The organism is Ruegeria sp. CK2 (assembly GCF_056536585.1).
The window spans coordinates 172,066-276,250 of sequence record NZ_JBQFPW010000006.1 but is presented as its reverse complement, the minus strand read 5'-3'; the positions used below and the strand labels follow the sequence as shown (position 1 = coordinate 276,250).

Here is a 104,185-nt window from a genome sequence, read left to right as displayed (position 1 = left end):
CTCGGGCGCATCGCAAACAATCGCTGTTTGGTTTGACAGCGCCGGGGGCGCAGCTGACAACACGATCATCCCGCTGAGCGACTGGCGACTGTATGCCACTCTGTCGCAACCTGACCCAATAGAATAGACCCGTATTCGGGACTTCTCCTTGTTTTTGGCGCTTCTCTGGTGATTTAATATCGTTTTTCTTCAATTTGCTTATTGACCGTTTATGGTGGTCACAAGACAGCTTAGGGTATATCGGCCATGACACAGTCACCGCATTTTTGGACCCGCAGGCGCCTGTTAATAATGGGAGGTATGCTGGGCGCGGGTGAGGTCCTCAAACCCACGGTGACGTATGCGTTCTCGCCCGAGGAACCTTTGCCTATTGAGCCTGGTTGGAGCGGACCGGACGGGACCCAAGTAAATTACCGCATTGATGGTTATGCCAAAGTCACCGGCGCCAAGCTTTATGCTAGCGATGTGCGTGGCGCCGATTTGGACGGCTGGCCGGATGATATGAGCTATGCAACCCTCGTTTTGTCGCCACAGGCTCAGAAAGTTTTCAAAGGATTGGACCTGTCGGGGCTGGGTGACGAGATGCAACCGGACCGGGTTATCACCGCTGATAATCTGGACAAGGCTGGACTGGCCGCAACCGGGTTCTTCAATACAGACCTGTTCTGCAAGCCCGATAATGTACCGTTGTATTTGGGACAACCCGTTGCGTTACTGATCTACGACGACCTCGCAACCTTTCAACGCGCACAGCATTTTCTGGTAGGCAATGATGCCATTTTTGCATTGGGCGATATACGACCTCCTGCCGAAGAAACTCCATATGGTGCGTACCGCTTTACCCGCATTGCGGGTGAAAGCCCTTATGGGCCGGATGTATACTCGCCCCTGCTGGATGGTTGGGTCGGACCGCGCCGGTTTCGCGATACCGAAGCCCCGGTCTGGGCCAAGGCCGATGCGACAGGTGCGGCACCCGAACGGGCAAGTTTTTACGGCAACCAGATCAGAGCCGGTCTTAAGGACGGTAAGTCCGGTAAGCTCTATTCCCAGAACTTCCAAACCCAGTCTATTGATCATGTCTTCATGGAACCCGAGGCCGGGCTGGCAACCTATGAAGCATCGGACAAGAAACTATCCCTGATGCTTGGGGTGCAGTCGCCACAAGCTATTCTGACGGCCGTCGGTAATCTGGTGCAATCCGCCATACCACCGCATGACGTAAGCGAGGTCGATGGCCACTTTGCGTCGATGGGTGGTGGCTTTGGCGGAAAAGACCACACCATCCTGCCGCTGTATGTTGCGCTTGCCGGGCTGTTCTCGCCTGGCCGAACAACGCGTCTGGCGCTGAACCGTTTTCAACAATTTCAGCTAGGACTGAAGCGTCACGCCTTCCAGATCAATAACCAACTGGCCGTTGACCCCGAAACCGGCCAGTTTCAAGGCTACGCTTGCGATCTTGTCTGTAACGGAGGTGGCCGCGCCAATTTCTCGACCGTTGTCGCACATGTCGGGGCCACCAACGCAACCTCAATCTACTACGTTCCCAAAAGCGACGTCACGGCAATGGCCACGAAATCCAGTGCCGTCCCTGCTGGTTCGATGCGCGGCTTTGGAACCCTGCAGACGATGACCGCGATGGAGTGTCTGGTCGACGAAGTAGCCATCGATCTGGGAAAAGACCCCTTCGAGCTACGCCGCCAGAATGCTCTGCGCACCGGATACTTGAACCTGACGGGAAATGCCGCCAGCGGTGCGGCGCGATCCGTCGAAGTTCTCGACCGGCTGGAACAAAGTGCGCTCTGGCAGAACCGCGCTCAAGACGAAAGCGCCTATGAATCTGCCAATCCGGGCAAGACTTATGGCGTCGGGGTCGCGTGCGTAATGAAGGATTACGGCGGCGGCGGCGATGCCACCCGCGCATCCGTCACCCTGTCGCCTGAGGGTCGGATCACGCTTCACAGCGATGGGGTGGAGATGGGCACTGGCCTGTCTACCGCCTCGGCCCGGCGCGTCGGGGATTACATGGGGCGCAATGCCGATAAGGTTGAGATGTTCGTGCAAGGGGCATGGGACGCGCTAAAGCTGGAAACCTCAGGCAATGCCTGGGCGATCACACAGACCGATCAGGACAAAGCGGCGAAGAACCCGCGCTGGGTGCCCCTGATCGGATCACCTACGGGCGCATCTGTCGGGGCCAGCGTCAACAGTCACGGGCCAGCGCAGGCAGCGTATGTCATCATGCGATACGGCCTCTGGCCCGCAGCGCTTTCGATCTGGAGCGAGGGTCCGTTGTCCGGCGAGGCAGCAGGCGAATTCCTGACCTTTGACAAGATGCGCTGGGTGGATGGCAAACTGACCGGTGCGGGAATGGAGCCACTGACACTGGAACAGCTCGCGTCCCGTGCACACCGAGATGGCCTGGTGACCGGGGCAATGGTGCATGGCTTCAATCGCTGGTCCTGGACCACCGCAACGTTCCCAATCGGGGGTGAATCCGAGACGCTGGCCATTGACGCTCTGGCCATTCAGCAAGGCGGCGAGGATTGGACATTGATTGACCGGACCGAGGTCAATTTCCCTTCGACTGAGTTTGAAAAGGTTGGCGTCAACTATTACGCCGCCTGTGGCGCCGTCGTGGGTTTAGGTGTCGACAAAGTCAGCGGAGAAGTCAGAGTCGAGGCCGTCCATCAGGTCTTGGAATGTGGCCGCCCCATTGTCCCCGAACTGGTGTCGGGCATCTCACAGGGCGGGATCGCTATGGGAATTGGATATGCTCTCTACGAAGACCTACCGCTTTATGACGGCGGACCCGGCGAGGGAACTTGGAACCTGAACCGGTATCACATCCCAAAGGCTGCTCAGGTCCCGGTGTGGAAAACAACGCTCGAAGTGTTGGACCCGATCAGTGATACAGACCCGCCAAAGGGCATGGGCGAGGTTGTGATGATCCCTGTCGTCCCAGCTATTCTCAACGGAATCAACAACGCGGTCGGCGCACGGGTGAATTCTCTACCCGCCACGCCGGACAAGATCAGAGAGGCATTGTGATATGCCCCAGCTAATGATGAAGGTGAACGGTAAGGCAGTTGGACCGCACGATGTACCCGACGATCTGCCGATGGTGAGCTATCTGAACGACGTGCTGGGCCTGACTGGAACGAAGTTCAGCTGTGGCATCGGCGTATGCCATGCTTGCGTTGTGATGGTCGAGGAACCGGACGGTACCATTACTACGCGGCGTACCTGCATCGCAGGCGCTACAACCTTTGCCGATAGCTCTGTCATAACGGTCGAGGGGCATGCCACCGACGGCAAACTGTCGGTGGTTCAGCAGGCGTTTGTCGACAATTTTGCGTTTCAGTGCGGTTATTGCACGCCAGGTTTTGTCAACGCGGGCACCGCGCTGATCGCACAGCTTCGCGCAGACCCGGTAACCAAAGACCAGGTTGAGCTAGCCGTCCATTCGGGACTGGGTGACCACATCTGCAGATGCAGTGGTTATGTCCGATACTTTGAGGCGTTGCGCGATCTGATCCTGTCGGACGACACACTGACCAAAGAGGAATAGGTATGGGACGTGTTCTGAAAGCCCTTGCAACTCTTGGAGCGCTAGGCGGCCTGGCATATCTTGCGTTCGCATACTTTTGGGGTGTCCCGGCGGTGGAAAAGCGCCCTTTGGCGACGGATCAAGCCAGTATCGACGCGGGAGAGTATCTGACAACTCTGGGCGATTGCGTGTCCTGCCACACCGCGGAAAACGGTGCATCCTTCGCGGGAGGCCGTTTTTTAGAAACACCATTTGGCGGCGGAATTTATTCGGCGAACATCACCCCTTCAGCCCTGGGGATCGGCGGTATGACATCGGCCGAATTCTATCAGGTGCTGGCCTTTGGTGCAGATAACATGTGGGCCCCGATCTACCCGGCCATGCCCTACACCTCGTACCATCTGGTTACCCGCGACGACAGCGATGCCATGTTTGCTTATCTCATGAGCCTTGATCCGGTCGACGCGGCGGTACCGGAAAACACATTGCCATTCCCTTTCAACATCCGCTTGTCTTTGTTCGGGTGGAACGCATTGTTCGCCGCCCGGCATCAGTTTGAAGCCGATCCATCCCGGAGCGATGAATGGAACAGAGGCGCGTATCTGGTCAACGGTCTCGGACATTGCGGTGAGTGCCACACGCCCCGAAATGCCTTAGGTGCGCTTGAGAATGATAGAGCCCTAAGCGGCGCGCAGCTGACTGATTTTGAGGCACCCGACATCACCACAGCCGGATTGGCCCGGCAAGGTTGGACGCACGCCGATCTGGTCTCATATTTTGCGACAGGGGCCGGGCCACAGGGAACAGCATTCGGAGAGATGCATCTGGCGATCAAGAACTCGCTCAGCAAAGCTGAACCCGGGGACCGATCGGCCATCGCCAGCTATCTGCTAAATCTGGATACAGAGCCGCCCGAAACGGGAAGCACTGATGATGGCGGACAATCCGAAGCATCGGCCGCGGTCGCCCAATTATCCCATACCTATGATGCGGCCCGGGGCAAATCGCTATACCTGAGCAACTGCTCGTTGTGCCATGGGGGCGAGGGCCAAGGCATTCCCGGTGTTATGCCTGCATTGTACGGAAACAGCACCGTGTCACAGGCAGATGCGGTAAATTTGGTGTTGGTCATCGATCAAGGATTGGACCCAACCGGTCCAGGTTCGAATTTCGGCCCAATGCCCTCGTTTGGCGGGCGGCTCAGCGTCGCAGAGATAACGGACCTGGTGAATTACCTGCGCCTGCAATTCGGTAATTCGAACCTGCCGCCGGCAGGAGCCGAATCCGTTCAAGCGATATTGGGTGAAGCCCAGAAGTAGGTAACGCCGTTTAACGCGTCCGAAGCGAAACCAGATATTCTTTCGCAGACTGAAACGCCGCATACAGCACCGGGATCATCAATAGACCCAGGGTACTATCGACGATCATACCGAACAGGACCGGATAGCCAATCGAGACCCGGGCTGCTGCACCTGCCCCACTTGACAGCACCAGAGGAAGAACCCCGACAATGAAACACAAGCCAGTCATTGTGACTGGGCGAAACCGAATTTCTGCCGCCTTTATTGCGGCATCGCGAATGCTGGCGCCGGATTGTCTTTGCTGATTGGCGAACTCGACAACCATGATGGCTTTCTTCGCTGCCAGCCCGATCAGCAACACCATACCGATCTGAGCAAAAATGTTGCTGGTGAGAAACGGATAACACCAAATGGGAATGAGAGCGCCCAGCAAAGCAAAGACGGCTGAAGTAATGATCGACAGCGGCAAGATCCAGCTTTCGTACAAGATCGCCAGAAACAGATAGGCCAGTATCAGCGCCGACAGAATGATGTATGGCACCATGTCTTGAGATTTAACTTCCTGCTGCGTTACGCCTGACCATTCGATCTGGAAGCCATCGGGCAGCGTTTTGTCTGCGATCTCTTGCATGACTTTGATGCCCGCGCCAGAGCTGACACCGTCCGCCAGCTGCGCGCTGACCGATGCAGCCGTGAACAAGTTGTACCGAGGGATCGAATCCGGGGCGAGAACAGGTTCGCTGCTCAGAAAGTTTCTTAGCGGCAGTGACTCGCCTGCGCTGTTTTTGACGTAGATGTTGTCCACATCATCCAGCGTTTGCCGGAACTGTGCATCGGCTGAGATGGCGACCCAATAGACGCGTTCGGACAGGATGAAATTGTCAACGAAATAAGTGCTGAGGTTGGCTTGCAGCGCTGTGAAGATGTCTGAAACGCTCACGCCAAGCGCCTCCGCGCGATCCCGGTCGACTGATAGACGATACTGCGGAGTCTGACCAGAAAAGCTGCCATGGGCGCGGACAAACTCTGGTGCCGCGTTCAGGGCCGTGACGAAGCCATTCATCACTGAATCCAGCTGCTCCCCGTCGCCCTTTTCAAGATCCAGCAGTTCGACCGAAATACCACCCGTCGACCCGAGACCATGGATAGTCGGAAACGGAAAGACATAGCTTTCTGCCTCAGGCAAGGTTGCCAGCTTTTGATCCAGATCCCGCATGATCGCTTCCCAATGCAGTTCGGGGCTTTTGCGTTCATCCCACGGCTTTAGCGTTACAATCGCCATTCCGGCGTTCGAGCGGGTGCCTGCCAGCATACTGGCGCCGGAGACGGTGGTTACGGTGTCCACTCCGGGGGCCTTTTCGATGACCTCACCTGCCTTGGACATGAAGGCCTGTGTACGCTGAAGCGAGGCACCGTCCGGCAGGGCAATCGCCGCCAGCAAGACACCGTTATCCTCTTGTGGGATCAAACCGGTCGGCACCGCCTTGAACAGATATACTGTCGCTCCAACACAGGCGGCGAAAACGAGTAGCGAGACAGTGATGTACCGCAACATTAGCGACACAAGCCGCATATACTGCCGCCTGATCCATGAGACAGCTTCGGGCACAAAACCCAAAGGACCAATCGGTTTCATACCTGACTTTAGAACCATCGTGCAGAGCACCGGGGCCAAGGTCAGCGCATTTACGGCTGACAGCACGAATGCGAAAATGATCGTCGCTGCGAACTGGTAGTAGATCGTTCCGGTCATGCCAGGGAAAAAACACACCGGTACAAATACCGCGGCAAGCACAAACGTGGTCGCGATGATCGGTCGGTTGACCTGTGACATCGCTTTGAGCGTAGCTTCGCGCGGATCGAGGCCGTCTTCATTCAGAATGCGTTCTGCGTTCTCGATGATGATGATTGCATCATCGACCACTAGTGTAATGGCTAGAACCAAAGCGAACAATGTGATCATGTTCGCACTAAACCCGACCGCATAGATCAGCGCGACGGCGCCCAACAGCGAAACAGGGATTGCAATTGCCGGCACAATGGTCGCCCGGAAACTGGCCAGAAAGAGGAACGTAACCGCGATCACCAACCCGGCTGTAAGCGCCAACGTTTTCAGGATATCTTCGATGGAAACACGAACAGCGTCCGTCACGTCATAGGTGATCTCATATGATACGCCATCCGGAAACTTCTTTGAAAGCTCACTCATCAGGGTATGGATACTGTCTGAAATCTCCAAAGCGTTGGCGGTGCTTTCTTGATGCACCGCAATCGCCGCCGTATCCTTGCCATTCAGTTGCGACGACCCGGTATATGTCGCTGAGCCGAGTTCAATCCGCGCCACATCTTCCAGTCGCGTGACCGATCCGTCATCGCCTGTTGAAATGATGATCCGGCCAAATTCTGCGGCATCCCGCAACAGGCCCTCGGTCCGCAGTTTGAACTGAAAATCTGTACGGGCATCGCCAAATGGTGGGGCTCCAACCTGCCCGACAGCTGCGACAACGTTTTGGTTTTCAATCGCATCGGCAATCTCTGACGCGGTGATATTCAGCGCGGCCATGCGAACCGGGTTGATCCAGATCCGCATACTGTATTCCAACTGGCCGAACTGAGAGACCCCACCAACCCCTTGTAAACGCTGCAATGGGTCATGCAGAAAATCGGCCGCATAATTGCTGAGATGCAACTCATCCCGGGACCCGTCGGGCGAGGTAAGGTTGATCACAAGGATCATGTTGCCGGATTGTTTGGTAACTTCGATCCCTTGCTGTTGGACAACCGATGGCAGTTCCGCGCTAGCCAGGGCGATGCGGTTTTGCACCTCAACCGCTGCAACATTAGGGTCAGTTCCTAACTCGAACGAAACACTCAGCGCGTAACTGCCGTCATTCGAGCTTTTAGACTGCATGTACAACATGCCGTCGATCCCGTTCACGCGTTCCTCGATGGGTGTGGCAACGGATTCCTGGATGACCTGCGCATCCGCGCCGGGATATGATGCGGCCACATAAATCTGCGGAGGTGTGATGCTCGGATATTCCGAGATTGGCATCAGCCTTACACACACTGCACCAAAAAGCACCATCAAGATCGCGATAACAGCAGCGAAATGCGGGCGATTGATGAAGTAGTGAGAGATCAAGCCGAGCCCTAACTCTGACTATCGACCGGATCCACAACCAACCCGTCGTGAATTTTCTGCAACCCCTGCACAACGACCCGATCACCATCCTTCAGGCCCGAATTCACCTGGGTTCTAGTCGCGGTTTGAGTGCCGATTTCAATATCCGTCCGGTGAACCGTATTTTTGCCATCGACGGAGAAGACGAAATAGCCCTGCTTGTCAAACTGCACCGCATTGCGTGGCACGGTCAAAACCTTGGCATCGTCCGAGCCGCTGAGCGCAACGATGACGATCTGACCGGGAATGAGAAGCCCGTCCGGATTGGCGAATGTGGCCCTTAGCTCGATTGTATCAGTGTCCTGACTGACGCTGTCGCCGACATAGGTCACTTTGCCTTCGGTTCCGTAGGTTTCACCATCGGCCAGAGTAATTTGTGTCGTCAGCTTGACGCCTTGAGGGGAAATAGACCCATTGCGGCGTTCGCGCAGCAAAACGGGCTCGCTAACGAAAAAGCTGACCAGAATGGGATCAATGCTTGTGACCGTCGCAAGAACACCACTAGCGGAATCGACAAGGTTGCCCGCATCGACCGAGGACAATCCGATCCGTCCGTCCAAAGGGCTGGCGATTTCGGTGTAATCCAGATCAATCTGCGCGATCTTCAGCGCGGCCTGAGCCTCATCAACGGCGGCCTGGCCTTCAGCGTACGCGGCCAAGGCAGTGTCTAGAACCGATTGGGGGATATCGCCTTTGTCAAACAGGGTCTTCTGCCGGTCCAGCGCGGCCTGGTCGCTTTGCGCACTGGCCTGAGCGCTTTTTAATGCGGCTTGAGCACTTTCGACACTTGCGGAGTATTTCCTCTTTTCGATCCTGAAGAGATTGTCGCCTTTTTTAACCGTTCCTCCTTCGGTAAAGTTGATCTCCTCCAAAACGCCCTCGACCCGCGCCTGCAGGTCGACGCTTTGGTCTGCAATGACACGCCCTACAAACTCATCCTGTTTCTGCAGTTCTTGCATTGTCGCCGAAGCAACGACCACACTGGGTGGTGCTGGCGCTTCCGACTCCGCAATACTAGGGCTGGCCAATACAACCGCGGCCAGAATGCTTTGGAGAAGGGTAGCAGAGTTCATTAAGTGCTCGACTGCTTTGTTGGAGGTATCAGAACACTATCCACATCCCAGTTCTGCGGCGCAACGCAATTCCTCCCGGTGTTAGGTGCCGAATGCAGAACCGGAGGAGGCAGAGACTGACTCACCGGCCGAAAAGAAACCCCACACGTAAACACGCAATGTGGACCTAAACTGCCGAAGTCAGGACATCTTAGGCTCACCCCATCAGGAGAACACTGTCTAGACGAACCGACCTTTGAAGTCATTTTGGGTCATTTGGGTTTAGGATATAATCTAAAGGGTTACCTGTGGCCAAATTTGCGACGTCTCCAAGACAGATAAAACGTCGTCAATTACGATGTAGGCTTGATCGATCTCAGGCACTTCTTCACCTTCGATGATCTTGTAGCCGAACACAAAATCGTCACCTGATGCCCTTGGGTTCGTCAGTTCGACGATCAATGAAACGGGATTGCCATTTTGCTGGCCAACAAGAGCGGCGTTTGGTGGATCAGAAGCAAAACTATCGTCGCCTTCGCTCCAGATCTTAACCAGCTGCTCGCTTGGAATTGTTGCGGCGGCCCGATGCGGCCGATCCGTGAACATTATGAGGTTCTTGTCCGCCCCCAACCAGCGTAAGCATTCCCTCGGACATCGCGGCCTTGTCGCTGTGCTGTACAAGAAGAACGCTTTCAGCAGTCTTAAAGTCTTGGGAAGATTCTGCAATTGCCGACGTCCCTAAGCCTACTGCGGCAATCGCAATGGAAAATAGTTTGATGTTCTGATACATTTTTTTGGTCCTAGATAAACGCAACCCGAGAACAGAGTGTTTGCTTTGGTTTACATAAGAAGGTCTATTGTCACCTGAATCACGATGGGCGATATCGCTGAAGCAATTCAGATAGAGTTTTTCTCTCGCTGATTGCGCGACGGCCAACCGGCGTTAACGATTTATTCACCTACGTTTGAATTTTTCGTTTCAATCCGGCCAATCTGTTCTAGGGAGCAGGCTAGTTGCCGGTTACCTCAGCCCCATCAGTATCAATCGTCACTGCTGTTGAAATCTGACTGCTGCCCGTTGCACCGGCGCCAACCATATCGTTCGCGAACCCTTGGGCCCAGAGAGTCCAAGTAGAACCGTCTGTCACTAGGTAGGGGTTTTCGATTGAACTTTGTTCGTCACCTTTGATGGCGCTGTATTGATAACTGATCGCACCATCACTGAGCACTGGGTCTGTTATCTCGATAATCAAGGAAACGGGTTTCCCATCTTCGGTTTCGCCGACCAGTGCGGCATTGGGCGGATCGGCGGCAAGACTATCATCACCTTCGCCCCATCATTTTATAAGTTCAGCCATCGGTATTGTGGATGCAGCGCGGTGAGGTCGATCAGCAAACACGATTTTTCTTTTGGCCGCGCCCTCTAGTGTGAGAGTTGTGCCTGCAAACGTCGCTGTATCTGCATGCTGAACAAACAAAAAACTTTCAGGTGCATTCTTGTCCTCTGACGCTTGGGCCGCGACCGCAGTCGCAATCACACCTGTCATCATTGCTGTTCCGAGAATTCAGGCCGACGTTTTCATATCTTACTCCATAAGTGGCTTCCTGCATTTGGGTAAATACAAGCAGACCTTTACACGAAGAACATGGTTCTTAAGACATGTTCGCTCCCCTTAAGTTCGCGTTGGCCGCCACGCGTTTCAAGAGAACATGGGATAGTCTTAATCAAACAAACACAAAGTGAAATCGAAATCCTTTGAAGCAGGCTTAGTGATCTTTCGTTTCTCGACACTAAACCAACGCACGGAGCCAGACAGCTCGTGTTCTCCGCCAAACTTTGTGTATTGGGTATACACTTTTGGAGAGAATTAATCATTCTTAACGGAACGCAAAGGTTGAAGCCGGGTCAGATTGCATAAATCCAGCTTTTTGAGCATTTAATGGCGTACTCAACGCCCGGTTCTCGAAACCAAAGCCGGACATTTTTTCCGCCATTAAGAAATGGCCGACTGAGTGTCAGGCTTTGTCAGATTCTGACCCGGCCTTGCTTTGAAGATCTACTCCGCCGACACAGAGAAAAAGCCAGCAGAGAGCCGTTCTGATTGGCGTGGCGAGCTGCGGTTAAGTTCAGCCATGATCACAAAACTGACTTCAGACGACCAGCATCCGAGGTCCGGATTGAAGTAAGCGCGTAACTTCGCGATATTCTAAGTCGGGCACAGATGCCTGACGTATCGCGCAAGCGGAGACTCGATACTCAATTCCCAGCTAGGAAATTGCCTTGATTGCTTCTTCGTAAGCCAGAACTGCTTTTTCAGACTCAGCTTCCAGGACATCCATTTCCGCGCAGAAATGCACGACATCATCAAGGCTAGGCACCTCTACGCTGTCCAGAGCTTCAACGGTTGGTTGAAGTGCCGCCCAATGACCCTGAACTTGCGTAAGCGCGTTGTGCGCAGCCTTACTCGGAGGTTTGGCCATTGTAATATATTCATTGCCGCCGCCTATGAGTGCATCGACGATGTTGCCAAATTTTGCGGCGTTTTTCTTGAATTTCTCGTGGTGTTCTTGTGCTTCGTTGCCGGTCGCCGCGAGCGCAATTTCTTTACAGACCTTCTGGGTAATCATCCGTTGACGGCCCGCAAAGTCCAAGGCCAGGGCCAGTGACGCATCTATATCGACTTCTCCGTAAGCCTGTTCCAATCTACGAACGACGACTTGGCAGGCCTCTTCAAGCACTTCGTCATTGCCCACAATCATGTTCAGATGCGCATCATCTACTGACCTGGCAGCAATGATTTCCTCAACTGCGGTCCGGTAGGGTGCCCAGAGATTTGCGACGTCTTTGAGTGCAGTGTTGACCGCATAAAATCTTTCACGGTCGACGCCCGAAGACCCCTTACCCTCTTTGAAACCAAGCAGGATGTCGTCGAATTCGTCATGCGCTTCCTGAAGCTCCTTCAGGTCCCTTTCGACCTCTGCATTCATGCTCAGAAGAACGGCAGCTTTAGCTGCCTTTTCGGTTAGGAAGCTCAGTTTACCAGCAGCCAGAATCCGATGTGTAACCTGCCCCGGAGCCATGGCAAGTGCGTAACCACCAACCGGCATGAAGGCCGTCATAGCGAGTCCAGATGCTCCGGTGACGAAAAAACGACGACTAATTTTCATTGCTGACATCCTTACCTTCGTTACGTTTAACCAACCATTTTGGATTCAAGGCAAAGTAAGTGGCCCATTGTGGTACGCCGAAGATGAAAATGTGGTGAATTTTGGACTTGTGAAGTGTCAATTCGGTTCTTAGCCAATTTGGTCGCGCGCGAAACGAATTGGGTTCGATTTCTTTCCGGGATATCAGAAAGGATCAGATGTTTTCTCTGGCTATGGAAACTTGCCACCTATCGAACCCGGAACTGTAACTGCGAACAGAACTCCGCCAGCCGTCCCAACAGCGTTGTTTTGGAACCTTATGAATGAGCAAAGCAAAGCCGATGTAGTAGACGCGGCTTGCTGCAAAATCTCTCGTAAAGGCAAGGCTTGTGGCGATAGTTGCATCAGCCGAAACTACATTTGCCGGAAGGGAGCAGGCTGTGCCTGCAATAGTTAAAAGTATCTTCTCGCCAATACCAACGGCGGCTCCATCGGAAACGACCGGATATCAAACCACCTGAAGCACGTCCCGTCTGGGCTCCGCATGAAGTGGAACTCCCTGCATGGTGCAACGAACGGCGGCAATGTCCGCGCTGCTGACTTTCAGGAACGTTTTGGCGAACGGCGGCTTGCCGGATCGTTGATAAGGCGCTTCTATTCAGATTGTCGGTTCGGTCTCTAGAGCAACCGAGTGAGGATTTGATTTTCAAGGGATGCGACGAGGCAATCGGTCGCTCCATAAAAAGAAGGTAGTTCACTACGAAATTTTGGTCGGTATACCGTGCTGCTGTGATATGAGTGCTCTGAAATAAAAAGGTTTTCCATGTGCGGATAGGTAATGTCAGATGGAGCGCCACATGTGTGTGAAATGATCCATAGCTTGCCCATTTCGTTCTAACTCGGGTCCATTATCTACACATAGGTTGTACATTGAGCGGCTTCACTACGATGCTTTCGGGGTGAAGTCGTCTCTATTTGAGTATGTGGTTTGAGGAAGTTTTTGGACGCGAAAATCATGCTTTGGCCACTCCCAAAGCAGCGGAAGTCAATCAAGACATACGTGATAAATTAATAGAATCAGAGTCTTAAAGTCGTTCACTAGGTGGCACGGCCTTAATGACCGCATCGAAAAAGTGTTCCGCAGGAATATCGAGAGCCCGCGCTATAGTCACCAATTCGGGCACATCAATATCCGATCAGTGCGGCGGAGACCCAGTGGATCCCGCGCGCGATGAATCCGTGTGGTTTTGCTGTCATCTGTCCGCTTCCCATCACAATGCCATCGCCGCGTTAAGCGGCGACCTTTTCAGCATTTTCTTTTGCGGTCTGACCCACAAAGCCCAGAAGCGGGGCGGCGAGAAGGCCAAGCGCGGCCGCTACCAGCGCGAAGAGCACCAGATAGAACATGACGACTAGTCCAAGCCCGGCCAAGACGCAGCCGATCAGGAAAAGGCCGATGCATGCTGCGCTCGATGCAAGTTTGTTCAGGTGTTTTTGCATTTCGAAGGTCTCCAGTTTCATGCGTTGTTTCGATGAAACCGAAATGTGGGATGAGCTTTACGCGTGCCTGATCCCAACTTTACAAATCTGCAAACTCCAGCGTGACGGCAAGGCCCTGCGGCTGATGTGGTGCAAGGACAAGCTCTGCCTGGTGCCGATTGGCGATCGCACGAACAAGTGCCAGTCCGAGACCGACGCCCTCTGTCTGACGTGATGCGTCCAGTCGCACCATAGGTTTGATGATCTCTGCAAAGTCAGAGGCATCAACACCGGGGCCATTGTCAGTAACACCAAAAGATTGTCCATCTACGTTGAGCGTAACGTCCGGTCCACCATGGCGGATAGCGTTCTGGATCAGGTTTGCGGCGGCTTGAACCAGCATTTGCCTATCGGCAAACACTGTCCCGGGCTGGGCTATTTCAAGTGTCAGCTTTTTCTCGGCATCCTCCACGACCGGCCCAAAGATCTCGAGCAGCTCTTCCGCAAAGGCCCCCAGAGCAACATCCTCGAACCCATCCGTCCCTTGTGCCGCCTCGATACGTGCGACGCGCATGATTGTGTCAAAGACGGTCGATAGGCGTTCGGCCTCTTCCAAGGCCGCGCCACGTTCTTCGCTCTCGGGCAGGACCTCAAGCCGGGACCGTAGCCGCGCAAGCGGGGTGCGGAGATCATGAGCGAGACTCGCGCTCAGATGCCGGGTCTGCGCAACAAGCTGCTCTAATTCTCCGGCCGTCACATCAACCTGCCGGGCCATATCGCCCAAATCGTCGTTTGACAGTGTGATCCCCGTACGTGCCGCCAGATCACCCGAGGCCAGCGCCGATAGGGTTTCGTTGATCAGTTTCAGCCGGCGCCGCCCCAGGACCCCAGCGGTCAAGCCGACTATCAGGCTCAGCGCGATAACGACCGCAACCGTTGTCCAGAGCACACTGCTCAGCAGTTCAAGCGCGTCTTCGCCATCGTCCAAAGGCACAGAGACAACAACGGGCAATCCCTGACTGTCCGTGCTGACGAGTACCCGCCAGGTCTCGCCGTTGCGGAAATCATCCTCCAGATCGACCGTGCCGCCGCCGCGCCCCGCAGCGCGTCCGAAAGGTCGTGGCAGGTCGCCGAGGTCATCCGCCGCGCGCAGAATAAGCCCAAAACTGTCACCCCGTGCCCCTTGCAGATCCGAGGAGCTGGCCAAGGCTTGAAGCGTCCCATCCACTCGGCGCTCAAATGCACCAGAGCCGATTGTCAGGGCGGTGAAGACTGCAACCGCCATCCCAATCGCGAAGATCACCGACAGGACAAGCGCCAGCCGCACGGTCGAAGATCGACGTAGCCAAGTGAGGTTAATGTCCAAAGACATAACCTTCCCCACGGCGGGTTCGGATCAGTTGGTCGTCGAAGGGTTTGTCGATCTTTGTGCGCAAGCGGCTGATATGGGTTTCCACGACGCTTGTGGTCGGATCAAAGCTCATATCCCAGACCTGTTCCAGCAGCATCGTACGTGTTACCAATCGGCCCGGGCGGCGCATGAAATACTCAAGGAGCTTGAACTCCTTGGCCATGAGCTCGATCAGCTGGCCTTGCCGGATACATGCGCGCGCCAGCAGGTCGAGGCTAAGGTCCCCATGTCGCAAGACCGTCTGTTTTTCAGTTTCACTCGACGCACCGTCTTTTCGCCGACCAAGAGCGCCAACCCGCGCGGACAACTCCGCGAATGCAAAAGGCTTTGTCAGATAATCATCGCCGCCCGCGTCAAACCCTTCGACACGGGCGTCGACCTCGCCAAGCGCTGTCAGAAACAGGGCAGGCGTTGTGTTTTTCGAGGCGCGAAGAGATTTGAGGACAGCCAGCCCATCAAGCCCAGGCACCATTCGATCCAGAACCAACACATCGTAATCCTGTCCCATGGCGGCCATCAAAGCCTCCTTTCCGTCCTCAAAATGGTCGACAACGTGACCTTCTTCGCGAAGACCATTTGTGACCCACGACCCGAGCTGTGCGTCGTCTTCCAGTAACAAAATGCGCATATCGCCCCGAAGCAGTTGCAATCGGAGGCCGATCTTATCAGAGGCCTCCGATTTGGCTATTCAATTGACGCGGCGCTTTGCCTTAGTCGTCATCGTTTTCATCATCGTCTTCAGCTTCCACTTCGATCACAACACCCGTATCCGCTGCGATCTCGACCTCGAACTTCTGGCCATCCGCCTTGACGATTTCGATCTCATAGAGCGGCACACCGTCTTCGTTCTCAAGCTCAACTTCCTGAACCTCGCCCGGAACTTCCAGCAAGGCAATTTCAGTTGCCTGCTCTTCCGACAGCTCTGCGGCCGTCGCTGACGTTTGCGCGGTGACCGCACCAATCAGTGCAGCCGACAAAACCAGCCCCGCGAGGGCGCCACCTGCGATGTTTTTCGTATTCATATCGTGTCTCCATTTTCTGAGTTTCAAAGGCGTCGTTGCCTTCCGATGACACTGATATGGCGTGTTTACCTTTGCTGAAGCTCCCTCAAGACTTACATCTTTGTAAGATGTCCGAAGAAACGCACTTCCTGAAGCTCAAGCGTGTAGCGGCAGCTTTGCCCTTCGTTGCAGCTATCCGAGCAACCTGCAGTTTGGTTCGCTACTCAATGTCTGTTTCGGTAAAGCTGCACCGCAGCAATGTGAACTATAACCAACGTCGGCTTTGGGCCGACCTTACCTGGAATCCGGTTCGTCGCATTTACGCTGTGTTTAGGAATGGGCCTGTTACTCTGCGAGGAAGCGAACGAAATGAACCGTAAGGTTTTCTCTCCGCGACTGATCAGGCCACACAGCATAGATCCCCAAAGGGGCAAGTTTCCAGCTTTCCAGGAGTTCAGTAAACACACCCGAATTCAGCCCCTGATCCACGAGATATCTGGGCAAAACCGTGACGCCGAAATTGAGACGTGCGTAGTGGAGCAACGCGTCGATGCTGTCGACCTGAAGCCGAGAACGCCCCGTCACTTTCACTGAGCGCCCCGTACCTGAATGGAGCTCCATTGCGTTCGAGCGTTGCGCGTATCTAATCCAATCCCAGGTTTCGAGGTCTCTGGGCTGCTTCGGATCAGGCCGAGCTTTCGCATAATCTACGCCCGAAACAAGCACGCGTTCGATCTCACCAAGTTTGCGCGACATCATCGAACTATTGTCGAGCCAGCCGACACGAATGTTCAAATCGAAGCCGTCTCTAAGCAAATCAACAGGAAGATCGGTGAATGATATGGACAAATCCACGTTTGGATGCCGCCTGGTGAAGTCTCCCATGGCTATTGCAAGGCTGGACGATGACATAAAGGCGGGAACCGAAACCCGGAGAGACCCTGCAGGCTCCAGCGACAAGGCATTCAACTCATCAAGGCCGTCCTCAGCGCTGCGTACCATCTCGACAGCGTGCGCATAGAATTTACGGCCCTCGTTTGTCAGCGCGATTTGGCGGGTCGTACGATTGAGCAATGTTGCGCCCACAAAATCTTCAAGATCGGTCACAATCTCACTTACGCGAGAAGGGGCCAACCCTATGTCCTTCGCTGCCGCCCGAAATGAGCCGAGGTCCACCACACGTGCGAAGATCGCCATGTGCCTCAAATAATCGATCATTGTTCCGTTCAGCCGAATTGAGTTGTCTGAGATTAGCACATACACAAAACAATCACTCGTCAATATCTCTCTCCTGAGAACCAGGCACGAAATTGGAGATTGATATGACATTGAAGCCAATCGCACTCGTTGCAAGCATGACTATTGCGGGCGCCGCTTTGGCCGATGACATGGCCACGGTTCAGAACTTCTACGACCTGCTCAGCAACCCGACGTCTCAGGATCACGTTGTGGCTTTCGAAGCCTCCATCACGGACAGTTGGGAGAGCGTTGGTGACTATTCGGGTAAGAACAAAACCCGCGAAGGGTTCCTTGGTCAGATCGGTGGGTTTGGTCAGCTGGTCCCCGACCTGAATTGGGCCGTCGAAGCCATCCATCAGGATGGTAACTTCATCACCGTCCGCAGCCGCGCCACCGGAACTCCCGTCGGCCCCATTTTCGGTGTTGATGGCGAAGGTCGTAGCTTCGACATCATGACCATCGACATCCACGAGTTGGAAGATGGCAAGATTGCCCGTTCTTACCACGTTGAAGACTGGGCGGGCGCTTTGGGCCAACTCTCCCGTCGCTGATCCGAAACTTTGGCGTTGCAAAGAAGCAGCGGCGTCTCAAATCAAAAGGAAAAACAAGGATGGAACGCAGAACAGCACTGAAGGCCACCGGCCTGTCGGCCTTGGCCGTGGTCCTCGGAAGTCAAGCACCTGCGGGCGACAACACGGAAGCCAGCCTCGATACCGTCATGCGCTTTATGGGAGCCATGGGCAGTGGCGATATGGAAACCGTCGGAGTGCTAATGGCTGAGGACATGATCTGGCACAACGAAGGCGATACGACCTTGCCTTGGGTGGGAGGTTCCGAAGGGAAAGAAGCGATCTTCGCGTTTCTTGGCGTTTTCTCGTCTAACTTCGAGACCACGATGTGGGAGAACACTGACGCGTTCGCCTCGGACGATACCGTTGCCATCTTCGGCAAAATGAACGGAAAAACGACGAAATCCGGTAAGGAGATCGGGGAGTTCACCTTTGCCCTTCGTGCCAAGGTCTGCGACGGTCAGGTCGTTTTGTGGCATTGGTTCGAAGACAGCTTTGCCGTCAGCCAAGCCTATCACGGGTAAAAGCTGACAAAAGGAGACGTACCATGTCGATCCGAACAACCCTTCTTAGTGCGATAGTGGTGTTTGCCGCTGTGTCATCGGCACTTGCAGCGAATGAACTCCCGATGCGAGCAGCACCTATTCCAGAAACCACGAATCGCGTGCCGCATGTGCAGATTGGGGTTGAGCCAGTTCCGGAAATCTCGGAAGCCCTGATAGACAAGGTAGCAACGATCCCCGGTATCGATATCCGCAACACCGTGATCTCTCTGCCTGGCGCTTTGGGGTTCTGGATCAAAGAAGATGTGACCGTGGCCCGCCCCGAAGTCATCGTGGGCGGGCGCGAGTTCGCCCACATTCACCCTGATGGTAGTCTACATGCGTCCTTACCGCCGGCTCTTGCAAAGCAAGCCGTCGAGACAGGCTGGGCTGTCAGCCACCCTTGGGCAAACAAACGACCTGGGTGGGAGGGGTTCGTCATGATCTTCACTCCAACCAATGCAGAAGAACTAGACGTTGTACTAGATCTCGTACAGGCCTCCTATGAATTCGTGACCGGTCAAGAATAACACTCCTTCTGACAATTCACGCGGCCATACCTTGGCGGTCGCTGCGAGATAGGCATGGCTCAACCAGACATCTGCAAAGAACTTTGAACAACGCAGCGACGGAACCTTCCCTCAGACCCGCTAAAGAGGCGTGGTCTTAAATCAGGGTCATTCATGCTCAAGAAAATCATCGACTCCCGCTTCTTCATTTGGGCCCGTCTGGCACTTCCGTCCATTCCAATGGTTGGTGCGCTGCTCTCTGGACAACCTGGCCCCGAAGGCAAACCGGCCACGGAGATGTTGTTGCATCCGACCGGAGAATTCGCGGCGCGGTTCCTGATCATAGCAATGATACTGACTCCAATGCGGATGTCGTTTCCTGGCTCAGGATACTGGCGCTGGATGATGAAACGAAGGCGCTATTTCGAGGTTCCATCAATACGGTGCTGGTGGATGAAGACCGTATCGAGAAAGTGCTGGACGACATGCTTTGGTTCTATGGCGCGAGCGACTGGTACGCGGAACGTGGTGTTCCGTGGCGGCGGGGGTATCTGTTTTACGGTCCTCCGGGCGCAGGAAAATCAAGCCTCATTCGCGGTTTAGCGTCAGACCTGTCGCTGGATATTGCATCACTGGATATCGGGCGCGCGACACTGACGGATGATGATCTGCGCGAAGCAATGATGTGTGCCCCCAAAGGATCTCTGATCGCGATCGAAGATGTGGACGCCGTGTTTACGCAGAGCGAAGGCGGGAAAAACGATCGGGCGTCAGCTTCTCGGGCTTGCTCAATGCCATCGATGGCGTGACCGCTCAGGAAGGTCGTGAGTTGGTCATGACGGCCAATCACAAGGAAAGGTTAGATCCTGCGCTAATCCGTCCCGGCCGCGCCGATGTGCACACCGAGCTCGGATTGGTGGGTGCAGCAACAGCCCGCCGGCTGTTTGAACGCTTTTTCCCCGGCGAAGGTGACTTAGCCGAGGCATTCGAACAGCGGTTGGGTGAACAAAAAACACAGCCCTGCTCAAATACAGGGTTGGCTTTTGACCGATAGCACCGACGCTTATTCTGCTGCGCGGGCGCCGGGGTTAGAAGGTCGCATACAAGACATCGCCGCCGAATGAGCAAACAGGGGCGTCCGGAACGCCCGCGTCCGTTTGGCTAAATCGCACCCCAGTCTAAACCAAACTTTCCCAGATATTTCCTTAGCCGATCTGCATCGTTCTGGGTCTTGCGCTTGCTGCGCGACACGGCAAACAAGGCGCGCCCGGCTGCACTCAGACTAGAGGAATGGCGACAGACCCGGATTACTTCGGCCAGTTGAACAAGGTCAAACGGATCCACATCAGACATCGCGTCGCCCATCACATCAGCAACCAGCTTGAAATCATCATTGGACTGGGCCGATTTCCAATCAGTTTGAAGCGTTTCGATTTCGGTCGTGACCATCGCCCTCGTGATCCGCCCACGTGGTGCAAGCGTGCACAAACGACGGATCGAGCCCGAGAAGTCACGGAAGTTTCCCAGCCAGTGAGTTGCCGGGTCTTTGGCGAATGCCAGATATTGCGTGCGGGCATCGGAATTGAAACCGACATGGGTGCCCAGATCCCGTTCACAGCGAAGCAGTTCATACAGCAGATTTGCCTCGATATCCTCTCTGCGATTGCGCAGCGCGGGCAAGGTGAAACTCCAAGTGTTCAACCGGGCCAACAGGTCGGGGCGAAACTGTCCAGAAGCCGTCAAACTGCGCAGATCGCGGTTGGCACTGGTGATCAGGTGAAACCGGCTTGAGATTTCGTGATCAGATCCCAACGGATAGAACCGTCCGGTCTCGATGGCGTGTAGAAGAACCGACTGCATGTTGGGGTTCAGTTCGTCCACATCGTCCAGAAACAGGACGCCGCCATCTGCCTCGCGTAGCAAGCCGCTTCGCTCGGTCCCCGCAGTGCCATGAAAAGACCGACGCTGGCCAAACAACGTTGCCATGGCATCGGGTCCGTTCAATGTCGCGCAGTTCACATGGACCAGACGGCCTTTGACGCGGCGCCGATCGAGTTTGAGGCCGTGAATGCGCTCAGCCAGCTCTGTCTTTCCCGTGCCGGTTTCACCGAGCAGCAGGATAGGTTCGTCGGAATTGCTGGCGACCAGCTCAACCCGGTCGATTAGATCGTTATAAATCGCGTTGCGCGTCTCGATTCCACCTTTCAACTGGTCACTGTGCTCTCGCGACAGTTGGTCGAAACGCTGCTGAAGCGCGTTATAGCGGCTCAGGTCCAGGTCGATGACATCGAACTTTGGCGTTTCCTCATCCGGTCCGGGTGGGCCGGTCTGGATCAGTCGCGCTGGCACATGGCGGCTTTCCGTCAGCAGGAACCAGCAGATCTGCGCCACATGTGTCCCGGTGGTCAGATGCACATGGTACCGTTCGCGTTCATCGTCAAACCCATAGGACCGCGCGAAGTCGAACAGCTTGCCATAGACCTCCTGAAAATCCCATGGGTCATTCAGGTCAAGCTGTTGGAGCAGTACCTCTGTATCTGGTGATGCTTCTTCGATCTCGCGCTGAACCTGCTTGGCCAGACGATTGAACCGCATGTCATAGAGGATTTCGAGCCGATCCACCTTGAAGTGATCGTGGCTGACAAGGCTGGGCGTCGGTTTCCAACGCCTTTTCTTGCCCATATCCAACTGGGTTCCGAGAAAGCCGATGACCACATTCTTCATAGTGTATCCAAATCTATAAGTAGCGATACTATAAGATAGTATATACGTGTGAAAGAAAGCTCAAACTCCATATTATTGATTTAATATCAGGCAGTTGTTTGATTTTACGATTTTCTTTCTGGTGAACCGAACATCATGCCAAAACGTCCTAACAACAAATGAGGAACAAAAGAATGGCGAACAAATCCGTGTTTGCATCGATCAAAGGCCGGTTGCTGCCGAAAGCTACTGCAAAGAATGCCCACGCGGCACCGGCCTACGCTTATTCCGATACCCATGCCCTGGCGCAGGTCGCTGTTACCGGCACTTTCGGGGGTATGTTCTATCAGTCGCTGCAGGAAGAGCTGGAATATGTTCTGGACGTGGCCGAATCCGTTGACCCGCGCTATCTGGCGCAGGCGGCCATCTATGCCCGCCGGTCGAGCTACATGAAGGATATGCCTGCCGTGTTGCTGGCTGTTCTGGCCCGGCGTGATCCGGTCCTGTTCCGTGCGGCTTTCACCCATGTGGTCGACAACGGCAAGATATTGCGTACCTTTGTGCAGGTTATCCGTTCCGGTCAAACCGGTCGTAAGTCACTGGGTTCTGCGCCGAAGGCTATGGTGCAGAACTGGCTGAACACCGCGTCTGATTGGGCGCTGCTGAACGCCAATATCGGGAACGACCCGTCATTGGCGGACGTGATCAAGATGGTGCATCCGAAACCAGCCTCGGCTGAGCGCGAGGCGCTGTTTGCCTGGATTGTCGGCCGGCCGTGCGATTTGGCACGATTGCCACAGGCTGTGCAGGATTGGATGGTTTTCAAGGACACCGGCAAGGGTCCGGTGCCTGATGTGCCATTCCAGATGCTGACGCAGCTGGAGCTTTCCTCGGCCCATTGGTCGCGGATCGCACACAAAGGTTCATGGCAGATGGTGCGCCAGAACCTGAATACGTTCCAACGCCACGGCGTTTTCGGCGTGACCAAGAACGTCGATCATGTGGCCGCCCTGCTGCGTAACCCGGAGGCGATCGCCAAGGCACGTGCGTTCCCTTACCAGCTGATGGTTGCGGCGCAGAACGTGTCGGGCGAGGTGCCGCGCGAGATCGTGGACGCTCTGCATCATGCGATGGAAATCGCAGTGCAGAACGTGCCGAAAGTGGCGGGTCAGGTGGTTGTGTGCCCTGATGTGTCGGGGTCGATGACCTGGGCTGTTACCGGGTATCGCCCGGGGGCGACTTCGGTTGTGCGTCACGTGGATGTCGCAGCCCTTGTGGCCGCGTCATTCCAGCGCATGAACCGTGGGTGCCAGGTTCTGCCGTTCGACTTCGACGTGCGTGACGTACGTCTTGAGCCGCTTGACACGATCCTGACGAACGCCGAGCGTTTGGCCGATCTGGCTGGTGGTGGGACCAACTGTTCCGCGCCGCTGAAGTGGCTGAATGATCGTGGTCGGTCGCCTGATCTTGTGGTGTTCGTGTCTGACAACCAATCGTGGGTGGACGCACGCGCCGGCGGTCAGAGAACGGCGACGTTGAAGGAATGGGAGGCGATCAAGCGTCGTAACCCAAAGGCCAAACTGGTCTGCATCGACATCGCGCCATATGGGACCACGCAGGCCCAGACACGCGAGGACGTGTTGAACGTCGGAGGGTTCTCGGATGCGGTCTTTGACCGGATCGCAGCGTTTGCCAACGGTCAGACCGGCCCGGATCATTGGGTCGGCGAGATCGAAAAGATCGAACTGTGAAAACGGGTCAGGCGGAATGCCTGTGGGACTACAGCTTTGAACTCTGTCCGATGTCTCACAAACATCTTGTCCGCCTGGCCCAAACAGACAATTCTCGGCGAATGCTGGTGGAACTACATAACCAACAGGTCGTGGGTTCGACTCCCGCCATCGCGCTCCGCGATGTAGCTCAGGTGGATAGAGCAGTTGGCCCCAATGTTTCACCAACCCCTTGCCGCCGGGACCCGAGCAACATCAGGCAGAATGCCGGTGGGACTACATCGCTGTTAATCATCCGCGTCCGTCAAAGGGCGCTGTCTCACCACCCTTTGTCTGCCTGACCCGAATAAAAGGAACATGTCTCGGCGAATGCCGGTGGAACTACAGAATCTAATCTCCGTGTCGCGGGTTCGAATCCCGCTCGTCCCTGCCCCGTGGGGAGGGACGGTAGCTCAGTCAGGTAGAGCAGGTGTTTCACCAACTTTTGTCGTCGAGACCCAATCAGAAGGAATGCCCCGGCGAATGCCGAAGGAACTACATGGCACAACAGGGACAGGTCGAGCGGGTTCAACTCCCCTCCGTGTCGGCGCCCAGACGGCAAACGCATCTGCCCATTCAGATGCGGGGCGGACCTCCCAACTGTTTCTTCACCTCTTGTCGCCGGGGCTACTGGTTAAATGCATAGAGTATTATGATGACAGACACTCAAAAAACGCTCCATTTAGCCAGCAAGGCTGTCGATATGTGTCTGAACGGCACCCCAAGTTTGGCATTGTGCCGCTTCAACGCGCATAGGGCTCGGCTTTCCCCATGGGACGTCGCCCGGATTGATCCGCAATTGCGCCGCGTACATCGAAACGCTGAACTCCAAGGGAGTCGGAAACTCGGTATGGTTGCCCGTATCTTGCGCTTGAAGCCGCCATTTTTCGAGCAGGCAATTGCAAAAAGCCCCCAAATCGCATGGCTATTTGTGCATAGTCATAATGGACGATATCGAGAGGCCGCTGTGCAATCGATGATCATCGGAGATGAGGATACCGCAGCTCAAACGGCACTATTGCTGCGTAGCAACGATTGGGTTCCACAAGTACGCAAAGCAGCGTTTGATCGGTTGCGCATCCGTGCTCCGCAATTGCCTCAAACGGCCCTATCCAGATTGGCAGTTTTTGCTGTTGCGAGAGTCGGAATATGGCAACGCGGAGGTGCCGAAGCTCTTGATGTCCTCAGGGAGTGTCCTCTCTGGCTTTCCGCTTTGGAAGAAGCTTTAGCAGAACAAGCAGACGGTCCTTTGGTGCACGTGCTCAAAAGACTGATCCTTGAAAGCACGTTAGATCATGCGCTGAATCGATTGGCGAGGTCCGCGAGGTCACCGTTCGTCAGATCAGCCGCTACCGAATGCGTTTTGACTGAAAAGGTGCGTTGGAAAAGTGGATATAAAAGGCAATGGATCAACAAACCTCTGGGTATCAGCAGGCGTGTTCCGCTTTTCGAAGAACGGAATCTGGAGATTGACCCAAATGTTTGCGCGGCCGTTGTGCGTTCTGGTGCCCGTGACACCTCCGCGATGGTTCGTAAGAAAGTAGCTGACAAACTCATCAGAGATGGAGGCAAAGAATTCCCTGAAGAGGTCAGGCTGCTAAGTGCCGATTCGGCGGCATCGGTACGAAGTCGCATGGAGTTTTTCCATCGCAAGTATCCGAGTATTAATAAGAAAGACTAAGAATATGGCTGAAAACACCAAAGCCGACCCCGTAACCGGGGACCATCTGAAAGACTGGGGTCATCGCCCTGGCAAGCAATTCCCGGCCCTGCTGGCGCGCGCGAATGAGATGCGGGCCGAAGGGTTTGGTCTGGTGCGCATCCGGCAGGAGCTGGAGAGAGCAATCCCTCCGATCCCGCCAACGATTGATCTGCGTGCACGCGGAGAGGTCGCGTTTCACGAGAACATCGATGCGGAACACCCTGACGAAGAGGATAACGTCGCCAAAGTTCGCGAGACGATGACGGCGCTGATGCGGACACCGACCATTGAGGCCGGGGCAATCATGCCAGATGCCTGTCCGGCTGGGCCAGTGGGCACAATCCCGGTCGGCGGTGTGGCAGCGGCGCGAAATGCGATTCATCCAGGGATGCACTCGGCGGATATCTGTTGTTCGGTGATGATCACCGATCTCGGAGATGCTGACCCTAAAGCGGTACTAGATGCCGCGCAATCTGTGACGCATTTCGGGCCGGGCGGGCGACCTCAGGGCAAGCGGTTCACAACCTCGATGAAGCTGATGGGCGCGTTCCGGGAGAACCCCTTTCTGGACAACCCGAAATCCCTGCGTATGGCGCATGAACATATGGGCACGCAAGGAGATGGGAACCATTTCCTGTTTGTCGGGCGATCACGCAAAACCGGACGGACGGCGATTGTGACCCACCACGGGTCGCGCGGACCGGGGGCGGTTCTGTATAAGCGCGGGATGCATGTGGCCGAGAAGTTCCGCAAGGAACTGTCGCCCGAGACTGCCAAGCAGAACGCTTGGATCCCGGCAGATACTGAGGAAGGTCGCGACTATTGGGAGGCGCTTCAGCTGATCCGCAGGTGGACCAAGGCCAACCACAACGCCATCCACCAAGCAACGGTCGAGGCCGCGCGAGTGGGTGATGTGGGCGAGCGGTTCTGGAACGAGCACAACTTCGTCTTCAAGCGGGGCAATATCTACTACCATGGCAAGGGCGCGACCCCAGCCTGGGATGGGTCCGCATCGGATGCGACGGGGCTCACGCTTATCCCGTTGAACATGTCCGAACCCGTGCTTGTAGTGCGTGGCAAGGACGCGGATCACGGTCTGGGGTTTAGCCCGCATGGTGCAGGGCGCAACTTCTCGCGGTCCGAGCATAAACGCCGCATGGGATCGATCACGCCTGAGCAAATGCTGAAGGCAGAAACCGAGGGCTTGGATATTCGATTCCACGCCGGGGGCGTGGACGCGTCGGAACTGCCGTCGAGCTATAAGAACGCCGACAATGTGGTTGCCCAGATCAAATCCTATGATCTGGCCGAAATCGAAGACTATATCGACCCTTACGGCTGCATCATGGCAGGAGACGTGCCGCCGTTCTGGAAAAACAAGAAGAAAGGCCGCCGGTAATCACCGGCGCCCTTTGCAACCCATTCATGGGCGTTGGGCTACAGTTTAATCACACATCGAATTCAGCCGCCTTGTATCCGCCCAAATTGGCATTTATGCCTTAAACTTCAAAGCCTTCTTGATTGAGCACATTATGCAAATAGAAATCACCCTTACCGCACCCGATGATGCTGATTACGCCGCAAGCGACCTTGGATTCTTGCTTCACAAGCATCCTGACCACATACACAGGCGGGAAACATCGGCGGGCGAGGTCACGATTTTCTACCCCGAGAAAGCTCAGGGCCGCACAACAGCTGTGATGCATCTAGATGTCGATCCCGTCGGTCTGGTGCGTGGAAAAAACCAGCACAGCGATGGTCTTTTGGCGCAATACGTGAATGACCGTCCCTTTGTGGCAAGCTCATTTCTGTCGGTTGCGATGGGGCGGGCCTTCGCCCAGACGATGGCTGGAAAATCGAAGGACCGGCAGGCTCTGGCAGACCGTGCGCTGCCGTTTGAAATCCGTGTCGTGCCTGTCGCCTTGTCGGGTGATCTGGATCTGGTCAAACGTCTGTTCGAGCCATTGGGTTATAACATTCTCTCACCGTCAGAGATTTGCGAAGCGCAGGTTGTCGATCTGCGTCTGTCCGCAACACTGCGCCTCGCGGACACTCTCAAGCATCTTTATGTGCTGGTGCCCGTCCTGGATAACTTTAAGCACTACTATGTCAGCGAAGAAGAGATCGACAAGCTTCTGGCGAAGGGTGAGGGATGGTTGTCCGAGCATTCCGATAAGGAACTCATCACGCGCCGCGCCTTGAAGCATCGCCGGTCATTGATGAACATGGCCCTTGCCCGCCTCGAAGAAACGGCACCTCAGGACGAGGAACAAGAAGACGCCCCGAAGCTGAAGCCTGAAGAGCAACTTGAAAAGCCGCTGCACTTGCACGCCCTGCGGTTGGATACGGTGGCAGAGGTGCTTAGGCAGAACAATGTCACCTCGGTCCTTGATCTGGGCTGTGGTGAAGGCAAGCTGATGTCGCGACTGATCAAGGAGCGAGGTCTGGCGCGCATTGTTGGCGTGGATGCGTCGGTGAGGACTCTGGAGACGGCGCATCGCAAGCTGCGACTGCATCAGGCAGGGGACGCTATGGCCGAGCGCGTGTCGCTTCAGATGGGCAGCCTGACTTATGGGGACAGGCGCTGGCAGGGCTTTGATGCCACGACGCTTGTCGAGGTGATCGAACATATCGAACCGCACCGCTTGTCGGCGCTTGTCCTGTCGCTCTTTGCAGATGCCCGGCCACGCATGGTGGTTATGACGACACCCAACCGCGAATACAATGTGCTGTTTGAAGGCTTGAAGGACGGCAAGCTGCGCCATCCGGATCACAGGTTCGAATGGACCCGAGCGGAATTCGAAAGCTGGGCCAATATGGTGGCTGAAGAACATGGCTATAGCGTCAGTTTCACGCCTTTGGGGCCGGTTGACGACACCCATGGTGGCCCATCGCAGATGGCTGTGTTCAAACAGGAGGATGCCGTGTGAGCCTGCCTGTTTTTGTCCCATCCGTGGCGCCGGATATCGAAGCGGTGATCCAATCAAAGCTAGTCGCGTTGGAGGCAGATCACGACGTGCGCATTCTTTTTGCTATTGAAAGCGGCAGCCGTGCCTGGGGATTTCCGTCGCCCGACAGCGATTACGATGTGCGGTTCATCTATGCCCGCCAACCTGACTGGTATCTCAGAATTGAGCCTGGTCGTGATGTCATAGAACTGCCCATCGAAGGCGACTGGGACATCAACGGCTGGGACATTCGCAAAGCTCTTGGCCTGTTGATCAAGCCCAATCCGGTGATGCTGGAATGGCTGTCGAGTCCGATCCGGTATCGCTGGAATGATGCGGTTTGTGACCGTCTGATCCAATTTGCGGACAAAACCACATTTGGCGAAAGCTGCCTGCATCACTATCGCAACCTAGCGGTGAAGCAATGGGACAAGCATGTCGGCGATAACGCCGATGTGTCCTTGAAAAAATACTTCTACATCCTGCGGCCCGCTCTGGCGATTTCATGGATCACGCAAAACCCCTCGGTCCAGCCACCAATGAATCTACAGGCGTTGGTCGAGGGTCAGTCTCTGAGCCGAGAACTCATCGAACATATTGAACGGCTATTGGTCCTGAAATCCGCTGCCAAGGAAATAGGGCGTGGCGCTCGTATTCCGATGATTGATGCTTTCATTCACGATCAGATTGCTTGGGCTGAAGTTGTGGCAAAACAGGATGAACGGCCGGACCTGATGGCTGAAGGCGACGCGTTGTTGCTGCGGATCGTAAATGAAAGACCTTTCGTCGGGGATGCAACATGACCAAGATATCCATCCCAGATTTTGCTCTTGTTGTTCTGATCGGCGCCACCGGCTCGGGCAAGTCCAGCTTTGCGCGCAAGCACTTTCTGGAAACTGAGATTGTGTCTTCTGATACGTGCCGGGCGATTGTTTCGGATGATGAAACCGATCTTGCTGCAACCGGCGATGCTTTTGATCTGCTCAATTATACAGTGGCCATTCGTTTGAAGCGCAGGTTGATGACGGTCATCGATGCCACATCAGTCAAACGTGAGGATCGGGCAAAGCTCGTGCAACTGGCGCGCAAATATCATGCGCTTCCGGTGGCGCTGGTGCTCGACATCGATCCCAAGATTTGCCATGAACGCAATCAGAACCGCCCCAACCGCGATTTTGGTGAACACGTGGCGCGTAACCACTCAAAAGCTCTCAGACGAGGCGTGCGCGGGTTGCAGAAAGAGGGCTTCCGTCAAGTTCAGATCATGAAATCCCCTGAGGAAGTGGATGCGCTGGAGATTGTGCGCGAACCCCTATGGACGGACAACCGCACTGATCATGGTCCCTTTGACATCATCGGTGACGTCCACGGCTGCTTTGATGAGTTGACCGAACTGCTAGGAAAACTCGGATACGTGATAGACCCATTCGAGGTGGATTCCGAAGACCTGATCCACGCCCGCCACCCTGAGGGTCGTACAGCGTTCTTTGTCGGCGACATCACAGACCGTGGGCCACGCAATCTGGATGCTTTGCGCCTTGTCATGGGCATGTGCGATGAAGGCTCTGGCCGCTGCGTAATCGGCAATCACGACTTCAAGCTGAACAAGTGGCTGAAGGGCCGGAATGTGACGCAGGCGCACGGGTTGGATCTGACCGTTTCTGAGCTTGAAAAAACCTCGGAGGCCTTCCGTAAGCAGGTCTCGGACTTCATTTGGGATCTGCGCTCTCATGCGTGGCTGGCGGATGGCAATCTAGTCATTGCCCACGCCGGGCTGAAAGAGGAAATGCACGGGCGCGGCTCCGGCCATGTGCGCAACTTCGCCATGTTCGGCGAGACAACTGGTGAGGTCGATGAGTTTGGCTTGCCCGTGCGTTTGGAATGGGCGCGGGATTACCGTGGCAAGGCGGATGTCGTCTTTGGCCACACGCCGATGGCCGAAGCTGAATGGCTGAACCATACCATGTGCATCGATACGGGATGCGTCTTTGGCGGCAAGCTTACGGCATTGCGGTGGCCCGAGCGGGAAACGGTTTCCGTTCCGGCAAAAACGCAATACGCGATCCCTGCTAAACCTTTGGATGCTGACCAATCCTTGTCTGCACAACAGGATCATGACCGCCTGCTTTACTTCGACGATTATGCTACCAAGATGCGGATCGAAACCCGGTTCAAATCCACCTTGCAAATCCCCGAGGAAAACAGCCTGGCCGCGCTGGAGGTGATGAGCCGTTTTGCCGTTGATCCCAGATGGCTGATCTATCTGCCACCCACGATGGCCGCTTGCCCGACAGCACCTGAAGGCCCGTTTCTGGAACATCCAAATCAGGCGATGAACCATTTCGCAAGCCGGGGTGTGACCGACCTGGTTGTTGAAGAAAAGCACATGGGATCGCGTGCCTTGTTGGTGGTCGCCAGGGATGCGGACGCTGCCCAGGCTCGATTTGGCGTGGAAGACGGGAAAGCAGGCGTGATCTATACACGTACCGGGCGACCTTTCTTCAAGGACGAGTCGGAAGAAGCCGCAGTTGTTGCGCGAATTGGAAAAGCAATGCAATCGGCGGGTCTGTGGGACGAGCTTCAGACCGACTGGGTGCTTCTTGACGCTGAACTTATGCCTTGGTCAGCCAAGGCGCAGGACTTGCTCAAACGGCAATATTTGCCAACAGTAGCGGCAGCAAAATCGTCTGCTTCGGCGTTTCTGGAGGCGATTTCCAAAGCCGGGGAGATCGAGGGGTTGGATGCGTTGAGCACGCGCACAGAAACCCAGTTTTCCAACGCAGATCTCATGGGGCAGACAATCGACGGGTACTGCTGGGCAGCGGACAGTATTGAAGACTATTGCATTGCGCCCTTCCACATCCTGGCGAGCGAAGGCAAAGTCCATGCGGATCAGCCTCACACCTGGCACATGGATACCCTGGGCAAATTGGCCGCCGCCGATCCGATCCTGCAGACAACAGGTTGGAAGCGGATTGATCTGAACAAAGCGGCTGATCGCGAGGCGATTGTCAGTTGGTGGATGAAACACACCGGCGCGGGAGGAGAGGGGCTTGTCTTCAAACCCAATGCATTCACCGTGCGTGGCGACAAAGGTCTGATCCAACCGGCAATGAAAGTGCGCGGGCGCGATTATCTTCGGATTATCTATGGTCCCGACTATGACTTGCCTGAGAATATCGAGCGCCTCCGCCAACGCGGGCTGGGCCGTAAATTCTCGCTTGCAGAACGGGAATTCAAACTCGGTTTCGAGGGGTTGCATCGGTTTGTCGAAGGGCTTCCACTTTCCAAGGTGCATGAATGTGCATTGGCGGTGCTTGCATTGGAAAGTGAACCAGTCGACCCGAGATTGTAGATCAAGTGCTGCGGTGCAAAACTCAAAACTAGTTCTGCTCTGTTATTGGTCACAACTTCGAATAGACATATGAATGAACTTGTTGACGCAGAGCTGACAGTTCTCGGTGTTGGCCCTATATTTTGCGCTTCACTAGAAAGCTTTGCTTTGAGTTTACGGTCAAAGGGCGGGAAGCGGTCATTCGCTGCAACGGCAAGATCGGCAAACGCAAGAATGTGAAGCGGACATTCATGCGGATGGGATCGAGTTTAAGCAGGTGCTCTATTCTGGACGGGAGGCGGGCAACTAAGTGCCTTTAATCTCCAGGTTCGAAATGGCCAGCCCACAGAAATGGCAAAATATCACGAAGCCAGGCGCATGAAATTGGATGCGGTGCATACAATGTTACCGGTTTGATTGGCGCTGACGCCGATCTGTGCAGCCCGCTTCATCACTCTATCCGCTAGATTTACCATTCAGCGACCACACTGTCTTCCGGTTTAATTGGAACTCTCCATTGGCCAACGCAATAACACCGGTAAGAGCGGGTGCAACATGCACGACATGGCACAGGATAAGATCCCAGTGATCCGAATGCCTTATGTGGCTATGGCTGGGCTGACTCTCGTCGCGTTAGTCCGCCTCGGTTAAGGCTGCTGTGATTGGAGATCGGGTCGAACTACCGGACCACATCGGATTTAGGTTGCGTAGTTGTGGGCTGCGGCGCGAGGGGCGGTATTTGCTCCACAAACGGCGGCGCGTGGCTGAGAACCCTGAACGTAACGCGCGCCAGTTCGTGGTGGTCTCGTCTGTCTTCGCCCCAAACCGAGCCTTGCCGATTAAGGTCATCCCGTTGAGCAGCACCGAGAAGCTTTGTTCTGGTACGTCGGGATAGTGTTTCTTCCACTCGGAAAACGCGGTCGTCACAGCCGTCAGATCACGGCGTGAGATGGCTTTGCTAAACTTATGCGCGGCGTACCATTCTGTTTGGAAAGCGCGAGCTTTCAAGACCGCCAGCAACGATGTTACTCGCGCTGAAAACGCCCAGATCGCTATTGCAGTGAGCGCGCCCAGACTCAGCACAAGCCAAAACACTTTGGACAAGTGCCATGTTTTTGACTCGCCTCCACTGCCAGAAACTGCGCTGTGAATGGACACATCAATAGCGGGAACTGTCGCGGTTTCCAGCTGTCCAGTCTCGATGTTGAACCAATCGAGCGACACTCCCGGCAATGCGGCGGTCCCTTCGTTTTGGGCAACATAAGCAGTTGTTTCGGTCCGCGTCCCTAGCATCTGACCGCGGTCCACTTTCTCGTCGATTTGGGGGTCCTTTGGATAGGCACGCAGGCTTTCTCCGTCAGATGTAGGAGTTAGGCGAGGGATCATAATTGGAGAGGTGCCGGTGATATTTGCTGTAATAGTCCTCGTCATGGCTCCGCCGACATCTAGGCTGGAATCTCCGTCAATCTGTTGTTGAAGTTCGAACCGCCTGGCGATGATCAGCGGATCCAGCCCAAATGCCCCTTCTGGGATGGTGGCGACGAAGGTCAGTTCAGGAAGAGATGCAGCGAATGTCACAGGCTCACTTGTGTTTGGGTTGGCATAGGTAATCGTTACGTCGCCCGTCGGCAAAGTATAGCTGCCGCCCGCGAGCGGGTAGAGGCGATAGCTGCGGCGCACCCCCGACCAGGTTTCACCATCGATATTTTCGCTGATCGGCCCCGAGGAACGCTCGGGCTGGCGAACCAGAAGTGACGGAAGTTCGACGGCAGGAAAGACCGGCGGTTCCGGCATCCATGTCGGCACAAGTATCGAAATGCGCAGCATCAGCGGCTGACCGACGATTGTGCTGTCGCTTTCCAACTCGGCCGTAAAGCGCGGGTCTTGTGCGGTGGCGATGCTGGCACCAATGCACAGGAACGATATCGCGATCAGAGTGCGGATCATGTGCCCTTCTCGCTATTGTCGTAGAGGAACCGACTGCGCAGGAAAGCCCCCATCTCGGTGTCGATGCTGTCGATCCATTGGTCGGGAGACGGCGCCGTTGCCTCGTCCATAGGTGCATCGACCTGTGAGGTCACACCGCGTTGAGCTTCGTTGTCGAATGTCATGTCGTCTGCCCCGATGCCACTTTCTTCGCCAGTGTCGGATTGCTCGCGAGTCGTTTCGACCTGTTCGACAATGGCCCAGGCGATCTCGGCGTTTTTGGCCGCGGCGGGAAAATCAGGCTGGCGATTTAGAGCGGTTTCAAATGCCCGCGCACCGGCGCGGTATTCACGGTTGCCGATCCGTGCCAGACCTTCGGAGAAGGCTGCCTCGGCACTGCTCAACCCGGCAAATACTTCTGCGGCCTCTTCGTAGCGGCCGGCGCGCAACAATGTGTGAGCTTTCCACATTGGGGCAGAAAACAAGTCGGCGGCTCGTACGAACTCTTTGTTTCGAAAGGCAATCTGTCCTTGTTGATCAGGCGTCAGAAACCAGTCTTCCCATCCTTCAGCATGTGCACTGCCCGGCATCTGAAGCGTGGTGACAACGACGAGGGCGGCGCCCCAACGCATGGTCCAGCCCCGGCGGAACCACAGCAACGCAATGAATGCCGCAGGCCACAACAGCAACCAGCCGCGATCATCCCAATCAAGACGCTCATCGTTAAGCTGCGCCGCTTGTTGCACCGAGGTTAGCTGCCGTTCGATCTGCGTGATGTCACGGTTATCGGCGGTTAATTCAACAGCCGAAACGCCTGTGAGCCCCTTAATCTGGGCAGGGATTTTCCCGGAAGGCACAGCGACCAACATCGCCACCGGTGCTTGTTCGGGGTCGTCCTTCGTGAGCGCGGCAACCGTCGCCGGATCTAGATCATCCAGCACAAAGAGGATCGCGCCGGGCGTTTCTGCGACCTTCAGAATTTCGCGCGCCAATTCCAGTGCGGCAGCGGCATCATCCCCTTCAACCGGCATCACCTTGGGGTTCAACCCTTGCAATAGCGGGCGCAGTATATTTGGGTCTTCGGTTAGTGGTGCGACCCGATGCGCGGTGCCTGCATAGGCCACAAGCGCTGTGCGCCCGCCAGCCCGCGCGGCGATCAAGTCAAGGATTTTGAACCTTGCGCGATCCAGCCGAGAGGGCGCCAGATCGGTGTTCTCCATCGAAGGTGTCACCTTGAGCGCCACCACGAGGGGAGCGGTTTCCGCGATCAGCGGGTTGGGGATACGGCTCCATGAAGGACCAGCTGCCGAGAGTGCCAGCAGACTGAGACAGAGCATGACGCTGTCAACTGGTTGAATACGCCGCCGGGTGTTTGAACCGACCTGCAGCGCCGCCGCCAGATGCGGGGCGAAATGCCGGGCGTCATGTCTTTCCTTCCTGGGACGACGCCTTGCAATGTACCAAAGCAGCCCAACACAGGGCAAAAGCATCAACCAGACAGGGCGAAGGAAGTGGAAGGCATCAAGAAAATTGGTCATGCCCGCCTCCAAGTCCGTGAAGCGAGCAGAGCAACAAGCGTTGCTATGCCAAGCAAGGCGGCGAGCAGACTGGCCACCCAAACGAGCGAAAAGGTCGGGCGATAACTGGCTTCTTCGACGATCCGCGGGGCCATGGCGTCGATCTGCTCATAGACTTGCGACAAAGCGGAGCTGTCATTGGCATAAAAGAATGCGCCACCGGTGCGGTCAGCGATATCCTCCAATGCTGTCAGATCTACCCGATCTTCGCCTGTGCCTTCAGGGTCGCCGACGCCGATGGTCTGAATGACAACGCCCTTGTCAGCGGCGATCTCGGCGGCGTTGACCGGAGAAACCCGGCTGTTGGTGTCTGCACCATCGCTTAGCAAGATGATCAGGCGGTTCTCGACATCGTTGCTGTCAAACATACGGATCGCCAGGCCGATGGCATCTCCGATAGCTGTGTTCGGCCCGGCCATACCCACTTGCGTCTGATCAAGGAATTCCTCCAAGCTTTGCAGATCTTCTGTGAAAGGGGCCTGCACAAAGGCCCGCGTACCAAAGACGATCAGGGCCATTCGATCACCGTCGCGCTCGGTGATAAAGGTCCCAAGTACATCGCGGACAGCGTCCAAACGCTGCAATCTTTGTCCACTTTCACCAATGAAATCCCGCTGGCCCATGGAGCCTGAGATGTCAACGGCAAGCACAACGTCGCGGGCGGATTTTTCGATTTCTATAGGATCGCCTAGCCGTTGAGGGTTTGCCAGACCGATCACGATCATTGTCCAGACCAATAGTGCAGTAATGATCTGAATTCTGCTCCGGTGCAGCACTGTCGCACCCGCCTGCGGTGTGGCACCCGCTGCCTCTGTCAGCTGTCGGAAAAAGGGGGTTCGGATTGCCGTGACCTCCTCGCGGTGCGGCGGTAGGAACTGCCACACCAGCCAGGGCAACGGCAGAAGGAGCAAGAGCCAGGGATACACCAAGGTGATCACTTCAGACCTCTTGCTTTGGCTGTTTGTGCGTCACGATCCAGTCGTGCGCCAAGCGGGTTAGCTCTGGAGATGCCGGGGCCGGGCGATAGGGGGCCTGCGGGACAATGCGTCCAGGGCCATTCGAGAACCGGTCATCTCCCATAGTCTGATCGAGAAAGTGCAGCCAATCCTTGCCGGTCAGTCCTGCAACCTCGCCGCGTGGAAATCCGCTCAATGCAGTGCGGCGGAGGATATCGGCGATACAAGCCGGATCATCCTCTGCTTTGGCCAGCGCGCCCAAGGCTGCACGGCGATAGGCGTTGGCTTGGCGGTGTTGTATGGCTCTTCTGATCAGCCATCCGACCAGCAGCGCAAGTGCCAGCCCAAGCCAGACCCACCCAACAGTTTGCGGCATCATCGAGATTGGCGCAGGTTCCGGCGCGGGCTCCAAGAGGTCGATCAGCTCGACAAGGTTGAGGCCTTGCAGATCCGGGTTCATGACACCCCCAACAGATGTGAGATTTGATCCAGCGCAGGGAACTGCGTCGACAGCGGCAGGAAGGGTTGTTGGTATTTCTGTGCCCAGCCGCGGATATGCGCAAGTCGATCCTGAGCAAAGGTTTCTATCTGTTTGTGAGTCTCGGCAGAAGAGGTGTCGATCTCGGCCTGCAGGGCGCCATCCGATATGGCAAGGTGTGCATTTGCCGGAATGCGCCCGGCCATCGGGTCGGCAATGTTGAACAGCAGCAGGTCGTTATGCCGGGCGAGCCTGCGGATCAGTGGCTCGGACGCGGCATCAACACCGTCGAAATCGGAGAAGATCAGTACCAGATAGTTTGTCTTGGCAATCCGGGCGGCGGAGCGCAGCATCTGGTTGAACAGGTCAGGCCGGGTGGCCTGACCCCGGGCTGACAACCGACCGTTGGCGTCGGCGATCGACGCCAGCATCCGGTGCACGGCCACGGCCGAGCGCACGGGCCGGTGTTCTGAGATGGCGTCGTCCGAGAACACCAACCCGCCGACGCGATCGCCCTGCGCCAATAGCAAATGCGCAGCGATGGCGGCGGCCTCGGCGGCAATGACTGATTTCATGTAAACTTGGCTACCAAAAAACATCGACATGCGTTGGTCTACCAGCAGCAGCGTAGGGCGGTCGCGTTCTTCGGTGTAGACCCGGACATGAGGCGTTCCAGTGCGCGCCGTTACTTTCCAATCCAGCGTGCGGATGTCATCGCCAGGCAGATAGGCGCGCAGTTCTTCGAAATTCAGCCCCCGACCGCGCAGTTTCGAAGCATGGCGGCCGTTCAGAACCGAATTCGCCGGTTGTCGAGGCAAGAAGGTCAGTCGCGACGCACGCCGTCTGAGTACGACCAACTGGTGCAGGTTGACATAGACACGGTGATCATGCCCGGGTTCTGCAATCGCTGTCTTCTTCATCATTGGCATAGCATCCTTGGCCAAGGGCCTGCGGTCATGGCAGGGCAACCAGTTTGATGATCTCGTCGGTAACCTCATCTTGCGAAAGGCCAGCGCCCTGCGCCTCGTAGCTCAACGTTATGCGGTGGCGGAACACGTCATGGGCAATAGCCCGAGCGTCGAGCGGATCGACATAGTCGCGCCCGGCCAGCCATGCATGAGCCCGGCTGCATTTGTCCAACGCGATTGAGGCGCGCGGGCTGGCACCGACCTCGATCCAGCTCGCCAATTCGTCGCTGAGGGCTGCGGGGGTTCGTGTGGCATAGACCAGATCGGCAAAGTAACGTTCCATTGCTTCCGCGACGTGAATGCCAGAAATCTCTGTGCGGGCATCAAAGACGGCCTGTTGCAAAATAGGGGCGGGCTCGGTTGCGTCGGATTTCTTTCGCTGACTGGCGAACCGTTCCTCATCCCTGACCAGGCGGATTACTTTGACCTCATCCTCGACCGGGGGATAGAGGATGTTCACATGCATCAGGAACCGGTCCATCTGTGCCTCAGGCAGGGGATAGGTGCCTTCCTGTTCAATGGGGTTCTGTGTGGCCATGACGATAAACAGGGGTTCCATCTTATGCGTCGTGCCTGACACTGTGACCTGGCGTTCCTCCATAGCCTCCAGCAGCGCAGCTTGCACTTTGGCCGGCGCGCGGTTGATCTCATCTGCCAGCACGATATTGGCAAAGATCGGTCCCGGCTCAAACCGGAATTCAGAGATACCGCCACCCTGAACGTAAACCTCTGTTCCGGTGACATCCGAAGGCAGCAGATCGGGTGTGAACTGGATACGGCTGAACTGCGCGTCTAGATTTTTTGCCATTGCCTTGACGGCTCGTGTCTTGGCAAGCCCCGGCAGCCCTTCGATCAGCAGGTTGCCATTGGCCAGCAAGCCGATCAGCAAGCGTTCGACCACCTCGGTCTGACCAATAATGGACTGACCCATACGGGTCTTGAGCTCGATGATCTGATCATATGCGGACATAGGATTACTCCGTCATCGCCCAAATTGTTTTTACATCTAGAGTGAGCAAGCGTGCATCTCTGTTCAATCCTCGCGGGAAAATGGCGTAGCATACTCCTGCGGTTACAATGTTGATTTAAATCAGCTTTGAAACGCATCCAAGTCGAGACCGGAGTCGCGCTTTGCTTGAGGCTCAGACTAAGTTGCGCTGACCCATAAATCAATTTTTAACACAACGACTCAAATTTCCGTGTAGGCTGAGCTCATTCTCTATTACTCCAAAAAAGGTTTGAAAACATGCTTGCTGCCTTTGAGCCTCGGCGCATTATACGCCCGCTAATGAAGCTAACTTGCGCGGTCTTTCTGGCCGTTCCCGCAATCGCACAGGAGCAAAAGCCTAATATTCTTGTGATCTGGGGTGACGATGTCGGGCAATCCAACATCTCGGCCTACACGATGGGTCTGATGGGATATCGCACGCCCAATATCGATCGAATCGCTGATGATGGCATGATCTTTACCGACTATTATGGCGAGCAATCCTGCACGGCTGGACGGTCTTCGTACATCATGGGGCAGTCGGTGTTTCGGACCGGTTTGTCCAAGGTAGGCCTGCCGGGCGCTGATCTAGGGATGCAAGAGGAAGACCCGACAATCGCGGGGCTGCTCAAGGCCGAAGGCTATGTTACCGGTCAGTTCGGAAAGAACCATCTGGGCGACAAGGATGAGCATCTGCCGTCCAACCATGGTTTCGATGAGTTTTTTGGCAATCTCTACCATCTGAACGCCGAGGAAGAGCCAGAGAACGAAGACTATCCCAGCAATCAGGTTCTGGCCGATGGCCGCACCTTCCGCGAGGCCTATGGCCCACGTGGAGTGATCAAGTCCAAGGCCGATGGCACGATCGAAGATACTGGCCCGCTAACCAAAAAACGTATGGAAACAGTGGATGACGAAACCGTCGCCGCTGCCATCGACTTTATCAAACGCTCGCACGAGCAGGGCCAACCCTTCTATGTCTGGTGGAATGGCACACGGATGCACTTCCGCACCCATGTGGCTGATGACCGGCGCAACCCGGGCAACGACGAATATACCGACGGGATGTTGGAACATGACATGCATGTCGGCCAATTGCTGGACCTGCTGGACGAGTTGGGCATCGCCGACAACACCATCGTGCACTATTCGACTGACAATGGCCCGCATATGAACACCTGGCCGGATGCCGCAATGACTCCGTTCTGGGGTGAAAAGAACACCAACTGGGAAGGTGGCTGGCGGGTGCCCTCGATGGTGCGCTGGCCCGGCCTGATCGAGCCTGGCTCGGTCTCGAACGAGATCATGCACCATATGGACTGGTTGCCGACCTACCTGGCCGCTGCGGGCCGTGACAACATCAAGGAGGAGTTGATTCAGGGCGGCGTTCAGGCCATCGGACGTGAATACAAGGTGCATCTGGATGGTTATAACTTCCTGCCCTATTTCAAGGGCGAAGTGGAAGCGGGACCGCGTAATGAGATTTTCTATTTCTCGGATGACGGCGACCTGACGGCGCTGCGGTATGACGACTGGAAGCTGATTTTCCTTGAGCAGAAGGCTTGGGGCACCCTGCGCGCCTGGATGGAACCTTGGACGGAGTTGCGCATCCCCCTGATCATCAACCTGCGCCGTGACCCCTATGAGCGCGCCTACCGGACCTCGAACACATATTATGACTGGTTGCTTAACAGGGCCTATTTCCTGGTACCGGCACAGCAATATGTCGGCAATTTCCTGGCGACATTCCAGGAATTTCCACCACGCCAGAAGGCCGCCAGCTTCAATCTGGAGCAGGTGATGGAAAAGATGATCGCGCCCGTAGGCGACTGATCCTGAATAATGAACCGATCCGGGCCGCCACAATTGTGGCGGCCCGTCTTCTTTGACCCTGGTAAGGTACCAATTCATGCTCAGATATTCTCTGTTCCTTTCGCTGTCGTTCATCACTTCCGTAGCATTCGCAGACCCTTTGCCATCCTGGAATGAAACACACAGCAAGGCGCGGATCATCTCGTTTGTTGAAAGCGTTATCGACCCCGAATCCGATGACTATGTCACCCCGTCCGACCGCATCGCCGTCTTTGATAATGACGGCACGCTGTGGGGTGAGCAGCCAGTTTATTTCCAGCTGATCTATGCGATTGAAGCGTTTCAGAAGATGGCGCAGGATGACCCGGGAATGGTTACGTCTGATGCGCTCAAGGCTGCTGCTGCAGGCGACTATAAGGCTCTGGCTGAGGCCGGTGAAGAGGCCGTGATCGAAGTTCTGGGGGCGACCCATAGTGGTCTGAGCGTAGACGATTTTCAGGCAAGTGTGAGCGACTGGGTTGCCACCGCAACTCACCCCGTCACGGGTCTGCGGTATGACCAGATGACCTACCAGCCGATGTTGGAGTTGCTGCGTTATTTGCGTGACGAAGGGTTCAAGACATACATCGTCTCTGGCGGTGGGATTCATTTCATGCGCGTCTTTGCAGAGGCGGCCTATGGCATCCCCACCGAACAAGTCATTGGCACCTATACCGAAACCAGCTATGAGGTGATCGACAGCGTTCCTACCATCATCAAACAGCCAGCAATTGGTTTTGTCGACGATAAGGAAGGTAAGCCGATCAATATTGACCGGATCATCGGAAAACGGCCAATCATTGCTGGTGGAAACTCTGACGGCGATTATGCGATGATTGAATGGACCACGGCGGGAGAAGGCCCCCGGTTTGGTTTGATTGTCCATCACACGGATGGTGAGCGCGAGGTTGCCTATGCCTGTGATAGCCATATCGGTCAGCTGTGCGACGGGCTTGAAAACGGCCCGAATCTGGGCTGGCTCATTGTTGATATGGCCAAGGACTGGTCGCGCATCTACACTGGCGCGCAATAGCCCGGGGAAGGACCTTAATATAGTCTTTCGTTTATCAGTGCCCCCGATCAGATGTGCAGCCATCGCCGGAGTATCTTGTCTGTTTCCACCGGTCGCGTCATTGGCGCAAGAACCTGCATATGTCGGCTCATCGGCTTGCACCGAGTGCCATGTCGATGCCGCCTCTGCGTGGAGCGGCTCACACCACGCGCTTGCCTGGACAGAGCCGTCGCCGGACACAGTGATTGCTGATTTCGATGGAACATCCTTTCGCCACGATGGCATGAGTGTCCAGTTCAGCATCGATGGGGATCAATACCGAGCAGCCGTTACAGAAAAAGATGGGGTTACTACCGAGTACCCGGTGCATTCTGTTGTGGGCATCGCCCCCCTTCAGCAATACCTGTTCGAAACCGAACCAAGTCGGCTGCAGAGCTTTGACGTGGTCTGGGATGCGGAAAAGGAGCGCTGGTATCACCTCTATCCAGATCAGGATCTGCCCCCGGATGACGGATTGCATTGGACCGGCCCTTACAAAAACTGGAACGCCCGATGCGCGGAATGTCATGCCACCGGGTTTGAGAAGAACTATGACCCGAACACGCGTACTTACTTATCAACCCAAGCCGAAATCGGTGTTGGTTGCGAAGCCTGCCATGGTCCTGGCGCAGCCCATCTGAACTGGGCCGAAGGGCGCGAGTTTGTAAACGACAGCGGGCAGTTGAACGTGTTCGGACTGACTATGGATTTCAACGAGGGTGCCGAAGCGACGATCCAGCAATGCACAACGTGCCATTCTCGTCGTGAGGCGTTAGGAGATGGCAACCCGCTGCCGGGAACGCCGTATCACGACAATTACAACCTCGCTCTGCTGCGGCCTGGTCTTTATTATTCGGACGGCCAAATACTGGACGAGGTCTATGTCTACGGCTCTTTTTTGCAATCAAAAATGTATGCCAGCGGAGTCAGTTGTACCAATTGCCATGAGGCGCACTCTGCAACGCTCATCACCGAGTCGAACGATGTGTGCACCCAGTGTCACTCGCCAGAAGTGCGGGAAGAGTTTCCTGGCTTAACACTCGCGCTCTATGACGATCCGGCCCACCATTTTCATCCTATGGACTCGGAAGGTGCAGAGTGCAAAAGCTGCCATATGCCAGAGCAGATTTACATGGGCGTTGACGGGCGCCGAGATCACGGGTTTCGCATCCCACGGCCCGATCTCGCGGCTGAGACAGGGGCTCCGGATGCCTGCACCGACTGCCATACGGATCGAACGCCCGAATGGGCCGCGCAGACCTTAGAGGCTTGGTATCCGCAAAGCATAAAACGTGGTGCACATTTCGGGCAGGTATTGGCGACGGCGCGCGCCGATCCGGGCACGGCTAGTGATGATCTTGCCCAGTTGGTGCGCGACACTGCCCAGCCTGCAATCATACGTGCAACGGCTTTGTGGTTGTTGCAGCAGAATGCGGGACAGGAGGTGAGAGACTTAGCGGTTACGCAGTTGGATGATTCCGATCCGATGGTGCGCGCCAGTGCAGTGGGTTTGCTGACCGATGCAGATCAAGACGAGATTTCCAAGATGCTGCCTTTGTTGGAGGATCCGTTCCGGACCGTCAGGATCGCAGCTGCGCGGGCAATGTTGTCTGCAAGGGGATCGCCATTGTCCCGTCACGAACAAGGGCGTTTGCAACATGCATTGTCTGAATGGAGAAACTCGTTGATCAACCGCGCAGACTATCCAGAAACTCATCTGGTTCTTGGCGGGATAGCACTTACAATGCGCAACATATCTGCCGCTCAAAAAGCTTTTGAAGAAGTGACACTTCTCGACCCGCAAAATGTTGACGCCTGGGTGATGCGGGTACGCTTGGCGACCGCAACAGGCGGGTCGAATGCAGGAAGACTAGTACTGGACCGTGCGCTTTCGGTTAATCCCGATGATCCTTCGCTTTCCGCGATCGCTTCGGATCTGCAATGATGGCCAAGGGGTGTATGAGTTCTCAGACTCGACACCGAAGGCAATGTTCGGATCACTTGAGACCTTAACTCGCGCATACTGAACTCTTGCTGGTTGTGAAGAAAACAACGCCACATATCATGTCCTATTTTCGGCTCGAACGTGGAGGCGCATGTTGTTTGGCCTTCCAACGTGGAAGTTTGCGGCAACGACTGTCTGCTCCATTGTTGTAGCGTCACCCAATCAACCAATAGCGCTGCACAAGCCAGTAACATGCTGCTTCGGCGAAGCAAGCACGATCATAACGGGGTCTGACCTAAGGACGGTCAGTCCGGCGGTGATTTGCTAAACTAAGAAGGGAACGCACCGCTGTAAGCAATCCATTGAAAGGAAAAAACCTGTCGCAAAGGAACGATAAGGTGTCATTTGTCATATCATTGAAAAAAGTGGTGAGCCGTGCAGGATTCGAACCTGCGACCCACTGATTAAAAGTCAGTTGCTCTACCAACTGAGCTAACGGCCCACTCTTTTCTGGATCTGTTCGATCCGTGGCGCTCTCTAAGACAATTGCCCAACTGGGTTCAAGTCCTTATTTTGCGCCTCGTTTCGCCATCACAATCAGTGTTTCAAGCGTCCCGATAGGCGGCTTAATTAGGCAGGTGATACCGAGGGGTCAACCCCTTTTTTAAGGAATCTACGCGACAGGGTGGATTCATCTTACGCACGACGTTATATGCCCGCCATGCCACAAGCATACGACACCGGATTGCCCTTTATGAAGATGCACGGGCTAGGCAATGACTTTGTCATTGTGGACGCGCGCGCGCATGCGGCACCGATTACGCCGACGCTGGCCAGAGGAATTGGGCACCGGCAGTTTGGCGTGGGATTCGATCAGCTAGCCGTCATAGAAAACGGCACCGCAGCTGACGCGCATCTTGTGTTTTATAATTCTGACGGTTCAACCTCGGCCGCTTGTGGAAACGCCACCCGGTGTATTGCGCGCATTCTGATGGCCGAGACAGGGAAATCCGAACTGACTCTGACAACCGAACGGGGAACGCTGCTTGCCAAAGATGCTGGTGACGGGCTGACTTCGGTCAATATGGGCGAACCGCAGCTAAACTGGCACGAAATCCCATTGGCTGAAGAGGTGGACACACTAGAACTGCCGATTGAGGGCGGGCCGACGGCGACGGGCATGGGCAATCCGCATTGCACGTTCTTTGTCGAAGATGCCGAGGCCATTCCGTTGGCTGAATTCGGTGCGCGATACGAATATCATCCTCTCTATCCGGAACGCACCAACGTTCAGGTTGCACAGATCATTGGCCCCGACCATATTCGCATGCGCGTCTGGGAGCGCGGCGTGGGAATCACGCTTGCCTCTGGCTCGTCTTCCTGCGCGACGGCTGTGGCGGCTGCCCGTAAGGGCCTGACCGGGCGGAAAGTTCAGATCGAACTGGATGGCGGCACGATTTGGATCGACTGGCGTGACGATGGTGTCTGGATGACCGGACCAACGACGCATGTGTTTTCCGGCACATTGACACCCGAATTCCTAAGGTCACTGGGATGAGCGCCCCGAAATTCACCACCCTGGGCTGTCGCCTCAACGCCTATGAAACCGAGGCGATGAAAGAGCTGTCTGAACAGGCGGGTCTGACCGATGCGGTGGTGGTAAACACCTGTGCGGTGACGGCCGAGGCTGTCCGCAAGGCCCGTCAGGAAATCCGAAGACTACGGCGGGAAAATCCCGACGCGCGTCTGATCGTCACTGGCTGCGCGGCGCAAACCGAGCCCGAGACATTTACCAAGATGGACGAGGTCGATGCAGTTATCGGCAACACTGAAAAGATGCGGCCTCAAACCTGGACAGGCATGGCCGCAGATTTCATCGGCGAAACCGAGGCGGTTCAAGTTGATGACATCATGTCAGTCACAGAGACCGCTGGTCATCTGATCGACGGCTTTGGCACCCGATCCCGCGCTTATGTACAGGTTCAGAACGGCTGTGACCATCGCTGCACCTTCTGCATTATCCCTTATGGCCGTGGAAACTCGCGCAGCGTCCCGGCTGGTGTCGTGGTGGATCAGATCAAGCGGTTGGTCGACAAAGGGTATAACGAGGTCGTGCTGACCGGCGTTGACCTGACCTCTTGGGGCGCTGATTTGCCCACCGAACCCAAACTGGGTGATCTGGTCATGCGGATCCTGAAACTGGTGCCCGACCTTTCGCGCTTGCGGATCAGCTCGATCGACTCGATCGAGGTGGACGACAACCTGATGCATGCCATCGCGACCGAACCGCGGCTGATGCCTCACCTACACTTGTCCCTGCAACATGGCGATGACCTGATTCTCAAACGCATGAAGCGCCGCCATTTGCGCGATGACGCCATCCGATTCACTGAAGAGGCGCGCAAGCTGCGACCGGAAATGACATTCGGAGCCGATATTATTGCTGGCTTCCCAACCGAATCCGGTGCCCATTTTGAAAACTCGCTGAAGCTTATCACCGAATGCGATCTGACCTGGCTGCACGTCTTTCCCTACTCCAAACGTGAGGGCACACCTGCGGCGCGCATTCCCCAGCAGGTCAATGGCAACGTGATCAAAGACCGTGCTGCTCGTTTGCGCGCTGCGGGGGGGGCACAGGTTACCAAGCATCTGCAGGCCCAAATCGGCAAGACCCATCACATCTTGATGGAAAACCCCCATATGGGCCGAACCGAGCAGTTCTCAGAAGTCACATTTGACGCGCCGCAAACCGAGGGGCAGGTCGTGACAGCTAGGATCTCAGGAACTAACGCGACACAGCTAAAGGCCTGAACGAAAGCCGCCCCTTCATCTGGTCCAAAAGTATCCCGGGGGTGAATTGGCCGCAGGCCAAGAGGGGGCTGACCCCTCAGCCCAACCACAAAAAAACCCCCGCCACCATTAGGTGCGGGGGTCTTAGAATTAAGATCTCGGAAAGACCTTAGTGTTTGCGGCCTTTGACCGGCGCCCACAGACGCTTGTTGACAAGGTACAGCAGGACCGAGAGTACTGTCAGGAAGATTACGCCGACAAAACCCGCGTTTTTACGATCCATCAGCTTCGGCTCAGCCGCCCACATCAGGAAGGCCGACACGTCTTCTGACATGGCCTCAACCGTATTGGCATGACCGTCAGCGAAATCAAGCTGCTCATCCGACAACGGAGGCGCCATTGAGATCCAGCCACCGGGGAAGGCTTTGTTTTCGTACAGGATCGTGCCTGCCTCTTCCTTTTCCTCACCGGTATAGCCGTCCAGCAAAGACGCGATGTATTCCGCACCGCCCATGCCTTTGACCAGCTGGTTGATCCCAGTCCCTTTCGGCCCGTGGAAGCCAGCGCGGGCTTTGGCCATCAGGCTAAGGTCCGGCGCGCCAACACCGTCATTCACCGGGAAGTGGTCGGTCGGAATAGCTGGACGGAAGTCGTCCAGCTCGGGGTCGAACACTTCGAAGTTGTCGGCCGCGTAGGTGATGACCTGCTCTTCCGAGTAGCCCAGCGCCTCAAGGTCACGCAGAGGTACATATCTCAGACCGTGGCAAGCTGCGCAAACCTCGGTATAGATCTGCAGGCCACGCTGAAGCTGGTTCTGATCCCAGGTCCCAAAGGGGCCTTCGAACGAGAAGTGGAAGTCCTCGATATGCTGCTCACCGCCACCTGCCGCAAAGGTCGAGGCAGGTGCAAACGCCAGAGCAAACGCGGCACCGAATGCAAGTTTCTTGAACATGGTTTTCAGTCCCTCTTACTCGGCTGGCGTGGCGTCAGCGTCAGCCTTGCCATAATGCGCGTTGAAGTCTTCTTCGATGGTTTCCGGCGGAACCTCGGGTTTCTCGATCACACCCAGAAGCGGCAGGATCACAAAGAAATAGCCGAACCAGTAGGCCGACGCGATCAGTGACCACGTTGCATAGGGCTCTTCCGCGGGCATCGCGCCCAGCCACATCAGGGCAAAGAAATCGACGATCAGCAGGTAGAACCACCATTTGAACATCGGACGGTACTTGCCCGAACGCACGCTGGATGTGTCCAGCCAGGGTGCCAGCGCCATGGCCAGGATCGCACCGAACATCGCCAGAACACCAAAGAACTTGGCGTCGACGATACCACCGGTGACAAAGCTTGCGATCTGCACGACCCAGACTTCGCCGGTGAAGGCCCGCAGGATCGCGTAGAACGGCAGGAAGTACCATTCGGGAACGATATGCGCAGGCGTGACCAGCGGGTTGGCTTCGATATAGTTATCCGGGTGGCCCAGATAGTTCGGCATATAGCCAACGATCGCCCAGAACACGACCAGAATGACGGCCAGCGCAAACAGGTCCTTGATCACGAAGTAGGGCCAGAAGGGCAGCGTATCTTTTTCAGCATCCGCCTTTGAACCACGACGCACCTCAACACCCGTTGGGTTGTTGTTGCCCGTGGTGTGGAAGGCCCAGATGTGCACGACCACCAGCGCCGCGATGATGAACGGCAGCAGGTAGTGCAGTGAGAAGAAACGGTTCAGCGTGGCATTATCCACGGCGGGTCCGCCCAGCAACCATGTCTGGATCGCTTCACCCACAAACGGGATAGCGCCAAACAGACCGGTGATCACGGTCGCCCCCCAGAAGGACATCTGACCCCAGGGCAGAACATAGCCCATGAATGCGGTGCCCATCATCATCAGATAGATGAGCATCCCGATGATCCACGTGATTTCACGCGGGGCTTTGTAGGAGCCGTAGAAGAGACCACGGAAGATATGGATATAAACCGCCACAAAGAACAGCGACGCGCCATTCATGTGCAGATAGCGGATCATGTAACCGCCATTCACGTTGCGCATGATGTGTTCGATGCTGGCAAAGGCCATATCAACATGCGGGGTATAGTGCATCACCAGCACGATACCGGTGACGATTTGCAACGCCAGACAGAACGTCAGGACGATGCCCCAGATCCACATCCAATTCAGGTTCTTGGGGGTCGGGATCATAAGGGTGTCATACAGCAGGCCAACGATGGGCAGGCGGCTGTGCAGCCATTTCTCGCCGTTTGTCTTCGGCTCGTAATGATCGTGGGGAATTCCGGACATCTGGGTCTCCCTTAGCCGAGTTTGATGGTGGAGGCGTCCACCCATTCTACGGGCGGAATTGGCAGGTTTTCAGGCGCTGGGCCTTTGCGGATACGGCCGGCCAGGTCGTAGTGCGAGCCGTGGCAGGGGCAGAACCAACCGCCAAAATCACCGGCATCACCCAGAGGCACACAGCCCAAGTGGGTACAAACACCCATCTGAACGATCCAGGCGCCGGGCGCTTCGCCTTCGGGCGAGGGCATGACGCGGTTGGCATCGGTTGCCGGTGCATCAGCGTTCAGGTTCGCGTTACGCGCCAGCGGATCGGGCAGAGCGGCTAGCCCTTCTTCGTCCTGCTGCGCTGCTTCCTGAATTTCGACGCCGGTGCGGTGACGGATAAAGACGGGCTTACCCAACCATTTCACGGTCAGCTGCGTACCCGGCTCGACCCCGCTCACATCCTGACGGATCGATGACATCGCCTGCACGTCCGCCGAGGGGTTCATCTGATTCACCAAGGGCCAGACGACGGCCCCTGTTGCTACGACACCTGCGCCGCCAGCGACGTAGTAGAGGAAATCTCTGCGGGTGCCTTCGTGGTCTTCTGCGTGGGACACGAGGTTATCTCCGATTTTCTGGCGCCCGCGAACGGGCAAATAGCTCGCGCACCGCACGAATGCGGCGTCTTAACCGCGCTATCTATCGGGGAGAATAGAGTTCGTCTAGCGCTCTTAAATGCGCAATACGCCGCATCTGGGCATTATGTCACGCCGCAACGGGTTTTTTTTGATGTCTCGCAGCCACATCTTTTGTCGCCGCGGCGAATTGAACGGTGCTGATTCGACCCGTGTTGCGACTCCGACGCGGGGCCTTTTGAGCCGACTTGAAGGTATTCAGGCGACTTACGACCTTTCCGGCCGACCTTCCGATTTTCTCGAAGCATCTTGCTACCTTAGGAAGAAAGTACCGTCTTAAATCATTATTTTTAAATAGATATTTTTGTTAAGCGGATTCTTCTTGCACTTTTTGCGCGATCGCAAGTAAGTCCGCTGCGCGCGAAATCCTATCAGGAGAAACCTAATGTCAAAGGTCAATTTGATCGCAATTTCGTTCATGTCAGCCCTTTCCACCCAAGCCATAGCATCTGGTGATCCGGCTAAAGGTGAAAAGCTCTACAACCGATGTTCGTCCTGCCATGCCATCATCAAGGACGGCGAGGTTCTGGTGAAAGGCGGAATAACCGGACCGAATCTCTATGGTGTCGTCGGCCGCGTTGCCGGATCCGAGGTTGACTATCGCTATGGAAGCGACCGGCTGCCGATTGGTATGTTCACCGATGACATGATCCGCGCCGGCGAAGCAGGGCTCGTCTGGACCGAGGCAAACATCGCCGACTATTCCGAAGACCCGATCGAATTCATCAAAACCTATCTGGATGACGAAACAGCCCGCCCCAACATGAGCGTCAAGTTGAAAAAGGGTGCCGAAGACATCGCCGCCTTTCTTGCCACGTTCAACTCCCAGTAGGACGGTTTCCCGCACCGACGTTGGTCACGTCTTGCGCATCAACGTGGCCAGCTGTTCGTTTTCGCCCCCAAAACCGTGCGCGTACATCTGATCAGCCGCCCGAAGACGCACTTCGTCCGTTTTGTTCTGGTTCAGCTTCCATGTCCCCTGAATGTCATCGACCCGCATCCGGCACGGGACGATCATGCGCATCATTCTGGCCAAGGCTTCGTCGGACATCTTTCCAGTGGTCCATGGGGGTTTGGGCAGCAGTCGCTCTTCGTAGAAGGCCGACTGCCGATCCAGCAGATCCAGCAACGCGTCGTGCGGCAACTGCTCAAGCTGGCCGGTCAAATGCACCGCCACATAGTTCCAGGTCGGAACCTGATCCGCGATCTCATACCAATCTGGCGAAACGTACCCATCCGGACCCGACACCGCGATCCGTACAGTTTGTGGCCGTTTCAGCATCCTCACGATAGGATTCGAGCGCACCAGATGTAGGTCGGCCTGCAATCCATCCTCGGTCAGCAGAAACGGAACGTGACTCAGGGCCGGTGCGTCCTCGGTCGACAAAGCCAGAACGCCAAAGGCGCGATCCCGTGCGAACGCAATATGACGAGCGCGCTCTTCGGCGCGGAAGGCGGGGTTGGGGTGCATGGCTGTTCTCCTGACAAAATCTCTTGCAGAACCGGTGGCACCTTGGCAAGGTTCTCTCTGTTCTCAGGGCGGGGCGAAATTCCCCACCGGCGGTATGCGGACTGTGATCCGTAAGCCCGCGAGCGGCCCCGGTATTAGGGGTGACAAGCAGATCTGGTGAGATGCCAGAGCCGACGGTTACAGTCCGGATGAAAGAGAACGCGCAGAGCGCCGGTGATGTGGCGTGTCTGCTCGTGATCGCCTTGGGTGACGTGTCATGCCATGCAGGCAGCGAAAAGTGGAAACCGGTTTTCGCGACCCCAGCAGGCCACCAAACCGCGAAAGGAGATCATGATGACACACACCCGCTATGCTTTTATTAAAGCCAACTGGCATTCCGATATCGTTGACCGCGCGCTTGACGGATTTCAGGAGCTCATACCAGCCGAACAGGTCGATGTATTCGACGTCCCCGGCGCGTTCGAGATGCCCCTGCTGGCCCGCGATCTGGCCCAGACCGGGCGTTACGGCGCCGTCGTCTGCGCCGCCTTCGTTGTGGATGGCGGCATCTACCGGCACGATTTTGTGGCCAAGGCAGTGGTCGATGGGCTGATGCGTGCAGGGCTCGACACGGGTATTCCTGTTCTGTCGGTCGCGTTGACCCCGCACCAATATCAGGAAACGGCCCACCACAACGCGATCTATCGTGCGCATTTCATCCAAAAGGGACGCGAAGCGGCCCAAGCCGCGCTGAAGATCACAGAGACACGCATCTCGCTGTCGCAAGCCGCCTGATCTTCATATTTTAAAAATAATCCATCGCGCCGCCCACCGGGCGGCGCTACATCGCAAGTCAAACGCAAATCCGCTTGAGGACAAGGTCTCTCCCCGCTAATCACGACGCTCAAAGGAGCATGCCTTATGTCGATGAACAGTTTTGGCCATCTATTCCGCGTCACCACCTGGGGCGAAAGCCACGGACCGGCGTTGGGCGCCACTGTCGATGGCTGCCCTCCGGGTGTGAAAATCGACGAAGCCATGATCCAGCACTGGTTGGACAAGCGTAAACCGGGGCAGAACAAATTCACGACGCAGCGCCGCGAGGCCGACGCCGTGAAAATCATGTCCGGCGTGTTTGAAGGCCAAACAACCGGCACGCCCGTGCAGCTAATGATCAAAAACACCGATCAACGCTCGAAGGACTATGGTGACATCATGGACAAGTTCCGTCCGGGTCATGCAGATATCACCTACTGGCAGAAATACGGTATCCGTGATTATCGCGGTGGCGGGCGCAGCTCAGCCCGGGAAACCGCGTCGCGCGTTGCCGCCGGAGGGCTGGCGCGAGAGGCGATCAAGCAGATCGCTCCGAATGTTCAGATCACCGGGTACATGAGCCAGATCGGACCGCACAGGATCGACCGCGAAAACTTCGACTGGTCTCAGATCGAACAGAATCCATTCTGGACCCCGGACGCCAAGGCCGCCGAGGATTGGGCCACGTATCTGGATGGCCTGCGTAAGTCAGGCAATTCCGTTGGTGCCATAGTCGAGGTGGTCGCCCGAGGTGTTCCCGCCGGCATTGGTGCGCCAGTTTATGCCAAGTTAGACACTGATTTGGCCGCTGCGATGATGTCGATCAACGCCGTCAAAGGCGTTGAAATCGGTGAAGGTATGGCCGCAGCCGAGCTTACGGGTGAGGCCAACGCAGACGAGATCTTCATGGGTCAAAACGGGCCTCAATACAGCTCAAACCACTCTGGTGGCATACTGGGTGGAATTTCCACGGGGCAGGATGTTGTTGTGCGCTTTGCGGTGAAACCGACCTCATCCATCCTTACCACGCGCAAGACCATCACCAAATCCGGAGAAGAGACCGAGATCATCACCAAGGGCCGTCATGATCCTTGCGTCGGTATTCGCGCGGTTCCGGTGGGCGAGGCGATGATGGCCTGCGTCATCCTGGACCACCTGCTGCTGCACCGTGGTCAGATCGGCGAGAATCGTGGGCATATTGGCTGATCTGCGCACCCGGCTGCGTGCGGTTATCATGCAGCGGATGCAGACCGATCCTGCCCATGATCTTGCACATCTGGATCGGGTCTGGGTCAATGCTCAGTCGATCGCCGACGATCATGCGGACATGGTAGTATTGCTGGCCGCCAGCTATCTGCATGATCTGGTAAACCTGCCCAAGGACCACCCTGACCGCCATTTGGCATCCCGCAAATCTGCAGAGGAATCAGAGCCTATTCTGGCTGAATTGGGCTTTCGGACTGCAGATATTCAGGTCGTGCAACACGCGATCGAAGCCCACAGTTTCTCGGCCAAAATGCAACCGGAAACCCCCACGGCCCGTATTCTGCGAGATGCAGACCGGCTGGATGCGCTGGGTGCGATAGGGATGGCTCGCACGTTTTTGGTGTCAGGCGCGCTGGGGCGGATGCTCTACGATCCAGCCGACCCGTTTGCCGAAAATCGCACGCTGGATGATCTTCAATTCTCTATCGATCACTGGAAGGTCAAACTGCTGAACCTGCAACAGGACATGCTGACTGAAGGCGGCAAACGGCTTGCGCAGCACAGAACCAGCTGGATGATCCGCTATCTGCAGGAACTGGCGGACGAGATCGGCAGCCCTTTGCCACAAACTTGGGTCGATCCCTGATCCGACCCGTTGATCTTTCCAATTCAAAGGCGCAGGGTCCCGCCAATGGCAAAATCCTTAACATCGCATCGACCGGTCCTGGCCGTGACGCTGAAACTCAGCGCCCTGTTTCTGTTCACGTCGATGTCGGCTTTGGTCAAGGTGTTGTCCGAGGATTTCCCGCCCGGTGAGCTGGTGTTCTTCCGGTCCTTGTTCGCCATTCCAATCATCATCATCTGGCTGATTGCTCGCGGAGAGTTGGGGCAAGGCTTTGTCGTCAAGAAACCGATGGGCCATTTCTGGCGCGGGGTCTTAGGAACAACCGCCATGGGCCTGACCTTTACCGGGCTCAGCCTGCTGCCGCTGCCCGAGGTCACCGCAATTGGGTATGCCACCCCCATCTTCACCCTGATTCTGGCGGCGGTGATGTTGGGCGAACGTATCCGCATGATCCGTATCGGGGCCGTCGCCCTGGGCCTGTTTGGCGTTCTGATCATGGTCTGGCCGCGCCTTGGCAGCACAGAAATGGAAACAGCTGCCACGATTGGTGCGCTCTGTGTTTTGGCGGCGACGATTGCCCGGTCGTTTGTGCAAATCCATATTCGGCAACTGGTACAGGTGGATCATCCGGCCGCCATTGTTTTCTATTTTTGCGTCACTGGAACGCTGCTGTCGGGGCTGACGGCTTTTTGGGGCTGGACCATGCCCACATGGGAGCAGGCGACGATCTTGATCGCGGTCGGATTGACCGGCGGTGTTGCCCAGATCCTCGTGACCTCGTCTTATCGGTTTGGACAGGCGTCTATGCTGGCACCCTACGACTACACCACCATGCTATTTGCCATTGTTATCGGCTATATTTGGTTCGACGAACTGCCGACAATTGCCATCCTGATCGGGGCTGCACTGGTGATTACGGGCAACGTGGTGGTGATTTGGCGCGAACACCAGCTGGGGCTGGAACGCGGCAAGGCGCGATCCGTCACAGACCCCAAAGCGTGACTTTACCTTTTGCGAACTTCCCCTAGGTTGGGCGCAACAGTCAAAGAGGGTGCCCCATGAGCGACGCGCAGGATCACAAGGATAAGATGCAAAAGGTGCAGGCCAAGCACCGCAAAAAAGTGTCCGAGGCCGTCGACCCGGGACGTGGTCTGATTCTGATCAATACCGGTAAAGGCAAAGGCAAATCCTCGGCCGCGTTTGGCGTTGTGATCCGTGCATTGGGCTGGGGTCAGAAGGTCGCTGTTGTGCAGTTCATCAAAGGCAAATGGAAAACCGGCGAGCGGCGCTTTTTCCAAGAGCGTGATCTGGTGACCTGGCACACAATGGGCGAAGGCTTTACTTGGGACACGCAGGATCGCGAGCGTGACATCGCGGCCGCCAATGCGGCCTTCGACAAGGCCTGTAATCTGATGGCAAGCGGCGAATATGATCTGATTGTCTTGGACGAGATCAACATAGCGTTGCGCTATGAATACTTGTCGGTTGAGCAAGTGATGGAAGGTCTAAATGCGCGATCCGACCGCACGAGTGTCTTCCTGACGGGACGTGACGCGCCAAAAGAGCTTCGGGATTATGCCGATCTGGTGACAGAAATGACCGAAGAAAAGCACCCTTTCAAATCCGGGATCAAGGCCCAGCGCGGCGTGGATTACTAAAGGGTCAATAGATCGACGCAGATGCCTCGTCGACGTCGATCACCCGTCTTTGGTGCTTGATTCCGCCAGCACTGTTTCAAAGATATACCGCACCGATCCGCGCCGACTAGCAGCACTTTCAGGCAGTGTCGCGTTCGCCGTGGGCTCCTCGATCGCAAGCGCGCGCTTCTTCTGCTCGGCATAAGCCGCGAAATCGTCGTCGCAACACGAACATCCACACGACGTGGCCGCATCGTGCCGGGAAATGATTTCGTCAAGCGGATCGCCCATTTCTGACCCTTTCGCCCCTGCGGCAGCCCAATCTTCAATTCGTTTCCGAGGCGGCGGCGTGCTCTCACCATATCCTGCGCTAAGCGCGCAAACCGCCTCGAAACTCAATGCCAAATGCTAGATCATCCAGCGTTGATATATAACTGATTATTTTTGTCGGGATTTTCAAGCCTAAAAATGCGACCAAAGAGCAACTTGAGCGCTGATTGGTTTGGGCGGATTGCTGGTCAGACTGTAACGCCAAAAAGCAAAGTGCATTGAGATTATCGAACCAAAGTGAGCCGCCGGTTAAGAAACGGCGGCTCAAATTCTAATAATCCAACTGTGGTCTTAGCTGCGAACGAGCTTTTCGTAGTCGCCGGCGATTTCGCGAGTCAACTCGCCCACTTCAAAGGTGTAGTCGCCGATTTGTCCAACTGGCGTAACTTCGGCCGCGGTACCGGTCAGCCAGCATTGTTCGAAACCAGCCATTTCCTCGGGCATGATGTGACGCTCGATCACGTTGATGCCTTTGTCTTTCAGCATCTGGATCACGGTCTGGCGGGTGATGCCATTTAGGAAGCAATCGGCCAGCGGGGTATGCACCTCACCATCTTTCACGAAGAACACATTGGCGCCGGTCGCTTCGGCCACGTATCCGCGGTAGTCCATGAACAAAGCGTCCGAACACCCTTTGGCCTCGGCCTTATGTTTCGAGATTGTGCAGATCATATACAGCCCTGCCGCCTTGGCATGCACCGGGATCGTTTCCGGGCTGGGCCGCTTCCATTCTGCAATATCCAGTTTGGCGCCCTGCATCTTGGCATCACCGTAATATGCTCCCCATGGCCAAACCGCGACCGCCATGCGGACCGGGTTCTTGGCCGAAGCCACGCCCATATCTTCACCCGACCCGCGCCACACAAGCGCGCGCACATAAGCGTCTTGCAGCCCGCTGGCTTCCAAAGCTTCTTCCTTTGCAGCCTCGATCTGATCAATCGTATAGGGCATTGGCATATCCAAAGCCTCAGCCGATGCGATCAACCGTTCCGAATGCGCGCGGCTCTTGAAGATCTTGCCGTTATAGGCGCGCTCGCCTTCGAACACGGAAGACGCGTAATGCATCGCGTGGGACAGGAGATGCACGTTGGCGTCCCGCCAGGGCACCAGTTCGCCATCCATCCAGATGACACCGTCACGATCGTCATACCCCGCCATGCGAAACCTCCTGAACCGGGTTGAATTTCCGATTATTGCGCTATTTAGGTCCGAAATGGTCATAAAGTTACGCAAAAACTGCGATTCGATACCTGTGCGCTCTTGGAATGTCAATAACGCTGACATAAAGTCAAACCCGTGTAACGAATGAGGCATGATATGTCCGACATCCGCCCAGCCCCTTTGTTTGGTGGCGAAAGCTTGTTGTTTTTGACAGATGAGCAATTGCGACAAGGGATCGAGGCGATGTTCTTTGCCTACCGAGGATTTACCGCAGATCCAGACCGCATCCTGGCCGAACTGGCCTATGGTCGCGCGCACCATCGGGCGATCCATTTTATCAACCGCGCACCCGGTACAACGGTCAACAATCTTTTGGCCATTCTGGGCGTCACAAAACAGTCGCTGAACAGAGTTCTCAGAACGTTGATCGAAGACGGCCTTGTCGAAAGCCGTGTTGGAACCGTCGACAAGCGCGAACGCCATTTGTTTCTGACCGAAAACGGACGGGCATTGGAAGCACAGCTATCGGACGCGCAGCGCGCGCGCATGCGTGCGGCCTACAAAGACGCAGGCCCCGAAGCGGTTGCCGGATTCCGCAAAGTGCTTGAAGCAATGATGGATGCTGATATGCGTCATGCCTACACGAAACTTCGGGACACAACCTCATGAGCAACATGGACGCCCACCTGCTGATAGTGGATGATGATGAGCGCATCCGCGATCTGCTCAAGAAGTTCTTGATGCGAAATGAGTTTCTGGTCACGGCGGCACGGGATGCGGCACATGCGCGTCGGGTCTTGTCGGGGTTGGATTTTGATCTGATCGTTATGGACGTGATGATGCCCGGCGAAGACGGTGTCAGCCTGACCCGCGCGCTACGCGAAACAAGCACAACGCCGATCCTGTTGTTGACGGCACGTGGCGAGACCGAGCATCGGATCGCCGGCCTTGAAGCGGGAGCAGATGACTATCTGGCCAAACCCTTCGAGCCAAAAGAGCTGTTGTTGCGTATCAATGCGATCCTGCGGCGGATGCCTGAAACACCCGCGCAGGATGCAACAACAAAGATCCTAACCCTCGGCCCGATCCGGTATGACATCGAACGTGGTGAGATGTGGCAAGGCGAGGACCCGGTGCGCCTGACCGCCACCGAAAGCCAGTTGATGAAGATCTTCTCGGCACAGCCCGGAGAACCGATTAGCCGGGCAAAGCTGGTCGAAGATCTTGGGCGCGACAAGGGGCAGGCGCAGGAACGCGCCGTGGATGTTCAGATCACACGCTTGCGCCGTAAGATCGAACAGGACCCGAAACAGCCGCGTTACCTGCAAACGGTGCGGGGTGCCGGTTACATGTTGGCGCCAGATTAACAGTGCCGCTGCGCGGCGTTTTCAGGCCTTCGGCGAGGATATTTTTGGCCAGATGAACAAGGGATTCCGATGAAAACAGCCCTTTTGACCCACGCGGATTGCCTTGGGCATGTGACACCAACAGGACATCCCGAACGGGTCGCCCGGTTGGAGCATATTTTGCACGCATTGGAACCTTTGGAGCTGAACAGGGTCACGGCACCGCTGGCCGCAGATGATGATTTGATGCGCGTCCACCCCGAAAGTCACATTCGGGACATACGAGGCAACCGGCCAAACGACGGATTCGCCCAGATTGATGGTGATACGTTCATGTCTCCCGGGTCGGTCGATGCGGCCTATCGTGCGGCTGGGGCAGCAGTGCGCGCGGTGGATATGGTGCTGGGCGGCGAGGCGCCAAATGCGTTCTGTGCAATCCGTCCGCCGGGGCATCACGCAGAAAAAGAAACCGCGATGGGGTTTTGCCTGTTTGGCAATGCGGCGCTGGCCGCCAAACACGCCTTGGATCATCATGGGGTAAAGCGAGTCGCCGTGGTCGACTTCGATGTGCATCACGGCAATGGCACACAGGATCTGCTGTGGGACGAACGGCGCGCACTGGTGATCACCAGCCAGCAAATGCCACTGTGGCCCGGATCAGGGCGGCCGGATGAATCCGGTGCGTATGACACGGTGCTGAACATCCCGCTGGCCCCCGGCACCGGTGGGGCCGAGATGCGGGCCGCCTATGAAACACAGGCCTTTCCGCGTCTGCGAGCGTTCAAGCCGGAACTGATCATCATCTCGGCCGGGTTTGACGCGCATCAGGACGATCCGCTGGCCAATCTGAATTGGTCGACCGGCGATTTCGCCTGGATCACAGCTGAGCTCTGCAAGATTGCCGGTGAGGTTTGTGAGGGCCGTATCGTCTCGACTCTGGAAGGCGGGTATGATCTGAACGCGCTGGCCGATGCAACGCGCGCCCATGTGGAAGAACTGATGAAGGCAGCCCGATGACCGATACCCCCGTTGAGCAGATGACATTTGAACAGGCGATGAAAGAGCTTGAGGCCGTTGTTGGCCAGCTGGAGCGCGGTGACGTGGCGCTGGATCAGTCTATCGCGCTGTATGAACGTGGTGCGGCACTAAAGAAACGCTGCGAGGATGAGTTGAAGCGCGCCGAAGAAAAGGTCGCGGCGATCACTCTGGATGCCAATGGTCAGCCGACCGGGACGACACCTGTCGAAGGCCAGTAAATGTTTCGCGAAAGACTGGCGCAGGATGCGGCGCGCATTCAGGGACAGTTCGATCTGGTTCTGCGCGATCTGGATGATCTGAATGTGACCCGGGCGATGGGGTATGCCACTCAGGGCGGTAAGCGGCTGCGCGGGTTTCTTGTACTGGAAAGCGCCCGGTTGCATGCCATCGATAAGGCGCGCGCGATCTGGCCAGCCACAGGCATCGAGGCGCTACACGCCTATTCGCTGGTTCACGATGATCTGCCTTGTATGGATGATGACGACCTGCGGCGCGGACGCCCGACCGTGCATATGAAATGGGACGAAGGCACCGCTCTGCTGGCCGGGGATGCGCTGCAGGCATTGGCGTTTGAACTGTGTACCCGGACCGAGGTCGGAACCGCTGAAATTCGTGCTGACTTGGCTTTGACTTTGGCCACAGCCAGTGGCGCTCAGGGGATGGTACTGGGTCAGGCATTGGATGTTGCAGCCGAGACCACCCTGGACCCCTTGAATCTTTCCGATATCACCCGCCTGCAATCGGGCAAAACCGGTGCGCTGATCGAGTGGTCTGCCTGCGCCGGAGCGCGCTTGGCAGAGGCCGATCCCGAACCCTTGCGCCAATATGCCCAAGCCCTTGGCCTTGCTTTTCAAATTGCCGATGACATCTTGGATATCGAGGGTGACTCCGAAAAGGCGGGCAAGCGCCTGCAAAAAGATGCCGCGGCAGGGAAGGCAACATTTGTTTCTCTGTTGGGACTGGACGCCGCCAAGACCCGTGCCACTGATCTGGTGGATCAAGCGTGCGCGGCGCTTGATGGATATGGCCCTAAGGCTGAAACCTTGAAGGACGCCGCCCGCTTCGTTATTGCCCGGGACAGCTAAGCCAGGAACGTGCCAAATGTCTGAACGCCCGAATACGCCTTTGCTGGATCTTGTGAACCGCCCGGCGGATCTCAAGCAGTTCTCGGACGCTCAATTGCATCAGGTGGCACAGGAATTGCGGACCGAGACTATTTCGGCGGTGTCCGTCACAGGCGGGCATTTAGGTGCAGGCTTGGGTGTGGTCGAGCTGACGACAGCCCTGCACGCCGTGTTTGACACGCCACGCGACAAGATCATCTGGGATGTTGGACACCAATGTTACCCGCACAAGATCCTAACCGAACGGCGCGACCGTATCCGTACGTTGCGCATGAAGGATGGCCTCAGCGGCTTTACCAGACGCAGCGAGAGCCCGTATGACCCGTTCGGGGCGGCCCACAGCTCGACCTCGATCAGTGCAGCCTTGGGGTTTGCAGTTGCGCGCGATCTGGGAGGCGTCACCCCAGAAGGGTTGGGCGATGCGATTGCCGTCATCGGGGATGGATCGATGTCTGCGGGGATGGCGTTTGAAGCGATGAACAACGCAGGCCACCTGAAGAAGCGCCTGATCGTTATCCTGAACGACAATGAGATGAGCATTGCACCGCCGGTTGGAGCACTGTCCAATTACCTGTCGCGGATCTATGCGGAAGAACCCTTTCACGATCTAAAAGCCGCCGCCAAAGGCGCGGTGTCCCTATTGCCCGAACCTTTCCGCGAGGGCGCAAAGCGCGCCAAGGAAATGCTGAAAGGCATGGCTGTTGGCGGCACATTGTTCGAGGAGCTGGGCTTTTCCTATCTCGGCCCCATCGACGGGCATGACCTGGCCCAGTTGCTGCCGGTTCTGCGCACGGTCAAGGCGCGGGCAACTGGCCCGATCCTAATCCATGTGCTGACAAAAAAGGGCAAAGGCTATGCTCCGGCCGAACAGGCCCGCGACAAAGGGCATGCGACGGCTAAGTTCGACGTGGTCACAGGCGAGCAGAAGAAAACACCCTCCAATGCGCCGTCTTATACGTCGGTCTTCGGCAAGTCTCTGGTTGATGAAGCATCCCGTGACGACAAGATCGTGGCCGTTACCGCGGCGATGCCAGATGGCACCGGGTTGAACCTGTTTGCCGAACGCTATCCGTCGCGCTGTTTCGATGTGGCCATTGCTGAGCAGCATGGCGTGACCTTCTCGGCGGCGTTGGCCGCTGGGGGGATGAAGCCATTCTGTGCGATGTATTCCACCTTCCTGCAGCGTGGCTATGATCAGGTTGTGCATGACGTGGCGATCCAACGTCTGCCAGTGCGCTTTGCGATCGACCGTGCCGGGCTGGTGGGAGCCGACGGGGCGACCCATGCCGGATCTTTCGACGTTGCATACCTGTCCAACCTGCCCGGTATGGTCGTCATGGCAGCTGCGGATGAGGCTGAATTGATGCATATGGTGGCCACTGCGGCCGCACACAACGATGGCCCGATTGCCTTCCGCTATCCGCGCGGTGAGGGCGTTGGAGTCGATCTTCCGGAGCGTGGTGAGATTCTTGAAATCGGCAAAGGCCGATTGATCCAGAAGGGCGCGCGCGTGGCCTTGTTGTCCTTTGGCACCCGATTGGCCGAGGTTCAGAAGGCCGCCGAGGCATTATCGGCCAAGGGCATCACCCCTACCATCGCCGATGCCCGATTTGCCAAACCCCTCGATCGCGATCTGATCCTGGATCTGGCCGCCGATCACGAAGCTCTGATCACCATCGAAGAAGGCGCGATCGGTGGTTTCGGCAGTCATGTCGCACAACTGCTGGCCGATGAAGGCATATTTGATCACGGGTTAAAGTATCGCTCAATGGTTTTACCGGATGTTTTCATCGACCACGCAAACCCCGCAGATATGTATACGGCAGCGGGCATGAATGCCGAACATATCGAAGCCAAGGTGCTGGACGTTCTCGGGGTCGCGTCGATTGGAGAAAAGCGCGCTTAGTTATCGACCGACATGCCCCACGTCACGCAGCAAGTGAATTTGGCATCCGCGCAATCCGACGCGCCTGACGATCAATTCAGCCAATTGGACGTCCATCTGATCTGACTGCGCTGAGATATCAGCACGTTTGCCATATCCTCTTATATCCGGAAAGTCGCCGACGCGTCGAATTCATGTTACCCTTCTTGTCGTGGAGTGCCGAAACAAGAAGGGGACGACGTGACTAAACGTCGAGTTAGACTGGGTTATTTCGCAATTGCGTTGCTACCAGTTTGTGTTTTTGCGCTGCATGAGATCATCCAAAAGCACATGATTGCGACCGAATTGGACGTCCCCGTCAGCATTCTTGTCGACGAGCGTACTTGGCTTGAGGCGGTTGGGCGGTTCCGGTTTCTTGCGGCCGCTTGGTTTTTTGCAGCCCTCACCTTGTTGCCTGTGGCTGTGTTGGCCCGCAACTTGATCCGCCCAATGGAACGCAGAACCAGAATAACCGCTATCACTATTGTTCTGACCATCCTTGTTCTGGCCATCGTGCCCACTGTCCAACAACATATGGCGTCCAAGACCCCGCAAATCTATCACCAGGTTGGCAAGGCCGTATTTGAATCGGCCTTGTCTCAGGGCACTCTGCCCGGGTGTATCGACCCTGAGGATTCCTGGTTGCTGGGAAAATGCGGGGACATGCCGGTGTTTACCTTGTTCAGGCGCATTTTGGACGTGATCAATGCACTCGCCGGGCTTGCCATTGGGTCATTGATCGTTGGTATGATCCTGTGCCTAGGATCCCGCGAAACCCGTAGCATCGAAGAAACGGCCGCAGAGCTGGCGAAGAACCTGCGTCAGATGCGGCAACAACTATATCTGTCCAGTCTCATCCTCACCTTTGGCATGTTTTTCGCTGCAAGCTGGATGTACTGGCCCTTGCCCGTGATCTCGGATTCTGAAAAAGCCGCCTACAATTCACTGGTGACCGCATCCGCACTTTTTACGGGAACCTATTTCTGCTTGTTGATGTTGAGCTATTTCCTTCCCGTGGCCGTCATACTTGATGGAAGGATTGCCAACCTTGCAATCGCCGCAAGCCGGGAAAGTGATGCAGAGGATGCCTTTGACATTGAAGAGTGGAGGTCTTCACACAAGCTCGCCGAGGGTACGGGCGACATCATACGTGCTGGCTTTGCACTGGCCGCGCCAATACTGGCAGCATTCGCCGGGGGAATATCCCCAATCACCGGGTAACTGCTGACCGATCCGTCGACTATGCATGCCCGACCAATGGCAAGATCACGGGACGCGCCCAGAACAACAGGTGGATCCGAAGGCAGACACAATACGCCCTAAATAACCGCGCCAACTGTCGGTTGTTGTTTTGGAATTACGTGGTGCCGCTGAAGGGACTCGAACCCCCGACCCCATCATTACGAATGACGTGCTCTACCAGCTGAGCTACAGCGGCGACCTTTGCTGTATCGGCGAAACTCGGCGATCCAACAAAGATGCGACGGATCGTTTAAACGGTCGGCTGAAACAGTGCAAGCCTCGATGTGGTGGTTGTTTGCCGGAGTTTGATCCAGTTTTGGTGTTTTTAGAAAATCTCTGAAATCGTTCCCTCGTGTAAGAGCCACGGCTTCAATAAGAACTTAAAAACTGTGATCTGCGTTGTCAGATCTGACTCGACACAAGCTAATTAATTCTATATTTCATGAAATATGATAGAAGAAATAACAAATCAGCTAGCCATCCTTGGCCACCCCCAGCGTATCAGCGTGTTTCGCATGTTAATGCGACGGTTTCCTGACACTGTTCCGGCAGGCGAGCTTTCATCGGAACTGGGTATCAAACCCAGCACCCTGTCGAATTATCTGAACGCGCTGCAACGGTCGGGGTTGGTGTCGCAGACGCGCTCAGGAACATCTCTGCTCTATTCTGTTGAAATGAAAAACGTGCAACGCATGCTCGACTTTCTGATCGTTGATTGCTGCCGTGGTCGCCCTGATCTTTGCATGCCCTTCACCCAAGGAGGTGACGCCATGACGGACCGAAAGTTTAATGTCCTGTTCATTTGCGTGGGCAATTCCGCCCGCTCAATCTTTGCCGAAACTCTGCTGCGCGAAATTGCAGGCGACAAGTTCAATGTGTTTTCTGCGGGAACACGGCCCAACTCCAAGCTGAACCCGTTTGCCCTTCATGTCCTGAAAGATAAAGGCCACGACACGTCAGTACTGCGCTCAAAGAATATCTCGGAATTCACCGGGTCGGACGCGCCGGAAATGGATTTCGTGTTTACCGTCTGCAATCAGGCGGCAAACGAGGAATACCCCCCATGGGAAGGTCAGCCGATCAGCGGGCATTGGGGCATGGTCGATCCGGTCAAAGCCACCGGCACCGATGCCGAGAAAAGCCTGGCGTTCCAGAACGCTTACGGGGCGCTGAAACGTCGGATTGAGGCGTTTACATCGCTGCCCGTCGAAAGCCTGGACCGCATAGCGCTGCAATCTGCCGTCGATGACATCGGCAGGACACCATCTGAGGAAATGACATGACGACATATGCTGTGAACGGGCTGGGCCGGATCGGAAAGCTCGCCCTGAAACCCTTGTTAGAGAAGGGTGCAAAGATTGCCTGGATCAACGATGCAGTAGGTGATCCGGAAATGCATGCCCACCTGCTGGAGTTCGACACCGTTCACGGACGTTGGGATGCCACATTCACGCATGACGAAAACAGTGTCACAATCAACGGAACCCGCCTGCCTTTTATCGGTGTCAAAGACCTGAACGCCCTGCCTCTGGACGGGGTCGACGTGGTGATCGACTGCACCGGCGTCTTCAAGACCGAGGCAAAACTAGCCCCGTACTTCGAAGCGGGCGTAAAGAAGGTTGTCGTCTCGGCGCCTGTCAAAGATGGTCCAACGGCCAATATCGTCTGCGGTGTCAATGAAGAAACCTATGATCCATCCGCGCACCGCATCGTGACGGCCGCCTCATGCACCACCAATTGCCTGGCCCCGGTGGTCAAGGTCATCCACGAAAACCTCGGCATCCGCCACGGGTCAATCACTACAATCCATGATGTGACCAATACGCAGACCATCGTGGACCGTCCGGCAAAAGACCTGCGCCGCGCGCGGTCTGCGCTGAACTCTTTGATCCCGACCACCACCGGGTCGGCCACGGCCATCACCCTGATCTACCCCGAGCTCACCGGGCGACTGAATGGCCACGCGGTGCGCGTTCCGCTACTGAACGCATCACTGACCGATTGCGTTTTCGAGGTCGAACGGGAGACCACGGCGGAAGAGGTCAACAGCTTCTTCAAGGTCGCGGCCGACGGCCCGTTGAAGGGAATTCTCGGCTACGAAACCCGCCCGCTGGTTTCGACCGATTACACCAATGATGAACGGTCTTCGATCATCGATGCTCCCTCGACCATGGTGGTGAACGGCACGCAGGTGAAGATCTACGCGTGGTACGACAATGAAATGGGCTATGCGCATCGTCTGGTCGATGTTGCCCTGATGGTTGGTGCCTCGCTGTGACCCAACGGCCCGAGGGGCTGTCGGCCTACATCGCAGTCACTGCGGCTTATTGGGCCTTTATGTTGACCGATGGAGCACTCAGAATGTTGGTGCTGTTGCACTTTCACACTCTGGGCTTCTCACCGGTTCAGCTGGCCTATCTATTCGTGCTCTACGAGATTGCGGGGATGGCCACCAACCTTGCGGCGGGGTGGATCGCGGCACGTTTTGGGCTGACCTCGACCCTGTATGCTGGGCTTGGCCTGCAGGTTTTAGCGCTGCTGACGCTGACGCAGCTTGATCCGGGCTGGACCGTCGGGGTTTCGGTTGCCTTTGTGATGATCGTGCAAGGGGCCAGCGGGGTCGCCAAGGATCTGGCCAAGATGTCCTCGAAATCCGCCGTGAAACTGCTGGCACCGACTGAGGGCGGCGGATTGTTCCGCTGGGTCGCTGTGCTGACCGGATCCAAAAACGCAGTCAAAGGCCTTGGGTTCCTGTTGGGCGCGGCACTGCTGGCGACTTTAGGATTCATCTGGGCCGTTCTGGTCATGGCGGTCGTGCTGGGTGCGATCCTGATCGCAGTTGCGATCCTGATGCCGTCTGGCCTGCCCAAGGGCCGCAAAGGCGCGAAATTCTCCGAGGTGTTTTCGAAATCTGCCAATGTAAACTGGCTGTCGGCGGCGCGCGTCTTTCTGTTCGGTGCGCGCGACGTTTGGTTTGTCGTTGGCATCCCGATCTATTTCTACGCCGTTCTGTCCGACGGAACGGAAGACGGTAATCGAGCAGCGTTCTTCATGATCGGCACGTTCATGGCCGTTTGGGTTATCCTCTACGGAGCGGTCCAGGCCAGCGCGCCAAAGATCCTGCGCGCCGCTGAGCGATCCGAAGACGACCTGATCCGTGCCGCGCGCAGTTGGGCCGCGCTGTTGTTTTGCGTACCCGCAGCCCTCATGGGTGCCGTATTGATGACCTCTGGTCCTGAACCTTGGCTAACGATCACACTGGTGATTGGCCTATTGGTTTTTGGCGCCATCTTTGCGGTCAATTCCTCGCTGCATTCCTACTTGATCCTGTCCTTTACGCGGGCCGAGCGGGTCACGATGGATGTCGGCTTCTATTACATGGCAAACGCATCCGGTCGGTTGCTGGGCACCGTGCTGTCCGGCCTGACTTACCAGATCGGAGGATTGCCGCTTGTGCTGGGCACGGCCGCTTTGATGGTTGCCATTGCGGCACTGACATCCGGAAAACTGCAGGTTCAATCATCCGAGGCCCGCTCATGAGTATCTTCGAACGCTACCTGACCACCTGGTCGCGCTTGCCATGACTTGGGGGACACGATCTGGGCGATGGTTTAAAGCCCGTCGCGACAATCCCAATTTATCTGGGGTTGCTGGGCGATTATCCCAAACGGATTGTGGCTTCCGTCATTTACGTAATAGCCGAAGCGAATTTCTTCAAAATTAACAGTCTCTTTCACGCCTGGGCCCTGGTAAATACGGCGCGTAAAGCGCCAGAGAGCTGGATAGTCCACCAGTCTTTTTCTGGTGCAGCGAAAATGCGTTGCGTACACGGTATCGAACCGTACCAGAGTAGCAAAAAGGCGAATATCAGCGGTCGTCAGATCATCTCCAAAGAGAAAGCGCTGATCCATCAATCGATCTTCAAGGCGATCCATTGTGTCGAACACTGTGTCGACCGCATCATCGTATTCGCCTTGTCGTTCGGCTTTGCCAGCGCGGTAGACCGCATTTGACAGGCCATCAAAGATCTGACTGGTCAGCTTATCAATCTCGCTAGCCAAGTTGTCTGGCCGCAGCTCGGGGCCCCGGCCAGCTTGATTAAACGCCAAGATTATGTCGGCCGAGGAATTGGACAGCACCAGCTGACGTTTGCTGTCCCATAGCATCGGCACTGTTGCGCGACCGGTGTATGTGGGATCGGTCAGGGAATAGAGCTGATGGGCGTGTTTGATATTGCCCAATCGCGTAATCGGCCCTTCTGGCAGCAGGCCATAGCCTTCGATACGTCGCCCGCCTGCCCATTGTATTGGCACATTGTCAGAAAGCTCGCTTAGCTGCCGCACAATCACCGTCGCATGAGACCATGGGCAACTTGCTGAGGCGATCAACACAAACCGATCTGGATCGTGCCGCAAAGCATGCAACACATCCGCATCAATGATCGTAGCCAGAACACTAGCTTCTCGGCGGTAGGTGCCGGACAGCATTGATCTGTCCGCGTTTTGGTCCCATCGGCCGTCGATCAACATACCCATGTTTTAGAATCCGCCTCGCGCTCTCGATATGTTTGCTTTTATCTAACCTTATTTCTGGAAAACAGAAATTGTTCGCGGATTGACTGCGAGCCTCATCAAATGGAACACCTGAAAGTAACGCCTATTCGATATTGCTTGACGCTGAGTAGCCCATTGCGCGCCACGCCGTAACACCGCCTGAAAGGCTACGTGCGTTGATGCCGTACATACGCAGTTCCTCCGCTGCCTTTTGACTGACCCAGAAACCATACATGCAATAAACCACGACTGGCTTATCTTTGGGCAAGTCGTTGGCCCACGCAGCAACATCAAAAGAGTCATGCCATTCGCTTCCCGGTATTCGGTTTCTGTATCGTTCGCAGTCGTCATCGTGCCGTACATCGAGAACCAGAACATCGTCGCCGCGGTCAAGACTGTCCTTCAGCTCGCTGATCGAAATCTGGTTGGGATCGGCTTTCTCATTCACCACCGCCCCACCCAGTGATCGGTGGAATCGTTCCGCCACGCGCACCCAATGAACACTTTGTAGGAACGCAGAGACATAACCCATCCGGTCCAACCCAAAATCACCGGAAAAGGCGTGCTCTCCCATGTCGAGCACAAGAAGAGGAACCGCATCGGATAGAAACTGCGCACTATCGATCGTTCTGACATTCATCAACCGACCAAATCGATCCGACCACGCCAGAATAGCCCAACCACCTTCTCCCAACGTCGCCATTGACGAGAATTCGACCCGCCAGGCTGCGACGCTGCCAAAAACTGCTTCAATAGCTTGTGTTAGAGCCGAATCCGATAGCTCTTCACCGCCTTCTTCGCCAAGGGATAAGAAATGTAGTTCGTGCAGAATGACCAAGTTGGCAACAGTAAGGTGCTCTGCGAGCAGAGCATCGTTGCGATCATCCCTCGCAATCTGCTTTTCGATCTCGTTCAAGCGGCGAACCGCGCCGCCATACACCTGCTCAAAATGCTGTTCGAGCATTTCGGGCGTAAAGCCGTCGATCTTATGAGCTTTGAACGGGATACCCCGAACGACATGTTGGCCGGGAACATAGGTTTTGAATTTCTGGTGCGTATTCATGCGCATCCTCCCTGCTGTTGCGGGTGTCGTGGATGCGAAACTTGGGCCTAGGCCTCACGGGGCGTTCGCGGCCCCATGAGGGTAATTTGAAATATGACAGCGGTGTCGTCAAGATACCGCCCACGGTGGCCGCCAATCGGTCGGCTGGCTCAATGTCGCAACAGCCTTGACCGCTGTCGGCCCCCAGCGAGGGAAACTTTTGGCCTTTGCTTTGACGTGTTTATCAGCCGAACCAATCGATCCTATCTCAGAGGCTATGACGGATTACACCAGCAGATGCTGGCCGCTGACAGACTAGCGGCGTGACCAACACCCCTATTAGTCGCGCACTTCAGGACGCAGACTGCTCTGAAACGATTTCCCCGAACCGCGTGAAGAATTTCCCAGATAGTTTCTTGGCAGTCCCTGCAATCAACCGGCTGCCCAGCTGCGCTATCTTGCCTCCGATACTTACGTTCGCAGTGTAAGCCAGTAATGTCTCGGCACCATCTTCCGTCAACGTGACTTCGGCCCCACCCTTGGCAAAGCCGGCAGCACCACCTTTACCTTCTCCGCTCAGGGAAAACCCATCCGGTGCGTTCGACGTGTCCAGCGTCACCTCCCCTGCAAACCGCGCTTTGACCGGGCCAATTTTCAAAACCACCTTAGCCTCGAGGTCTTCAGGCGAGTTTTGGATCAGCTCTTCACAACCCGGAATGCACTCACGCAGGATGTCAGGGTCATTCAGCGCCCGGTAAACCACGTCGCGCGGTGCCGAGATGCGGATTTCGTCACTCAATTCCATCAAAGTCTATCCTTTGTTCAGCAACATCTCGGGAAAACAAGAAGTGCGGTTTCCGCCGCTTTTTCGGCAGTTGTTTCAGGTTGTACAGGCCAGAACGCCCTTAGGCGCCTATGCAAGCTTCTCATCATGGGACCGCTCCGTGGATTTGTCACTGTTCCGCCACATCACGATCTCGGCGAGGATCGACAAAGCGATCTCGTTCGGGTCAATCGCGTGAATATCCAGACCTGCTGGAGATTTGAGCCGCGCAACCTGCAGCGGATCCATTCCCTGCGCGATCAATTTTGCGGTCAGAGTATCAGCCTTGCGGCGGCTTGCCACCATCGAAACACGGGTCGCACCCGTTTCCAACGCGGCTTTCAGAGCAACGCTGTCCCCTTGGCCCTGCGATGCAACAACCACAAAGTCCCGCGCTTCAATGCCCAAATCAGCCGTCTTATCTGGCGCAAAACGGGTGTATGCGCCGGATGTTTCCGCATCATCAGACAGGCAAACGCGAAATCCGGCCAATGCGCCATGCGCGGCCAACGCGGTCGCGATGAGAGACCCGCCAAATATCACCAACCGCGGCGCGTGCCGATAGGGTTCAACCAAAAGATCAACCGTGCCACCGGAAGGGCACCCGCTTCTGAACGTCTGTACGCCATCGGGATCGGTCATGTTCACCACCTTTTTCGAAGGTTTGACCCGGATCATCTGCGGTGCGCCACTGGCCAACGCCTCATGTGCCGACGACCGAACCGCGCGTTGAACACAGGCGCCACCCAAATGGCCCAGGATTTGACCGTCTCGCGTGATCGCAGCCTTTCCTCCGGCTTTGGCCGAAGTCGCATCCGCGGTACGCAATACGGTCGCTACACAGAACGCCTCTCCGGTCTGGCGCAGTTGATCAATCGTGTCGAATATGTCGAAATTTGCCATATGGGCTCCTTTCACAGCTTTCGGAACTGCGGCTCCAATGCCGCCAGTGCCTCTAATGTGTTGGCCGGCAGGTGCGCATCCAGGTACGGTTCGGCCGCCTGCATCGCAGCGGCAATAGGTTGATAATCTTTCCATCCTTTCAACGGGTTCAGCCAGACGATGCGCCGGGCCTTTCGCCGAATGCGCGCCAGTACATCGCCCAGCGCTTGTGGGTCTGAGCTGCAATACCCATCTGACAGGATCAGAACGATCGTACGACCGTTCAATGCGCGTGCGCCGTACCCGTTCAGAAAGCTCTCAAGGCTGCCAGAGATATCCGTGCCTCCGCCAAACCCTTCTGCCATCAACGACAACCGACCGGCCGCGCGCAGCGTGTCATGGTCGCGCAACGCATCGGTGACACGCATCAACCTCGTGTGGAAGAGATAGGCGTCGGCCTCAGTCCCAGTACCGATCAGACCCTTGAGAAAGGCGAGAAAGACCCGGGAATACACCGTCATCGATCCGCTCACGTCGCACAGCGCCACAATCCGCATTGGGCGCGGCGGTCGAGCTTTATGAAACAGGTCCATTGGCTCACCGCCCCGTGCAAGGCTGGCACGCTGGATCCGGCGCATATCCAGGGCTGGCCCTCTGCGAGACTGCTTGCGCCTGCGCGAACGGCGATCCCGAATGGCACGCGCAAGGGCCAAAGCCGCCGATTCCGCCTGTTTTAGAGCCTCTTCATCCATGATTTCGCGCAAATCCCGACGCGACAGGTTGGCCGTGCGGGTCGCAATCAGCTTCCCGTCCATCCCCTTGGCCTCCCCGTCGCTCGGATCAGGAGTGGTGGCCTGATCTGTGTCGGATTGAGTGTCCTTGCCTTCTTGATCCTGCGCTTGCCAGATCATGGGTTTCGCCGATTGCACCCGAACGTGCGCCGTCTGTGCTGTGCCCACCCGCTGCTTTCCGGCATTGAACCAATAGGCGTCAAACAACTCATCAAAGCGGCGCCAATCCTCGGCATCCCCGGCCAGTAATGCACACAGTGCCTGCCGGGCCTGCCCTGCATCGGTCGCATCAATCGCCGACAATACAGAAAGCGCGTCCCCGGTTTCCTTTGGGCCAACGCGCAGACCATTCATCCGCAAATGCGCAATGAAACCGGACATGCGATCCGCAAGCCCATGCGCACGAGCAGGAAATCGGGTGACCTGCATTATGCCACCTTTCCAATCAGCCGATCCATTACCTCGGGCGGGGCGGCGTCGTAATCTGCGGCGGTTTTAAGAAGACAAACCAGGGTTGCCTGCACCTCTTCGCGTGATTGGGCAAGGTCATTGACCCCCAATCCTGACAAAGCAGCCGCCCAATCCAACATCTCGGCAATGCCTGGTGTTTTCTCCAGATCTTCCTTCCTTAGTGCCTGCACAACGCCAACGATCTGTTGCGCCAGTGTTGCCTCGACATCGGGCATTCGGGCCTGCAGGATCGCCAATTCAGTTTCCTGAGACGGGTAGTCGAGGAAGCTGTAAAGGCACCGCCGCCGCAACGCATCCGACAGGTCACGCGTTCCATTCGCAGTCAGGATCACAATCGGCCGCGCGCGTGCCGTGACTGTTCCCAGTTCAGGAATCGTAATCTGAAAGTCGGACAGTATCTCCAGCAGATACGCCTCAAATTCCTCATCCGCCCGATCAATCTCATCGATCAGCAGAACAGGCGGAACTGTGGCGGAAATAGCCTCTAATAAGGGCCGTTTCAGCAGATAGTCATCTGTAAACAACTGCGCCTCGCTGGTTCCTCCCTGCGCTTCACTGGCACGAATGGCCAAAAGCTGGCGCTGATAGTTCCATTCATAGATAGCGTGGCTGGCGTCCAGCCCCTCGTAACATTGCAACCGGATCAAACGGGTATCGCGCGAGCCCGCCACAGCCTTAGCAACCTCGGTCTTTCCCACACCCGCCGGACCTTCGAGCAGTAAGGGTCGCCCCAGGTCCTGCGCCAAATGCAACGCCATCGCCAACCGATCATCGGCGACATAGCCCTGTGCGGCCAACCCGTTCTTCACGTCACTCAAAGTCAAAACCAGGATCCCATCTTCATCTGGCCCAAAATATCCCGGGGGAGGTTTCGGAGGGGGTAGAACCCCCTCCGTTCGGTCGGACCGGCGACAGCCGGTTCGAAACCGATTAGCCGTGCATCCCCAGGCCGTTGGCAATCTTCCAGATCCGCCAATGATCATGCGGCATGTGGCTCTGAACCAAACCAAATGGGCGGAAGGCATCATGCACCGCATTCGAAAACGCAGGTACACCGCCCACGTTCGGGCTTTCCCCCACACCCTTCGCCCCAATCGGATGATGCGGAGACGGCGTCACCGTGTGATCGGTGGTATAATTTGGCGTCTCCCACGCGGTTGGAATGAAGAAATCCATCAGCGTCGCGGTCTTGACGTTGCCCATCTCGTCATAGGCAATCTCCTGCCCCATCGCGATGGCCAGTGCCTCAGTCACGCCACCATGGACCTGCCCTTCGATGATCATCGGGTTGATCCGCGTGCCGCAATCGTCAAGCGCATAGAACTGCCGGACATCCCACTCGCCGGTATCAACATCGATCTCCATGACACAGATATAGGCCCCAAACGGATAGGTCATATTCGGCGGGTCATAATAGCTGACGGCCTCCAGACCGGGTTCCAGCCCCGGTATGGCCTGATTGTAAGCGGCGAAGGCGATTTCCTTCATGGTCTTGAACCGTTCGGGCGCGCCTTTGACAGCAAAGCGATCCACATCCCACTCAACGTCGTTGTCGTGAACTTCCAGCAAATAGGCCGCGATCATCTGTGCCTTGGCGCGGATTTTCCGCGCAGCCATTGCCGTTGCAGCCCCCGCGACCGGAGTAGATCTCGACCCGTAAGTCCCAAGCCCATAAGGCGCGGTATCGGTGTCGCCTTCCTCCAGCGTGATGTCATCGGCGGGCAGGCCGATCTCACTGGCGATGATCTGGGCAAAGGTCGTGGCGTGGCCCTGGCCTTGGCTGATCGTGCCCAGGCGCGCGATGGCCGACCCGGTTGGATGGATGCGGATCTCGCATGAATCGAACATACCCAGCCCAAGGATATCGCAGTTCTTCACTGGTCCAGCGCCGACGATCTCGGTGAAATGCGTCAGACCGATGCCCAGCAGCTTGCGGGTCTTGCCAGCTTTGAAATCCTCAATCCGCTGCGCTTGCTCGGCCCGCAGGCCTTCATAGTCAACCGCCTTCAGCGCCTTGTCCCAAGCGGTATGGTAATCGCCCGAGTCATACTCCCAGCCCAGCGCGGATTGATACGGGAACTGATCTGCCCTGATGAAATTGATCCGGCGCAGCTCGGCCGCGTCCATGTTCAACTTGATGGCCAGAACCTCGATCATACGCTCGATGAAATAGGCGGCTTCGGTCACCCGGAAGGAGCAACGATAAGCCACGCCGCCCGGAGCCTTGTTGGTATAGACCCCATCCACAGCTAGATAAGCGGTCGGGATGTCATAAGACCCGGTGCAGATATTCATGAACCCTGCCGGGAACTTGGTCGGGTCGGCGCAGGCGTCAAACCCCCCGTGATCCGCCGTCGTATGACACCAAAGCCCGGTGATCTTGCCGTCTTTGGTCGCCGCGATCTTGCCCTGCATCCAGTAGTCGCGGGCAAAGGCGGTGGACATCAGGTTCTCCATCCGGTCCTCGACCCATTTCACCGGCTGGCCGGTAACAATCGAGGCCACGACTGAGCAGACGTATCCTGCATATGCGCCGACTTTGTTGCCGAAGCCCCCGCCAATATCCGGGCTGATCACCCGGATATTATGCTCGGCGATGCCCGAGATCAGCGAGACAACAGTCCGGATCGCATGAGGTGCCTGAAATGTGCCATACAGCGTCAGCTTGCCGGTCACTTTGTCCATCGACGCGACGCAGCCGCAGGTCTCCAGCGGGCACGGATGGGTGCGGTGATAATAGACCATCTCTTCGGCGACCACGTCGGCCTCTGCCAGAATGGCTTCGGTGGCTTCCTTGTCACCCTGTTCCCAGGTGAAGATGTGGTTGTGATGCTTGCGCGGTCCGTGCGCGCCCTCGGTCTGCCCTTCAAGGTCTTCACGCAGGACAACATCGGATTTCAGTGCCTCGAACGGGTCGGTCAGAACTGGCAGTTCTTCATAGTCAACCTCGACCAGTTCCACCGCATCCGCAGCGATGTAACGATCTTCGGCGACGACATAGGCGACCTCCTGGCCCTGAAACAGGACCTTGCCATCGGCGAGCACCATCTGCTTGTCACCGGCCAGCGTCGGCATCCAATGCAGACCCAGCGGCGACAGATCTTCGGCGGTCAGAACGGCGATCACACCGGGCAGCGCCAGTGCCGCCTCTTTGTTCACGCTTTTCACGCGCGCATGGGCATAGGGAGATCGAACAAAGTCGCCAAACAGCATCCCGTCCAGCTTGATGTCGTCGACATAGTTTCCTTTGCCTTGGGTAAAGCGCACGTCCTCGACGCGCTTGCGCGAGCTTCCCATACCCTTGAGGTTGGCGGCGCGTTCTTCGGGGGTCAGAGTCTGGTCGTTCATTCCGCAGCCTCCTTCTGAGCGTTCAGCATGTCGGCCGAGGCCGAGATTGCCTTAACGATGTTCTGGTATCCGGTGCAGCGGCACAGGTTTCCCGCCATGCCAAAGCGAATGTCTTCTTCGGACGGGTTCGGATTTTCCTGCAACAGGCGGTGTGCGCGGGTGATCATACCCGGAGTGCAAAAGCCGCATTGCAGCCCGTGATGTTCGCGGAACATCTCTTGCAGCACACCAAGGCTGCCATCGTCATTTGTAAGCCCTTCGACGGTAGTGACATCGGCCCCGTTCACCTGAGCCACAAAGGTGGTGCAGGATTTGACCGACTTGCCATCGATATCCACGGTGCAGGCCCCACAATGGCTGGTTTCACAGCCAATATGCGGCCCAGTGATTTTCAGATCTTCCCGCAGGAAGTGAATAAGCAATGTGCGCGGTTCCGCGAGGCCTTCGACCTGCTTGCCGTTCACGGTGAGTTTTACGTGCATTTTAGACATGGTTTACTCCCCTCAGCTCGCGCGGCTTTGAGCGCGAGCGATGGCGCGGCGCAGCATCACGGCGGCCACATGTTTCTTGAACTCGACGGGGCCACGATTGTCGGCCACAGGGTCAATGGCGTCCAGCATGGCCGCCACGCAGCCGTCGACATCGCCATCCGCCAATGCTGCGCTGGCACTTTCGGACCAGACTGGTGTGTCAGCCAGATTGGTCATCGCGACAGAGGCTTGACCGTTTCCAACCATCACCGCCGCTGCAGCGGTTGCATAATCCCCGATCTTGCGTTTTTGCTTTTCATAAGCCTGACCAACACCTGCACCGGGCACGGGGATCGTGATACGTGTTAGGATTTCTTCATCCTCACGTGCTGTGAAGTAAGCCGCCTCATAGAACTCGCGCGCAGCAACGCTGCGGGTGCCATCGGGGCCCGACAATTCAAAGGTCGCGTTCAGACATTGCATCAGCCCTGGCATGTCGTTGCCCGGATCGCCGTTGGCCACGTTGCCACCAATAGTCCCGACATAGCGCACCTGAGGATCTGCAATCTGTAAAGCGGCCTCGCGGATCAAGGGAATGGCTGATCCCAGACCGTCATGGGTGATCAACTCGTGCTGCGTGACCATCGCGCCCAAAGTGACCGTATCAGCACCAACGTTGACGCCCTTCAGTTCGTTGATCGCTTGCAGGTCGACAAGATGACCCATCTCGGCCATGCGCAGTTTCATCATCGGGATCAGGCTGTGCCCGCCCGCGATTACGCGCGCCTCATCTCCATACTCCTGCAAAATGCCGATGGCCGAGGCGATGTCGCCTGGCCGGTGATACTCGAAACCGGCTGGTATCATAGTTTTCCTCCCTGGGTCCGGACATTGTGCCTTGGGGGACCTGGGATAAGAAAAGCGGCTGTGGCGTTAACCTCGCCAGCAGGCGGGAACGGAGCGCGCCGTCTGTTTCACGAAATGCGAATGAGCTGCACGAACGACGATCACAACCCCAGCGCGTCACGGATATCCGCCAAGCGGGAACGGCTGACGGGGACCTTGGTCAACGCATCGATACCATCGAAATAGCAGGTCCCGTTGTCCTTGTGCCGCTCAAAACTGGACACGTGTTTTGGGTTCACCAAATAGCTGCGATGCGCCCTGAGAAAGCCATCGGGTTTCAGGCGGGCCTCAGCCTCGGTTATCGACCATGGGCAAAACAGTTTCTCTGCGTCCATGTACAGAATAGTGTAATGTCCTTCGGCCCGGATCGCTGCGATCTTTCCGGGCGCGGAGAAAAACGTCTGGCCCTCGCGTTCGAACGGAATGCCCGCGCGGGGAAGAGTGACCTGGGGATCGGGAATAGGGTCCGGGGCGCTGGGCACTGGTGCGACCTCTGCCTCGGGCCCGATGAAGGTAATCCCAGTCAGAAGAAAGGCACCGCAGATCAGAAACACGGAAACCGTGACACCCATGGCCAGCACCTGATTGTTGAGCGCCGGTCCTGCACCCCCTGCATTTTCGCTGGCGACAAAATCGGTCAGCCCGGTGGCAACGAAATGCATGGTGAATACGGCCAAGCCGAAACACACCGTGCCCAGCAGGATGTTACGCTGGGTCCGGTTGTCATAGGCGACCCAGATCGCAAGCACCGACAGAACCACCGACGCCATGGCTGCAATCACTACGTCCAGCGCATTGTAAACCGGGCGACATAGCTGCATCCCTGCCATGCCCACATAGTGCATTACCACAATGCCCAGACCCACAATAACCCCCGCCCCGACGATCGTGCGCATTGTTCGCGGACGGAAATGCAGCAACAGCAACGCCAAACCCACCATCAGGATCGCAACCAATGCCGAAATCAGCGTGATCAGGGCGTCGTAATAAAACAGGATCGGCAACTGCAGGCCCAGCATCGCTACGAAGTGCATCGACCAGATACCGCCGCCCAGTACAACGGCTGCAAGTGCTACGATGAATTTGCGGCGCTGGTTGTCCAGTTTGGACGCGCCATGTGTCAGATATAGGCCTGTAAACCCGGCCATCAGCGCCACGGCCAAAGAGGCCGCCACCAGCCAGGCGTTATGCGAGTAATCCAGCATTAGGGTTTGCGCGCCCTCCCCGACGCGAGGCTGACGTTAGCAAACAGATTCGGTTGGGACAATCGCCTGCCGAAACAGAAAGATCAGGCCTGTTTTTCGGCCTGACCCTCGACCGGCTCCACATCAAGCTCGATCACCTCGGCGCTGTCGGATTGTTCGGGCTCTGAAATCTCGACCGAATCAGACTGATCTTCAAGCGCGCCAACAATCAGCGGAAGCATATGAACCCCGGTCGCACTGGCGATTTCAGGGGATTGGGGTGTCTGCCAACTCAGCGTATCGAAACTGTGGCAATTCTGGCAGACAGGTCCCCATTCGACCTGAATGTCATGACAATTGTCGCACACCCATTGTGGGCCGCGCGGCGCGTTCAGCGCCTTGGCCAGCCACCCCTGAACTACGGCGTCCGAGGAACCCTCGCCCCGCTCAATCGCGGCCATCAACGTATACCCACGCGCGTCAGCCTGTTTTTCGACAACATCGCCCAATGCGCGGCGTGCCTCGGGAAAGTCCTCGGCCACTATGTTCAACTCGGCCAGAATCAGGCGGGTTTCCATGTTTTCGGGATGGACCCGCGTTAAAGCAGTGAACCGTTTTATCCGATCCTGCGGAGATTCATCCGGGGCGATCTCGGCAAAAGCATGCGCCAAATCGGGATGCGGTTGAACCTCCCAGGCCTTCTTAAGGATCTTGGTGGCCGGGCGCGATTTGCCTTTTTCGATGTAAGCCCGCGCGGCCATTGCGGCAGCGGGTACCAGATCGGGCGACAGGCGGTTGGCCTCGATTGCATATTCCTGCTGTTCGACGCTGGCGGTCTCATCCAAAACATCCTTTGCTTCGGACAGGGCCAAAACGGCATCCCGGCGTTTGAACACATCACGCGGCAGGTATCCGGCCTTCAACTTCGAGGTCAAAGTCGATCGCGCCCCGGCCCAGTCCTGCGCCTTGGTCTGCAGGTTCAACAAAACATCCTGCGTTTCTTCGTGGCGCGGTTTGATCGCCAGGGCCTTTTCGGCCAGCTTGCGGGCGGTTTCGTCATCCCCCTCGGCCAGCTTCTGTTTCATGATACCACGCACGCCGACAAATCGGGTTGCGTTGTTTGTGACGAGTTTCTTGTAGGTCTCGGACGCCTTTTCGGTGTTTCCGGTCATTTCAGCCGCTTGCGCCACAAGCAGATTGGTCAGTTCAGGCTTGTTAAGCAGTTTTTCGGCCTTGTTGGCCTTGGTCATGGCCACACGCCCTTCACCCGAAGCCAACGCCATCAACCCATCCGCAAGCGCCTGATAGCCACGCTGTTCGCGACTGCGATCGAAATAGCGGGACAAGGCTGTCTCATCACCATTAAGGAATTTGAGTGTCGCGATCAGTAGGCTGAGCAGTTTGAAGAACAACCAAACAGCAAAAACCAGCAGGCCCAGCGCAATAACCGACTGTAACGGTCCCAGGGTGAACTCGGTGCCGGCGACCGTAATCTGCACGCCGCCACTGGTTTGCATCAGGAAATGACCCCCAAGGGCCAGCAGTCCGATAATCGCTACAAAGACAAGGATCTTAAACAATGACCACAGCATGGCAGGTCCTTCAATTCGAGTTCAGGCTTGAAGCAAGCGTGTTTGCGGCATCTACGGCGGACACCCGCGTCTGGGCTGCCTGCTCCCAATCAGCCATCGCTGTCTGCGCCGCTTCGGGCAGGGATTTTAGTTCACTCAGCACCTTGGACAGATCTCCGTCGGCCAATGCCGCCTGCGCGCGCGACAGGATTGCATCGGGGCTGTCCCCGTCCTGCGGTGTCACCGAACGCGCGCCGGTTTGACGCTGCAGGAAGGCAATCAGGCCTGTACCCTTATCCGCATCCCGTGCATCCGAAAGTGCCGAACGCGCCGCCGGTGCAAACGAGGCACGCAGATCTGAAAGCGTTTGCACGCCCTTCACTGCGGGCGTCGACAATGCGTCAGGTACTTCCACGCCACCCGTCTTCAGTTCGGTAATTAGCTCGGCATAAGGCTGACCGGCATCCAATTGACCATGCAAGCGCGACAGGATGGCGGCATTGGTCGCCGCGAGGGCCTGGGCTGAGGCTTTGGCTTCCAATGCCTGCGCGTCTGAGACCATCTTTTCCACTTCGCTGCGTTGTGCAGCCAGTGAATCGCGCAGTTTTTCCAATTCAGCCTCAAAGGCTTTAGTGGCTTCTGGCGAAACATTTGCTTCAATCGGATTTTTCTCAAGATCAGACAGCCTGTCACCCAAGGGTCCAACTTGTCCGCTTAGGCTGTCCACACTGGACTTCACCGCGTTCAGATCATTTTCAACCGGCGTCAGCTTGTCAGCAAGCGCCTTGAGCTGATCTGACAGGCCCGAGACATCCGGACCGTCGGATATTGTTTTTGAAAGCTTGGCAATCTGCTCCGACTGATCGGTCAGCTTGGTCTCAAGCGCCGCGATGGCATCGGAATTGCCGGAATCCGAGGGCAAAAACCCACCGTTGCCAACCACATATCCGATCCCAGCGGCAATCACACCGCCAATCAGCGCAGGAACAAACCCACCGCGTTTTTCAACAACGCGTTCAACAGTCTTTTCTTCTGCGGAAGGCGCTTCGGCTTCGGCTTCGGCTTCGGCTTCGGCTTCGGCTTCGGCTTCGGCTTCGGCTTCGGCTTCGGCTTCGGCTTCGGCTTCGGCTTCGGCTTCGGAAGTCAGCTCTTGCTCGGCGTCAGCCGGGTCAAGACTTGTATCTTCGGGTTCAACGTTGGATTCGGCATCCGTATTCTCGGCCACAACATCCGATTTAGGCTCTTCCACCGGCTCCTGATCGGTTTTTTTCTTAGCAGCCACCGTCAAATTCCCCTTATCGAATCCGAAATCACCAAAACTGAAGACTGTGCCAAGTTAGTCCGCACCCGGCTCACCCTCAACCCGCATCGCATGTTTCACAAGCTTTTTGACGGCTTTACGCATTTTCTTGGGTGTCGGCTCTTTCGTAACCTTCAGTCGCTCATATCCTAAGTTTTTAAGGGGTTCAGCCGTTGCTTCGCTAATGGCGGCGAGCAGCAATGGGGCTGGTCCGTCCCAAACGTCGGCAAATTGTCGCGCGGTGCGGGGCGAGAAAATCGGCGCGATAACAGTATTTTCCCCTGCCGCGGCACCAAGGGCTTCATCGGTCAAGGGCAATAGACGCTGTTGATAGATCGGCTGCTCCAGCGTGGTTACGCCCAGCTCAGTCAGTCTTTCAGCGACATTGCCGCGGCTGTGTTCGCCGCGCAGATGCAACAACGGGCTATTCGGCCTGATTTGTAATAACGCCGCCACCAGCTCTTCCGCCGTTCCACCAGCCATATGCGCCTGCCAGCCGGCCCTGTTGGCGGTGTCTGTGGTGGTCGACCCGACGCAATATGCAGGCAGATCGCGGGTGACACCCAGCGAGACCGCCGCGTTCACGCCATTGGCTGATGAAAATATCAAGCCCCGCATGCCGTGTGTCACCACCTGCGTGGCCAACGGTCTGATGTCCAGCAAGGGCGAATGGATGACCGTAACCCGTGATCTGGTGCGGGTCGGCAGGTGCGCGACAAACCTTTCCGAGGCGGCGCGAGGGCGGGTCATCAACAAATACAATGGGCGGCGCCTTCGGCCTTGAGGATTGTTTGCGTCCGCGCAGGGTGTTACCCCGCTTGGCAATCATGATGCAACGGATCAGGCCTATGGTGCAAACACTTACCGTCCTTGGATTGGAGAGCAGCTGCGATGACACAGCGGCCGCAATCGTGCGCCAAACCGAGGGAGCGCAGGCCGAGATTCTGTCCTCGATCGTTCATGGCCAGACCGAGTTGCACAGCGCATTTGGCGGTGTCGTTCCCGAAATCGCAGCGCGGGCGCATGCGGAAAAGCTGGATGTCTGCGTGGTACAGGCGCTGGAAAAGGCTGACATGGCCCTCAGCGACATCGACGCCATAGCCGTGACCGCCGGGCCGGGGCTGATCGGCGGGGTCATTTCCGGTGTGATGTGCGCAAAAGGGCTTAGCGCAGCGACCGGACTGCCCCTGATCGGCGTCAATCATCTGGCTGGTCACGCGCTGACGCCGCGTCTGACCGACGGAATTGCCTTTCCTTATCTGATGTTGCTCGTCTCTGGCGGGCACTGCCAATACCTGATTGCGCACAGCCCCGAAGACTTCACCCGATTGGGTGGGACGATTGACGATGCGCCCGGTGAAGCCTTCGACAAAACCGCGCGCCTTCTGGGTCTGCCGCAACCCGGCGGACCTTCCGTCGAAGCTGAGGCGAAGTTGGGCGATCCCAAGCGGTTCCGATTTCCGCGCCCACTACTGGATCGCCCAGGATGTGATCTGTCATTTTCCGGCCTGAAAACCGCGCTGATGCGGACACGAGATCAGATTGTCGCCGAAAAGGGCGGGTTGACCCGACAGGATCGGGCCGATCTGTGCGCTGGGTTTCAACAAGCTGTTGTCGACACGCTGGCCGAAAAAACCCGCCGGGCTATCGCCCTTTATCTTCAACAAGATCCGGATGACCCGGTCGTCGCCGTCGCAGGAGGGGTCGCTGCAAACTCAGCCATACGAACCGTGTTAGAGACGGTTTGTGCTGAGTTTGGCGCACGCTTCACCGCGCCGCCACTTGCCTTGTGCACCGACAACGCAGCGATGATCGCCTATGCGGGTCTTGAGCGGTTTCGCGGCGGTGCCAGCGATGGGTTGGATCTGATGGCCCGACCGCGCTGGCCGCTGGACCAATCCAGCCCTGCCATGCTGGGCAGCGGGAAAAAAGGCGCAAAGGCATGAGCGTATCGATCCTTGGCGCAGGTGCGTTTGGCACGGCTTTAGCCATCTCACTGGCCCATAAAGGGCCTGTTACACTGTGGTCTCGTGACGCCGAGCAGACCAGGCGCATGCAGGGGGCTCGCGAAAACACCCGCCTTCCCGGTGTTGCCTTGCCCACCGAAATCAACGCCACCTCTGATATCGATCACGCGGCGCAAGGCGATGTCCTGCTTTTGGCTGTTCCGATGCAGCAGCTTCGCGCGGTTCTGACCCGATATGCGTCTGCGTTGGGGGGCAAGACGCTGGTCGCGTGTTGCAAGGGCATTGAATTGGCATCGGGAATGGGGCCGGTTTCGGTCATTGCGCAGACGATCCCCGACGCGCAACCTGCTTTGTTGACCGGCCCAAGCTTTGCTGATGATATTGCCCGGGGTCTTCCGACGGCCCTTACGCTTGCATGCTCCGAAGCCGGGCTGGGGCACGCCCTGCAAAACGAACTCACCACCGCCAATCTGCGCCTTTACCGCACCACCGATACCGTTGGGGCAGAGCTGGGTGGCGCGTTGAAGAATGTGATGGCGATAGGCTGCGGTGCAAGCATTGGTGCGGGCCTTGGCGACAGCGCCCGTGCAGCGCTTATCACCCGTGGCTTTGCCGAAATGCAGCGCTTTGCTGCCCTGCGCGGCGGTCAGCCAGAAACACTGATGGGGTTGTCAGGGCTGGGTGATCTTGTACTGACCTGCTCATCCGACTTGTCGCGCAACTACCGGTATGGCCTGTCCCTTGGGCAAAAACAGACATTTGATGCATCGACCACCGTTGAAGGCGTCGCGACGGCGCGGGCTTTGGCCGACATTGCCGCCGCTGAAGGGCTGGACATGCCAATCAGCACAACAGTGGCGGAACTCAGCAGTGGCGCCTACAGTGTGACCGAGGCGATTCAATCGCTGCTCAATCGCCCGCTCAAGGAGGAATAATATGCTGATCGCCCTGATCGCCCGCGACAAGGCTGGCGCCCTGCAAACCCGATTGGACAACCGGTCTGCCCATCTGGCCTATATCGAAGAAACCGGAGTCGTTGCGCAAGCTGGTCCCCTGCTGGATGGTGATGCAATGATCGGCTCGCTGATTGTTCTTGATGTGGATGATCTGGCCGCAGCGCAACTCTGGGCGGACAATGACCCCTACGCAAAGGCTGGCTTGTTTGACTCGGTCGAACTGATTGCGTGGAAGAAGGTGGTTGGCTGATGGCGTATTGGTTGTTCAAATCCGAACCTTCGACCTGGAGCTGGGATCAGCAAGTCGCCAAAGGCGACGTCGGCGAGGAATGGGACGGCGTGCGCAACTATCAGGCGCGCAATTTCATGCGCCAGATGAACGTAGGGGACTGGGGGTTTTTCTACCATTCCCAGAAAGACAAAGCGATCGTCGGAATTGTCGAGGTTTGTGCCGAAGCCCATCCAGACAGCACCACAGATGACGAACGTTGGGAATGCGTGGACATCAAAGCCATACGCCCTTTCACAGCTGCCGTGACGCTGGATCAGATCAAAGCAGATGAGCGTTTGTCTGAAATGGTTTTGGTCAGAAACTCGCGCCTGTCCGTTCAGCCTGTCAGCGACGCAGAGTGGGTGATTGTCTGTGGGATTGGGCAAACACAGGCGGATTGAAAAAGGGAAGGCCCTGACGACGCAGAACCTTCCCTACCCCACGTGCTCCCTACTCACCACACGTGTATAGAATATGCTGGTTCTGACCGTCCTGGTCACAACCTGACCTTACCCGGTTCACTGTGCCTCGTTCAAACTGCAAGTGCTTAAACTAAAGCTAAAATACAAAACACCCGCCGGTGACCGACGGGTGCCTCCTTGGTGTTGAAACGGGATTAACTGTAGACCGACTCTTTGCCGAAATGCTTGATCAGCATGTAGTAAACGACGGCGCGATACTTGTTGCGCTCTGACATGCCATAGGTTTCCATGGCTTTCTTGATTGCTGCCATAAGTTCGGGCCCATCGGACAGCCCCAGTTTTTTGATGAGGAAGTTGTTCTTGACGGTTTCCAGCTCCGACTCCTGGCTCGCTGCGACGGTCGCCGCGTCTGCATTGTAGATGGCCGGACCGCATCCGATTGTAACCTTGGTCAGCAGGTCCATATCCGCGGTCATGCCACATTTGTTTTTCAAATCTTCAGCATATTTGGCGATAAGTTCGTCGCGTTTACCCATAAATCACTCTCCCTGTTTGCAGTCTTGGCTGCGTTTTTGAAATTCCTGAAAAGGTGCCAGCAGGTTAAACAGAAGAGATCTTCAGACAAAGGGAAAAATTTCCGTCATTCCCCGTAAGCAAAGCCTAGCCGGAACCTAGGTTGATTTTTGGCATGTTATTAATTAACTTAAATGTTAAATTATAAAATCAGGAGAGGACCGTGACCGTTTCCCTGCCAAATGAAAGCCCCGAATATAGGACCGCTCGCAACAGCCTGCTTGCAGCCGAAGCAGATCTGAGGGCACAGATCGAAAACGTCGCCAACCTGCGGCGTGATCTACCCAAAGGCGGTAGGGTTCCACGCGACTATGAGTTTCGCACTCTGCAAGGAGGTGCGGCATCGATGTCATCTCTGTTCGGATCACACGATACGCTGGCTATCTACTCACTGATGTACGGGTCGCAGGCGGAATCGCCCTGCCCCATGTGTTCAGCCTTTCTGGACGGGTTGAACGGCCAGATTGCGCATCTTTCTAGAAAAATCGCCTTTGCGGTTGTCGCAGAAAACGCGCCCGAGAAGCTGACCAATCTCAAAACCCAGATGGGCTGGACAGAGCTGCCTCTTTTTTCTGCGCTCGGAACAGATTATCAGCGCGACTACCTGGCCGAGGCGGAAGACGGAAGCCAACTTCCGATCTTGAACGTCTTTCAACGGGATGAGTACGGTATCCATCACTTTTGGAGCTCTGAGTTGTTTTTTCAACCCAGCGACTGGCACCCGCGTCATGTAGATGCCGCATGGCCGCTTTGGAACATTCTGGATTTTACGCCTCAAGGTCGCGGAGATTTCATCCCACCCCTGCGCTGATATCCCAAGAAAAACGGCGGCCAATCTGGCCGCCGTCTCAAACATGATTTGCCAAGTAATCAGTAACGATAATGCTCGGGCTTGTAGGGGCCTTCGGGCTTCACGCCGATATAAGCGGCTTGCTCGCTGTCCATCTGGGTCAGTTTCACGCCGATGCGGTCCAGATGCAGGCGCGCGACCTTCTCGTCCAGATGCTTGGGCAGGATGTAGACGTCGTTATTGTACTCATCACCCTTGGTGAACAGCTCAATCTGAGCCAGAACCTGGTTGGTGAAGGAGGCCGACATCACAAAGGACGGGTGGCCTGTGGCGTTGCCGAGGTTCAACAAGCGGCCTTCGGATAGCAGGATCATGCGGTTGCCCGAAGGCATCTCGATCATGTCGACCTGTTCCTTGATATTGGTCCATTTGTGGTTTTTCAGGTTGGCCACCTGAATTTCATTGTCGAAGTGACCAATGTTGCCAACGATGGCCATGTCCTTCATCTCGCGCATATGCTCGATGCGGATCACGTCCTTGTTGCCTGTGGTGGTGATGAAGATGTCAGCGCTTGCGACTTCGTCTTCCAGAATCACAACTTCGAACCCGTCCATAGCAGCCTGAAGCGCGCAGATCGGGTCAACTTCGGTCACTTTCACACGGGCACCCGCGCCGCGCAGCGAAGCGGCCGATCCTTTGCCCACATCCCCATAACCACAAACCACGGCGACCTTACCGGCCATCATGGTGTCGGTGGCGCGGCGGATGCCGTCGACCAGCGATTCCTTACAGCCGTATTTGTTGTCGAATTTCGACTTGGTGACCGAATCGTTCACGTTGATTGCCGGGAACGGCAGCTGGCCTTCTTTGACCAGTTGATACAGGCGGTTCACACCGGTGGTGGTTTCTTCGGAGACACCTTGAATCTGACCACGCATCTTGGTGAACCAGCCAGGCGATGCCGCCATACGTTTGGCGATCTGCTTCTTGATGGCTTCTTCTTCTTCCGAACCCGGAACCGGGATGATGTCTTCACCCGCTTCGGCACGCGCACCCAGAAGGATATACAGCGTCGCATCGCCGCCATCGTCCAGGATCATGTTGGGGCCGTCTTCGAACAGGAAGGATTTGTCCAGATAATCCCAATGCTCTTCCAGCGTCTGACCCTTGATCGCAAAGACCGGCACACCTGCCGCTGCAATCGCCGCTGCCGCGTGGTCCTGGGTAGAGAAGATGTTGCAAGAAGCCCAGCGCACATCCGCGCCCAGCGCAACCAGCGTTTCTATCAGAACGGCTGTCTGGATCGTCATATGCAACGAACCAACGATGCGCGCGCCTTTCAACGGTTTACTTTCACCGTATTCTGCGCGCAGGGACATCAGGCCCGGCATCTCTGTTTCGGCAATATCCAGTTCCTTGCGGCCGAACTCGGCCAGCGAAATGTCCTTAACGATATAGTCCCCGGCCATCAGGTTCTCCACTCCGGTAAATAATTGTCCGGGCTGCCCCTAGCACTCCTTGGGGCAGGTGGCAACGTGGTAGACTGGAAACGAGCGATGGTGCCGTTAAATTTAGCTGGGTGTCCCCTCAGCCTTGATCTTGGGGATCGCTTCAAAAAAATCCGTGCCAACGGCAACAATACAGCTCAGGCCGTTCGCGTGGGTCACCAGAACGGTGTAACTTCCCGTTTCCTTCGAGGTCCAGACCTCCATGACCGATTGTGCGCCACGTGATTTCTGCAAACCGCCAAAGACCAGCTCTTCCGCGTAGCTGTCCTGCAGCTTGGTAATCACATGCTCGCGCTCTGCACAATTCTGGGCAAAGGCGGGCGGGGCAGTAGCGGCCATTCCAAATGTCAGGGCAATTGCAAACAAACGCTTGAACATGACAAGCTCCTTTCGATACGAGTTTCGTTTCGAGAGGGGCACACACTGGGAGGAGTATGCACCCCCCTCAGTCCATAATATCGGGATCGTATCGCGCCGTTTCAAAGCACGAATGCTCAAGAAAAAGTTGGCAGCAAGTGATCCAGACAGGTACATCCTACCACAAAAGGGCGTATTTAATGTGTCCGACTTCACAAGGCATGGCATAATGGCAACACAACCCAGAGCGTGGCAGAGGATGCTGTCAGGCCGCAGGCTGGACCTGCTGGACCCAACCCCGGTGGATATTGAGATCGAAGATATCGCCCACGGGCTGGCTTTTGTCGCCCGCTGGAACGGGCAAACACAGGGGGACTTTGCCTATTCCGTGGCCGAGCACTCCTTGCTGGTCGAAGAGCTTTTTGGCCGGATTGCACCCAAAACCTCAATAAAATGGCGGCTCGCGGCCTTGTTACACGACGCGCCGGAATATGTGATCGGCGATATGATCTCTCCGGTGAAATCCGCCGTAGGACCAGGGTACGGAGCGCTGGATGACCGGCTGGCGGCGGCCATTCACATCCGGTTTGGCCTACCCGCCGCAGTTCCCGCCACGGTCAAACGCCAAATCAAAAAAGCCGACAAGATCAGCGCCTGGATGGAGGCGACGCAAATCGCCGGATTCTCTGAGACAGAGGCCAGCAAGTTCTTTGGTCGCCCAGACAAGGCGGTTATTGACGGGTTAAAGATCAGGCTGCGCCCGCCGGTAGAGGTGCGGCAAGCGTATACGCAGCGGCATTTGAAGCTGATATCGTCGCTATGAATGGGTCGGAGTGATCAAACGGCCGCTTCGAGCCCTACACGACCAATGCAGCTTGACGTGCGAATGGCAGCTTGTTCGATCGGGTCGCCATCAAAGCGAAATCTACTACGTTCCTTTAGTGTGCTCGTGCGCGAGAATGCCCATGATCCAGTCGTCGTACCAAGTGCCACTGATCCACGCTGCTTCGCGCTCCGTGCCTTCATGGACAAAACCGCAAGAAGCGTAGCAACGAATAGCGCGTTTGTTGAATGACAACACCCGAAGGTCGACGCGATGCAGCCCCATGTCTCCAAAAGCATGATCAAGGGCAAGACGAACTGCTTTTCGCCCGATACCACGCCCAAGATGCTCTTCAGCAAATAGCCCAATTGCCAAGCGCGCGCGTTTGTCCTCCCTATCCAAACTGTGCAACCTCACCTGCCCGACAGGGCCGCCATCGCAGATAATGATCTTGGCAAAGGGGTGACCGCGCAACCATTCGAGCCACCGTTTTGATCGGTCCAGATCGGGTTTGGGCAAGCTTGTTGTTTCACCACCATACATTCGGACAATCTCTGCTACAGGCGGATACGAGAAATGCACCTGTGCGTCCGCATCAATTGGATCGCGCAGCTTTATGATGGAACCCACTGTCTCAATTTTCTAAACCTCGCCCAAAAATCCAGTCTAAATCCAGCTTATCAGTTCGAAACATGAACTCAATCTGAACCGGACACTCGAAAATTTGCGGCGAAAGGCAGCAGTTCCCGCCTTACGGTCATAGGCAGACCTTACAGCAAAGGTCCGGATCAGAGCCTTAGTGCTTGATGCTGCACAGTGGACGAATGTCGGCAAAGGATGCCCTCCGCCGCGTTGCTTGCAGAGTGCTTTTCTTTTTAGAGAGCCTTTCGGAAGACCACTTTATCGTCCCCGTCGGCCCAGAAGTCGCGGATGCGGGCCTCTTCCTCGTAACCATTTTTGGCATAGAACTTACGTGTAAGCGCGAAGTCATCAGAGCCGGATGTGTCTACGATCAAGATGCGCTGCCCCTTGCCTTTCAAGTGCTGCTCCGCCGCCCGGAGCAGTGCAGCCCCGAGACGTTTGCCTTGCAGGTCGGGACGTACCGCTAGTGCCAGCGTATTCCAGGTTCCATCTGCCAAATCTTCGGGGACCGTTTAGCACAGGCCGACAGCCTCACCGTCTTGATGGCACGTCAGCCAGAGGGCTTATGTTTCGCCTTTCAATGCCGGTGCAAGCATGTAGGGAAGCAACGTACTTGGGAAAAGCTCGGTGCCGTCCAGTACGGTTTTTAGCCCCGGGATATCGTCCGAAGACGTTGGATTGATTGTCGGTTTTTTCATTTCCTGAATGTCCTTATCGGTTGAGTATTGGGGGTTCACGGAGCGAATGCCAAGCCGTGTAGCGCGGTAGGGTTGTCCATTTTCCGATTTGATGAACCGCCGCTTCCTCAGACGGTCCAAGAGCTTCAGCGAGCAATCAGCCAAGACATGGCCTTTGCGTGTTAAATAGAGAATTTCGCGCACTTTGGCGTTCGTCGTACGCTCAAATTGGATAGCTCCACCTTGCGCCAGAACGTGCAAAATACGCTATTCGTGCGTTGAGATATTCAATGAATTGTCTCTTGATCTTATGTAAACTAAATGGGCTTCCGGTCTCTTGCGCGGAAGTCTTTTGGTTCAGGTCGGTCCGATCAGGTGAACCTTAGCGTGCCGCAATCGTAGACATTAAGTCTCCTTCGCTCTGCTTAAATGCGGCGAGCAGTCGTGAGGTGATGCTGTGCGTGGCTTTTGGCAAGCTGACACAAAAAATATTTCAACGAACGGCAGAAAAAGTCAGCCGATCACATATCAATGTCAGTCGCAGTATGTGTCACCTCGGGTTCATTGGGGTCATTAGAGCATTCTCAGCATATTTTACTTTCTGGTTCGAAACCTTCCGCCGACGACCCAAACCTGTCATTCGAAACCGTATCGCAATTCTGCGGTCGCCGTCCGCATAGCCGTCATCGGCACCTTCGAAGTGCTGCGCTGACTATCAACGTCCGCTCCCGGGGAAGCTGCATCGCAGCGACGCTGATCGTTACTGACGGCTTTGGGCCGCACGTTCACTTGCGCGCAGTGTCTGGCAAAATCGCAAAGGCCAGCTTCAGCAGTCAAGGTTCAAGCGCTCGCTTCAACACAGTCCTTTGCTTCTACCTAACAGTTGTGTGAGATTTCGGGATAGGGTCTAAGAAAGCTTTGCCCTCCTAGCAGTCTCAATTCAATACTGAAGCGTATGAGTTTTTTGGCGGAGATTTAAGTGCGATTTAGCGTGGGCATCGCTGTGTCAATTCTGGTGGCCGTATCCATCGGGGTGTCGACCTTTATTGTCCATTCCCTATGGTGGACGACTGCGCGCGACAATAGCCGCATGCTTGCGGCTGAAATCAACGGCCAGATCGCGAACACTGTCCGCATCGAGGTGGGGGTGACGCTCAGATCGGCCGAAGCCGCCTGGGCCGCCGTTCGTACAATCTTTGTTCAGAACGTCATCGCGACGCGACAGGCCGACAAGCGCGAGTTTGTTTTTCTGTCACAATTGCAGGCGCAGCCGAATATCTCTTGGATGTTCTTTGGCTGGCCCGATGGCAATTTTTTCGCGTCGCACCGTCTAGGTGACGGCGGGCTTGAGATGATTGAAATCGACAAGGGAATCCGGGACCGAATGCTGCGTAAGGATCGCTACATCTTTATCCCCGGTGACATTCAGTTCGAGGAGCGGACCTTTACCGAAACATCCTATGATCCGCGCGAACATGCCTGGTTTGAAAACTTCATGGGGCTCAGCTCTGCGGGGTGGATCGAAGCGCGCGACCTTCCGGATAGTGACAAAACCGTCTACGCCTTTGCTGGTCCGATCGACGTCAACCGAAGGCGGCAAGGTGTTCTGGCCGTTGCAATCGAAACGGATCGTTTGTCACGTTTTCTCGCCACGCTTGTTCCCGGCGAATTCGGCGCGGCATTTATACTGAATGCTGACGGCAAAGTTATTGCGGTACCTGATGCAGAAGCGGATGAGATTACACCGGCGCGCATGGGCGAAGGGAGGCTTTATGAAGTTGCCATGATCTCAGGCGAAAGGTTGTTGGCAGACCCCCAAGCGAATGCTCCGGGCACGTTGACGAAACGTGTCGTCATCGACGGCGTGCCTTATGCGGTGGCGCTGACGCCACTGGGGTTTTACGGCTGGCGCGTTGCCACGGTCATACCCGAAGCGGCGTTTCTGTCGGGCATCGATGAAACGCTGATAGACCTGATATACGTTTTGATCGGTGTGGTGGTGGTCGCAACCGGGCTGGCGATCTGGCTGATCCGAAGCATTGTCGCAAATCCGTTGGCGCGCATCGCCGAAGATCTTGGCAAAATCGAACGCTTTGACGTCGAACGCATTGCGCGCAGACCCTCCAAACTGTCTGAGCTTGCCAATCTTTCTGCGGCAACCGCGAGCATGGCCGCTGGTTTGTCCGCTTTCCGAAAATACGTGCCCACCGATCTCGTGCGTATGCTGGTTGCTGAGGGCATCAAAATACAGCCGGGCGGAGAAATGAAGCAGATATCTGTGTTGTTTTGCGATGTTACGGGTTTCACTGGGCTGTCCGAAAAACTTGGCCCAAAGATTGTCCAGCTGATGGAGCCCTTCTTCAGCGCGGCCTCTGCGGCCATTACTCAAAATGGTGGGACGATCGACAAGTTTATTGGCGATGCCGTAATGGCGTTTTGGGGGGCGCCGCGTAAAGATGCTAACCACGCTGAAAACGCCTGCCGCGCAGCGCTGGACCTTGTCGCTGCCGTGGCCGCGTCCGGAATCGAAGATGAAGCCGGCAACCCTTTGCGCGTCAGGATCGGGTTGAACAGCGGCGAGGCTCTGGTCGGAAATATCGGATCAGAGCAACGGTTGAACTACACCGCGATCGGTGATGTCGTGAACGTTGCCAGCCGGTTGGAAGGGGCTAACAAAGACTATGGAACGCTAATCTTGATCGGGCCGGAAACGAGGCGACAGGCAGCCGACGCAATCGTGGTCCGCGAGTTGGACACGCTTACCGTGTTTGGACGTGTTGAAGAGCTGGTGGTCTACGAACTGATCGCGATGGCGGATGGGCGTGACGAACCATTTGCCTGGATAGAGGCTTATGAACAGGGTCTTGCACATTATCGGGCAGGGCGGTTTGAAAACGCTGTTGCCGCATTCGCGGCTGCAGACCGGGCGCGAAACGGAGACCCCGCCTCAGCCGCCATGATGGCCCGCGCCCAAGATCTGTTAGACAGGCCACCAAAGGAAGACTGGCGTGCCGTTACAAGCACCAATAAGAACCAGTAGGTAACATCCGTTTAAGTTATGGGGCTTCGGGCTTTCACGGACAGGCGACTTGCAAATGGCTCGCATGAGCGTCAGTGATTTGGGCGGCGTTTCGGGAAAGTCCGACAAGTTTCGCTTTGTGTGAGTTTAGCATGCCGGGCAATTCGCAGTTGCAGCGAATGTCGGAAAGCAGGTGTGACCGCAGCAAAGTTACACTTGATCGAGTGTCCGGTTTGGGCCGGAAGTTTTCACTTATCCGAAGAAGTTTTGAGCTCGGCTTTGTCCTGCATAGCAGACTTTGCTGATAGTTTCTCATCAAGCGCTAGATTTGCTAACTACAATTCCGGCAAGACCGCGGACACAACAGTAGAGCCAATCAAGTTTCGGTGCGGCAGGCCAATGACAACGACAATTCAAGCCAAATTGCCGGAAGCGAAGCTGAAATGCTGATCAGCTGGCCGCTCGCTCCACTTTCTGAGCAATGCGCCCCTCGACCTCGTGGGCCCGCCAGCGAACCGGCGTTGCCTTGAGGTTTGTGATCGCCGTCTTACCCTGGGATTTTTGCACTTCGATCTGAAGGATTTTGCTGGTGGCGATATGCTCATGGGAAAAGCCCCACAGCAGACTTCCCAGTGAATAGGCAATGGGTACGATCCGGCTGCTGTCCGACTTTGATTTATAAAGCTGAATAGGTTGGGCGACATGCGGGTGATGGCAAACAATGATATCGGCTCCGAAATCGGCCAATTCTTCGGCTGCTTTTTGCTGCGCGCGGCGCGGGAACAGTTCGAACTCATGACCCCAGTGGATGATCGCTATGGTCAGATCACAGTTGGCCGCTTTGGCGTTAGATATCTGTGTCTTGAGCAGAGCCATATCCGGTGCTTCGTGTTTTGACGTCAGCTTTGCAAGATTGACGCTGTAGGGTTGGCCTTCCGGCAGCGATTGGCCATTGGTGCCAAACGCACAGGATGCAAAGCCCAGCTTTATGCCGTTTCGTTCAATTGATTTAACCGCACTTATCTCAGACTCAGTTTCATTCACGCCGACTTGCAGGATATTTCTTTGCTTCAACGCGGTCAGAGTGGTTTCCAACCCCTCAACACCCATGTCGAAGATATGGTTGTTCGCCAGGTTCAAAACATCAAAGACCTTCCCGTTGTGGCTGGTCAGGGCATCGAACTGATCTTCGGACGCACATTCAACTGGCGGGCCGGCATCTCCGATCACTTCGTCCAACAGGGGCTGTGTCGTGACCGGAGATTCATAGTTGGCAATTACAACGTCATCTTGAAACAAAAGATCTTCGATCTGCGCGTAGACCTGATCCTGCGCGACCTCGGCCCGGTGGGTTCGCAATATGTCCCCGGCAAAACTCAACGTGACCGTCGTTGCGCTGTCATCGTTGGTGCGCTGTGACAACTGAGCGTCAGTGGATTGCATGAACTCTGAGGTTTCAAGCTCAGCCTCGGGCAGTTCGACGGGGTTTTTACACTTGTAGACCCAATACAGGTTGTCCAGCAGGTTCATCTCGGCGACATCACCTGCAGCGCCCTTGCGCGGATGTCGCCAAAACCCAAACGTCTCCGCAGCCTTCGTCACCAGCGAAACAATCCCCCTAAGGACGGGGTTCGAAATTTTCAGGGCATCGTAAGGGGTGTTTGGCAAAAGAGACACTTGGGGGTTCTCACTTTTTCTGTTGAGAGCGCTAGACTTGAGATGTTGCGGGCCATCAGCTCGCAGTGGTTAGCGCGATAGCACAAAACTGGTTAACAAAACGACTTTCAATACCCGAGTGGCAGCAAATCATTGGGTTACAAGCAACAAAGGCACGGTCGTGACTGACCGTGCCTAACGAAATCTGGGGTTTCAGAGGGCCGGTCCGGTGCGTACACCGACGGGCCAAAACCACTTACCGCGGGCTGCGCTTGGCCAAGATCCGCTGCAGGGTCCGGCGGTGCATATTCAAACGCCGCGCCGTTTCGCTGACATTGCGATCACACAGCTCATAAACGCGCTGGATATGTTCCCAGCGGACGCGATCCGCGCTCATGGGGTTTTCCGGCGGCGGTGGCAGCTCATCGCCCTTGGCCAGTAGCGCGTTGGTGATATCGGTCGCATCTGCAGGTTTCGACAGATAGTCCGTCGCCCCGATCTTTACTGCCGCAACAGCGGTGGCAATCGCGCCATATCCGGTCAACACCACAACCCGGCTGTCCGGGCGCTTTTCGCGCAGTACCTCGACCACATCCAGGCCGTTGCCATCCTCTAACCGAAGATCGACAACCGCATAGGCGGGTGGGCGAGCTGTTGAAATTGCGCGGCCCGCGGCAACAGAGCCTGCGGTTTCCACTTCAAAGCCGCGTTTCTCCATGGCCTTGGCCAAACGTCTCAGAAACGGCTCATCATCATCTACCAACAGCAGCGATTTGTCAGGGCCAATATCAAGCTGAGAACTGTCTGCCATATGTGGGTCTTTCTGCTATTTCATGCCTTTGGCGTGAATATGAGTAATAGCAGCGCGGGAACAAAGGTCAAACCGATGTGTCACTGTTAGACCTGGTCCAGAAAGCAGCCCACCTTGTCAGCCATCTGCTCGGCCGTGTCTTCGCGCTTGAAAAACTCGAGGAATCCATGTTCGGGCGTGACCAGATAGGTGAAGGTGGAATGATCGACCAAGTAGTATTCGTCGCTTTTGTCATGTGCTTTGTAGTAGGTTTTATAGGCCTTGCTGGCCGCCTTGACCTGTTCCGGTGATCCGGTCAGCGCGATCATCCGCTCATGCAGGTTAAAGGCGTAGTCTCCGACGACCTCTGGCGTGTCGCGATCCGGGTCAATTGAGATGAAAAGCGGTGTCACAGATTGGCCGCGCTCGGCCAGAATGTCGATTGCCTCGGCATTGCGGGACATGTCGAACGGGCAGACGTCCGGGCAGAAGGTATAGCCAAAATAAACCAGCGTCGGTTCGGTGATGACTTCTTTGTCAGTGACCGTCTCGCCCTTGCCATTGACCAGTTCAAATGGTCCCCCAATTGCCGCTGTGCCACCTGCGATCTGGCTGGATCGGCATTGTGCGAACTGATCGTCTGACCCGCCACCCTGTGTCATAAGCCACATGGCGCCAAGGCCAACGGCAAGAACGACGGCAGCGAGTATAGCGTAAAGGCGGGTCATGATGAATATCCAGACGCAAGGGGTTGTTGATCGTTTCGGCCGGGACACCTATCAAGATGATCAGCCTATGCAACAGGACATAATGGACCAATGGCAGATTCCAACCAGACCTTTTGGCGCGGCCAGGAACGCAGCAGCTGGATTCGCCTGCGTACCCTGATCCTGCTGCGATGGGTGGCCATTATTGGCCAGTTCACAGCAATTACGGTGGCTCAACGGTATTATCACGTACAGCTGGAACTGGGCCTTTGCTATCTGGCCATCGGAATCTCGGTTATGGGCAACTTGACTGCCATCTTGCTGTTTCCACAGAACAAGCGCCTGTCCGAGTTTGAGAATTTCCTAATGGTGCTGTTTGACCTCTTGCAGCTTGCCATTCTTTTGTACCTGACGGGTGGGTTGAACAATCCGTTTGCATTGCTGCTGCTGGGTCCGGTGACAATCTCAGCCAACGTTATGAGCACCCGGTCCACATTGATTGTCGGCGGAGTTGCCATAATACTCACCACTTTGCTGGCCGAGTTTCATTTGCCATTGCGGACGGATCTAGGGCTTGTCCTGGACATTCCAGACATCCTTTTGTTCGGCAACTGGGCAGCAATCATCATCGCAATCGTCTTCATTGGCGCCTATTCGCATCGGGTCAGCACCGAAGTGCAATCGATGTCCGAGGCGCTTTCGGCCACGCATATGGCACTGGCGCGCGAGCAGAAACTGACGGATCTTGGTGGGGTTGTGGCCGCTGCCGCCCACGAGCTCGGCACCCCACTGGCAACGATCAAGCTCGCCAGCTCCGAGTTGATCGAAGAACTGGATGATCGCCCGGACCTCAAGGAAGATGCCGCCCTGATCCGCGAACAGGCCAATCGGTGCCGGGATATTCTGCGTGACATGGGCCGGGCTGGTAAGGACGATCTGCATCTGCGCCAAGCCCCCCTATCGACTGTCATTCACGAGGCGGCCGAGCCTCATATAGATCGGGGCAAGGTGGTTCACTTTACCGAAGGCCCCGCAGGGGACGGAGATGTGCAACATCCGTCGATCTTGCGAAAGCCTGAAATTATCCACGGGCTGCGCAATCTGATCCAGAATGCCGTGGATTTTGCCCGGGCCAATGTCTGGGTCGAGGCAGAATGGACACCCGATCTGATCACCATCAACATCATGGATGACGGGCGCGGATATCCTGCGCAGATGCTTGGCCGGATCGGAGATCCATTTGTCCGTCGCAGGCGGGCAGAATCCGATCAGCGCGCGCGTCCCGAATATGAGGGCATGGGTCTGGGATTGTTCATCGCCAAAACCTTGTTGGAACGCAGCGGGGCCGAGTTGGAATTCGCTAACGGTTCTGACCCTTATCAACATCTGTCAGACCATCGCGATCGCAAAGGGGCGATTGTAAGCGTGTCATGGCCTCGCAAACTGATTGATGCCCAGAAAGGTGACACACCCGTTCCGTCCGGCGTCAACCAGCACATTCAGGCGTAGATTAAGACACCGTTAACCAATCGTCGGCATAATCTGCCTTAGTTCCGTTCAGGTGTGGGGTGCGATATGGCCGACTGGATCATTCTGGCCGCGATCAGTCTTGTCTCTTGTTGCGTTGCCATACAATGGTTGCTGCCCCGTCGCGGACGCCGTGACGACAGCTATGGGTTGTTCACAAACTCGTCTCTGTTTGACACGGTGTTTTTGTTTGATGGCGACCGGTTGATAAGCCATTCAGATATCGCCCTTGCGGGGTTCGAGCGCGTTTCCGGGTGGGCCGATTTGCGGCGTCTTTTGCAGCGGGATTTCCCGACTTTTCCTGAAACACCAGAGGTCGTCCGCGATCAGGGTAATCTGGTCGTGTCTGCCATCGATTGCACGGTCGAACGTGAAGTTGTGTGCGAATGGATTGACGGAATCGTCCGTGTGCAGCTGCGCGAAACCCCTAAAGCAAAACACGCCGGGCTAAGGGATCCGAACGACCCCATCCGGCTGGCAATGGACCGGGCGCCCTACCCCGTTTGGTTGCTGACAAGCAGTAACAGGATTCGATGGTGCAATGCGGCCTATGTCGCTCTGGTGCGAAAGGCACGCGGTCTGGATGCTGATTTGACCGCACCGTTGTTTCCGGCACCTCAGGACGAGTCGCGTCCAGGTGGAAAGTCGCGCGTCTCCGTCGATGTTGCAGGAAGTAGTAGTAGGTTGTGGTTCGATTTGACTCAAATCGAGCATGATGAAGGACGCCTGTGCTACGCCGTCGACGTCAACGCCATTGTCCAGGCCGAAACAGCGCAGCGCAAATTCGTTCAGACAATGACCAAAACTTTTGCGCAGCTGTCGATTGGATTGGCTATCTTCGACCGCAACCGCCAACTGGCATTGTTCAATCCAGCCCTGATTGACCTGACAAGCCTGCCGCCCGATTTTCTAAGCTGCCGCCCCAGCCTCAGCAGCTTTTTTGACCGCTTGCGTGATCAGCACATGATGCCAGAGCCGAAGAACTATCGCAGCTGGCGCCGACAGATGAACGACCTGCTCGAGGCCGCAGAAGATGGCGAATATCAGGAAACCTGGTCCTTGCCATCCGGATCTGTCTATTCAGTCAGCGGCCGACCGCATCCGGATGGTGCCGTAGCCTTTTTGTTCGAAGATATTACGGCCGAGATTACTCTGACCCGCCGGTTCCGCTCTGAAATGGACCTGATGCAATCGATTCTGGACAAGCTGGCTGATGCCATCGCGGTCTTTGCGGATGATGGAACGCTGGCGCTGACAAACTATGCCTATCAAAAGCTTTGGGGCGACACGGGTGAGGTTGGTTTTCAGGCCGACACCGTGATGGCCGTGACGCGAAGCTGGCAGGATCGTTGCGTCGCAACGCCGATCTTGGGAGAAATCCGCGAGTTTGTCGAAATGCGCGATGATCGTGCTGAATGGACTGCCGAAATTCAGATGCGCAACGGGACCGCGTTGGACTGCACGGTGACACCAATGCAGAACGGTGCAACGATTGTGCGTTTTGCCATAGACACTAAGTTGCTCGACTCGCTCAGGACGCAGCAGATCAGCGCCTGAACCGGGTTGCAGCCGCTGGGACGCGCGTTCATTGTGGCGCCATGATCAAGGCGCCCTATTCCATCACTCTGAATTCACCCGAAGAAACCGCAGAATTTGCAGCGCGTCTTGGCGCTGATGCAGGTCCCGGGGACATCTTGCTGCTGGAAGGTGCAATCGGCAGCGGCAAAACCCACTTTGCGCGCAGCCTGATACAATCGCTGATGGATGTGCCGGAAGATGTCCCGTCACCCACCTTCACATTGGTGCAAGCCTACGACACGCAAGTGGGTGAAATCTGGCATTGCGATCTGTATCGCCTATGCACGGTGGACGAGATTGAAGAGCTCGGTCTGATCGATGCGTTCGACCACGCAATATGCCTTGTAGAATGGCCTGACAAACTTGGCCCGTTAAAGCCCGAAACAGCGCTGACCCTAAGCTTTCAAACAGACCCGGATTCAATGGATACTCGCCATCTGACCGTGTCGTGGTGCGACCCGAAATGGGCTCTGAGGCTGGAGAACGCGGCATGACAAATCGTGCAGCTTTGGCCGAAGCCCTGATTGCGCAAACGCCCTGGGCCGGCGCCAGCCGCGCGCCGCTGGCTGGGGACGCCTCGAACCGTCGGTATGAGCGCCTGACCGATCCTGTCAGCGGCCGCACAGCTGTTTTGATGGATGCGCCTCTGGAAAAAGGCGAAGACGTCACACCTTTTGTTCGCGTTGCCGAATACTTGCGTTCGAACGGCCTGAATGCACCTGAGATCTATGCAGTGGATGCGCAATCCGGGTTTCTGTTGCTCGAAGACTTGGGCGATGATCTTTTTGCTCGCGTGCTGGAACACGAGCCCGCGAAAGAACGTGCGCTCTATGAGGCCGCAACCGACGTTCTGGTTCATTTGCACAAAGCGCCTTTGCTTTCGGTGCCGTCCTATGACCCGAAACTGATGACCGAATTGGCGGCGCTCTCTTTTACCAAATATGCGCAACGTATTCTTGGGCAGTACGACGTGACCGCCCTGGCACGGTTTGAAGACCGGTTCTCCCATATTCTGCACCACGAGGCTTCAGGCGCAAAAGTCGTGATTCAAAGAGACTATCATGCCGAAAACCTGATCTGGTTGCCTGAAAACAAGGGCGTTCAGCGTGTCGGTTTGCTGGATTTTCAGTCCGCCATGCTGGGGCATCCCGCGTATGACCTTATGTCGCTTTTGCAGGACGTGCGCCGCACTGTGTCCGCCGTGACCGAAACGCAGATGATCGACCGCTACCTCGCAGCCACGGGGCTGGATGATCACGACTTTCGCACTGCGTATAGCGTGCTTGGGGCGCAGCGTAATCTGCGTATCCTGGGCGGTTTTGCGCGTCTGGCGACTGAATATGGCAAACCCCATTACGTGGACCTGATCCCTGCCACATGGTCGCACCTGATGCGCGATCTCGAACATCCCGCGCTAGTCCCGGTTGCAGACGTGCTGCACCAGGCGCTGCCCGCACCAACGCCGGAAAATCTGGCAAAACTGAGGATGAAATGACTCGAAGTCCTGATGCGTTGATGCTGTTTGCGGCCGGGTTCGGTACCCGAATGGGCGATTTAACCAAAGATCGGCCCAAACCGTTGATCGAAGTCGCCGGAAAGCCGCTGATCGATCACGCGCTGGAGTTTGTGAACGAGCTCAACCCCCAACATGTCGTCGCCAACCTACATTACCGTGCAGATCAGCTTTCGGCCCATTTGGCACCAAAGGGTGTTCTGCTGTCTAACGAAGCACCAGACATATTGGAAACCGGGGGTGGGTTGCGTGCGGCCCTGCCCTTGCTGGTCACGAATCCTGTTTTCACAATGAATTCGGACGCGATCTGGGCCGGACCCAACCCTTTAACCTTGCTTCAAAGCGCCTGGGACTCAGAGCGTATGGACGCCCTGTTGATGTGTATTCCGACCAGCCAAACCATTGGTCATACCGGCCAAGGGGATTTTATTGCGGATCAGGACGGACGGATCACGCGCGGGCACGGGCTGGTCTATGGCGGTGCGCAGATCCTTAAAACGGATGGCTTGCAAGCTTTCCCACAAAAGGCGTTCTCGTTGAATCTTCTCTGGGATCAAATGCTTGATCAGGATCGCCTGTTTGCACTGGAATATCCCGGGCGCTGGTGTGATGTCGGACGACCCGAAGGGATTGCTCTGGCCGAAGGCTTGCTGGCAGATGTTTGACTCCGGCACCCTGCCCCGCGTCTTTGCGGTTCCGCCGGGCGCGGATTTCCCCAAAGCGCTGGTCGAAGGTCTGCAACAGCGCAATGCTGGCCCGCCCGAGGCAATGGCCCGCGTGCAACTGGTCGTCAACACAAGGCGGATGGCCCGGCGCGTGCGGAGCTTGTTCGACCAAGGCCCGGCTTGCCTGCTACCGCGACTGTCTTTGGTCACCGATCTGGGGGAAAGCCTGGATCTGGCGCAGATTCCTCCGGCCATTCCGCCGTTACGACGCCGGTTGGAACTGACCCAGCTGATCGCCAAGCTATTGGAACAGCAACCCGATCTCGCTGCGCGTTCGACTCTGTTCGATCTGTCCGACAGCCTGGCGGCCTTGATCGACGAGATGCAGGGCGAAGGCGTGTCTCCGGACGCAATCCGTCAGTTGGATGTCAGTGACATGTCTGGCCACTGGGCCCGCGCGCAGGCCTTTATCGGGATTACCGACCACTTCATCGAGTCCGGAACGGATGCTATGGATGCACAAGCCCGCCAAAGGCGTGTGGTGCAAGACCTGATCGCCCGCTGGAGGGTGGCACCGCCCCAACACCCGGTTGTTCTTGCCGGGTCGACCGGGTCGCGTGGGACCACCTTGATGCTGATGCAGGCGATCGCCCGGTTGCCACAGGGGGCATTGGTGCTGCCCGGTTACGACTTCGATCAACCCGATCATGTATGGCGCGAACTGGATGAGGCCCTGGCGTCAGAAGATCATCCACAATACAGGTTTCACAAACTGATGCGCGGACTGGAGATCACGCCAGACCAGATTGCGCCATGGACGGATCATCAATCGCCCTCACCCGCCCGTAACCGTTTGGTTTCGCTCGCTTTACGACCAGCACCGATCACAGATGCCTGGATGACCGAAGGTCCGCAGCTTTCAGATTTACACGATGCCACCAAAGACCTGACCCTGGTCGAGGCACAATCCCCCCGGGCGGAAGCGCTGGCCATTGCTCTGCGGCTGCGGCAGGCCGCTGAAACCGGCCAAACCGCCGCGTTGATCACACCGGACCGAATGCTGACACGGCAAGTCAGCGCTGCGCTGGACCGGTGGAACATCCTGCCGGACGACAGCGCGGGCCTGCCGCTGCAGCTGTCACCCCCCGGACGGTTTCTGCGCCATGTTGCGGGGCTGTTTGCCCGCCGTCTGGATGGTGAGGCGCTGTTGACGCTGCTCAAACACCCCTTGTGTCATGACGGTGAAGATCGCGGTGTCCATTTACTGCACACCCGTGATCTGGAACTTGATCTCAGGCGACATGGGCCGCCGTTCCCCGACACCACAAGCCTGACGGACTTTGCGATCCGAAAAGACGTACCCGAGGGCTGGGTCAACTGGGTGACAACGCATTTTTGCGACCAACAGATCCTGGGCGAGCGACAACTGACCGATTGGGTCGATCACCTACAGAGTTTGGCCGAGGCGATATCCGCTGGCAGCACTGGCGAAAACGGAACTATTTGGGACAAAAACGCCGGACAAAAAACGCTGAAACTTGTGGCCTCCCTGAAGGATGAGGCGCATCACGGCGGCCCCATGACAGCCCATGACTTCACCGATCTGCTCAGCGCACTACTTGCAGGGGAAGAGGTCCGAGACCGCGACGCGCCGCATCCGCATATCATGATCTGGGGAACGTTAGAGGCGCGCGTTCAAGGCGCTGATCTTCTGATCCTTGGTGGATTGAACGAAGGCAGCTGGCCAGAAGCACCTGCACCCGACCCCTGGCTGAACCGTCAGATGCGTGACAAGGCTGGTCTGTTGCTGCCAGAACGGCGGATCGGGCTATCAGCACACGATTTTCAACAGGCCGTCGGCGCGCCCGAGGTCTGGTTGACCCGCGCGGTTCGATCAGACGACGCAGAAACCGTCCCGTCGCGCTGGGTAAACCGCCTTGCAAACCTGTTGCAGGGCTTGCCGGGGCAGGGTGGCCCTGCAGAGTTGGCCGAAATGCGTGCCCGTGGTCAGCAATGGTTGACCTGGTCCGAAACCCTGGAAGACGCCCCTCGGATTGCTCCGGCGCAGCGACCCTCGCCCAGGCCTCCGGTTGCGGCGCGCCCAAGACGGCTGTCAGTGACCGAGATCAAGCGCCTGATCCGTGATCCTTACGCGATTTACGCCAAACACGTTTTGCGGCTGAAGCCGCTCGACCCCTTAGTGCAGGCACCAGATGCCTTGTTGCGCGGGATCGTCATTCACGAAATTCTTGAGCATTTCATCAAAGACAGCGTGCTCGACAGTGCCTTGCTGACTCGTGAGAACTTTCTGAACCGGGCCGGCGCCTTGTTGGATCAGCATGTGGCCTGGCCAACGGCCCGCAAACTGTGGCACGCGCGGCTTGAACGGATCGCGGACGACTTTCTAGCCGCCGAAATCAGGCGCCGCGGCGATGGCGGCCCCATTGCTTTTGAGGCTACGATGAAACTGGCTTTGACACCGCTCGATTTCACGATCGCAGGACGCGCAGACCGGATTGACCGAAACAGCCGGGGTGCATTGCGGATCATCGACTATAAAACCGGCGCGCCTCCGCCAGAAAGCCAGCAGGCAAAATTCGACAAACAGCTGCTGATCGAAGCCGTCGTGGCAGAGCAGGGCGGCATTGACGGGATCGACCCCATCTCGGTGGCTGAAGCAATCTTTGTCGGTGTGGGCACCACCTACAAAGAGGTCCCAGCGCCGCTGACGAAAGAGCCAGTCGACAAGGTGTTGATCGAGCTGAAACAGTTGATTTCAGCCTATTTAGAGCCTGATCAAGGCTTTTCATCACGTCGCATGCTGCACAAGGACACAGACTTGGGCGACTATGATCATCTGGCCCGGTTTGGTGAATGGGACCGCACCGCTGACACCCAACCCGAGAACCTGACATGAGCCCGCATAACGACGCCACCGAACGGCAGGTGCAGGCCGCGCGCCCCGATGCGTCGACATGGCTCGCCGCCAATGCGGGCTCGGGCAAGACACGGGTTCTGACAGACAGGGTCGCGCGCCTGTTGTTGGGCGGAGTGCAACCCCAGCACATTCTGTGCCTGACCTATACCAAGGCCGCCGCCAGCGAGATGCAGAATCGGTTGTTCAAACGCCTTGGCGAATGGGCCATGCTGGGGGATGACCCACTGCTGGAACAGCTGACCGATCTGGGGGTTCAGGGTGTCATCGATCCCGCACAGCTTGCTCAGGCGCGCACGTTGTTTGCCCGCGCTATCGAAACTCCGGGTGGTCTTAAAATACAAACGATCCATTCGTTTTGCGCCTCACTGTTACGCCGTTTCCCGCTCGAAGCCGGGGTCAGCCCGCAATTCAGCGAGATGGAGGACCGCGCCGCAGCGCTATTGCGCGACGAAATCGTCGAAGACTTCGCAGAAGGGCCTCAGGCAAAGCTGATCGAAGATGTCGCACGCTTTGTCACGGAGACTGGGTTCGAAAACCTGACGGCGGCGGTGACACAAAAACGGAACCTGTTTGCGCACCCATTACGAAGGCCTGACCTTCTGCAACGCTTTGGGCTGCCGGACGGG

General features: G+C 56.4%; 92 protein-coding genes, 2 tRNA genes, 2 pseudogenes and 1 riboswitch (1 of these 97 cut by a window edge). Of the genes and pseudogenes, 48 read left to right on the top strand and 48 right to left on the bottom strand.

Annotated elements, in window-relative coordinates; genetic code table 11:
* Positions 1-246 precede the first annotated feature (246 nt).
* The 3 genes from ACR0BU_RS12180 to ACR0BU_RS12170 are packed head-to-tail and all read left to right on the top strand — an operon-like array spanning position 247 to position 4,866.
* On the top strand, positions 247-3,048 hold the full coding sequence (locus ACR0BU_RS12180; protein ID WP_480737306.1) for a xanthine dehydrogenase family protein molybdopterin-binding subunit: 2,802 nt from the start codon (positions 247-249) through the stop codon (positions 3,046-3,048).
* Between the two features lies 1 nt (position 3,049).
* On the top strand, positions 3,050-3,568 hold the full coding sequence (locus ACR0BU_RS12175; RefSeq protein WP_480737308.1) for a (2Fe-2S)-binding protein: 519 nt from the start codon (positions 3,050-3,052) through the stop codon (positions 3,566-3,568).
* Positions 3,569-3,570: 2 nt separating this feature from the next.
* The gene (locus ACR0BU_RS12170) at positions 3,571-4,866 is read left to right on the top strand and encodes a c-type cytochrome (RefSeq protein WP_480737309.1); all 1,296 of its coding nucleotides are present in this window, start codon (positions 3,571-3,573) and stop codon (positions 4,864-4,866) included.
* A gap of 10 nt (positions 4,867-4,876) precedes the next feature.
* On the opposite strand, the gene ACR0BU_RS12165 is transcribed toward ACR0BU_RS12170, so the two are convergent.
* The 10 genes from ACR0BU_RS12165 to ACR0BU_RS12120 all read right to left on the bottom strand — a co-directional run bounded on the left by ACR0BU_RS12165 (position 4,877) and on the right by ACR0BU_RS12120 (position 17,340).
* Positions 4,877-7,993, bottom strand: a complete 3,117-nt coding sequence (locus ACR0BU_RS12165) for an efflux RND transporter permease subunit (protein WP_480737311.1) — start codon at positions 7,991-7,993, stop codon at positions 4,877-4,879.
* 8 nt (positions 7,994-8,001) lie between these two features.
* The gene (locus ACR0BU_RS12160) at positions 8,002-9,105 is read right to left on the bottom strand and encodes an efflux RND transporter periplasmic adaptor subunit (RefSeq protein WP_480737313.1); all 1,104 of its coding nucleotides are present in this window, start codon (positions 9,103-9,105) and stop codon (positions 8,002-8,004) included.
* Between the two features lie 273 nt (positions 9,106-9,378).
* Positions 9,379-9,690 (bottom strand): hypothetical protein, encoded by a 312-nt coding sequence (locus ACR0BU_RS12155; protein WP_480737314.1) that lies wholly within the window; start codon positions 9,688-9,690, stop codon positions 9,379-9,381.
* Complete coding sequence (locus ACR0BU_RS12150; RefSeq protein WP_480737316.1) at positions 9,632-9,874, bottom strand: hypothetical protein; 243 nt, start codon at positions 9,872-9,874, stop codon at positions 9,632-9,634. Before ACR0BU_RS12150 ends, ACR0BU_RS12155 begins: the two co-directional genes overlap by 59 nt.
* Before the next feature lie 1,478 nt (positions 9,875-11,352).
* Entirely contained in the window at positions 11,353-12,261 is a 909-nt protein-coding gene (locus ACR0BU_RS12145) for a type IV pili methyl-accepting chemotaxis transducer N-terminal domain-containing protein (protein WP_480737317.1), read from the bottom strand.
* Positions 12,262-13,521: 1,260 nt separating this feature from the next.
* On the bottom strand, positions 13,522-13,752 hold the full coding sequence (locus ACR0BU_RS12140) for a hypothetical protein (RefSeq protein WP_480737318.1): 231 nt from the start codon (positions 13,750-13,752) through the stop codon (positions 13,522-13,524).
* A 58-nt stretch (positions 13,753-13,810) separates the two neighbouring features.
* Complete coding sequence (locus tag ACR0BU_RS12135) at positions 13,811-15,082, bottom strand: sensor histidine kinase (RefSeq protein WP_480737319.1); 1,272 nt, start codon at positions 15,080-15,082, stop codon at positions 13,811-13,813.
* Positions 15,066-15,749 carry a winged helix-turn-helix domain-containing protein gene (locus ACR0BU_RS12130; RefSeq protein WP_480737321.1) on the bottom strand — a complete coding sequence of 228 codons (684 nt, stop codon included), beginning with the start codon at positions 15,747-15,749 and terminating at the stop codon, positions 15,066-15,068. The genes ACR0BU_RS12135 and ACR0BU_RS12130 overlap by 17 nt, the downstream gene beginning before the upstream one ends.
* Before the next feature lie 82 nt (positions 15,750-15,831).
* Positions 15,832-16,143: a PepSY domain-containing protein gene (locus tag ACR0BU_RS12125; protein WP_480737323.1), complete on the bottom strand. Its 312-nt coding sequence runs from the start codon at positions 16,141-16,143 to the stop codon at positions 15,832-15,834.
* A 324-nt stretch (positions 16,144-16,467) separates the two neighbouring features.
* The gene (locus ACR0BU_RS12120) at positions 16,468-17,340 is read right to left on the bottom strand and encodes a LysR family transcriptional regulator (protein WP_300073870.1); all 873 of its coding nucleotides are present in this window, start codon (positions 17,338-17,340) and stop codon (positions 16,468-16,470) included.
* A 104-nt stretch (positions 17,341-17,444) separates the two neighbouring features.
* Between ACR0BU_RS12120 and ACR0BU_RS12115 the strand changes: the two genes are divergently transcribed.
* The 4 genes and pseudogenes from ACR0BU_RS12115 to ACR0BU_RS12100 all read left to right on the top strand — a co-directional run bounded on the left by ACR0BU_RS12115 (position 17,445) and on the right by ACR0BU_RS12100 (position 20,035).
* Complete coding sequence (locus ACR0BU_RS12115; RefSeq protein WP_300073867.1) at positions 17,445-17,912, top strand: ester cyclase; 468 nt, start codon at positions 17,445-17,447, stop codon at positions 17,910-17,912.
* 59 nt (positions 17,913-17,971) lie between these two features.
* Entirely contained in the window at positions 17,972-18,454 is a 483-nt protein-coding gene (locus tag ACR0BU_RS12110; protein WP_480737325.1) for a nuclear transport factor 2 family protein, read from the top strand.
* A 23-nt stretch (positions 18,455-18,477) separates the two neighbouring features.
* Entirely contained in the window at positions 18,478-19,002 is a 525-nt protein-coding gene (locus ACR0BU_RS12105; RefSeq protein WP_480737327.1) for a luciferase domain-containing protein, read from the top strand.
* Between the two features lie 464 nt (positions 19,003-19,466).
* Positions 19,467-20,035 (top strand): annotated as a pseudogene (locus tag ACR0BU_RS12100) (AAA family ATPase).
* Between the two features lie 107 nt (positions 20,036-20,142).
* On the opposite strand, the gene rtcR reads toward ACR0BU_RS12100, so the two are convergent.
* Positions 20,143-21,705 (bottom strand): RNA repair transcriptional activator RtcR, encoded by a 1,563-nt coding sequence (gene rtcR, locus ACR0BU_RS12095; protein WP_480737328.1) that lies wholly within the window; start codon positions 21,703-21,705, stop codon positions 20,143-20,145.
* A gap of 173 nt (positions 21,706-21,878) precedes the next feature.
* Between rtcR and ACR0BU_RS12090 the strand changes: the two genes are divergently transcribed.
* The 6 genes from ACR0BU_RS12090 (at position 21,879) to ACR0BU_RS12065 (ending at position 31,458) form a co-directional block, all read left to right on the top strand.
* Complete coding sequence (locus tag ACR0BU_RS12090; RefSeq protein ID WP_480737330.1) at positions 21,879-23,435, top strand: vWA domain-containing protein; 1,557 nt, start codon at positions 21,879-21,881, stop codon at positions 23,433-23,435.
* An 868-nt stretch (positions 23,436-24,303) separates the two neighbouring features.
* Complete coding sequence (locus ACR0BU_RS12085) at positions 24,304-25,134, top strand: hypothetical protein (protein ID WP_480737331.1); 831 nt, start codon at positions 24,304-24,306, stop codon at positions 25,132-25,134.
* 4 nt (positions 25,135-25,138) lie between these two features.
* Complete coding sequence (locus ACR0BU_RS12080) at positions 25,139-26,554, top strand: RtcB family protein (protein WP_480737333.1); 1,416 nt, start codon at positions 25,139-25,141, stop codon at positions 26,552-26,554.
* A 133-nt stretch (positions 26,555-26,687) separates the two neighbouring features.
* Complete coding sequence (locus tag ACR0BU_RS12075; RefSeq protein ID WP_480737334.1) at positions 26,688-28,085, top strand: 3' terminal RNA ribose 2'-O-methyltransferase Hen1; 1,398 nt, start codon at positions 26,688-26,690, stop codon at positions 28,083-28,085.
* Positions 28,082-28,906 (top strand): nucleotidyltransferase domain-containing protein, encoded by an 825-nt coding sequence (locus ACR0BU_RS12070; protein WP_480737336.1) that lies wholly within the window; start codon positions 28,082-28,084, stop codon positions 28,904-28,906. The genes ACR0BU_RS12075 and ACR0BU_RS12070 overlap by 4 nt, the downstream gene beginning before the upstream one ends.
* Positions 28,903-31,458, top strand: a complete 2,556-nt coding sequence (locus ACR0BU_RS12065; RefSeq protein WP_480737337.1) for a polynucleotide kinase-phosphatase — start codon at positions 28,903-28,905, stop codon at positions 31,456-31,458. The genes ACR0BU_RS12070 and ACR0BU_RS12065 overlap by 4 nt, the downstream gene beginning before the upstream one ends.
* A gap of 612 nt (positions 31,459-32,070) precedes the next feature.
* Here ACR0BU_RS12065 and ACR0BU_RS12060 read toward each other — a convergent pair.
* The 6 genes from ACR0BU_RS12060 to ACR0BU_RS12035 are packed head-to-tail and all read right to left on the bottom strand — an operon-like array spanning position 32,071 to position 38,312.
* The gene (locus ACR0BU_RS12060; RefSeq protein WP_480737339.1) at positions 32,071-33,384 is read right to left on the bottom strand and encodes a hypothetical protein; all 1,314 of its coding nucleotides are present in this window, start codon (positions 33,382-33,384) and stop codon (positions 32,071-32,073) included.
* On the bottom strand, positions 33,381-34,901 hold the full coding sequence (locus ACR0BU_RS12055) for a VWA domain-containing protein (protein WP_480737340.1): 1,521 nt from the start codon (positions 34,899-34,901) through the stop codon (positions 33,381-33,383). Before ACR0BU_RS12055 ends, ACR0BU_RS12060 begins: the two co-directional genes overlap by 4 nt.
* Positions 34,898-35,878 carry a VWA domain-containing protein gene (locus tag ACR0BU_RS12050; RefSeq protein WP_480737341.1) on the bottom strand — a complete coding sequence of 327 codons (981 nt, stop codon included), beginning with the start codon at positions 35,876-35,878 and terminating at the stop codon, positions 34,898-34,900. The genes ACR0BU_RS12055 and ACR0BU_RS12050 overlap by 4 nt, the downstream gene beginning before the upstream one ends.
* A gap of 1 nt (position 35,879) precedes the next feature.
* Positions 35,880-36,356, bottom strand: coding sequence for a DUF4381 domain-containing protein (locus ACR0BU_RS12045; protein WP_298937933.1), 477 nt, complete (start codon positions 36,354-36,356; stop codon positions 35,880-35,882).
* Positions 36,353-37,297: a DUF58 domain-containing protein gene (locus ACR0BU_RS12040; protein ID WP_480737342.1), complete on the bottom strand. Its 945-nt coding sequence runs from the start codon at positions 37,295-37,297 to the stop codon at positions 36,353-36,355. The genes ACR0BU_RS12045 and ACR0BU_RS12040 overlap by 4 nt, the downstream gene beginning before the upstream one ends.
* Before the next feature lie 31 nt (positions 37,298-37,328).
* Positions 37,329-38,312 (bottom strand): AAA family ATPase, encoded by a 984-nt coding sequence (locus ACR0BU_RS12035; protein ID WP_480737343.1) that lies wholly within the window; start codon positions 38,310-38,312, stop codon positions 37,329-37,331.
* Positions 38,313-38,630: 318 nt separating this feature from the next.
* Between ACR0BU_RS12035 and ACR0BU_RS12030 the strand changes: the two genes are divergently transcribed.
* From ACR0BU_RS12030 to ACR0BU_RS12020, 3 genes are all read left to right on the top strand, one after another.
* Positions 38,631-40,163 carry an arylsulfatase gene (locus ACR0BU_RS12030; protein ID WP_298937930.1) on the top strand — a complete coding sequence of 511 codons (1,533 nt, stop codon included), beginning with the start codon at positions 38,631-38,633 and terminating at the stop codon, positions 40,161-40,163.
* Positions 40,164-40,239: 76 nt separating this feature from the next.
* Complete coding sequence (locus ACR0BU_RS12025) at positions 40,240-41,214, top strand: HAD family hydrolase (RefSeq protein ID WP_480737344.1); 975 nt, start codon at positions 40,240-40,242, stop codon at positions 41,212-41,214.
* 100 nt (positions 41,215-41,314) lie between these two features.
* Positions 41,315-43,177, top strand: a complete 1,863-nt coding sequence (locus ACR0BU_RS12020; RefSeq protein ID WP_480737345.1) for a multiheme c-type cytochrome — start codon at positions 41,315-41,317, stop codon at positions 43,175-43,177.
* A gap of 426 nt (positions 43,178-43,603) precedes the next feature.
* Here ACR0BU_RS12020 and ACR0BU_RS12015 read toward each other — a convergent pair.
* Positions 43,604-43,679, bottom strand: a tRNA-Lys gene (locus tag ACR0BU_RS12015).
* 210 nt (positions 43,680-43,889) lie between these two features.
* Here ACR0BU_RS12015 and dapF point away from each other — a divergent pair.
* Both dapF and mtaB read left to right on the top strand, forming a co-directional pair.
* A complete protein-coding gene (gene dapF, locus ACR0BU_RS12010; protein ID WP_480737347.1) occupies positions 43,890-44,735 on the top strand; it encodes a diaminopimelate epimerase in 846 nt (281 codons plus the stop codon).
* The gene (gene mtaB, locus ACR0BU_RS12005; RefSeq protein ID WP_480737349.1) at positions 44,732-45,988 is read left to right on the top strand and encodes a tRNA (N(6)-L-threonylcarbamoyladenosine(37)-C(2))-methylthiotransferase MtaB; all 1,257 of its coding nucleotides are present in this window, start codon (positions 44,732-44,734) and stop codon (positions 45,986-45,988) included. The genes dapF and mtaB overlap by 4 nt, the downstream gene beginning before the upstream one ends.
* A gap of 148 nt (positions 45,989-46,136) precedes the next feature.
* Here mtaB and ACR0BU_RS12000 read toward each other — a convergent pair whose 3' ends face one another.
* Genes ACR0BU_RS12000 through petA form a run of 3 tightly spaced genes read right to left on the bottom strand, consistent with a single transcriptional unit; the run spans position 46,137 to position 48,862 of the window.
* A complete protein-coding gene (locus tag ACR0BU_RS12000) occupies positions 46,137-46,919 on the bottom strand; it encodes a cytochrome c1 (RefSeq protein ID WP_480737350.1) in 783 nt (260 codons plus the stop codon).
* Positions 46,920-46,934: 15 nt separating this feature from the next.
* Positions 46,935-48,266, bottom strand: coding sequence for a cytochrome b (petB, locus tag ACR0BU_RS11995; RefSeq protein WP_480737351.1), 1,332 nt, complete (start codon positions 48,264-48,266; stop codon positions 46,935-46,937).
* A gap of 11 nt (positions 48,267-48,277) precedes the next feature.
* Positions 48,278-48,862 (bottom strand): ubiquinol-cytochrome c reductase iron-sulfur subunit, encoded by a 585-nt coding sequence (gene petA / locus ACR0BU_RS11990; RefSeq protein ID WP_299084977.1) that lies wholly within the window; start codon positions 48,860-48,862, stop codon positions 48,278-48,280.
* Positions 48,863-49,325: 463 nt separating this feature from the next.
* Here petA and ACR0BU_RS11985 point away from each other — a divergent pair, with 463 nt between their 5' ends.
* On the top strand, positions 49,326-49,772 hold the full coding sequence (locus ACR0BU_RS11985) for a c-type cytochrome (RefSeq protein WP_480737353.1): 447 nt from the start codon (positions 49,326-49,328) through the stop codon (positions 49,770-49,772).
* Positions 49,773-49,796: 24 nt separating this feature from the next.
* Here the strand turns inward: ACR0BU_RS11985 and ACR0BU_RS11980 are convergent, their stop codons facing one another.
* Entirely contained in the window at positions 49,797-50,411 is a 615-nt protein-coding gene (locus ACR0BU_RS11980) for an FMN-binding negative transcriptional regulator (protein ID WP_480737354.1), read from the bottom strand.
* A 55-nt stretch (positions 50,412-50,466) separates the two neighbouring features.
* Positions 50,467-50,615: riboswitch (FMN riboswitch) on the top strand.
* Positions 50,616-50,741: 126 nt separating this feature from the next.
* On the opposite strand from ACR0BU_RS11980, the gene ACR0BU_RS11975 reads away from it, so the two are divergent.
* From ACR0BU_RS11975 to cobO, 5 genes are all read left to right on the top strand, one after another.
* Positions 50,742-51,185 carry a 6,7-dimethyl-8-ribityllumazine synthase gene (locus ACR0BU_RS11975; RefSeq protein WP_480737355.1) on the top strand — a complete coding sequence of 148 codons (444 nt, stop codon included), beginning with the start codon at positions 50,742-50,744 and terminating at the stop codon, positions 51,183-51,185.
* A 126-nt stretch (positions 51,186-51,311) separates the two neighbouring features.
* Entirely contained in the window at positions 51,312-52,412 is a 1,101-nt protein-coding gene (gene aroC, locus ACR0BU_RS11970; protein ID WP_480737357.1) for a chorismate synthase, read from the top strand.
* Positions 52,396-53,058: an HD domain-containing protein gene (locus tag ACR0BU_RS11965; protein WP_480737359.1), complete on the top strand. Its 663-nt coding sequence runs from the start codon at positions 52,396-52,398 to the stop codon at positions 53,056-53,058. The genes aroC and ACR0BU_RS11965 overlap by 17 nt, the downstream gene beginning before the upstream one ends.
* Before the next feature lie 45 nt (positions 53,059-53,103).
* Positions 53,104-54,039: a DMT family transporter gene (locus ACR0BU_RS11960; RefSeq protein ID WP_480737361.1), complete on the top strand. Its 936-nt coding sequence runs from the start codon at positions 53,104-53,106 to the stop codon at positions 54,037-54,039.
* 56 nt (positions 54,040-54,095) lie between these two features.
* Positions 54,096-54,695 (top strand): cob(I)yrinic acid a,c-diamide adenosyltransferase, encoded by a 600-nt coding sequence (cobO, locus tag ACR0BU_RS11955; RefSeq protein ID WP_480737362.1) that lies wholly within the window; start codon positions 54,096-54,098, stop codon positions 54,693-54,695.
* A 39-nt stretch (positions 54,696-54,734) separates the two neighbouring features.
* Here the strand turns inward: cobO and ACR0BU_RS11950 are convergent, their stop codons facing one another.
* On the bottom strand, positions 54,735-55,079 hold the full coding sequence (locus tag ACR0BU_RS11950; protein WP_298937915.1) for a hypothetical protein: 345 nt from the start codon (positions 55,077-55,079) through the stop codon (positions 54,735-54,737).
* A gap of 216 nt (positions 55,080-55,295) precedes the next feature.
* Positions 55,296-56,162: a branched-chain amino acid aminotransferase gene (locus ACR0BU_RS11945; protein WP_299889239.1), complete on the bottom strand. Its 867-nt coding sequence runs from the start codon at positions 56,160-56,162 to the stop codon at positions 55,296-55,298.
* Between the two features lie 159 nt (positions 56,163-56,321).
* Between ACR0BU_RS11945 and ACR0BU_RS11940 the strand changes: the two genes are divergently transcribed.
* The 7 genes from ACR0BU_RS11940 to ACR0BU_RS11910 all read left to right on the top strand — a co-directional run bounded on the left by ACR0BU_RS11940 (position 56,322) and on the right by ACR0BU_RS11910 (position 62,818).
* Positions 56,322-56,834 (top strand): MarR family winged helix-turn-helix transcriptional regulator, encoded by a 513-nt coding sequence (locus ACR0BU_RS11940; protein WP_298937913.1) that lies wholly within the window; start codon positions 56,322-56,324, stop codon positions 56,832-56,834.
* On the top strand, positions 56,831-57,532 hold the full coding sequence (locus tag ACR0BU_RS11935) for a response regulator (RefSeq protein ID WP_299085003.1): 702 nt from the start codon (positions 56,831-56,833) through the stop codon (positions 57,530-57,532). The genes ACR0BU_RS11940 and ACR0BU_RS11935 overlap by 4 nt, the downstream gene beginning before the upstream one ends.
* A 69-nt stretch (positions 57,533-57,601) precedes the next feature.
* On the top strand, positions 57,602-58,528 hold the full coding sequence (locus ACR0BU_RS11930; protein WP_298937911.1) for a histone deacetylase family protein: 927 nt from the start codon (positions 57,602-57,604) through the stop codon (positions 58,526-58,528).
* On the top strand, positions 58,525-58,767 hold the full coding sequence (locus tag ACR0BU_RS11925) for an exodeoxyribonuclease VII small subunit (RefSeq protein WP_120634800.1): 243 nt from the start codon (positions 58,525-58,527) through the stop codon (positions 58,765-58,767). Before ACR0BU_RS11930 ends, ACR0BU_RS11925 begins: the two co-directional genes overlap by 4 nt.
* Positions 58,768-59,634: a polyprenyl synthetase family protein gene (locus ACR0BU_RS11920; protein WP_480737364.1), complete on the top strand. Its 867-nt coding sequence runs from the start codon at positions 58,768-58,770 to the stop codon at positions 59,632-59,634.
* Positions 59,635-59,650: 16 nt separating this feature from the next.
* On the top strand, positions 59,651-61,579 hold the full coding sequence (gene dxs / locus ACR0BU_RS11915; RefSeq protein WP_480737366.1) for a 1-deoxy-D-xylulose-5-phosphate synthase: 1,929 nt from the start codon (positions 59,651-59,653) through the stop codon (positions 61,577-61,579).
* Between the two features lie 219 nt (positions 61,580-61,798).
* Positions 61,799-62,818: a hypothetical protein gene (locus ACR0BU_RS11910; RefSeq protein WP_298937907.1), complete on the top strand. Its 1,020-nt coding sequence runs from the start codon at positions 61,799-61,801 to the stop codon at positions 62,816-62,818.
* A 141-nt stretch (positions 62,819-62,959) separates the two neighbouring features.
* Here ACR0BU_RS11910 and ACR0BU_RS11905 read toward each other — a convergent pair.
* Positions 62,960-63,035: transfer RNA gene (locus ACR0BU_RS11905), tRNA-Thr, on the bottom strand.
* 253 nt (positions 63,036-63,288) lie between these two features.
* On the opposite strand from ACR0BU_RS11905, the gene ACR0BU_RS11900 reads away from it, so the two are divergent.
* From ACR0BU_RS11900 to arsJ, 3 genes are read left to right on the top strand one after another with little or no spacing between them, the layout of a single operon-like run.
* On the top strand, positions 63,289-64,122 hold the full coding sequence (locus tag ACR0BU_RS11900) for an arsenate reductase/protein-tyrosine-phosphatase family protein (RefSeq protein ID WP_480737367.1): 834 nt from the start codon (positions 63,289-63,291) through the stop codon (positions 64,120-64,122).
* Entirely contained in the window at positions 64,119-65,117 is a 999-nt protein-coding gene (locus ACR0BU_RS11895) for an ArsJ-associated glyceraldehyde-3-phosphate dehydrogenase (RefSeq protein ID WP_299085017.1), read from the top strand. The genes ACR0BU_RS11900 and ACR0BU_RS11895 overlap by 4 nt, the downstream gene beginning before the upstream one ends.
* Complete coding sequence (gene arsJ / locus ACR0BU_RS11890; protein WP_480737368.1) at positions 65,114-66,379, top strand: organoarsenical effux MFS transporter ArsJ; 1,266 nt, start codon at positions 65,114-65,116, stop codon at positions 66,377-66,379. Before ACR0BU_RS11895 ends, arsJ begins: the two co-directional genes overlap by 4 nt.
* A 71-nt stretch (positions 66,380-66,450) precedes the next feature.
* Here arsJ and ACR0BU_RS11885 read toward each other — a convergent pair whose 3' ends face one another.
* The 13 genes from ACR0BU_RS11885 to ACR0BU_RS11825 form a co-directional block, all read right to left on the bottom strand.
* Positions 66,451-67,374: a glutathione S-transferase C-terminal domain-containing protein gene (locus ACR0BU_RS11885; protein WP_298937903.1), complete on the bottom strand. Its 924-nt coding sequence runs from the start codon at positions 67,372-67,374 to the stop codon at positions 66,451-66,453.
* Positions 67,375-67,495: 121 nt separating this feature from the next.
* Positions 67,496-68,455 (bottom strand): Fe-Mn family superoxide dismutase, encoded by a 960-nt coding sequence (locus ACR0BU_RS11880; protein ID WP_480737369.1) that lies wholly within the window; start codon positions 68,453-68,455, stop codon positions 67,496-67,498.
* A 331-nt stretch (positions 68,456-68,786) separates the two neighbouring features.
* The gene (locus ACR0BU_RS11875; RefSeq protein ID WP_298937901.1) at positions 68,787-69,239 is read right to left on the bottom strand and encodes an SRPBCC family protein; all 453 of its coding nucleotides are present in this window, start codon (positions 69,237-69,239) and stop codon (positions 68,787-68,789) included.
* Positions 69,240-69,347: 108 nt separating this feature from the next.
* Entirely contained in the window at positions 69,348-70,160 is an 813-nt protein-coding gene (locus tag ACR0BU_RS11870; protein ID WP_480737371.1) for an XdhC family protein, read from the bottom strand.
* 11 nt (positions 70,161-70,171) lie between these two features.
* On the bottom strand, positions 70,172-71,359 hold the full coding sequence (locus ACR0BU_RS11865) for a vWA domain-containing protein (RefSeq protein WP_480737372.1): 1,188 nt from the start codon (positions 71,357-71,359) through the stop codon (positions 70,172-70,174).
* Positions 71,359-72,225 carry an AAA family ATPase gene (locus tag ACR0BU_RS11860; RefSeq protein ID WP_480737374.1) on the bottom strand — a complete coding sequence of 289 codons (867 nt, stop codon included), beginning with the start codon at positions 72,223-72,225 and terminating at the stop codon, positions 71,359-71,361. The genes ACR0BU_RS11865 and ACR0BU_RS11860 overlap by 1 nt, the downstream gene beginning before the upstream one ends.
* 106 nt (positions 72,226-72,331) lie before the next feature.
* Positions 72,332-74,749 (bottom strand): aerobic carbon-monoxide dehydrogenase large subunit, encoded by a 2,418-nt coding sequence (locus ACR0BU_RS11855; RefSeq protein ID WP_480737376.1) that lies wholly within the window; start codon positions 74,747-74,749, stop codon positions 72,332-72,334.
* Positions 74,746-75,240, bottom strand: coding sequence for a (2Fe-2S)-binding protein (locus ACR0BU_RS11850; protein ID WP_170667693.1), 495 nt, complete (start codon positions 75,238-75,240; stop codon positions 74,746-74,748). The genes ACR0BU_RS11855 and ACR0BU_RS11850 overlap by 4 nt, the downstream gene beginning before the upstream one ends.
* Before the next feature lie 12 nt (positions 75,241-75,252).
* Positions 75,253-76,086 (bottom strand): FAD binding domain-containing protein, encoded by an 834-nt coding sequence (locus tag ACR0BU_RS11845; protein WP_298937894.1) that lies wholly within the window; start codon positions 76,084-76,086, stop codon positions 75,253-75,255.
* A 140-nt stretch (positions 76,087-76,226) separates the two neighbouring features.
* Positions 76,227-77,330 (bottom strand): MHYT domain-containing protein, encoded by a 1,104-nt coding sequence (locus ACR0BU_RS11840; protein ID WP_480737378.1) that lies wholly within the window; start codon positions 77,328-77,330, stop codon positions 76,227-76,229.
* An 83-nt stretch (positions 77,331-77,413) separates the two neighbouring features.
* Complete coding sequence (locus ACR0BU_RS11835; RefSeq protein WP_298937892.1) at positions 77,414-78,901, bottom strand: heme biosynthesis protein HemY; 1,488 nt, start codon at positions 78,899-78,901, stop codon at positions 77,414-77,416.
* Between the two features lie 10 nt (positions 78,902-78,911).
* Positions 78,912-80,162, bottom strand: a complete 1,251-nt coding sequence (locus tag ACR0BU_RS11830; RefSeq protein ID WP_480737379.1) for a COG4223 family protein — start codon at positions 80,160-80,162, stop codon at positions 78,912-78,914.
* 54 nt (positions 80,163-80,216) lie between these two features.
* Positions 80,217-80,930 (bottom strand): uroporphyrinogen-III synthase, encoded by a 714-nt coding sequence (locus tag ACR0BU_RS11825; RefSeq protein WP_480737381.1) that lies wholly within the window; start codon positions 80,928-80,930, stop codon positions 80,217-80,219.
* A gap of 98 nt (positions 80,931-81,028) precedes the next feature.
* Here ACR0BU_RS11825 and tsaD point away from each other — a divergent pair, with 98 nt between their 5' ends.
* The 4 genes from tsaD to ACR0BU_RS11805 are packed head-to-tail and all read left to right on the top strand — an operon-like array spanning position 81,029 to position 83,775.
* Entirely contained in the window at positions 81,029-82,126 is a 1,098-nt protein-coding gene (gene tsaD, locus ACR0BU_RS11820) for a tRNA (adenosine(37)-N6)-threonylcarbamoyltransferase complex transferase subunit TsaD (protein WP_480737383.1), read from the top strand.
* Complete coding sequence (locus ACR0BU_RS11815) at positions 82,123-83,082, top strand: NAD(P)H-dependent glycerol-3-phosphate dehydrogenase (protein WP_480737385.1); 960 nt, start codon at positions 82,123-82,125, stop codon at positions 83,080-83,082. Before tsaD ends, ACR0BU_RS11815 begins: the two co-directional genes overlap by 4 nt.
* Before the next feature lies 1 nt (position 83,083).
* Positions 83,084-83,353 carry a YciI family protein gene (locus ACR0BU_RS11810; protein ID WP_298937888.1) on the top strand — a complete coding sequence of 90 codons (270 nt, stop codon included), beginning with the start codon at positions 83,084-83,086 and terminating at the stop codon, positions 83,351-83,353.
* Complete coding sequence (locus ACR0BU_RS11805; RefSeq protein WP_298937887.1) at positions 83,353-83,775, top strand: EVE domain-containing protein; 423 nt, start codon at positions 83,353-83,355, stop codon at positions 83,773-83,775. The genes ACR0BU_RS11810 and ACR0BU_RS11805 overlap by 1 nt, the downstream gene beginning before the upstream one ends.
* A 215-nt stretch (positions 83,776-83,990) precedes the next feature.
* Here ACR0BU_RS11805 and ACR0BU_RS11800 read toward each other — a convergent pair whose 3' ends face one another.
* The gene (locus tag ACR0BU_RS11800) at positions 83,991-84,332 is read right to left on the bottom strand and encodes a DUF2853 family protein (RefSeq protein WP_298937886.1); all 342 of its coding nucleotides are present in this window, start codon (positions 84,330-84,332) and stop codon (positions 83,991-83,993) included.
* A 200-nt stretch (positions 84,333-84,532) separates the two neighbouring features.
* Between ACR0BU_RS11800 and ACR0BU_RS11795 the strand changes: the two genes are divergently transcribed.
* Positions 84,533-85,180: a DUF899 family protein gene (locus ACR0BU_RS11795; RefSeq protein ID WP_480737387.1), complete on the top strand. Its 648-nt coding sequence runs from the start codon at positions 84,533-84,535 to the stop codon at positions 85,178-85,180.
* 59 nt (positions 85,181-85,239) lie between these two features.
* Here ACR0BU_RS11795 and ahcY read toward each other — a convergent pair whose 3' ends face one another.
* Complete coding sequence (gene ahcY, locus ACR0BU_RS11790; protein ID WP_298937884.1) at positions 85,240-86,628, bottom strand: adenosylhomocysteinase; 1,389 nt, start codon at positions 86,626-86,628, stop codon at positions 85,240-85,242.
* Between the two features lie 102 nt (positions 86,629-86,730).
* Positions 86,731-87,045, bottom strand: coding sequence for a hypothetical protein (locus ACR0BU_RS11785; protein WP_298937883.1), 315 nt, complete (start codon positions 87,043-87,045; stop codon positions 86,731-86,733).
* Positions 87,046-87,253: 208 nt separating this feature from the next.
* On the opposite strand from ACR0BU_RS11785, the gene ACR0BU_RS11780 reads away from it, so the two are divergent.
* Complete coding sequence (locus ACR0BU_RS11780) at positions 87,254-87,847, top strand: HD domain-containing protein (protein WP_480737388.1); 594 nt, start codon at positions 87,254-87,256, stop codon at positions 87,845-87,847.
* 105 nt (positions 87,848-87,952) lie between these two features.
* Here ACR0BU_RS11780 and ACR0BU_RS11775 read toward each other — a convergent pair whose 3' ends face one another.
* The 4 genes and pseudogenes from ACR0BU_RS11775 to ACR0BU_RS11760 form a co-directional block, all read right to left on the bottom strand.
* Positions 87,953-88,477, bottom strand: a complete 525-nt coding sequence (locus ACR0BU_RS11775) for a GNAT family N-acetyltransferase (RefSeq protein ID WP_299081250.1) — start codon at positions 88,475-88,477, stop codon at positions 87,953-87,955.
* Between the two features lie 245 nt (positions 88,478-88,722).
* Positions 88,723-88,986 carry a GNAT family N-acetyltransferase gene (locus ACR0BU_RS11770; protein WP_480737390.1) on the bottom strand — a complete coding sequence of 88 codons (264 nt, stop codon included), beginning with the start codon at positions 88,984-88,986 and terminating at the stop codon, positions 88,723-88,725.
* A 66-nt stretch (positions 88,987-89,052) separates the two neighbouring features.
* On the bottom strand, positions 89,053-89,187 hold the full coding sequence (locus tag ACR0BU_RS11765; RefSeq protein WP_480737571.1) for a hypothetical protein: 135 nt from the start codon (positions 89,185-89,187) through the stop codon (positions 89,053-89,055).
* A 36-nt stretch (positions 89,188-89,223) separates the two neighbouring features.
* Positions 89,224-89,427, bottom strand: a pseudogene (locus ACR0BU_RS11760) (YjhX family toxin); the annotation flags it as partial.
* Positions 89,428-90,145: 718 nt separating this feature from the next.
* On the opposite strand from ACR0BU_RS11760, the gene ACR0BU_RS11755 reads away from it, so the two are divergent.
* On the top strand, positions 90,146-92,206 hold the full coding sequence (locus tag ACR0BU_RS11755) for an adenylate/guanylate cyclase domain-containing protein (RefSeq protein ID WP_299081244.1): 2,061 nt from the start codon (positions 90,146-90,148) through the stop codon (positions 92,204-92,206).
* A 429-nt stretch (positions 92,207-92,635) separates the two neighbouring features.
* Here the strand turns inward: ACR0BU_RS11755 and ACR0BU_RS11750 are convergent, their stop codons facing one another.
* The 3 genes from ACR0BU_RS11750 to ACR0BU_RS11740 form a co-directional block, all read right to left on the bottom strand.
* Positions 92,636-93,787, bottom strand: coding sequence for a CapA family protein (locus tag ACR0BU_RS11750; RefSeq protein ID WP_480737392.1), 1,152 nt, complete (start codon positions 93,785-93,787; stop codon positions 92,636-92,638).
* A gap of 310 nt (positions 93,788-94,097) precedes the next feature.
* Positions 94,098-94,652 carry an ActR/PrrA/RegA family redox response regulator transcription factor gene (locus ACR0BU_RS11745; protein ID WP_050604676.1) on the bottom strand — a complete coding sequence of 185 codons (555 nt, stop codon included), beginning with the start codon at positions 94,650-94,652 and terminating at the stop codon, positions 94,098-94,100.
* A gap of 86 nt (positions 94,653-94,738) precedes the next feature.
* Positions 94,739-95,359: an SCO family protein gene (locus tag ACR0BU_RS11740; protein WP_480737393.1), complete on the bottom strand. Its 621-nt coding sequence runs from the start codon at positions 95,357-95,359 to the stop codon at positions 94,739-94,741.
* Between the two features lie 90 nt (positions 95,360-95,449).
* On the opposite strand from ACR0BU_RS11740, the gene regB reads away from it, so the two are divergent.
* From regB to addA, 7 genes are all read left to right on the top strand, one after another.
* Entirely contained in the window at positions 95,450-96,847 is a 1,398-nt protein-coding gene (gene regB / locus ACR0BU_RS11735; protein ID WP_298935846.1) for a sensor histidine kinase RegB, read from the top strand.
* A gap of 66 nt (positions 96,848-96,913) precedes the next feature.
* Positions 96,914-98,422: a PAS-domain containing protein gene (locus ACR0BU_RS11730; protein ID WP_480737394.1), complete on the top strand. Its 1,509-nt coding sequence runs from the start codon at positions 96,914-96,916 to the stop codon at positions 98,420-98,422.
* Positions 98,423-98,463: 41 nt separating this feature from the next.
* Positions 98,464-98,937, top strand: a complete 474-nt coding sequence (tsaE, locus tag ACR0BU_RS11725) for a tRNA (adenosine(37)-N6)-threonylcarbamoyltransferase complex ATPase subunit type 1 TsaE (RefSeq protein WP_480737395.1) — start codon at positions 98,464-98,466, stop codon at positions 98,935-98,937.
* Positions 98,934-99,938 (top strand): aminoglycoside phosphotransferase family protein, encoded by a 1,005-nt coding sequence (locus ACR0BU_RS11720; RefSeq protein WP_480737397.1) that lies wholly within the window; start codon positions 98,934-98,936, stop codon positions 99,936-99,938. Before tsaE ends, ACR0BU_RS11720 begins: the two co-directional genes overlap by 4 nt.
* On the top strand, positions 99,935-100,621 hold the full coding sequence (locus tag ACR0BU_RS11715) for a nucleotidyltransferase family protein (protein ID WP_299081227.1): 687 nt from the start codon (positions 99,935-99,937) through the stop codon (positions 100,619-100,621). The genes ACR0BU_RS11720 and ACR0BU_RS11715 overlap by 4 nt, the downstream gene beginning before the upstream one ends.
* Positions 100,614-103,538, top strand: a complete 2,925-nt coding sequence (gene addB / locus ACR0BU_RS11710; protein WP_480737398.1) for a double-strand break repair protein AddB — start codon at positions 100,614-100,616, stop codon at positions 103,536-103,538. Before ACR0BU_RS11715 ends, addB begins: the two co-directional genes overlap by 8 nt.
* Positions 103,535-104,185, top strand: the start of a protein-coding gene (gene addA / locus ACR0BU_RS11705; protein WP_480737399.1) for a double-strand break repair helicase AddA. The gene runs 2,709 nt beyond the window's last position; 651 of the gene's 3,360 nt are visible here — the first part of the coding sequence; the start codon lies at positions 103,535-103,537; its stop codon lies beyond the right edge, outside the window. The genes addB and addA overlap by 4 nt, the downstream gene beginning before the upstream one ends.

What these genes read in the sequence shown, in the direction of transcription:
- ACR0BU_RS12180 (WP_480737306.1), top strand. Translation starts at nt 247, where the DNA reads ATGACACAGTCACCGCATTTTTGGACCCGCAGGCGCCTGTTAATAATG.
- ACR0BU_RS12175 (WP_480737308.1), top strand. Translation starts at nt 3,050, where the DNA reads ATGCCCCAGCTAATGATGAAGGTGAACGGTAAGGCAGTTGGACCGCAC.
- ACR0BU_RS12170 (WP_480737309.1), top strand. Translation starts at nt 3,571, where the DNA reads ATGGGACGTGTTCTGAAAGCCCTTGCAACTCTTGGAGCGCTAGGCGGC.
- ACR0BU_RS12160 (WP_480737313.1), bottom strand. Translation starts at nt 9,105, where the DNA reads ATGAACTCTGCTACCCTTCTCCAAAGCATTCTGGCCGCGGTTGTATTG.
- ACR0BU_RS12155 (WP_480737314.1), bottom strand. Translation starts at nt 9,690, where the DNA reads ATGTTCACGGATCGGCCGCATCGGGCCGCCGCAACAATTCCAAGCGAG.
- ACR0BU_RS12150 (WP_480737316.1), bottom strand. Translation starts at nt 9,874, where the DNA reads ATGTATCAGAACATCAAACTATTTTCCATTGCGATTGCCGCAGTAGGC.
- ACR0BU_RS12145 (WP_480737317.1), bottom strand. Translation starts at nt 12,261, where the DNA reads ATGTCAGCAATGAAAATTAGTCGTCGTTTTTTCGTCACCGGAGCATCT.
- ACR0BU_RS12140 (WP_480737318.1), bottom strand. Translation starts at nt 13,752, where the DNA reads ATGAAACTGGAGACCTTCGAAATGCAAAAACACCTGAACAAACTTGCA.
- ACR0BU_RS12135 (WP_480737319.1), bottom strand. Translation starts at nt 15,082, where the DNA reads ATGTCTTTGGACATTAACCTCACTTGGCTACGTCGATCTTCGACCGTG.
- ACR0BU_RS12130 (WP_480737321.1), bottom strand. Translation starts at nt 15,749, where the DNA reads ATGCGCATTTTGTTACTGGAAGACGACGCACAGCTCGGGTCGTGGGTC.
- ACR0BU_RS12125 (WP_480737323.1), bottom strand. Translation starts at nt 16,143, where the DNA reads ATGAATACGAAAAACATCGCAGGTGGCGCCCTCGCGGGGCTGGTTTTG.
- ACR0BU_RS12120 (WP_300073870.1), bottom strand. Translation starts at nt 17,340, where the DNA reads ATGATCGATTATTTGAGGCACATGGCGATCTTCGCACGTGTGGTGGAC.
- ACR0BU_RS12115 (WP_300073867.1), top strand. Translation starts at nt 17,445, where the DNA reads ATGACATTGAAGCCAATCGCACTCGTTGCAAGCATGACTATTGCGGGC.
- ACR0BU_RS12110 (WP_480737325.1), top strand. Translation starts at nt 17,972, where the DNA reads ATGGAACGCAGAACAGCACTGAAGGCCACCGGCCTGTCGGCCTTGGCC.
- ACR0BU_RS12105 (WP_480737327.1), top strand. Translation starts at nt 18,478, where the DNA reads ATGTCGATCCGAACAACCCTTCTTAGTGCGATAGTGGTGTTTGCCGCT.
- rtcR (WP_480737328.1), bottom strand. Translation starts at nt 21,705, where the DNA reads ATGAAGAATGTGGTCATCGGCTTTCTCGGAACCCAGTTGGATATGGGC.
- ACR0BU_RS12090 (WP_480737330.1), top strand. Translation starts at nt 21,879, where the DNA reads ATGGCGAACAAATCCGTGTTTGCATCGATCAAAGGCCGGTTGCTGCCG.
- ACR0BU_RS12085 (WP_480737331.1), top strand. Translation starts at nt 24,304, where the DNA reads ATGGTTGCCCGTATCTTGCGCTTGAAGCCGCCATTTTTCGAGCAGGCA.
- ACR0BU_RS12080 (WP_480737333.1), top strand. Translation starts at nt 25,139, where the DNA reads ATGGCTGAAAACACCAAAGCCGACCCCGTAACCGGGGACCATCTGAAA.
- ACR0BU_RS12075 (WP_480737334.1), top strand. Translation starts at nt 26,688, where the DNA reads ATGCAAATAGAAATCACCCTTACCGCACCCGATGATGCTGATTACGCC.
- ACR0BU_RS12065 (WP_480737337.1), top strand. Translation starts at nt 28,903, where the DNA reads ATGACCAAGATATCCATCCCAGATTTTGCTCTTGTTGTTCTGATCGGC.
- ACR0BU_RS12060 (WP_480737339.1), bottom strand. Translation starts at nt 33,384, where the DNA reads ATGATCCGCACTCTGATCGCGATATCGTTCCTGTGCATTGGTGCCAGC.
- ACR0BU_RS12055 (WP_480737340.1), bottom strand. Translation starts at nt 34,901, where the DNA reads ATGACCAATTTTCTTGATGCCTTCCACTTCCTTCGCCCTGTCTGGTTG.
- ACR0BU_RS12045 (WP_298937933.1), bottom strand. Translation starts at nt 36,356, where the DNA reads ATGAACCCGGATCTGCAAGGCCTCAACCTTGTCGAGCTGATCGACCTC.
- ACR0BU_RS12040 (WP_480737342.1), bottom strand. Translation starts at nt 37,297, where the DNA reads ATGATGAAGAAGACAGCGATTGCAGAACCCGGGCATGATCACCGTGTC.
- ACR0BU_RS12035 (WP_480737343.1), bottom strand. Translation starts at nt 38,312, where the DNA reads ATGTCCGCATATGATCAGATCATCGAGCTCAAGACCCGTATGGGTCAG.
- ACR0BU_RS12030 (WP_298937930.1), top strand. Translation starts at nt 38,631, where the DNA reads ATGAAGCTAACTTGCGCGGTCTTTCTGGCCGTTCCCGCAATCGCACAG.
- ACR0BU_RS12025 (WP_480737344.1), top strand. Translation starts at nt 40,240, where the DNA reads ATGCTCAGATATTCTCTGTTCCTTTCGCTGTCGTTCATCACTTCCGTA.
- dapF (WP_480737347.1), top strand. Translation starts at nt 43,890, where the DNA reads ATGCCCGCCATGCCACAAGCATACGACACCGGATTGCCCTTTATGAAG.
- mtaB (WP_480737349.1), top strand. Translation starts at nt 44,732, where the DNA reads ATGAGCGCCCCGAAATTCACCACCCTGGGCTGTCGCCTCAACGCCTAT.
- ACR0BU_RS12000 (WP_480737350.1), bottom strand. Translation starts at nt 46,919, where the DNA reads ATGTTCAAGAAACTTGCATTCGGTGCCGCGTTTGCTCTGGCGTTTGCA.
- petB (WP_480737351.1), bottom strand. Translation starts at nt 48,266, where the DNA reads ATGTCCGGAATTCCCCACGATCATTACGAGCCGAAGACAAACGGCGAG.
- ACR0BU_RS11985 (WP_480737353.1), top strand. Translation starts at nt 49,326, where the DNA reads ATGTCAAAGGTCAATTTGATCGCAATTTCGTTCATGTCAGCCCTTTCC.
- ACR0BU_RS11980 (WP_480737354.1), bottom strand. Translation starts at nt 50,411, where the DNA reads ATGCACCCCAACCCCGCCTTCCGCGCCGAAGAGCGCGCTCGTCATATT.
- ACR0BU_RS11975 (WP_480737355.1), top strand. Translation starts at nt 50,742, where the DNA reads ATGATGACACACACCCGCTATGCTTTTATTAAAGCCAACTGGCATTCC.
- aroC (WP_480737357.1), top strand. Translation starts at nt 51,312, where the DNA reads ATGTCGATGAACAGTTTTGGCCATCTATTCCGCGTCACCACCTGGGGC.
- ACR0BU_RS11960 (WP_480737361.1), top strand. Translation starts at nt 53,104, where the DNA reads ATGGCAAAATCCTTAACATCGCATCGACCGGTCCTGGCCGTGACGCTG.
- cobO (WP_480737362.1), top strand. Translation starts at nt 54,096, where the DNA reads ATGAGCGACGCGCAGGATCACAAGGATAAGATGCAAAAGGTGCAGGCC.
- ACR0BU_RS11945 (WP_299889239.1), bottom strand. Translation starts at nt 56,162, where the DNA reads ATGGCGGGGTATGACGATCGTGACGGTGTCATCTGGATGGATGGCGAA.
- ACR0BU_RS11940 (WP_298937913.1), top strand. Translation starts at nt 56,322, where the DNA reads ATGTCCGACATCCGCCCAGCCCCTTTGTTTGGTGGCGAAAGCTTGTTG.
- ACR0BU_RS11935 (WP_299085003.1), top strand. Translation starts at nt 56,831, where the DNA reads ATGAGCAACATGGACGCCCACCTGCTGATAGTGGATGATGATGAGCGC.
- ACR0BU_RS11930 (WP_298937911.1), top strand. Translation starts at nt 57,602, where the DNA reads ATGAAAACAGCCCTTTTGACCCACGCGGATTGCCTTGGGCATGTGACA.
- ACR0BU_RS11925 (WP_120634800.1), top strand. Translation starts at nt 58,525, where the DNA reads ATGACCGATACCCCCGTTGAGCAGATGACATTTGAACAGGCGATGAAA.
- ACR0BU_RS11920 (WP_480737364.1), top strand. Translation starts at nt 58,768, where the DNA reads ATGTTTCGCGAAAGACTGGCGCAGGATGCGGCGCGCATTCAGGGACAG.
- dxs (WP_480737366.1), top strand. Translation starts at nt 59,651, where the DNA reads ATGTCTGAACGCCCGAATACGCCTTTGCTGGATCTTGTGAACCGCCCG.
- ACR0BU_RS11900 (WP_480737367.1), top strand. Translation starts at nt 63,289, where the DNA reads ATGATAGAAGAAATAACAAATCAGCTAGCCATCCTTGGCCACCCCCAG.
- ACR0BU_RS11895 (WP_299085017.1), top strand. Translation starts at nt 64,119, where the DNA reads ATGACGACATATGCTGTGAACGGGCTGGGCCGGATCGGAAAGCTCGCC.
- ACR0BU_RS11885 (WP_298937903.1), bottom strand. Translation starts at nt 67,374, where the DNA reads ATGGGTATGTTGATCGACGGCCGATGGGACCAAAACGCGGACAGATCA.
- ACR0BU_RS11880 (WP_480737369.1), bottom strand. Translation starts at nt 68,455, where the DNA reads ATGAATACGCACCAGAAATTCAAAACCTATGTTCCCGGCCAACATGTC.
- ACR0BU_RS11875 (WP_298937901.1), bottom strand. Translation starts at nt 69,239, where the DNA reads ATGGAATTGAGTGACGAAATCCGCATCTCGGCACCGCGCGACGTGGTT.
- ACR0BU_RS11870 (WP_480737371.1), bottom strand. Translation starts at nt 70,160, where the DNA reads ATGGCAAATTTCGACATATTCGACACGATTGATCAACTGCGCCAGACC.
- ACR0BU_RS11865 (WP_480737372.1), bottom strand. Translation starts at nt 71,359, where the DNA reads ATGCAGGTCACCCGATTTCCTGCTCGTGCGCATGGGCTTGCGGATCGC.
- ACR0BU_RS11855 (WP_480737376.1), bottom strand. Translation starts at nt 74,749, where the DNA reads ATGAACGACCAGACTCTGACCCCCGAAGAACGCGCCGCCAACCTCAAG.
- ACR0BU_RS11850 (WP_170667693.1), bottom strand. Translation starts at nt 75,240, where the DNA reads ATGTCTAAAATGCACGTAAAACTCACCGTGAACGGCAAGCAGGTCGAA.
- ACR0BU_RS11845 (WP_298937894.1), bottom strand. Translation starts at nt 76,086, where the DNA reads ATGATACCAGCCGGTTTCGAGTATCACCGGCCAGGCGACATCGCCTCG.
- ACR0BU_RS11840 (WP_480737378.1), bottom strand. Translation starts at nt 77,330, where the DNA reads ATGCTGGATTACTCGCATAACGCCTGGCTGGTGGCGGCCTCTTTGGCC.
- ACR0BU_RS11835 (WP_298937892.1), bottom strand. Translation starts at nt 78,901, where the DNA reads ATGCTGTGGTCATTGTTTAAGATCCTTGTCTTTGTAGCGATTATCGGA.
- ACR0BU_RS11825 (WP_480737381.1), bottom strand. Translation starts at nt 80,930, where the DNA reads ATGACCCGCCCTCGCGCCGCCTCGGAAAGGTTTGTCGCGCACCTGCCG.
- tsaD (WP_480737383.1), top strand. Translation starts at nt 81,029, where the DNA reads ATGGTGCAAACACTTACCGTCCTTGGATTGGAGAGCAGCTGCGATGAC.
- ACR0BU_RS11815 (WP_480737385.1), top strand. Translation starts at nt 82,123, where the DNA reads ATGAGCGTATCGATCCTTGGCGCAGGTGCGTTTGGCACGGCTTTAGCC.
- ACR0BU_RS11810 (WP_298937888.1), top strand. Translation starts at nt 83,084, where the DNA reads ATGCTGATCGCCCTGATCGCCCGCGACAAGGCTGGCGCCCTGCAAACC.
- ACR0BU_RS11805 (WP_298937887.1), top strand. Translation starts at nt 83,353, where the DNA reads ATGGCGTATTGGTTGTTCAAATCCGAACCTTCGACCTGGAGCTGGGAT.
- ACR0BU_RS11800 (WP_298937886.1), bottom strand. Translation starts at nt 84,332, where the DNA reads ATGGGTAAACGCGACGAACTTATCGCCAAATATGCTGAAGATTTGAAA.
- ahcY (WP_298937884.1), bottom strand. Translation starts at nt 86,628, where the DNA reads ATGGCCGGGGACTATATCGTTAAGGACATTTCGCTGGCCGAGTTCGGC.
- ACR0BU_RS11785 (WP_298937883.1), bottom strand. Translation starts at nt 87,045, where the DNA reads ATGTTCAAGCGTTTGTTTGCAATTGCCCTGACATTTGGAATGGCCGCT.
- ACR0BU_RS11780 (WP_480737388.1), top strand. Translation starts at nt 87,254, where the DNA reads ATGGCAACACAACCCAGAGCGTGGCAGAGGATGCTGTCAGGCCGCAGG.
- ACR0BU_RS11765 (WP_480737571.1), bottom strand. Translation starts at nt 89,187, where the DNA reads ATGAAAAAACCGACAATCAATCCAACGTCTTCGGACGATATCCCGGGG.
- ACR0BU_RS11745 (WP_050604676.1), bottom strand. Translation starts at nt 94,652, where the DNA reads ATGGCAGACAGTTCTCAGCTTGATATTGGCCCTGACAAATCGCTGCTG.
- ACR0BU_RS11740 (WP_480737393.1), bottom strand. Translation starts at nt 95,359, where the DNA reads ATGACCCGCCTTTACGCTATACTCGCTGCCGTCGTTCTTGCCGTTGGC.
- regB (WP_298935846.1), top strand. Translation starts at nt 95,450, where the DNA reads ATGGCAGATTCCAACCAGACCTTTTGGCGCGGCCAGGAACGCAGCAGC.
- ACR0BU_RS11730 (WP_480737394.1), top strand. Translation starts at nt 96,914, where the DNA reads ATGGCCGACTGGATCATTCTGGCCGCGATCAGTCTTGTCTCTTGTTGC.
- tsaE (WP_480737395.1), top strand. Translation starts at nt 98,464, where the DNA reads ATGATCAAGGCGCCCTATTCCATCACTCTGAATTCACCCGAAGAAACC.
- ACR0BU_RS11720 (WP_480737397.1), top strand. Translation starts at nt 98,934, where the DNA reads ATGACAAATCGTGCAGCTTTGGCCGAAGCCCTGATTGCGCAAACGCCC.
- ACR0BU_RS11715 (WP_299081227.1), top strand. Translation starts at nt 99,935, where the DNA reads ATGACTCGAAGTCCTGATGCGTTGATGCTGTTTGCGGCCGGGTTCGGT.
- addB (WP_480737398.1), top strand. Translation starts at nt 100,614, where the DNA reads ATGTTTGACTCCGGCACCCTGCCCCGCGTCTTTGCGGTTCCGCCGGGC.